At 66.1% G+C, this 110,562-nt stretch carries 112 protein-coding genes and 1 pseudogene (1 of these 113 cut by a window edge); 54 read left to right on the forward strand and 59 right to left on the reverse strand.

Features of this window, described 5'->3' with window-relative positions:
- Positions 1–10 precede the first annotated feature (10 nt).
- The 4 genes from U4960_RS03025 (at position 11) to U4960_RS03040 (ending at position 3,805) form a co-directional block, all read left to right on the forward strand.
- Positions 11–913 (forward strand): Hsp33 family molecular chaperone HslO, encoded by a 903-nt coding sequence (locus U4960_RS03025; RefSeq protein WP_416379096.1) that lies wholly within the window; start codon positions 11–13, stop codon positions 911–913.
- Positions 914–1,003: 90 nt separating this feature from the next.
- On the forward strand, positions 1,004–1,411 hold the full coding sequence (locus tag U4960_RS03030) for a DUF3617 domain-containing protein (protein ID WP_324262138.1): 408 nt from the start codon (positions 1,004–1,006) through the stop codon (positions 1,409–1,411).
- A 54-nt stretch (positions 1,412–1,465) separates the two neighbouring features.
- Positions 1,466–2,167 carry a 7-cyano-7-deazaguanine synthase QueC gene (gene queC / locus U4960_RS03035; protein ID WP_324262139.1) on the forward strand — a complete coding sequence of 234 codons (702 nt, stop codon included), beginning with the start codon at positions 1,466–1,468 and terminating at the stop codon, positions 2,165–2,167.
- Positions 2,168–2,224: 57 nt separating this feature from the next.
- Complete coding sequence (locus U4960_RS03040) at positions 2,225–3,805, forward strand: spinster family MFS transporter (protein ID WP_324263162.1); 1,581 nt, start codon at positions 2,225–2,227, stop codon at positions 3,803–3,805.
- 21 nt (positions 3,806–3,826) lie between these two features.
- Here the strand turns inward: U4960_RS03040 and U4960_RS03045 are convergent, their stop codons facing one another.
- The 20 genes from U4960_RS03045 to U4960_RS03140 all read right to left on the reverse strand — a co-directional run bounded on the left by U4960_RS03045 (position 3,827) and on the right by U4960_RS03140 (position 19,890).
- A complete protein-coding gene (locus U4960_RS03045; RefSeq protein WP_324262140.1) occupies positions 3,827–4,384 on the reverse strand; it encodes a superoxide dismutase family protein in 558 nt (185 codons plus the stop codon).
- A gap of 93 nt (positions 4,385–4,477) precedes the next feature.
- The gene (locus U4960_RS03050) at positions 4,478–5,605 is read right to left on the reverse strand and encodes an OmpA family protein (RefSeq protein ID WP_324262141.1); all 1,128 of its coding nucleotides are present in this window, start codon (positions 5,603–5,605) and stop codon (positions 4,478–4,480) included.
- 192 nt (positions 5,606–5,797) lie between these two features.
- The gene (locus U4960_RS03055) at positions 5,798–6,256 is read right to left on the reverse strand and encodes a DUF2793 domain-containing protein (protein WP_324262142.1); all 459 of its coding nucleotides are present in this window, start codon (positions 6,254–6,256) and stop codon (positions 5,798–5,800) included.
- Between the two features lie 27 nt (positions 6,257–6,283).
- Positions 6,284–8,458, reverse strand: coding sequence for a phage tail baseplate protein (locus U4960_RS03060; RefSeq protein ID WP_324262143.1), 2,175 nt, complete (start codon positions 8,456–8,458; stop codon positions 6,284–6,286).
- Positions 8,459–8,463: 5 nt separating this feature from the next.
- Entirely contained in the window at positions 8,464–8,874 is a 411-nt protein-coding gene (locus tag U4960_RS03065; protein ID WP_324262144.1) for an NlpC/P60 family protein, read from the reverse strand.
- On the reverse strand, positions 8,871–9,686 hold the full coding sequence (locus U4960_RS03070; protein ID WP_324262145.1) for a DUF2163 domain-containing protein: 816 nt from the start codon (positions 9,684–9,686) through the stop codon (positions 8,871–8,873). Before U4960_RS03070 ends, U4960_RS03065 begins: the two co-directional genes overlap by 4 nt.
- A complete protein-coding gene (locus tag U4960_RS03075) occupies positions 9,683–12,007 on the reverse strand; it encodes a DUF2460 domain-containing protein (protein WP_324262146.1) in 2,325 nt (774 codons plus the stop codon). Before U4960_RS03075 ends, U4960_RS03070 begins: the two co-directional genes overlap by 4 nt.
- A 12-nt stretch (positions 12,008–12,019) precedes the next feature.
- Positions 12,020–12,595 (reverse strand): tail tape measure protein, encoded by a 576-nt coding sequence (locus U4960_RS03080; protein ID WP_324262147.1) that lies wholly within the window; start codon positions 12,593–12,595, stop codon positions 12,020–12,022.
- On the reverse strand, positions 12,588–12,782 hold the full coding sequence (locus U4960_RS03085) for a phage tail assembly chaperone (RefSeq protein ID WP_324262148.1): 195 nt from the start codon (positions 12,780–12,782) through the stop codon (positions 12,588–12,590). Before U4960_RS03085 ends, U4960_RS03080 begins: the two co-directional genes overlap by 8 nt.
- A complete protein-coding gene (locus U4960_RS03090) occupies positions 12,779–13,087 on the reverse strand; it encodes a gene transfer agent family protein (protein ID WP_324262149.1) in 309 nt (102 codons plus the stop codon). The genes U4960_RS03085 and U4960_RS03090 overlap by 4 nt, the downstream gene beginning before the upstream one ends.
- The gene (locus tag U4960_RS03095) at positions 13,084–13,503 is read right to left on the reverse strand and encodes a phage major tail protein, TP901-1 family (RefSeq protein WP_324262150.1); all 420 of its coding nucleotides are present in this window, start codon (positions 13,501–13,503) and stop codon (positions 13,084–13,086) included. Before U4960_RS03095 ends, U4960_RS03090 begins: the two co-directional genes overlap by 4 nt.
- A 5-nt stretch (positions 13,504–13,508) precedes the next feature.
- On the reverse strand, positions 13,509–13,907 hold the full coding sequence (gene gp17, locus U4960_RS03100; protein ID WP_324262151.1) for a tail completion protein gp17: 399 nt from the start codon (positions 13,905–13,907) through the stop codon (positions 13,509–13,511).
- Between the two features lie 3 nt (positions 13,908–13,910).
- Entirely contained in the window at positions 13,911–14,084 is a 174-nt protein-coding gene (locus U4960_RS03105) for a hypothetical protein (protein ID WP_324262152.1), read from the reverse strand.
- Positions 14,081–14,626 (reverse strand): head-tail connector protein, encoded by a 546-nt coding sequence (locus U4960_RS03110; RefSeq protein ID WP_324262153.1) that lies wholly within the window; start codon positions 14,624–14,626, stop codon positions 14,081–14,083. Before U4960_RS03110 ends, U4960_RS03105 begins: the two co-directional genes overlap by 4 nt.
- 105 nt (positions 14,627–14,731) lie before the next feature.
- Entirely contained in the window at positions 14,732–15,889 is a 1,158-nt protein-coding gene (locus U4960_RS03115; protein ID WP_324262154.1) for a phage major capsid protein, read from the reverse strand.
- A gap of 70 nt (positions 15,890–15,959) precedes the next feature.
- Positions 15,960–16,397, reverse strand: coding sequence for an HK97 family phage prohead protease (locus U4960_RS03120; protein WP_324262155.1), 438 nt, complete (start codon positions 16,395–16,397; stop codon positions 15,960–15,962).
- A 32-nt stretch (positions 16,398–16,429) separates the two neighbouring features.
- On the reverse strand, positions 16,430–16,738 hold the full coding sequence (locus tag U4960_RS03125) for a DUF6127 family protein (protein WP_324262156.1): 309 nt from the start codon (positions 16,736–16,738) through the stop codon (positions 16,430–16,432).
- Positions 16,735–17,898: a phage portal protein gene (locus tag U4960_RS03130; RefSeq protein ID WP_324262157.1), complete on the reverse strand. Its 1,164-nt coding sequence runs from the start codon at positions 17,896–17,898 to the stop codon at positions 16,735–16,737. Before U4960_RS03130 ends, U4960_RS03125 begins: the two co-directional genes overlap by 4 nt.
- Before the next feature lie 50 nt (positions 17,899–17,948).
- Positions 17,949–19,292 (reverse strand): DNA-packaging protein, encoded by a 1,344-nt coding sequence (locus tag U4960_RS03135; RefSeq protein ID WP_324262158.1) that lies wholly within the window; start codon positions 19,290–19,292, stop codon positions 17,949–17,951.
- Complete coding sequence (locus U4960_RS03140) at positions 19,258–19,890, reverse strand: hypothetical protein (protein ID WP_324262159.1); 633 nt, start codon at positions 19,888–19,890, stop codon at positions 19,258–19,260. Before U4960_RS03140 ends, U4960_RS03135 begins: the two co-directional genes overlap by 35 nt.
- Before the next feature lie 251 nt (positions 19,891–20,141).
- On the opposite strand from U4960_RS03140, the gene U4960_RS03145 reads away from it, so the two are divergent.
- Complete coding sequence (locus tag U4960_RS03145; protein WP_324263163.1) at positions 20,142–20,795, forward strand: YqaA family protein; 654 nt, start codon at positions 20,142–20,144, stop codon at positions 20,793–20,795.
- 9 nt (positions 20,796–20,804) lie between these two features.
- Here the strand turns inward: U4960_RS03145 and U4960_RS03150 are convergent, their stop codons facing one another.
- The 3 genes from U4960_RS03150 to U4960_RS03160 are packed head-to-tail and all read right to left on the reverse strand — an operon-like array spanning position 20,805 to position 23,319.
- Positions 20,805–21,785 carry a GSU2403 family nucleotidyltransferase fold protein gene (locus tag U4960_RS03150; RefSeq protein ID WP_324262160.1) on the reverse strand — a complete coding sequence of 327 codons (981 nt, stop codon included), beginning with the start codon at positions 21,783–21,785 and terminating at the stop codon, positions 20,805–20,807.
- 59 nt (positions 21,786–21,844) lie between these two features.
- Positions 21,845–23,068, reverse strand: a complete 1,224-nt coding sequence (gene spt / locus U4960_RS03155) for a serine palmitoyltransferase (protein ID WP_324262161.1) — start codon at positions 23,066–23,068, stop codon at positions 21,845–21,847.
- 8 nt (positions 23,069–23,076) lie between these two features.
- Positions 23,077–23,319, reverse strand: coding sequence for an acyl carrier protein (locus tag U4960_RS03160; protein ID WP_324262162.1), 243 nt, complete (start codon positions 23,317–23,319; stop codon positions 23,077–23,079).
- Positions 23,320–23,465: 146 nt separating this feature from the next.
- Here U4960_RS03160 and U4960_RS03165 point away from each other — a divergent pair, with 146 nt between their 5' ends.
- The gene (locus tag U4960_RS03165; protein ID WP_324262163.1) at positions 23,466–24,038 is read left to right on the forward strand and encodes a Pycsar system effector family protein; all 573 of its coding nucleotides are present in this window, start codon (positions 23,466–23,468) and stop codon (positions 24,036–24,038) included.
- A 3-nt stretch (positions 24,039–24,041) separates the two neighbouring features.
- On the opposite strand, the gene U4960_RS03170 is transcribed toward U4960_RS03165, so the two are convergent.
- Positions 24,042–24,407 carry a response regulator gene (locus U4960_RS03170; protein ID WP_324262164.1) on the reverse strand — a complete coding sequence of 122 codons (366 nt, stop codon included), beginning with the start codon at positions 24,405–24,407 and terminating at the stop codon, positions 24,042–24,044.
- Between the two features lie 63 nt (positions 24,408–24,470).
- Between U4960_RS03170 and U4960_RS03175 the strand changes: the two genes are divergently transcribed.
- Genes U4960_RS03175 through U4960_RS03195 form a run of 5 tightly spaced genes read left to right on the forward strand, consistent with a single transcriptional unit; the run spans position 24,471 to position 27,759 of the window.
- Positions 24,471–24,764 (forward strand): DUF3572 domain-containing protein, encoded by a 294-nt coding sequence (locus tag U4960_RS03175; RefSeq protein WP_324262165.1) that lies wholly within the window; start codon positions 24,471–24,473, stop codon positions 24,762–24,764.
- The gene (locus tag U4960_RS03180) at positions 24,761–25,414 is read left to right on the forward strand and encodes an HAD family hydrolase (RefSeq protein ID WP_324262166.1); all 654 of its coding nucleotides are present in this window, start codon (positions 24,761–24,763) and stop codon (positions 25,412–25,414) included. Before U4960_RS03175 ends, U4960_RS03180 begins: the two co-directional genes overlap by 4 nt.
- Entirely contained in the window at positions 25,411–25,881 is a 471-nt protein-coding gene (locus U4960_RS03185) for a RidA family protein (RefSeq protein WP_324262167.1), read from the forward strand. Before U4960_RS03180 ends, U4960_RS03185 begins: the two co-directional genes overlap by 4 nt.
- Positions 25,853–26,626, forward strand: a complete 774-nt coding sequence (locus U4960_RS03190) for a glycerophosphodiester phosphodiesterase family protein (protein ID WP_324262168.1) — start codon at positions 25,853–25,855, stop codon at positions 26,624–26,626. Before U4960_RS03185 ends, U4960_RS03190 begins: the two co-directional genes overlap by 29 nt.
- Entirely contained in the window at positions 26,623–27,759 is a 1,137-nt protein-coding gene (locus U4960_RS03195) for a GNAT family N-acetyltransferase (RefSeq protein ID WP_324262169.1), read from the forward strand. The genes U4960_RS03190 and U4960_RS03195 overlap by 4 nt, the downstream gene beginning before the upstream one ends.
- On the opposite strand, the gene U4960_RS03200 is transcribed toward U4960_RS03195, so the two are convergent.
- Positions 27,760–28,089: a hypothetical protein gene (locus U4960_RS03200; protein WP_324262170.1), complete on the reverse strand. Its 330-nt coding sequence runs from the start codon at positions 28,087–28,089 to the stop codon at positions 27,760–27,762.
- 256 nt (positions 28,090–28,345) lie between these two features.
- On the opposite strand from U4960_RS03200, the gene dksA reads away from it, so the two are divergent.
- The 7 genes from dksA (at position 28,346) to U4960_RS03235 (ending at position 34,020) form a co-directional block, all read left to right on the forward strand.
- Complete coding sequence (gene dksA, locus U4960_RS03205; RefSeq protein ID WP_324262171.1) at positions 28,346–28,804, forward strand: RNA polymerase-binding protein DksA; 459 nt, start codon at positions 28,346–28,348, stop codon at positions 28,802–28,804.
- Positions 28,805–28,935: 131 nt separating this feature from the next.
- Positions 28,936–29,313: a PilZ domain-containing protein gene (locus U4960_RS03210; protein ID WP_324262172.1), complete on the forward strand. Its 378-nt coding sequence runs from the start codon at positions 28,936–28,938 to the stop codon at positions 29,311–29,313.
- Between the two features lie 54 nt (positions 29,314–29,367).
- Positions 29,368–30,834 carry an ABC transporter substrate-binding protein gene (locus U4960_RS03215; protein ID WP_324262173.1) on the forward strand — a complete coding sequence of 489 codons (1,467 nt, stop codon included), beginning with the start codon at positions 29,368–29,370 and terminating at the stop codon, positions 30,832–30,834.
- 35 nt (positions 30,835–30,869) lie between these two features.
- A complete protein-coding gene (locus U4960_RS03220; protein ID WP_324262174.1) occupies positions 30,870–31,286 on the forward strand; it encodes a DUF4112 domain-containing protein in 417 nt (138 codons plus the stop codon).
- A 35-nt stretch (positions 31,287–31,321) separates the two neighbouring features.
- On the forward strand, positions 31,322–32,113 hold the full coding sequence (locus U4960_RS03225) for a tryptophan 2,3-dioxygenase (protein ID WP_324262175.1): 792 nt from the start codon (positions 31,322–31,324) through the stop codon (positions 32,111–32,113).
- Between the two features lie 2 nt (positions 32,114–32,115).
- A complete protein-coding gene (gene kynU, locus U4960_RS03230; protein ID WP_324263164.1) occupies positions 32,116–33,372 on the forward strand; it encodes a kynureninase in 1,257 nt (418 codons plus the stop codon).
- A 90-nt stretch (positions 33,373–33,462) separates the two neighbouring features.
- Complete coding sequence (locus U4960_RS03235; RefSeq protein WP_324262176.1) at positions 33,463–34,020, forward strand: DUF305 domain-containing protein; 558 nt, start codon at positions 33,463–33,465, stop codon at positions 34,018–34,020.
- A gap of 22 nt (positions 34,021–34,042) precedes the next feature.
- Here the strand turns inward: U4960_RS03235 and U4960_RS03240 are convergent, their stop codons facing one another.
- Positions 34,043–34,651, reverse strand: coding sequence for an HNH endonuclease (locus tag U4960_RS03240; RefSeq protein ID WP_324263165.1), 609 nt, complete (start codon positions 34,649–34,651; stop codon positions 34,043–34,045).
- A gap of 98 nt (positions 34,652–34,749) precedes the next feature.
- On the opposite strand from U4960_RS03240, the gene gluQRS reads away from it, so the two are divergent.
- From gluQRS to U4960_RS03260, 4 genes are all read left to right on the forward strand, one after another.
- Positions 34,750–35,604: a tRNA glutamyl-Q(34) synthetase GluQRS gene (gene gluQRS / locus U4960_RS03245; protein WP_324262177.1), complete on the forward strand. Its 855-nt coding sequence runs from the start codon at positions 34,750–34,752 to the stop codon at positions 35,602–35,604.
- 9 nt (positions 35,605–35,613) lie between these two features.
- A complete protein-coding gene (locus U4960_RS03250) occupies positions 35,614–35,844 on the forward strand; it encodes a hypothetical protein (protein ID WP_324262178.1) in 231 nt (76 codons plus the stop codon).
- Positions 35,845–35,854: 10 nt separating this feature from the next.
- The gene (locus U4960_RS03255; RefSeq protein ID WP_324262179.1) at positions 35,855–36,439 is read left to right on the forward strand and encodes a cob(I)yrinic acid a,c-diamide adenosyltransferase; all 585 of its coding nucleotides are present in this window, start codon (positions 35,855–35,857) and stop codon (positions 36,437–36,439) included.
- 77 nt (positions 36,440–36,516) lie between these two features.
- Positions 36,517–37,386 carry a 3-hydroxyacyl-CoA dehydrogenase NAD-binding domain-containing protein gene (locus U4960_RS03260; protein ID WP_324262180.1) on the forward strand — a complete coding sequence of 290 codons (870 nt, stop codon included), beginning with the start codon at positions 36,517–36,519 and terminating at the stop codon, positions 37,384–37,386.
- Between the two features lie 14 nt (positions 37,387–37,400).
- On the opposite strand, the gene U4960_RS03265 is transcribed toward U4960_RS03260, so the two are convergent.
- Together U4960_RS03265 and mutS are read right to left on the reverse strand one after the other, a co-directional pair.
- A complete protein-coding gene (locus U4960_RS03265; RefSeq protein WP_324262181.1) occupies positions 37,401–37,745 on the reverse strand; it encodes a hypothetical protein in 345 nt (114 codons plus the stop codon).
- A 26-nt stretch (positions 37,746–37,771) separates the two neighbouring features.
- Positions 37,772–40,375 carry a DNA mismatch repair protein MutS gene (gene mutS, locus U4960_RS03270; RefSeq protein WP_324262182.1) on the reverse strand — a complete coding sequence of 868 codons (2,604 nt, stop codon included), beginning with the start codon at positions 40,373–40,375 and terminating at the stop codon, positions 37,772–37,774.
- Positions 40,376–40,498: 123 nt separating this feature from the next.
- On the opposite strand from mutS, the gene U4960_RS03275 reads away from it, so the two are divergent.
- Complete coding sequence (locus U4960_RS03275; RefSeq protein ID WP_324262183.1) at positions 40,499–42,760, forward strand: NADP-dependent malic enzyme; 2,262 nt, start codon at positions 40,499–40,501, stop codon at positions 42,758–42,760.
- 12 nt (positions 42,761–42,772) lie between these two features.
- Here the strand turns inward: U4960_RS03275 and trmB are convergent, their stop codons facing one another.
- The 4 genes from trmB to lptB all read right to left on the reverse strand — a co-directional run bounded on the left by trmB (position 42,773) and on the right by lptB (position 46,968).
- Entirely contained in the window at positions 42,773–43,474 is a 702-nt protein-coding gene (gene trmB, locus U4960_RS03280; RefSeq protein WP_324262184.1) for a tRNA (guanine(46)-N(7))-methyltransferase TrmB, read from the reverse strand.
- Between the two features lie 88 nt (positions 43,475–43,562).
- Positions 43,563–44,258 (reverse strand): response regulator transcription factor CtrA, encoded by a 696-nt coding sequence (gene ctrA / locus U4960_RS03285; protein WP_259960391.1) that lies wholly within the window; start codon positions 44,256–44,258, stop codon positions 43,563–43,565.
- 411 nt (positions 44,259–44,669) lie between these two features.
- A complete protein-coding gene (gene rpoN, locus U4960_RS03290) occupies positions 44,670–46,130 on the reverse strand; it encodes an RNA polymerase factor sigma-54 (protein ID WP_324262185.1) in 1,461 nt (486 codons plus the stop codon).
- Positions 46,131–46,188: 58 nt separating this feature from the next.
- The gene (lptB, locus tag U4960_RS03295; RefSeq protein WP_324262186.1) at positions 46,189–46,968 is read right to left on the reverse strand and encodes an LPS export ABC transporter ATP-binding protein; all 780 of its coding nucleotides are present in this window, start codon (positions 46,966–46,968) and stop codon (positions 46,189–46,191) included.
- 203 nt (positions 46,969–47,171) lie between these two features.
- Between lptB and U4960_RS03300 the strand changes: the two genes are divergently transcribed.
- Both U4960_RS03300 and U4960_RS03305 read left to right on the forward strand, forming a co-directional pair.
- Positions 47,172–47,582: a hypothetical protein gene (locus tag U4960_RS03300; protein WP_324262187.1), complete on the forward strand. Its 411-nt coding sequence runs from the start codon at positions 47,172–47,174 to the stop codon at positions 47,580–47,582.
- A gap of 38 nt (positions 47,583–47,620) precedes the next feature.
- On the forward strand, positions 47,621–49,030 hold the full coding sequence (locus tag U4960_RS03305) for a mechanosensitive ion channel family protein (RefSeq protein WP_324262188.1): 1,410 nt from the start codon (positions 47,621–47,623) through the stop codon (positions 49,028–49,030).
- Positions 49,031–49,033: 3 nt separating this feature from the next.
- On the opposite strand, the gene ppa is transcribed toward U4960_RS03305, so the two are convergent.
- The gene (gene ppa, locus U4960_RS03310; protein WP_324262189.1) at positions 49,034–49,561 is read right to left on the reverse strand and encodes an inorganic diphosphatase; all 528 of its coding nucleotides are present in this window, start codon (positions 49,559–49,561) and stop codon (positions 49,034–49,036) included.
- Positions 49,562–49,670: 109 nt separating this feature from the next.
- Here ppa and hisS point away from each other — a divergent pair, with 109 nt between their 5' ends.
- Entirely contained in the window at positions 49,671–50,909 is a 1,239-nt protein-coding gene (gene hisS, locus U4960_RS03315; protein ID WP_324262190.1) for a histidine--tRNA ligase, read from the forward strand.
- A gap of 175 nt (positions 50,910–51,084) precedes the next feature.
- Here the strand turns inward: hisS and U4960_RS03320 are convergent.
- A pseudogene (locus tag U4960_RS03320) lies at positions 51,085–51,397 on the reverse strand (GIY-YIG nuclease family protein).
- A 67-nt stretch (positions 51,398–51,464) separates the two neighbouring features.
- Here U4960_RS03320 and prfA point away from each other — a divergent pair.
- The 5 genes from prfA to metK all read left to right on the forward strand — a co-directional run bounded on the left by prfA (position 51,465) and on the right by metK (position 57,406).
- The gene (gene prfA, locus U4960_RS03325) at positions 51,465–52,532 is read left to right on the forward strand and encodes a peptide chain release factor 1 (RefSeq protein ID WP_324262191.1); all 1,068 of its coding nucleotides are present in this window, start codon (positions 51,465–51,467) and stop codon (positions 52,530–52,532) included.
- Positions 52,529–53,356, forward strand: coding sequence for a peptide chain release factor N(5)-glutamine methyltransferase (gene prmC, locus U4960_RS03330; protein WP_324262192.1), 828 nt, complete (start codon positions 52,529–52,531; stop codon positions 53,354–53,356). Before prfA ends, prmC begins: the two co-directional genes overlap by 4 nt.
- A 239-nt stretch (positions 53,357–53,595) precedes the next feature.
- Positions 53,596–54,507: a DUF4167 domain-containing protein gene (locus U4960_RS03335; protein ID WP_324262193.1), complete on the forward strand. Its 912-nt coding sequence runs from the start codon at positions 53,596–53,598 to the stop codon at positions 54,505–54,507.
- 31 nt (positions 54,508–54,538) lie between these two features.
- A complete protein-coding gene (gene lnt / locus U4960_RS03340) occupies positions 54,539–56,119 on the forward strand; it encodes an apolipoprotein N-acyltransferase (RefSeq protein ID WP_324262194.1) in 1,581 nt (526 codons plus the stop codon).
- Positions 56,120–56,161: 42 nt separating this feature from the next.
- Positions 56,162–57,406, forward strand: a complete 1,245-nt coding sequence (gene metK / locus U4960_RS03345; protein WP_324262195.1) for a methionine adenosyltransferase — start codon at positions 56,162–56,164, stop codon at positions 57,404–57,406.
- A gap of 28 nt (positions 57,407–57,434) precedes the next feature.
- Here the strand turns inward: metK and U4960_RS03350 are convergent, their stop codons facing one another.
- From U4960_RS03350 to U4960_RS03360, 3 genes are read right to left on the reverse strand one after another with little or no spacing between them, the layout of a single operon-like run.
- Complete coding sequence (locus tag U4960_RS03350) at positions 57,435–58,082, reverse strand: CoA transferase subunit B (RefSeq protein WP_324262196.1); 648 nt, start codon at positions 58,080–58,082, stop codon at positions 57,435–57,437.
- 4 nt (positions 58,083–58,086) lie between these two features.
- Positions 58,087–58,992, reverse strand: a complete 906-nt coding sequence (locus U4960_RS03355; protein ID WP_324262197.1) for a hypothetical protein — start codon at positions 58,990–58,992, stop codon at positions 58,087–58,089.
- Between the two features lie 8 nt (positions 58,993–59,000).
- Positions 59,001–59,708, reverse strand: coding sequence for a CoA transferase subunit A (locus tag U4960_RS03360; protein ID WP_324262198.1), 708 nt, complete (start codon positions 59,706–59,708; stop codon positions 59,001–59,003).
- Positions 59,709–60,160: 452 nt separating this feature from the next.
- On the opposite strand from U4960_RS03360, the gene U4960_RS03365 reads away from it, so the two are divergent.
- Positions 60,161–62,479, forward strand: coding sequence for a CDC48 family AAA ATPase (locus tag U4960_RS03365; protein ID WP_324262199.1), 2,319 nt, complete (start codon positions 60,161–60,163; stop codon positions 62,477–62,479).
- Between the two features lie 15 nt (positions 62,480–62,494).
- Here the strand turns inward: U4960_RS03365 and U4960_RS03370 are convergent, their stop codons facing one another.
- Complete coding sequence (locus U4960_RS03370; protein ID WP_324262200.1) at positions 62,495–63,631, reverse strand: mechanosensitive ion channel family protein; 1,137 nt, start codon at positions 63,629–63,631, stop codon at positions 62,495–62,497.
- Positions 63,628–66,462 (reverse strand): DNA polymerase I, encoded by a 2,835-nt coding sequence (polA, locus tag U4960_RS03375; protein WP_324262201.1) that lies wholly within the window; start codon positions 66,460–66,462, stop codon positions 63,628–63,630. Before polA ends, U4960_RS03370 begins: the two co-directional genes overlap by 4 nt.
- A 251-nt stretch (positions 66,463–66,713) precedes the next feature.
- Here polA and U4960_RS03380 point away from each other — a divergent pair, with 251 nt between their 5' ends.
- Positions 66,714–66,986 (forward strand): hypothetical protein, encoded by a 273-nt coding sequence (locus tag U4960_RS03380; RefSeq protein ID WP_324262202.1) that lies wholly within the window; start codon positions 66,714–66,716, stop codon positions 66,984–66,986.
- Between the two features lie 121 nt (positions 66,987–67,107).
- Here the strand turns inward: U4960_RS03380 and U4960_RS03385 are convergent, their stop codons facing one another.
- The gene (locus U4960_RS03385; protein WP_324262203.1) at positions 67,108–68,139 is read right to left on the reverse strand and encodes a serine hydrolase; all 1,032 of its coding nucleotides are present in this window, start codon (positions 68,137–68,139) and stop codon (positions 67,108–67,110) included.
- A gap of 201 nt (positions 68,140–68,340) precedes the next feature.
- Between U4960_RS03385 and U4960_RS03390 the strand changes: the two genes are divergently transcribed.
- The 3 genes from U4960_RS03390 to mtnP are packed head-to-tail and all read left to right on the forward strand — an operon-like array spanning position 68,341 to position 71,864.
- Positions 68,341–69,669, forward strand: coding sequence for a phosphotransferase (locus U4960_RS03390; RefSeq protein ID WP_324262204.1), 1,329 nt, complete (start codon positions 68,341–68,343; stop codon positions 69,667–69,669).
- Complete coding sequence (locus U4960_RS03395) at positions 69,669–70,955, forward strand: acyl-CoA dehydrogenase family protein (RefSeq protein ID WP_324262205.1); 1,287 nt, start codon at positions 69,669–69,671, stop codon at positions 70,953–70,955. Before U4960_RS03390 ends, U4960_RS03395 begins: the two co-directional genes overlap by 1 nt.
- 45 nt (positions 70,956–71,000) lie before the next feature.
- Positions 71,001–71,864, forward strand: coding sequence for an S-methyl-5'-thioadenosine phosphorylase (gene mtnP, locus U4960_RS03400; RefSeq protein WP_324262206.1), 864 nt, complete (start codon positions 71,001–71,003; stop codon positions 71,862–71,864).
- On the opposite strand, the gene U4960_RS03405 is transcribed toward mtnP, so the two are convergent.
- Both U4960_RS03405 and U4960_RS03410 read right to left on the reverse strand, forming a co-directional pair.
- Positions 71,861–72,850, reverse strand: coding sequence for a radical SAM protein (locus U4960_RS03405; RefSeq protein ID WP_324262207.1), 990 nt, complete (start codon positions 72,848–72,850; stop codon positions 71,861–71,863). The genes mtnP and U4960_RS03405 overlap by 4 nt on opposite strands.
- On the reverse strand, positions 72,847–74,277 hold the full coding sequence (locus U4960_RS03410; protein WP_324262208.1) for a dihydrolipoyl dehydrogenase family protein: 1,431 nt from the start codon (positions 74,275–74,277) through the stop codon (positions 72,847–72,849). Before U4960_RS03410 ends, U4960_RS03405 begins: the two co-directional genes overlap by 4 nt.
- Positions 74,278–74,394: 117 nt before the next feature.
- Here U4960_RS03410 and U4960_RS03415 point away from each other — a divergent pair, with 117 nt between their 5' ends.
- On the forward strand, positions 74,395–75,474 hold the full coding sequence (locus tag U4960_RS03415; protein WP_324262209.1) for an SDR family oxidoreductase: 1,080 nt from the start codon (positions 74,395–74,397) through the stop codon (positions 75,472–75,474).
- Here U4960_RS03415 and U4960_RS03420 read toward each other — a convergent pair.
- A complete protein-coding gene (locus U4960_RS03420; RefSeq protein ID WP_324262210.1) occupies positions 75,404–76,132 on the reverse strand; it encodes a glycosyltransferase in 729 nt (242 codons plus the stop codon). The two genes, U4960_RS03415 and U4960_RS03420, sit on opposite strands and share 71 nt — an antisense overlap.
- Positions 76,129–76,707 (reverse strand): TIGR04282 family arsenosugar biosynthesis glycosyltransferase, encoded by a 579-nt coding sequence (locus U4960_RS03425; protein ID WP_324262211.1) that lies wholly within the window; start codon positions 76,705–76,707, stop codon positions 76,129–76,131. The genes U4960_RS03420 and U4960_RS03425 overlap by 4 nt, the downstream gene beginning before the upstream one ends.
- 53 nt (positions 76,708–76,760) lie before the next feature.
- On the opposite strand from U4960_RS03425, the gene U4960_RS03430 reads away from it, so the two are divergent.
- On the forward strand, positions 76,761–77,567 hold the full coding sequence (locus U4960_RS03430; protein ID WP_324262212.1) for a sterol desaturase family protein: 807 nt from the start codon (positions 76,761–76,763) through the stop codon (positions 77,565–77,567).
- Positions 77,568–77,626: 59 nt separating this feature from the next.
- Complete coding sequence (locus U4960_RS03435; RefSeq protein WP_324262213.1) at positions 77,627–79,945, forward strand: DUF305 domain-containing protein; 2,319 nt, start codon at positions 77,627–77,629, stop codon at positions 79,943–79,945.
- 454 nt (positions 79,946–80,399) lie between these two features.
- On the opposite strand, the gene U4960_RS03440 is transcribed toward U4960_RS03435, so the two are convergent.
- The 4 genes from U4960_RS03440 to U4960_RS03455 form a co-directional block, all read right to left on the reverse strand.
- The gene (locus tag U4960_RS03440) at positions 80,400–81,539 is read right to left on the reverse strand and encodes a hypothetical protein (RefSeq protein ID WP_324262214.1); all 1,140 of its coding nucleotides are present in this window, start codon (positions 81,537–81,539) and stop codon (positions 80,400–80,402) included.
- 146 nt (positions 81,540–81,685) lie between these two features.
- A complete protein-coding gene (groL, locus tag U4960_RS03445; RefSeq protein ID WP_324262215.1) occupies positions 81,686–83,335 on the reverse strand; it encodes a chaperonin GroEL in 1,650 nt (549 codons plus the stop codon).
- 56 nt (positions 83,336–83,391) lie between these two features.
- On the reverse strand, positions 83,392–83,679 hold the full coding sequence (gene groES, locus U4960_RS03450; protein ID WP_324262216.1) for a co-chaperone GroES: 288 nt from the start codon (positions 83,677–83,679) through the stop codon (positions 83,392–83,394).
- A gap of 136 nt (positions 83,680–83,815) precedes the next feature.
- Positions 83,816–85,231, reverse strand: a complete 1,416-nt coding sequence (locus tag U4960_RS03455) for an MATE family efflux transporter (RefSeq protein WP_324262217.1) — start codon at positions 85,229–85,231, stop codon at positions 83,816–83,818.
- A 150-nt stretch (positions 85,232–85,381) separates the two neighbouring features.
- On the opposite strand from U4960_RS03455, the gene U4960_RS03460 reads away from it, so the two are divergent.
- A complete protein-coding gene (locus U4960_RS03460) occupies positions 85,382–85,795 on the forward strand; it encodes a c-type cytochrome (RefSeq protein ID WP_324262218.1) in 414 nt (137 codons plus the stop codon).
- 98 nt (positions 85,796–85,893) lie between these two features.
- Here U4960_RS03460 and rplL read toward each other — a convergent pair whose 3' ends face one another.
- The 5 genes from rplL to U4960_RS03485 all read right to left on the reverse strand — a co-directional run bounded on the left by rplL (position 85,894) and on the right by U4960_RS03485 (position 88,181).
- Positions 85,894–86,265: a 50S ribosomal protein L7/L12 gene (gene rplL, locus U4960_RS03465; protein WP_324262219.1), complete on the reverse strand. Its 372-nt coding sequence runs from the start codon at positions 86,263–86,265 to the stop codon at positions 85,894–85,896.
- An 81-nt stretch (positions 86,266–86,346) separates the two neighbouring features.
- The gene (gene rplJ, locus U4960_RS03470; RefSeq protein ID WP_324262220.1) at positions 86,347–86,859 is read right to left on the reverse strand and encodes a 50S ribosomal protein L10; all 513 of its coding nucleotides are present in this window, start codon (positions 86,857–86,859) and stop codon (positions 86,347–86,349) included.
- A gap of 381 nt (positions 86,860–87,240) precedes the next feature.
- Positions 87,241–87,486 (reverse strand): helix-turn-helix domain-containing protein, encoded by a 246-nt coding sequence (locus U4960_RS03475; RefSeq protein WP_324262221.1) that lies wholly within the window; start codon positions 87,484–87,486, stop codon positions 87,241–87,243.
- Positions 87,486–88,028: a DUF2975 domain-containing protein gene (locus U4960_RS03480; protein ID WP_324262222.1), complete on the reverse strand. Its 543-nt coding sequence runs from the start codon at positions 88,026–88,028 to the stop codon at positions 87,486–87,488. Before U4960_RS03480 ends, U4960_RS03475 begins: the two co-directional genes overlap by 1 nt.
- Before the next feature lie 24 nt (positions 88,029–88,052).
- Positions 88,053–88,181, reverse strand: a complete 129-nt coding sequence (locus U4960_RS03485) for a hypothetical protein (RefSeq protein ID WP_324262223.1) — start codon at positions 88,179–88,181, stop codon at positions 88,053–88,055.
- 405 nt (positions 88,182–88,586) lie between these two features.
- Between U4960_RS03485 and rpoB the strand changes: the two genes are divergently transcribed.
- The 4 genes from rpoB to gltX all read left to right on the forward strand — a co-directional run bounded on the left by rpoB (position 88,587) and on the right by gltX (position 99,219).
- Complete coding sequence (gene rpoB, locus U4960_RS03490; protein WP_324262224.1) at positions 88,587–92,792, forward strand: DNA-directed RNA polymerase subunit beta; 4,206 nt, start codon at positions 88,587–88,589, stop codon at positions 92,790–92,792.
- A gap of 61 nt (positions 92,793–92,853) precedes the next feature.
- Entirely contained in the window at positions 92,854–97,188 is a 4,335-nt protein-coding gene (gene rpoC, locus U4960_RS03495; protein WP_324262225.1) for a DNA-directed RNA polymerase subunit beta', read from the forward strand.
- Positions 97,189–97,311: 123 nt separating this feature from the next.
- On the forward strand, positions 97,312–97,836 hold the full coding sequence (locus U4960_RS03500; protein WP_324262226.1) for a hypothetical protein: 525 nt from the start codon (positions 97,312–97,314) through the stop codon (positions 97,834–97,836).
- A gap of 27 nt (positions 97,837–97,863) precedes the next feature.
- Positions 97,864–99,219 (forward strand): glutamate--tRNA ligase, encoded by a 1,356-nt coding sequence (gene gltX, locus U4960_RS03505; protein ID WP_324262227.1) that lies wholly within the window; start codon positions 97,864–97,866, stop codon positions 99,217–99,219.
- Here the strand turns inward: gltX and U4960_RS03510 are convergent.
- From U4960_RS03510 to pyk, 3 genes are all read right to left on the reverse strand, one after another.
- Entirely contained in the window at positions 99,216–99,389 is a 174-nt protein-coding gene (locus tag U4960_RS03510) for a hypothetical protein (RefSeq protein ID WP_324262228.1), read from the reverse strand. The genes gltX and U4960_RS03510 overlap by 4 nt on opposite strands.
- 132 nt (positions 99,390–99,521) lie before the next feature.
- Positions 99,522–100,181: a hypothetical protein gene (locus U4960_RS03515; protein WP_324262229.1), complete on the reverse strand. Its 660-nt coding sequence runs from the start codon at positions 100,179–100,181 to the stop codon at positions 99,522–99,524.
- Positions 100,182–100,186: 5 nt separating this feature from the next.
- Complete coding sequence (pyk, locus tag U4960_RS03520; RefSeq protein ID WP_324262230.1) at positions 100,187–101,671, reverse strand: pyruvate kinase; 1,485 nt, start codon at positions 101,669–101,671, stop codon at positions 100,187–100,189.
- Between the two features lie 48 nt (positions 101,672–101,719).
- Here pyk and U4960_RS03525 point away from each other — a divergent pair, with 48 nt between their 5' ends.
- The 6 genes from U4960_RS03525 to ruvC all read left to right on the forward strand — a co-directional run bounded on the left by U4960_RS03525 (position 101,720) and on the right by ruvC (position 105,041).
- Positions 101,720–102,046 carry a DUF1244 domain-containing protein gene (locus U4960_RS03525; RefSeq protein WP_324262231.1) on the forward strand — a complete coding sequence of 109 codons (327 nt, stop codon included), beginning with the start codon at positions 101,720–101,722 and terminating at the stop codon, positions 102,044–102,046.
- 81 nt (positions 102,047–102,127) lie between these two features.
- Positions 102,128–102,385, forward strand: coding sequence for a DUF2312 domain-containing protein (locus tag U4960_RS03530; RefSeq protein ID WP_324262232.1), 258 nt, complete (start codon positions 102,128–102,130; stop codon positions 102,383–102,385).
- Between the two features lie 71 nt (positions 102,386–102,456).
- Positions 102,457–102,774, forward strand: a complete 318-nt coding sequence (locus U4960_RS03535; RefSeq protein ID WP_324263166.1) for a heavy metal-binding domain-containing protein — start codon at positions 102,457–102,459, stop codon at positions 102,772–102,774.
- A 169-nt stretch (positions 102,775–102,943) separates the two neighbouring features.
- Positions 102,944–103,711, forward strand: coding sequence for an alpha/beta fold hydrolase (locus U4960_RS03540; RefSeq protein ID WP_324262233.1), 768 nt, complete (start codon positions 102,944–102,946; stop codon positions 103,709–103,711).
- A gap of 105 nt (positions 103,712–103,816) precedes the next feature.
- Entirely contained in the window at positions 103,817–104,560 is a 744-nt protein-coding gene (locus U4960_RS03545; RefSeq protein ID WP_324262234.1) for a YebC/PmpR family DNA-binding transcriptional regulator, read from the forward strand.
- Between the two features lie 10 nt (positions 104,561–104,570).
- Positions 104,571–105,041 carry a crossover junction endodeoxyribonuclease RuvC gene (gene ruvC / locus U4960_RS03550; RefSeq protein ID WP_324262235.1) on the forward strand — a complete coding sequence of 157 codons (471 nt, stop codon included), beginning with the start codon at positions 104,571–104,573 and terminating at the stop codon, positions 105,039–105,041.
- Here ruvC and U4960_RS03555 read toward each other — a convergent pair whose 3' ends face one another.
- Entirely contained in the window at positions 105,042–105,449 is a 408-nt protein-coding gene (locus U4960_RS03555) for a hypothetical protein (protein ID WP_324262236.1), read from the reverse strand.
- Positions 105,450–105,558: 109 nt separating this feature from the next.
- Between U4960_RS03555 and U4960_RS03560 the strand changes: the two genes are divergently transcribed.
- The gene (locus tag U4960_RS03560; protein WP_324262237.1) at positions 105,559–105,906 is read left to right on the forward strand and encodes an arsenate reductase; all 348 of its coding nucleotides are present in this window, start codon (positions 105,559–105,561) and stop codon (positions 105,904–105,906) included.
- 11 nt (positions 105,907–105,917) lie between these two features.
- Positions 105,918–106,931, forward strand: a complete 1,014-nt coding sequence (locus U4960_RS03565) for a glycerophosphodiester phosphodiesterase family protein (RefSeq protein ID WP_324262238.1) — start codon at positions 105,918–105,920, stop codon at positions 106,929–106,931.
- A 114-nt stretch (positions 106,932–107,045) separates the two neighbouring features.
- On the opposite strand, the gene ubiG is transcribed toward U4960_RS03565, so the two are convergent.
- Positions 107,046–107,807: a bifunctional 2-polyprenyl-6-hydroxyphenol methylase/3-demethylubiquinol 3-O-methyltransferase UbiG gene (gene ubiG, locus U4960_RS03570; protein WP_324262239.1), complete on the reverse strand. Its 762-nt coding sequence runs from the start codon at positions 107,805–107,807 to the stop codon at positions 107,046–107,048.
- A gap of 51 nt (positions 107,808–107,858) precedes the next feature.
- Between ubiG and U4960_RS03575 the strand changes: the two genes are divergently transcribed.
- Positions 107,859–109,139, forward strand: coding sequence for an aspartate kinase (locus U4960_RS03575; RefSeq protein WP_324262240.1), 1,281 nt, complete (start codon positions 107,859–107,861; stop codon positions 109,137–109,139).
- A gap of 2 nt (positions 109,140–109,141) precedes the next feature.
- On the forward strand, positions 109,142–110,329 hold the full coding sequence (gene purT, locus U4960_RS03580) for a formate-dependent phosphoribosylglycinamide formyltransferase (protein WP_324262241.1): 1,188 nt from the start codon (positions 109,142–109,144) through the stop codon (positions 110,327–110,329).
- Here the strand turns inward: purT and U4960_RS03585 are convergent.
- On the reverse strand, positions 110,326–110,562 hold the 3' portion of the coding sequence (locus U4960_RS03585) for a DUF2306 domain-containing protein (RefSeq protein WP_324262242.1). 333 nt of this gene lie beyond the right edge of the window; 237 of the gene's 570 nt are visible here — the last part of the coding sequence; its start codon lies off the right edge, out of view; it ends in the stop codon at positions 110,326–110,328. The two genes, purT and U4960_RS03585, sit on opposite strands and share 4 nt — an antisense overlap.

Consider the following 110,562-nt stretch of genomic DNA (forward strand, 5'->3'; position numbering starts at 1 on the left):
CAGCGCCCATATGGCCGTGATGCTGCAACAGACCGAAACCTACTCCAACCGCATCCTGTCGTTTGTCGTACCCTCGCGTGACGCGCGCGGGCGGCTGGTTCGTCTGGATACCGTGCTTGACGACATTCTCGCCGCCCATGCCTATCCGCCGGCCATCGCGCACCTCTTGGCCGAAGCCCTGGTGCTGGCGGCGCTGCTGGGCAGCCTGCTCAAGGATGATGCCGGACAGATGACCATGCAGGCGCAGACCGAGGAGGGTGCTGTCCGTTTGCTGGTGTGCGATTACAAGGCGGGGGAACTGCGCGGCTATGCCGATTTCGACCCCGAGCGGCTGGCGGAGCTGGGTGCAAACCCTTCGCTCTACGCTTTGTTCGGTCGCGGCTATCTCGCCATCACCTATGATCTGGCCAACAACGGCGGACGCTACCAGGGCGTGGTGCCGCTGGAGGGCGAATCCCTGGCCGAGGCGTGCCAGGCCTACTTCGCCCAATCGGAACAGGTGCCGACCCTGATCCGCGTCGGTGTGACCCGCAACGGCGGCCAATGCGTGGCCGGAGGGCTGCTGGTCCAGCACTTGCCCGACGGCGAAGAGGGGCGTGAACGCCTGCACGTGCGCTTCGACGATCCGGAGTGGGAGCATGTTGCGGTGCTGGCAGGCAGCATCCGGCATGACGAACTGGTCGACCGCGGGCTGACACTGGAGGAGATCACCTGGCGGCTGTTCCACGAGGAAGACCGGGTGATGGTCGAGGTCCGCCAGGAACTGGCCAAGGGCTGCCGCTGCACCGTCAGCCATTTCGAATCGGTCATCAGCCGCTTCTCGGCTGAAGATCAGGCGCAGATGCGCAACGACGACGGGCACGTACTGGTTGACTGCGCGTTCTGCTCGAAGGTATTTCAGCTCAATCTCTAACGGTTCGTCGCTGCTAACCAACCATTCATCGTATGTCATGAAAGGTAACCGGTGATTGAGGCAGATTGGTGCCCGACACGGAGGAAACCGATGCACGTGAGTTCAGTCAAGCTGGTGGCGCTGGTCGCGGCCGCGGCAGCGGGGGTGTTGGTTGCGCCGGTCGCTGCTCAGGCACCGGCCCTTGCTATGCTCGACCGGCTAGAGCGCGGTGAGTGGCTGGTGCGGTTTCGCGGCACGGGCGAACAGCGCCGTGTCTGCCTGCGGACCGGGCGTGAGCTGATTCAGATGCGCCACGGCAATGGGGACTGTAGCCGCTACGTGGTGGAGGACAGTGCGGGGCAGGTGACGGTCCAGTATTCCTGTGCTGGCAATGGATATGGCCGTACCAGCATCCGCCGGGAGTCGGCCACCTTGGCGCAGGTGGAAAGCCAGGGGATTGCCGATGGCAAGCCGTTCCAGTTCACAGCCGAGGCGCGGCGGACCGGGGCCTGTCGTTGAGGTCAGCCTGATCGGCCATTGCCGGGCGGGCCGAATGTCATTAGCCCCGCACACATGCGACAGGGTCAATCAGGTGAGCAGCCGGCAGCAGTTGTTCTGCTCTCTGGCGGGCTCGATTCGATGGTTTCCGCGGGCATCGCGCGAGAGCAGGGCTACCGCCTCAATGCCCTGACGATCGACTACAACCAGCGCCATCGGATCGAGATCGAATCTGCCCGGTGCATTGCCGGTGAGCTGGGGTGCGAACGGCATGTCGTCCTGCCGCTGGACCTGCGCCAGTTCGGAGGATCGGCGTTGACTGACGAGATTGCCGTTCCCACGGGCGGTGTGAGCGATGAAATCCCGGTCACTTATGTCCCGGCCCGCAACATCGTGTTTCTGTCTCTGACCCTTGCCTGGGCCGAGTCACTGGGGGCGCGGGATATCTTCATCGGCGTCAATGCGCTCGATTACTCGGGATACCCCGATTGCCGGCCGGAATTCATCGCGGCATTCACGGACATGGCGCGCCTCGGCACCAAGGCTGGCGTGGAAGGCGAACCGTGCCGGATTCACGCGCCTTTGCAGCATATGAGCAAGGCCGACATTGCTCGCCAAGCCGCGCGCCTCGGGCTTGATCCGGGGATGAGCTGGTCCTGCTACGCGCCATCGGGGGACGGCCGCGCATGCGGGCTTTGCGACAGCTGCCGGTTGCGCCAGAAGGGCTTTGCCGAAGCGGGGCTGGTGGATCCGACCAGCTATGCCGCTACAATCTGATCAAAGGCTGGATCTGGGAGATATTGCGTGGCCGAACCGGGTGCCAATGGGGCCGAGATGAGCGCCGATACCAACCCCGATACGATGAAGGCCAGTTCCTACAGCTGGTACGTTCTGGGCGTGCTGGTGGTGGTTTACATCCTCAATTTCATCGATCGCCAGATCATTTCGATCCTGGCGCTCGACATCAAGCGGGACCTGGGGCTGACCGACAGCGATATGGGCTTCCTGGGCGGGGCAGCGTTCGCCGTATTCTATGCCTTGTTTGGCATTCCACTGGGGCGGTTGGCGGACAACTGGAACCGGGTAAAGCTGCTCAGCATCGGGTTGGCCCTGTGGTCGACCATGACCGCGCTATCAGGCTTTGCCCGCAACCAGCTGACCCTGACTTTTGCGCGCATGGGCGTGGGGATTGGCGAGGCTACCGCGAGTCCGACGGCTTATTCCCTGATATCAGACTATTTTCCGAAACGGCAGCGCGCCACAGCAATCGCGATTTATTCGTCAGGTCTCTATATCGGTGGCGGGATTTCGCTGTTCATCGGGGCGAAGATTGTCGAATCGTGGAATGCCGCATATCCGGGCGGCGGCCCGCTCGACCTCGTGGGCTGGCAGGCAGCTTTCCTGGCCGTTGGCCTGCCCGGTTTGCTGGTGGCGCTCTGGGTGGCCAGCCTTCGCGAACCCGTGCGCGGCGCGATGGACGGTGTCCCAAGCACCGGATCGGGCAAGCCCTTCACTGATTTCTTTGCCGATCTGTCGACGATCGTGCCGCCTTTCACGCTCATCGGTGCCTGGCGGCGGGGCCCGGCAGCCTTTGCGATAAACATCCTTGTCGCGGTGTTGCTGGCCGCGTTTGCCTGGATCATGATCGGTCTGACCGGCAACCTGCCGCAGTGGTCGGCCGTGGCGCTCGGCTATTACGCCGTTTTCTCGTGGGCCTGTGTCCTGCGGCAGAAAGACCCGCCAACCTTCCGCCTGATCTGGGGAACGCCGGCGTTTATCTGTACGACGCTCGGATATGGCCTCGTGGCGCTGGCAGCCTATGCTCTGGCGTTCTGGTCCGCGCCTTATGCCGAACAGGTTCTTGGCCTGCCCAAATCGGAACTGGCTTTCGTCCTCGGTGCCAATGGCGCGGCAAGCGGGTTTATCGGGGTCATTCTCGGGGGCCGGTTGGCTGATATACTGCGGGCACGGAATCCTGCGGGACGGATTCTGGTCATCCTGTTCGGAGTGATTGCACCCGTCATCCCGATCTGGATCGGCTATTCGACCGATAACGTCCTGCTCTTCTACGTCATGAACTTCCTTGCCGGAATGTTTGGCGCGGCTGCGCTTGGCGCGGCAGCGGCAACGACGCAGGACCTCGTGCTCCCGCGGATGCGCGGCACGGCGACGGCTTCGTTTTTCCTCGGAACGACGTTGGTCGGGCTGTGTTTCGGCCCCTACATGGTGGGCCAGATTTCTGATCTGACCGGAACCATGGTGGATGGGCAACTCGTGGGCGACCTGCGGACAGGGATCCTGTCACTGATCGGCGTGGCGCCGATTGCCGTGGTTCTGTTGCTGTATGCTTACCGCGCCGTCCCCGAGGCGGAAGCGTCGCTGCTCGAACGTTCGGGCGAGCGCGCTTCTGCCTGATGTAGGAACTGGGCGGCTAGTTCAGTTGCGCGTCAGAACGCCGCATGCGGCGCGGGCACCGGCGTTGCCGGTCGGGTCGGTGCGGTAGTCGTCTTCGCCTGCGTGAATGATCACCGCAGTGCCGTCAGCATCGAAGATCCAGTTTTCGACCTCAGCGCGGGTGCCAGGCAAATCGAACGAGAGTGAGGCCGTCTGGCGGCTGTCGAACACCAGGTTCGGCATGTCGCCGACATGGGCACCACCGGGGGCGTCCTTCCCGTGCGCCCGCCCTTGCGGGTTGAGATGGCCGCCGGCCGAGGTGAAGTCAGGGCGGGTGCATTCGCCCTTCGTGTGCAGGTGAAAACCGCGCGGGCCCGCCGCGATGCCGGTGGCGGCAACTGCCAGTGTGACCTTGTCGCCATTGGCCAGCAATTGCACTGTCCCGGCTGGCAACCCGTTTGACAGCATCATTGTCGCAGAGCCGATCCGCTCCGTCGGCAGTTCGGCGAGCGTGGAGCAGGCGGCCAAGCTGGCGGCCGTGATCGTAAGCGGCAGAACGGCCCGGAGAGCACGGTTGGGGCGGGACTGGATGCGGTTCATGACGGGTTCCTCTATCGGTACTGACCCAGCCACAACGAAAAAGGGGCCGGATTGCTCCGGCCCCTCTTATCTTTTTTCCCGAAGGTGGGAAGCTTACATGCCCGAGTTCGGACCGTAAGTGATTTCCACGCGGCGGTTCTGCAGTTCGCGCACGCCATCAGCGGTCGGAACGCGCGGCTGGGATTCGCCGAAGCCCTGGCTGCTGATCCGGCCATCGGGAACACCGCGACCTGCGAGGTACTGGCGGACCGAGGCGTTGCGACGCTCCGACAGACCCTGGTTGTAGGTGGCTGCACCCGAACGGTCAGCGTGACCGGCAAGCATGACCGAAGCCGTGCCGCAGTTCCGGTAGGCCGAAACAGCGTTATCGAGGATGGTTGCCGCTTCCGGAGTGATGTCCGAACGATCCCAGTCAAAGAACACGATATACGGGCCCTTGTTGCACGCTGCCACTGGCGGCGGCGGCGGCGGGGGAGGCGGCGGGGGAGGCGGCGGCGGCGGCGGCGGGGGAGGCGGCGGCGCAGCTTCCGGCGCACCGCCGAAGTTGTAGGTCAGCGTGCCGAGCAGCGAGTGCGAGCGGAACTTGGCATCAAGGTCACGTCCGATCGTGTCGGTCAGGCCGACGTTTTCAGCCGTGAACATGCGGTAGCGCAGGCCCACGTCCCAAGAGTCGCTGAGCGGAGCGCGAATTCCGGCGAGGACCTGCCAGGCAAGGCCGCTGTCCGAATCGTCAAATGCACCCGGGCCGCTCGCATCGATGGTTGCGTCGAGCGCGGTCCGCGCGACACCGATACCACCGCCGACGAAGCCCTGCAGGCCGTCATCATCGCCGAAGTCGAGCAAGCCATTCAGCATGAAGCTGAGCACATTGGCTTCACCGCGCGCAGGAAACTGGCCGTTCGCAAGACCACCCTGCGAGACCGGATCGGCCTGCACACCGGCGGAGTCAGCCGACAGGCCCTTGATGTCAGCCGCACGGTAGCCAGCTTCAGCTTCGAGGCGGAAGCCGCCGAAGTCGTAACCAACGATGCCGCCGAAATCGTAGCCGGTCTTGGCGTCCAGTTCGATGTTGTCGTTACCGGAGTCATTTACTTCCATGCCGATGTCTTCAACGATCATCGGGCCACCACCAAGTTCGATGTACCATTGGCCATCACGGGCGAGAGCAGGCGAAGCAAGGGCCGTTGAGGCCAGCGCCATGCCAATCACGAGATTCCGCATTACATATTTCCCCTTTTTAGCGAAAATTTATCCACCGAGCGGACTTTTTCTAACTTTTCCACCCGCCGGAAGCAAGCGACCTTTAGGCCGAAACTGTTGCAAGAATGCCTCTAAGTCCTCCCAAAACGGGAGGAAACAAGCCGAAACTTCCCGCTCATTCGCCCTCAACGATGGCAAAGTCAAACGGTTCCCTCAAGCTTGCGGAAAAATACCGCACCCGGCCAGTACAGCTATCAAGGCATTGATTGCACTACGCGCTTCTGCATCAACCGTTTCGCCCCCGGCGGCAGCGGGAGGCGCTGAGGCTGCCTGCCAGCCGTCTCTATAGAACCGGGACTGGCCTACCGCCTCGTCCCACACCCGCATCCCGGCGTGTGGCGCAACAAACAGCCAGTCCGCCCCGGTCCAACCTGCCAGCGAATCAGCCTTGCCAGACCATAGGCCGGTCGCACCCGGTCCGATCAACCAGCATTCGCCCGGCTGGGGCGTGACTGGGGGGTCGGAGGCAATGCCCATGATCCGGGGATGAACCAGCAGATCGAGTCGCGCGAGCGCCTCGTTCACATGCAGTTCCTTCTGCGCCTGACCGGCGAAGAGGTACGGCAGGGCGTGACGGGGGGAGGCATCGGGAAAGGCAAGAGGTTCTGGCATGGTGTGTCTCGCTGGCAGGGTTCAAGCTCAAGGAACAGGAAGCAGCAAAGGGTCGGACAGCGCGTGGCTGCCAATCTGGCGAACCCAGAGCGGCTCGCTGGCTGGTAGCGCGGCGTACGCGGCAGCATCGAGGACAAGTTGGGGAGAGGCGGTTTCCCACGATCGGGTGGGGCGCTCTAGAGGGCCTGTGCCAACCAGATAGAGTTCGCCTTGTTCGACCAGCGGCACGTCCACACCGTCAGTCCAGAGCCACGCCCCCCGCGCGCGGCGGGTCCAGCCATACCGGACGCTGCCATCGGATAAATGCACGCGGCGCGCGTGTATCGGGCTGAGGGGCTTCAGGCTTGCGCCCGGATTGTCCAGGGCGGCCGCAACGGGCCGGCTATCGGCAAGGCCGCTGGCAACAAACAGGTCCGCAGCGGCTGCGGCCGGGCCCAGCCCTTCGACCGGGATCAGGGCCTGGTCGAGGAGGATAACCAGAGTGTCAGGAAGATGACCTTGCTGCGCCTGCTTCTCGGTCCCGCCGCGTCCACGCAGCAGCCCGTCTAGCCGCCAGCGCGATCCCCCGAGCGCAGTCGCCTCGACAAACTGGACGATCTCCGTGCCGACAAGCAGGCGGTTGGCACCATGTGCCAGTGCCCGGACGCTGGCCGGCTCCAGCACCATGTCGGGTGCAATCAGCTCCACCTCCAGACTGGCGCCATAGTCCAGCATGAGCCCGGGTGAACCCGCCAGCGGGGTGGTTGTCACACCCGCTATTGCCCTGCTCCGGCCGCTGGTTCCGACAGGAACCAGCCCTCCGGCCTGATCGACCAGAAGCTCCGCGCCGCTCCAGCCTGCGCTTGCCGCGCTGGCAGCAAGATAACGCCGTGGCTGATCCGGGGTGCCGGTCCCGTCGAGCGGCAATTCGAAGGCCCATAGTCTCGTCGGAGCCGGGTCAAGGTCAGGTGGCAGAATGAAATGGCCCGGATCGCTTGCGACCTGATCCAGGATGGCAGCGCGGGTCCGTTCGAGGGTCAGCTCTATCCCGCCTTCGCGCCATTCCCAGTCGGTGATCATCCATTTGCCGGCTCTCCCGGGCACTGCCACTAGCTGACCCGGTCCGATCAGGGGATCGATCTCTGCCATGCGCCAGCGAAGGCGGGTGCTCTGGCTGGTGGCGCGCACCCATGCCGATCGCAGGAGATGCCTCGCTACCGGTGCGTCGAACACGGCGGGAAACTCAAGCGTCTCGCCTCCGGTGCCGGCTCCGCCTTCAAGCCGTTGGACCCCTGGCTGGAAGTCCCGCGCGGGATCGTAATAGCGGATGGCTTCGACTGCCTGCGCACGTGCCGTGGAATGGCTTGTTGCCCGGCCCGATCTTTGCCCGAAACCGTCTTCATCCGGTGCACCGGTCGGGGGAGGCAGTAACAAAGCGGGCAGCGACGATGGGGCTGCCGGCTTGACCAGGAGACGGTCGCTTGCAGCGTCGGTAACCGACGGATAGAGCAGATCGATCAGGCTGGCCGCCTCACGTAGCGAGCCGGAAGTCTGTTCGAACCCGCGCAGACCGTCGAGCGGCCGATCCGCTTCGATCTGCCTCCCCGCCGGGGAAAGCAGCCCCTCAAGCGAGAGCGGTTCGCCATCGGCGAAAACCTCGAACGAAAGCGCCGGGATGCGGTTGCCGAAATCCGCCAGTTGCAGATCCTCGAACACGACATAGGCGCAGCCGCGAAACGCCGGGCACGATGGCCCCAGCGCCGACGCCAACAGGGGGTCGGGCTGCTGGTCAGGATGGCCTTGATGAACGCGCAGCGTCCCGCCTGTCTTGAGTTCACCGGATGCGCCACGAATGAGCTGGCCATCGGCCCAGATACGGCCGACGCGCTCGATCGGCCGACTCGACAGAGCGACTGCGAACGAGGTGGAGTAGCTGTAACTGGTTACGCTGGGTTTGCCCTTGCCGCCACCGCTGCTGGCGCCCCTTTCAACGAGGTCGGTCGCCCAGATGATCGTGCCGGCAACCCGCGCCATGCCGAAAACCCGGGCGATGGGCTGGCCATAACTGGAGGTCGAGATCGCCAGGTCCTTCAGGCGCGGTCCTTCGCGCGAGGAGCGACCGATAAGGGCCGAATCGAGCTGTCGGCCGGCCAGCGCGCCAATCGCTCCGCCCAGTGGCCCGCCGATCAGCGTTCCCAGCGCGCCCAGTACCAGTGTTGCCATGGTGATCAGTCTTTCGTGCGATAGCGCCAGTGGCGCATAACGGGCCACGATAGCGGACCCGGCAGGGCGACCACCCGGCCGAGCCCGGCATGGGCATGGATGAAGGTCCGGCAATCTGCCGCCACCAGCAGGTGATGCTGCCACGGTCCGGGAACTGCGAGGACCACGTCGCCGGGTCGATGTTCACCAGTTACGGAGAACAGCCCGATGCGGGCGGCCATGGCCAGGTGCGCGGTTATGTCCCGGTTGCGCAATCGGTATCCGACCGGCGGGTGGGCCGTTATGCCGGCATCCCTGAATGCAGCGGCAACCAGCCCGACGCAATCGAGACCCGTGGCAGGATCGCGACCGTGCAGCCGAAACGGGGCGCCGACCAGCGCCCTTGCCGCTGCTGCGATGGCCATGCCTTCGGTCATGATGACCTCGGGTAGCGGGCAATCAGGTCATTGCCGGGCAGGAACGGCTCGCCCTGGAAATTGGCCGCGTTGGCAAAGCGGGACGTGCAGGTTGCCAGCGTCCGGTCACACCCCTGGCGCAGTCTCGCCCGGGTGCCCGGCGGCACTTCGCAATCGAGCGCCCGGTCCAGTATCAGGCCCGTCGCATCGGCATCGACCACGCGCGCCCGCACGCCTGCCGCTGGGCCGTCCAGCCAGTGCAGCGCGCCATGCTGGTAAAGTGGGTGGTCGAGGCCGCTGAACCGCAGCCGTTCGCCATCTGCCACTACCGCTTCGATCGCAGCAATCATGGTGTAGCGGGCCGGATTGAGTGTGCAGCCCGGCCCGCAGAACCGTGCGCGGCACAGCGGGCTGCTGCGTGGAACGGGGTCGATATCGAGCAGCGTCTTGGCCGAGCGCAGGTCGGCGCTGAACTGCCCGTCGGACAAGGACACCGCGCCGAGCACGCCGCTGTAGAGGGCCAAGGCCTCCAGCGTTTCCCAGTCGACCACGCCCAGCGTAACCGATGCGCCATCGTAACGACCGGCCGCAAGGTCGGCCTCGCTGATGCTGTCGTGGGAGAGCGCCCCTTCCACTTCGGCGCTGTCATCGTCGAACCCGGCGCTCTTGCGGATTGCGCTGGGTACCATGCCGGGCGCGGCGCGGTGCAGCAGTCCGCCGAACCACAGATCGCGATCATGCGAGGTGAAGCCCAGCGCCGCGCCGTCGCGCCGGAACACCTGCCAGTAAAGGGCGACCCCCTCCAGCTCACTGGCAAAGAACACCCGGCTCATGCGGTCGCCTCGCGCACCTCGACCAGTGGTACGGATGGCGCTTCCCCTGCGGCAAAGGCTGCGCCCGAGACATCGAGCCGGTCTTCGGCAAAACGCACCGGCACATCGAACAGGTACCCGGCGCGCACTTCGGCCCCGGTGGGAGGAGCCTCGGCGAAAACGATCACCCCGCCCGGTTCCAGCGTCCAGCCCTGGGCCGCGCTGCCATTGATGCTTAGACTGACGGTTCCGGCGCGCGGGCGGGTGATCCGGCGGACCTGGGCCTCGGGCCCCTCGCCATAGCGTTTCACCAGCGCAAAGGTCGCCGTGAGCCCGTCCCCGATGCCGAGCAGCTGGTCGGTGGGCCCGGGTTGCCCGGACATGCCGCTGGAACTGCAGTCGAACGGGTCGGCCAGACGGAAGGCGCGCGCCGCCCCGCGCCGGGCGCGAAAGAACTGCAACAGCACCGCCAGCTCTGCTTCGGACCGGATGCCGGGGCCCACATCGTAGCTCATCCGCGCATCGCTCCACAGCGAGGCGCGCCGCTCATGGCCCGAGGCCATCACGCTGACAGTGGTGGAAAACTCCGGGCTGGCCGAAGCATCACGGCCCAGCGCAAGCGGATAAAGCACGTCATCGAAGGCTTGCATGGTCGGCTCCTCAGGCGGGGGAAGGCGGACGTAACCGTCACGGGCGACCTGCGGCAGCGCCCAGACATAACGGCGTGGCAGATCGCGCATCGGCGGGGCATCAAGGGCGGCGTCGATCGCGCGCCAGAACGGGTCTGCATCCTCGGGCAAAAGGACAAAGCCTGACAGGTACTCCGTGCGCGCGACGGGATAGCCCAGGCGCTGAGTGGCAAACGTCCAGCCGTTTCGCCGCGCCGCTTCCCGGCCTGCGGTCAGCCAGTCGTAATCCTCCAGCTGCAATCCTTCGTAGGCGGGCCAGGCCCAGCCGGCGGGCAGGTTCGCCCGGTAAAGCTCGGGCATGGCAGGATCGAGCACTGTGGGGGTGAACACCAGCAGGCGGGTTTCCGAGCTTGTTCCCAGCTCCTGCCGCACCCGGAAGCGCATCGTGCTGGTGGATTGGGCCAGCACTGCCCCTGCCTGGTCGAGCAGGTACTTCTGCGCGGCGTCGAGTGGCTGGCGGATGTCGGCGATGATCGGAGGCGAACCGCCAAAGCGCGCGCGCGCCTCGTTGTCATAAAGGCAGATCCGGCCGTCCGCCATGACCCACCACCATGGCTCCCCGATCTGGAACAGCGGCGGCGCCCCGGCAGCCTTGATCAGGCGGGCAAAGCGGCGGAAGGCCTGGCGCAGGAACCCCATGGCAGCGTTGTTGGCGGGTGACAGGACGGCCGAAGGGGGCGACCAGCCGGTCAGCGCCGGGCTGCCGTCGTGGGCGCGCTGCATCCATGCTTCCGGGCAGTGCTGCGCCAGCAGTTCGAACGAGATTGACACCATCGGCGCCATGTCGAGCGCGACGCAGCGTGCGAAGAAGTCGACATGCCAGGCCTCTGCCGGAACGGCGAGCTCGCAAGTCGGCGAGGCTTCCAGCCGTCCGCCGACCGGGATGAGCCGGAAGAAATGGCTCATCCCGACATAATGGACGAACCGGCCCCGGTAGCCGAGGCCCTGCATGTTGTGCAGCAGCCGGGCCGGCGTCTGGTTGAAGCTGTCGTCATAGGCGGTGCAGATGCCGACGTCGTGCGGCGGCAGGACCACATCCCCGATCGCGATCACCGCGTCCTGCCCTTCGCAGGCGATGTCGAGCATTTCCGCCCAGCCGTTGACCCGCGCAGGTAGCAGGGCAGTCGAGCCCGCCTCGTATCCGGGCGGGACGAGCGAGATGAACATGCGGTCGATGGCGTGCGGCCAGACCGGTTCGCCCGGCAGGCTCCACCCCGCCTCCAGCCCGGAAAAGCGCAGCTCGATGGCGGCGTCGGTCGGGCTGCCGCTGGCGTAGTTCCACAGCCGCACGAACCAGGTCCGCGCCGTGCCGCTGCCGTCCGTGCCCTCGATGGTCAGGGTCGGCCCATTGGGCGCATCAAGCGGGATGAGCCCGCCCGATCGCCAGCGGAACCGCAGCACGCAGTGCGCGTAGTCGCGCAGCGTTTCGTACCGTAGCAGCGGATGATCGAGCGTGTCTTCGCTGTCCCAGATCAGCCCCGCCAGTTCGCCGCTGTGGTGGAATTCGCACTCCACCCGCAGGCTGGCCGGGCCGGTGGTGACGACGCTGGCCATCATCGGGCGGGGGAAGTTGACTGTCCAGTATTGCGGGTCGAACCGCTGGATATGGTCGCGGTCCTGCCCGAGGTGCTGCTTGGCGAGCCAGAATGCCATTGGTGCTATCCTTCAGGACTGGAGCAACGCCCGGCGCACGGCGCTGGCGACCTGGCGCGATGAGCGGCGGAGCGATGCCGGGGCGCTCGCCCCGCGCGGCTGGTTGAGGGTGATCGCCACCCGCACGTCGCGTCCGCCGCCAGCGGCCAACGACGGCTCGACCCGCCCGGCGCTGGTCGGCACGAACAGTTCGGGCCCGCGCTCACCCACAAGGTAGCCGCGCCCCGGTGCCACCGGTCCGCCGGTCGCACGGCCGGGCAGGCCGAATACCGCGCCCAGCAGCCCGCCAAGCAGGCCGCCGCCTGAACCCCCGCTGCCAAGCCCGCCGAGAATGGAATCGAGCCCGATCTGCAGCGCATGGGCGGCAATCTGGTCGAGCGCCTGGTTCGCAATCCGGCGCAGATCGTCAAAACCCAGGCTGCCGCGCCGGATGGCAGACAGGAGCCCGCGCTCAAGCACGCCGCCGGCCCGGGCAAAACCGTCCACCAGCGTCGCATCGAAGCTGCCGCGCATGCGGGCAATGTCGGCTTCGAAACCGCCGGTGCTGGCGCGGACGTCCACCAGCAGGCGGTCGATATCATCATCCATGGTCGTCGGTCTCCAGCAGGTGGTCGAGTTCGGCGCGGGTCAGGGATGAGGAAGACGCGGCTGGATCTGCCAGCGCCATGGCGAGGTCGGCCGGAGTGGCGGACCAGAAGGTATCCGGGGCCCAACCCAATGCGCGGGCGGCGAGAGGGAGCAGGCGCGCAACTTGGGCGTCAAACCGGTCGCTCATCCCCGCCCCTGGAGGATCGCCCCGAGCAAAGCGCGTAGCGGGACCGCGCATTCGGCAAGGCCAGCGTTCACCACCGCTTCGCCCACCGCATCGCGGGGGAGGCCGGAGCGGTCGGTCAGGCAGTGCCAGAACAGCGCGGTCATTTCGGCCAGCGTGAGCTGCCCCGCACCGGCCCGCTCGACCAGTGCGAACAGCGGCCCGAGTTCCTCTTCGGCGGCGACCAGTGCGGCGAAGCTGGGGCGCAGTACCCGGGCCTCGCCGCCAATCGTGAGCACGGCCTCACCTCGAACAGTATTGGCGCTCATGGTGCCAACACCACCGGCACCACCGCGCCGGAGCTTTCCAGCTGGAGGGTGTAGTTGCGCTCGCCGTTGAAATCGCCGGCATAGTCGAGCCGCTGGACCAGGAAGCGCCCGCGCAGCTTCTCGCCGTCCTCGAACGAGAGTTCATAGTCGGCCAGTGTCCCGGCCAGGGCATGGGCGCGGATGGCCGCTTCTGCCCCGCTGCCGAGGAAGATGCCGCTGGCGGAGACCGAGACCGAGCGCGTGCCTGCGCCCGACAGCAGGTCGCGCCAGCCCCCGGATTCCTTGTGGGTGACGACCACGGTATCGCCGTTGATCGACATCTGCGTGGTGCGCAGTCCAGCGACGGTCTGGTAGGCGGGTGGAATTGCTCCATCGCCGATCTTGAGGAGGAAGGCGGAACCTTTCTGGGCGGTCATAGGGGTTACTCCGGTTGAAAGCTGAGCAGGCGGAAACGGTATTCGAGCAGCATCGAGCGCAGGTTCCGCTCCCGCCGCTCGGCGCGGGCGCGCAGGAACAGGATCGAGGCCACCTCGAAGTCAGGCTGGAGGCGCGGCAGGGCCTCGATCCGCTGGCCGAGCGCGCGGACCAGCGCGCCATCAGCGGCCGGATCGTCACCCCGCGTGGTCAGTTCCACTGCCACGCGGATCTCGCGGCCCTGCCGGTCCTTCGTGCTCCAGTCGGCCGAGGCGCTGGCGGCAATGCCGAGCCAGGGCGGCGCGGCGCGCGGGGGCGCCTCTTCCTCGATCGCATTGAGCAGATCGAGCGGGGCAGGGGCGGCGCGCAGCCAGCCGATCAGCGCCGCGCGCAGGTCGATTTCCATGGGCTAGTCCTTGCTGGTGAAAAGCGGCCACAGCAGCCGGGCCATGCGCCAGCGGCGCGGATCTTCCCGGCGGGCGAGCAGGCTGGCACCGGCCCGGGCCTCAGCCAGGCGGGCAGCCTTGCGGGCCAGCCTCTGAGCGAAAGCGCTGGGGGAGAGCGTTGAGCGGGCGCGGATCATGCGAGGCGCACCACCCGCCACGGCCGCCACAGCGCCGCGACGGCAGCGGGCAGGGCCGCGTCGGTGCCGCTGTCACGGTTGCGGTATAGATGCGCGGCGAGCCGGAGTGCGCCGTGGCGCAGGGCGTCGGGCAGGCCGTTCCACTGGCTGGCGAGCCCGGCGATGTAGCGGACGTCGATCCGGCCGGCGGCCCCGGGCCGGAATACCCGGACCAGCCCCGTACCGTCCGCCTCGATTTCGAGCTCGAAGGCGTCGCCCGCCAGCGGGAAAGCGGACCCTTCAGCGGGAAGGCCGATGGCCTGCGTGATCGCGCTGACCGGGCGGGTCGAGAGGCGCTGCCACTCGGCCCTGACCGGCAGCACTTCGGCGCAGCCTTGGATGAGCGGCATGGTGCCGGTGAACGCTTCGCAAGCCTCCAGCGCACTGGCGAGCAGGCGCCCCAGCAGCGCGTCTTCGGCAGGCGTGCGGATGCCGAGCCAGTCCTTCAGTTCGGCAAGCGCGGCCGCGCCGGGATCGGCGGGCGCAATGATCGTGCGGCGCATGGTCTGCTCCGGTTGTGGAAGGGGAAAAGGGGTGCGCCCGCACCGGCAAGGGGGCAGCCGGTGCGGGCGCGGGGTACCTCCCGGAGGGGAGGAGCCGGGTAGGGCTTACGCCTCGACCCGCAGCAGCTTGATCGCGCTGGAATCGAGTACCTGTCCGCCTACGCGCCGGGTCGCGTAGAAGTGGACGAAGGGCTTGTTGGTGAAGGGATCGCGCAGGATCTGGGTCGCGCTGCGTTCTGCGATCAGATAGCCGGCACGGAAGTTGCCGAAGGCGATCGGGGTCTCGCCGGTGACGAGATCGGGCATGTCTTCTGCCTCGACCACCGGATAGCCGAGCAGGCGGTCGGGCTGCCCCTCGACCAGGCCCGGCTGCCACAGGAACGCGCCGTCGGCCGTCTTGAGCTTGCGGACCGTGGCGAGGGTGGCTGAGTTCATCACCCAGCTTGCCCCCTGCCGGTATCCGCCGCGCAGGGTGTGGACCAGATCAAGCAGGGTGTCCTCCGGCGCGGCACCGAACCCGGCCGCGTTGCCGGTGCCGATATACTGCACCGTGCCGAACGGGCGCGACCCGTCGACAGTGCTGGCGAACGGGGCGGAGAGGAACCCTTCGGGCTGGCTCACCCCGGTGCCATTGATGAACGCGGCCCCTTCGGCGCGGGCAAATTCGAGCGCGATTTCGCTGGCGAGCCAGGATTCCAGATCGAACCCGGCATCGTCGAGCATGGCCTGGCTCGCCGCCGGGTTGGCGTAGAGGTCGCCGGTCGGCGGGGCGATCTCGGCGAACTGGGGCGTTGCGGTCTCGGGGCGGGCGGCGGTCTCGCTGACCCAGCCCGAGGCGGTGCCGCCAGTGGTGACCAGCTTGCGGTAACCCGCGCTGCCGGTCTGGACCACCTGGGCAATCGCGCGGATCGGGCTGATCGCGGTCAGTTCGCGGGCGATCAGGGCGTCAATTTCCCTGGGCACGGCATAGCCGCCATCGGCGGGCACCGTGCCGCGAACCGACTTGATCTCGGCCGTGCTGCCGCGCCGCAGGTAGCCGTCGACGAAGCCCTTCACTTCCGGGCTGTCGGTGCTGCCGGCGATCGCCCCTCCGATGACAGGGCGGTGAGCGGCGCGGGCAATCCGGTCGACCCGGGCCTTCACCTCGTCGACATCGGTGCGCAGCGCGGTGACTTCGGCTTCGGTCTTGTCCTGCCGGGCAACGATGTCGAAACTGGCTTCAGCCGGGTCAATAACCGGCGCGGTGGGGGTAGCGGTATCCATGGGCATTTACCTTTCGTGGGGGAGGGGGAGATCGTTCGCGGCAGCCAAAGCGCGACTGCGCGCCGGCCGTTCAGGCCGAAGCCAAGGGGCGCGGACGCGCCCCGCCCGGCGTTTGAGGGTCGTGAACAAAGTGCACCCGCGCCGCATGTTGCAGCGGGTGGGTGACGAGGCTGACCTCGAACAGGTCGACTGCCTCCAGCACCCGGCCCTGCGGCGTGTGGCGGGCGGCGCGGGCGCGGTAGCCAAAGCTGAGGCCATTAACCGTATGGGTTCGCAGCATCGCAGCGGCGCGGCTGTCGGGGTTGTCAATCGTGGCGATTACCCGCAGGCCGCGCTCGTCCTCGCGCGCCTGCTCGATCCAGCCGATCCGCTGCTCGGGCCGGTGCTGCCAGTAGAGCGGCAACGGACCGGTGCGGGCGGCGAGCGTGGCAGCGAACGCCCCCGGGCGGATCGTATCGCGCGCGCCGTCGGGCACAGCGAACAGCGCGGCGTATCCGGCGAGTCTCATAGCGCCGCCCCTGCCCCGGACTTGATCCGGGATCATTTGAGCAATCCGGGCATCCCGAGCCGCACCGCGATCCCGACCAGCAGCAGGGCGAGTGCCCCGCGCACCAGCCAGTCGACCGCCGCTTTCCACGCGCTCGCCTTCGCGTCGCGCCAGGCCCGCAGCAGTTCGCGCAGCTCGTCGATATCGTCCTGCGCGCTCTCATCGCCGAGGCCGAGCCGGGCGAGCGCGCGGGCCGCGCCGACCTCGCTCGATTCCTCCACGATCGCGCGCAGGGTGACGAGGTCGCTGCCTTCCGTATCCGCCTGCGCGATCAGGCGGGCGAGCATGTCTTCGCGGGTCATGGTGTGTCTCCTTCAGGGGCGAGGCCGAGCAGATCGCGCTTCTCCGCGTCGCTCAGGAAATCGGCGGCGCTGACCTGCGCCCACAACCGCTCACGGTCTTCCGACAGGGCGGGTATCCGGTCGAGATCGACCGCGAGGTGCGCATCAGGGAACCAGGCCGCCAGGCCCTCGGCGAGACCGGCATGGATCTTCCCCGCCAGCGGCAGCAGGGTGAGCCGCCACAGCGCCCGGCTCGCCTCGCGGTAGTTGGCGTAGGTGTTGTCGCCCGGCAGGCCGAGCAGCATTGGCGGCACCCCGAAGGCGAGGGCAATGTCGCGTGCGGCGGCGGCCTTGAGCGTCGCAAAGTCCATGTCGGCGGGAGACAGGGCCACCTGCTGCCACTTGAGGCCGCCTTCGAGCCGCATCGGCCGTCCGGCATTGGCCTGCCCCTGGTAGGCGAGCGCCAGCTCGGCCTTCAGCCGCTCGAACTGCTCGCCCGTCAGCCCGGCGCCATCGCCCGGGTCATAGCTCAGCGCGCCGGAGGGCCGCGCCGCATTGGCGAGCAGGGCGCGGTTCCACTCGCTTGCCGCGTTGTGGATCGCGATGGCCTGCGCGGCGGCGGCGAGTTGGCCCGCGCCATAATGGTCGTCCGCCGGATGGAAGCTGCGGATATGGATCAGCTCGGGCCAGCCTGCCTCGTCTTCCAGCGGGATCTCCAGCGCTCGTCCGGCGAGAGCGTAGCGATAGGCGCAGGGCCACCCATCCGGCCCGGCCGAGACGCTGACCCGCTCGGGCCGCAGGGCATAGAGCTCGACCGGCTGGCCCGCCCCGTCCTTGATGACCTGGATGAAGGCATTGCCGTGGAGCAGCAGATGCGCCGCCACGGTCTCGACCAGCGACTGACCCGCGCTGGTGGCACCGATCAGGCCGGTGAGCATGGGGTCGGCGGGAAGCATCGGCGCGCTGCCCACCCCCTCCGCCACGATCCGCACGGCGCGCTGGGCGACGGGGTTGTCGCAAAACCCCTCGCGCACCGAGCGACTGTAATCGAACGGACTCGGACCGGTTGGTGTGCCTGCGTCAAACGCCAGCGCCCAGGGCGAGACAAAGCCGCGCGCGATAGGCACGCGCGGCCCGCCCCCGCCCTTGAGGGCGGAGGTGATTGTGGTGAGAAAGGACATGGGGTTCTCCGTGAAACCCCTCTCCCGGAAGGGGAGAGGGCCTTGATAGGTCACATCGCTGAAATCCGGGGGCGCGCCCGCTGCCCCAGCATCAATTCCGTCAGCGCCCACACCAGCGCATCCGCCCGGTCCGGTGAGCGGCCTGGCCCCTCGTAACCGCCCCCCGCCATCAGGCCGCACAGCTCGTCCTCCAGCTTCGGGAACGTGCCTGCATGCTTCACGCGGCCTGCCTCGTAGAGCGCGGCGACCGGTTCGGCGCGGGCGACTTTGCCCTTGCTGGCGTGGACCAGCTTCAGCGGCAGCGAGACATCAGCGGCGCGCAGGACGCTGGCGACCATGGCCCCGCCCTGGTTGGCTTCGGCCACCACCCGGTCGGCCTGCCATTCACGCGCGGCGGTGGCGACGGCGCGGGCCCAGCGTTCGGGGCTGGCCTGTTCCACCGAGGCATCGGCGAGGACATGGGCGAAACCATCGTCCCCCAGTGCCACGACCACGATCCCGCAGGCGTCACCGCTCGCCGAGGCAGGCGGATCGACCCCGATCACCGTGCGGCGCCTATCCGCAAGCCCTGAAGCCGTGCGGCACTGTTCCAGCAGCGCGCGGCTCCACAGTGCGCCTTCGATCTCCTCCAGCAGTTCGCCGTCAAGCTCCTGCCGCCCGAGCGCGGTGCCGCCGTATTCGGCGCGGACCCGGTCGAGGAACGCGCGGGGCAGGTTGCGGGCATTGGCCTCGCTCTTACCCCCGCTTACGACCACGCCGTCCCGCGCCAGCAGCCGCCGCACCAGCGCCACAGCGCGCGGGGTGGTGGTGGCGGTAATGCGGGGGTCGGGGCCGAGCCTGAGGCCCAGTTCGAGGTTGTCCCACGCGGCCATGGCGCGGCCGCCGCTGTTGTCCCACTTGGCGACCTCGTCGCACCAGGCGTGGCTGTGCTGGGGGCCGCGCAGGCTGTCGGGCTCGGCGGCGGAATAGAGCCGCGCTTCGGCCCCGTTGTTCCAGCGCAGCAGCCCGCGCGAAGGCTCGAACCGGGGGCGCTGGTCCGGCGCGGCAATGGCGAGCAGGCCGCTCGGCCCCTCCACCATCACCCGCCGCACTTCGCCCAGGCTGGCGCCGACCAGCGCGATCCGGGCGGCGCGATCGCGCCGGGCAATCTCGCGCACCCATTCGGCCCCGGCGCGGGTCTTGCCGAAGCCGCGCCCGGCCATGACCAGCCAGCAATGCCAGGCTCCGGGCGGTGGCAGCTGGCCTTCGTGGGCCTGATAGTGCCAGTGCCTGGGCAGGGTGGCGCGCTGGCGCCCGGTCATGGCGGGAATGACCGCGGGCCACGGGTCCTCCGTCTGATTGGCGAGCCATTCGCGCCGTTCAGCCGGGCTGGTGTTCGCCGTCTGTCTGGTCATTACCGGTCTCATCCCGTCCGGCCAGGCTGCGCTGGCGCATCTCGTCGATCAGTGCGTCGATAGAATCGAGCACTGCCTGTTCGTCTTCCTCGCCCTGCGAGGCGCGCTCTCGGGCGACCGTGTCACGGTGCGCGGCGAGCAGGCGCAGCGCGTTCGCCACGTCCATCTTGCGCGGCGGATCGGGGTCACGCAGGTAGCCGAGCACCTCCATTTCGAGGTGTTCGTAACCCTCCAGCAAGGCGGCGAGCCAGCGTTCGGCAAAGGCCCGGTCCTCGCGCCGCAGGGCATAGGCCTTGCCCGGCTGTACCCCGGCCCGGCTGGCCGCGGCGCTGACGTTGGAGGTTTCCGCCAGTGCAGCGAGGAACGGGGCCTGCCAGTCGTCGGCGGGGGCGGCGACCTTGCGGCGTACCGGCCGGCCGGCGCTGGCCACTGCTTCGTCCCACTGCAGGGCAAAGGCGGGGTGGGTCTTGCGGCGCGCATGAGGCGTGCTGCGACTGATATTGAGCCTTCTGGCGGCGGCGACCGGCCCTTCGCCGTCACGCAGTCCGGCAAGGAAGGCTTCCTCCCAGTCCCCGCGGGCGTGTTTCTTGTCTGCCATGGAGCGATCCTGTGCCGAATGGTGGTGCGAGCGACAGGCCTGAACGCAACCGGGCGGCGCTGCGTCGTGCAGCGCCGCCCGGTCCGAATCGGTTTATCGCGATGTTCCGCTTATCTAACCAATTAGCGTGACAATGTCAACACAAAAGTGCCAAATAGGTTAAAGGGGTTGCGCCAAACGGCGGATTGCACCTGTTCCCGGCCTGTTATAGGGAAGGCGCAGCCCATCCCCCGGAACCCCTCCCCATCATGATGAACCTGCTGCGCGGTCTCTATAACTGGACCATGGAAAAGGCCGCCCACCCCCACGCGGTGGGGTGGCTCGCCCTGTTCTCGTTCATGGAAGCAAGCTTCTTCCCGATCCCGCCGCATCCGCTGCTGGGCCTGATGTGCCTGGCAGAGCCGAAGAAGGCGATCCGCTTTGCCGCCATCTGCACGGCCGCGTCGGTCATGGGCGGGCTGTTCGGCTACCTGATCGGCTATGGCCTGTATGACGTGATCGGGGCGCAGATCCTGGCCGCGCTGGGCCTGACCGAGGAATTTCCCAGGGCCGCCTGCTACCTGCGCGAATATGACTGGGAAGCGATCGTGATCGCCGGGGCCACCCCGCTGCCGTTCAAGCTGCTGACCATCACCGCCGGGTTCATCCATATGGACCTGTTCACCTTCACCTGGGCCAGCATTGCCGGACGGGCGCTGATCTTCATGGTCGTCGGCATCCTGTTCCGCGTGTTCGGCGCCCCGATCAAGCGGGTGATCGACGAATACCTCGGCACGGTGACCACGCTGTTCGTGCTGCTGGTGGTCGGCGGCTTCATCGCCATCAGCCAGATCGGGGGCAGCGAAGACGGCGGCCCGGCCGACAAGTGCGACACCGCGACGATGGAATCGCTCGGTCTGGGGTGACGGGCCGGGTCAGCGGTCGGAACGGGCTTCCTGCCAGCCATTCCAGTAGGGCACCAGTTCCTCCGGAATGCCCGCCACGAACGCCTGGTCCAGCGGATACTGCGGCATCGCACTGGCAACTGCGTCGAGCACGGCCCTGCCCTGGGCCACATCCTTGCGGCGTTTGAGCGGATTGCGTTTGGCCTGGGCACCCAGCCAGAGTTTATGAAGCGCAAACCAGCGGGGATCGGGTGCCACCAGCCGTGCCGCCCGGCCATCACGGCATGGCACCACCTGGTCGACGGGCCGGCCGAGCAGCAACCATTCCTGCTCGGGCAGGGGAATCGGCTGGGGCTTTTCGCGCGGGCCCATCGATGCCGCACGGGACGGAGCGACCAACAGTTCGACTTCGTATGAATCGGAGTTGCGGGCCTGGAACGTCCGCTCGGTGTTGACCGTGAACGTGTGATCGACGGCCTTCAGCATCTCCCAGAACGGAGCGCCTTCCGGTTTTGTGTCCGCCGCCCAGGCAAGGTCGAAGTCCTCGGTCTCGTCGCTCAGGTCGAAGCGCGCGGCGGCCTCCTGCTGGTAAGCTATCAGGCAGTTGGTGCCCACCACCAGCAATTGGCCGTCGAGCAGGCCCCGGCAGTCGGCTTCGCGCAGGATCGGACCCGGCGCTGCTGCCAGCATCGGCACTCGTAACGCCCTGAGCAGCCGGGCGCTTTCCTCGACCCGCCCGCGCGATTTGACCACGCGATCCTTTGCCGCTGCTTTCTCTGACCGATAGGCAAGGAAGCGCGATTCGGCTTCATCGTCCCACCGGCCCAGGCTCTTACCGTTGCCCGACCGGTCATGAATCTCGTAGAGGTAGCTGTAACTGCCAACGGTCTTGCGCCGCAGGTCGTAAGGCAGCGCCCGCGCGGCCCGCTCGGCATCGCGCCAGACCTCGTAGCGCTGGCGTACGTTGACCAGCGCGCGGGCCTGTTCGTCAGTGAAGTCGGTCAGCGGCATCTGCGCAGTTTATCCCACATTATTGAAAAACATTCAAATATGGGATAAACGTCCGGAAATCAGATAATTCCGGTTGCCTTGCCAGCCCGCTCGAACATCGCGAGGATGGTCTGCACCTGCTCGCTGGTGTGCTCGGCGCAGAGCGAGCAGCGCAGCAGGGTCATGTTCGCAGGTGTTGCCGGCGGGCGGGCAAGGTTCACGTAGAGCCCCTCCCTGAGCAGCGCCTCCCACATGGCGGCGCCGCGTTCGAGGTCGGGCATGACCACCGCAATGATCGCGCTCTGCGGTTCCTCGGTGCCAAGCTGGAAGCCCAGGCCACGCAGACCCGCATGGAGCGTGCGGGAGTTTTCCCAAAGGTGCGCCCGCTTGTTGCCGCCATGCATCAGCTTGCGGATCGAGGTCGCGCTCGACGCCATCACCGCCGGTGGCAGCGCGGCGGTGAAGACGTAGGGGCGGCAGACCAGCCGCATGATCTCGAACTTGGGGTGGTTGGAAACGCAGAAGCCGCCGACCGTGCCCACGCTCTTGGAGAAGGTGCCGATGATGAAGTCGACATCGTCGATGCATCCGGTTGCTTCGCAGACGCCGCGCCCGTTCTCGCCGATGAAGCCCATCGAGTGGGCCTCGTCGACCAGCACCATCGCGCCATGGCTCTTGGCGACCGCGACCATCTCCTTGAGCGGGGCGACATCGCCCAGCATCGAATAGACGCCTTCCAGCACCACAAGCTTGCCCGCGCCCGCCGGAATCCGGCCCAGCCGCTTGTCCATCGCATTGATATCGTTGTGCTTGAAGGGAACGACTTCGGCCTTGCCCATCGCGCAGCCATCCCAGATGCTGGCATGGCTGTCGATGTCGAGCACGATGTAGTCGCCCTTGCCGGCGATGGTGGAGATGATCCCGAGGTTGGCCTGGTACCCGGTCGAGAACACCATGGCGTGGTCCATGGCGTAGAATTCCTTCAGCGCGTTCTCCACGTCGCGGTGGTGGAAAAACGTGCCGTTCAGTACCCGGCTGCCGGTCGTGCCCGCGCCAAACTCGTCATAGGCCTGCTTGCCTGCCGCGATCACGTCATCGTCGAAGGTCATGCCCATGTAGTTGTAGGTGCCGAGCAGGATCGTCTCGCGCCCGTTGCAGATCGCCCGGGTGGGGGAGAGCACTTTCTCCATCACCAGGCTGAACGGATCCTCGCGCCCACCGGCGAGCAACCCCTCGCGCATGGCGATAAGCTCGTCGAACTTGGAAAACAGGTCGCCGCCAGTTGCGGCCTCGGTCTCGCTCATGATGCGGCTCACCCGGCCTGGAGCTTGTGGACGGCATCGACCAGCAAGCCGTAGTTCTCGATTTCCGCCTGCTGGTTCATCGAGATGATGATATCGAACTCGTCCTCGATCGCGGCCACGAAATCCATCACGGTCAGGCTGTCAAACTCCAGATCGCCGGCAAAGGTGGTCTCGTCGGAAAGCGCCACCTCTTTCTTGTTGAAGGGCTCAATCAGCGAGCGGATACGGCTATCGACTTCGGCGCGGTCCATCAGGGAAATTCCAGTCGGTTGATCGGGCGGGCGACAGGCCCGCCAAGGCATTGCCGGGAAAAGCGGCTTGTCGCGCCGCTTGTCAAGCCCGATGGCCAGTGGCAGGCAGCGAATTCCTGTGTAGCGCAGGACGGGGGAACAGGACAATGGCGACCGATCAGGGGCTGGGCGCGACATCGCAGGATGGTACACCCGCTCCGGCACAAGCAGCAGCGCAGCGCCCGTTTTCACCCCATGCCATCCACCTCGTCCGCACCTCGGTCCAGGCCAACATGATGCTGTCGCAGATGGCGGATCAGAAGGCATCGATCCTGATGGGGGCAACCTTCGTGGTGTTCACCATCGTTATCGGCCAGGCCCGGAGCGGGGTGATCCCGATCAGCCTGGGCGTGCTGGCGATTTCCGCCTTCCTCAGCGCCATGTGCGCGGTCTATGCGGTCCTGCCTTCGGTCGGCACAGGCAAGCTGCCGCCCAATCCCAACAAGATGTTCTTCGGCCATTTCACCGCGCTCGACGAGCGCATCTGGGTCGAAGATGTGCTGGAGGAACTGCACGCCGACGAGACCGTGTTCCGCACCATGCTGCACGACGTCTACCAGAACGGGCAGGTTCTGGCCGGAAAGAAGTACAAGTACCTCGGCTATGCCTACCGCATCTTTATGGTCGGGCTGTCCGTAACCTTGGCGGCCTTCCTGTTTGAGCGATTCATTCTGGGCTGAGCATCAGTCCAGCAACCGCTTGACCGCCGCCAGGAACGGGCCGATCGACACCGGCTTGGACAGGTAATCCGCCGCCCCGGCCGCCCGGATCCGCTCTTCGTCACCCTTGCCGGCATAGGCGGTGACGGCCAGCACCGGCACATCGAGCAGGGCTGCATCGCGCTTCAGGGCGGCAATCAGGTCGATGCCGGAGACATTGGGCAACTGGATGTCCATCAGCACCAGATCGGGGGCAAAGGCCCGCGCGGCGTTGAGCACCAGTTCGCCATCGGCAACCGGCTCTACCTCGAACCCGCCGGCTTTCAGCACGTCGCAGAACAGCTTGCGGTTGAGATCGTTGTCCTCGACCACCAGGATGCGCTTGGCCATTCTGCCATTTCCCCATTGCTCGAAGGTTCACAATTGCGCGGTCCGCTCTATGTAGCGTGGACCATGAAAACAATTCCCGATTCCGGCCAATCCCCCGGGCACCACTCAGGCGACCCGGAAACGCTGGCCCTCAGCGCGCTTGGCTGGGTGCTGACCGACGAGGATCGCTCGGCCCGCCTGCTTGCGCTGACCGGGCTCGATTCGGAGACCTTGCGTGACCACCTGACCGAGCAGACTACTCTCGCGGCGGTGCTCGAATTCCTTATCAACCACGAACCTGACCTGCTGCTCGCCGCCGATGCCCTCGGTCGCACCCCGCAGGAACTCGTCGAAGCCCACCGGAGACTTGCCGCATGATCCGCCCCTCAGGCCGCCCGCTCGTGATCTCCGATTGCGATGAGGTGCTGCTCTACATGGTCTCCCCTTTCCGTGACTGGCTGGCCGAAAGCGAAGGGGTGACCTTCCGCATGGAAGGCAACAACTTCGCCAACGCCATGCGCTGGAGCGAGAGCGGGGAACCGGTGGGAGAGCGCGATATCTGGCGCCTGCTGGGCGGGTTCTTCGATACCCAGATGCACCGCCAGACGCCGATCGACGGGGCCGTGGCCGGGATCAATGCACTGGCCGAACACGCCGATGTGGTGATCCTGACCAACCTGACCGACGAACGCCAGCAGCATCGCACGGCGCAGCTGGCCGAACATGGCATCCATGCGCGGGTCTTCACCAACCAGGGGCCCAAGGGCCCCGCGCTCAAGGCAATTGTGGAGGAATACGCGCCCTCACGCGCGCTGTTCATCGACGACCTGCCGCAGCACCATCATTCTGTGGCCGAGATCGTGCCGCACGTGCGCCGCCTGCACCTGTGCGGGGAGCCGATGCTCGCGCCGCTGATTGATTGCGCCCACACGCAAGGCCATGCCCATGCACGGATCGACTGCTGGCACACGGCGCTGCCCTGGGCACTGGGCCAGCTTCATGACGAAAAGGAAAAGGAACCCGCATGACCGCCTCCACCTCTGTCGCCGGCCGTCTCGCCGAACTCGGCATTACCTTGCCTGCCGCCGCCGCCCCGATCGCCAGCTATGTGCCGGTCGTGGTGCATGGCGGGATTGCGACGATTTCCGGCCAGCTCCCCTTTGTCGACGGGCAGCTGATGACGGGCAGGCTGGGCGAGGACGTTTCGCTGGAGCAGGGCACGGCGGCAGCGCGGGCCTGCGGGCTGATGATCCTGGCGCAGCTGGAAGCGGCAGGCCTGCTCGAGCGGGTCGAGCGGGTCGTCAAGCTCGGCGCATTCATCAGCTCGACCGCCGATTTTACCGATCAGCCGGTAGTCGCCAACGGCGCATCCGATCTGATGTCGGAGGTGTTCGGCGAGGCGGGCAAGCACGCCCGCAGCGCGGTCGGGGTGCCGGTTCTTCCCCGGGGTGCGGCGGTGGAAGTGGATGCAGTTGTTGCCATTCGGGCTGATTGACCGCTGGCGGGCGCCGGCGCCGGTGCCGGGCAAGGTCGCCTGGCTGGGGGAATGGGATTATGCCCATCGCGGGCTCCACGGCCCGGGTGTGCCCGAAAACTCGCCGACCGCCTTTGCGCTGGCGTTGCAGGCGGGCGTGGGCATCGAGTGCGACATCCAGCGCAGCGCTGACAACCGCGCAATCGTGTTCCATGACTGGGAGCTCGATCGCCTCACTGGCGAGACGGGCCCGGTTGACGGGCGCAAGGCAGCGGACCTCGCCCGCCTGGCCCTGACCGGCACGAACGACCGGATGCCGACCCTGGCGCAGGTGCTGGAGCAAGTCGGCGGGACGGTGCCGATCCTGATCGAGATCAAGTCGAAGCGTGATCGCCGGGTCGGCCCTGTCTGCATCGCCGTACGCCGGGAACTGGACGGGTATACCGGCCCGCATGCTGTCATGAGTTTCGACCCGCGGGTTGCCCGCTGGTTTGCCAGTCATTCGCCGCGCACCCTGCGGGGTCTGGTGGTGAGCGAGGAGAGCAAGAAGCACTGGCGCGGGGTGTGGGAGCGCCACTCTGCGCTATGGCACGCCCGGCCGCAGTTCCTGGCCTATGACGTGCGCGACCTGCCAAGCCGGTTTGCCGCCAGCCAGCGTGCCCGCGGCCTGCCGGTACTGACCTGGACCGTCCGCTCGCCCGAGCAGCGCAAGGTGGCCGCGCTCCATGCCGATGCTCCGATTGCCGAGAACGAAGGATTCGCATGACGGCTGGCGAACTGACCGTGCGGGTGGCTGGCTCGGTCGGCGAATTGCCTGCCGGGGAATGGGACGCGCTGGGCGGCCAGGAAAACCCCTTCCTGAGCCACGCTTTCCTGAGCGCGCTGGAAGATTCGGGCAGTGTCGGCCCCGGCACCGGCTGGCAACCGGCCCCGATCGTGCTGGAGGATGACACCGGGCGGCTGGTCGGTGCTCTGCCCAGCTACGCCAAGGGGCACAGTCAGGGCGAATATGTGTTCGACCACAGCTGGGCTGATGCCTGGCACCGGGCCGGCGGTCACTACTACCCCAAGCTGCAGATTGCGGTTCCCTTCACCCCCGCCACCGGCCCGCGCCTGCTGCTGTCGGACGAGCGGTTCGCCGCGCCACTGCTGGCGGCGGCAGAGCGGGTCTGCGCGGGCAACGGGTTTTCCTCGGCCCATGCCACCTTCGTCGATCCGGCGCAGCTTGCCCTGTTCGAGCAGGCGGGCTGGCTGCCCCGGAGCGACATCCAGTTTCACTGGGCCAACCGCGGCTACGGTTCGTTCGACGATTTCCTTGCTTCGCTGTCCGCCCGCAAGCGCAAGGCGATCCGCAAGGAACGCGAAGGGGCAGTGCAAGGTCTGGAGATTCGCCGGTTGACCGGGGCCGATATCCGGCCCGAACACTGGGATGCCTTCTGGATTTTCTACCAGGATACCGGCGCGCGCAAATGGGGCACGCCTTATCTGACCCGGGCCGCGTTCGACCTGATCGGTGAAAGGCTGGCGGACCGGATCATCCTGGTCCTGGCGTTCGACGGGGCGGAGCCGATTGCCGGCGCGCTCAACTTCATTGGCGCTGATGCCCTCTACGGGCGCTACTGGGGCGCGACCCGCGAGGTGCGCTTCCTTCATTTCGAACTGTGCTATTATCAGGCGATCGAGGCAGCGATCGGGCTGGGGCTCGATCGGGTCGAGGCGGGCGCACAGGGCGGACACAAGCTGGCGCGCGGCTACGAACCGGTTACCACCTGGTCAGCCCACTGGATCGCCGATCCCGGCTTTCGCGCGGCAGTGGCGGAGTTTCTGGAACGCGAACGCAGCGGCATCGCGCAGGATCAGGCCTGGCTCGGTGAGCGGACGCCCTTTCGCAAAGCCTGATCAGGCGGCGCGGCGGTTGCCCCGGGACAGCCATTCGCGGGCCCGGCGCTGAGCCTCGGCAATTTCGCGGGCGGTCATTTCGTCAGATACCTCGGCCCGGCAGCAGGGCGCTTCCTCGTGGCCGCCGAGCGCTGCCAGGTTGAACCATTTGTGCGCCTCGACCAGATCGCACGGCGCGCCGTGGCTGCCGGTGGAGAAGGCGACCCCGAGATCGAAATAGGCAGCAGCGTCGCCCTGCGCCGCTGCGGCAAGGCACGAGGCCACCAGCATGTCGGCGGCGGTGGTATCGGCAGGCTGCGCGGCGCCGCCCGTGATTGGTGTCAGGTCCATTTGTCAGGCCCCCCTGTATCGCGCCAGCCCTGTTGCCGCCGCTGACACAGTGTTCACCCGCTTATGGTCAACAAACAGTTAACGCCGTGGCCATATTGTCTGAGCGAAGAGGCGATACTCATCCGGCTAAAGCGCCTTGTGCCGGTACGGGTGTCCCCCTATAGGCGCGCCAACGGGCGACCGGGTGCCACCGGAAACATTCGGGGTAGCAGGGCTTCGCGAGCCTGAGCACTGATGTTTGACCGAGAGGACCAATATGCCGAGTGCCGCCCCCAGGGACTTGGATGTTCTTGAAAAAGCAAAGAAAGCCCTCGAACCCGGCTATGTTCCCGGGGACGACGAGGACTACATGAACTCCCGCCAGCTCGACTATTTCAGGGTTCTGCTGCTCGAATGGAAGAAATCCATTCGCGAGGCGGCGGACATTACTCTCCAGTCGTTGCAGGACGGGCCGATCCGCGAACCTGACCTCAACGACCGGGCCTCGAGCGAGACGGACTGGGGAATCGAGCTGCGCACCCGTGACCGGCAGCGCAAGCTGATCTCCAAGATCGACGCGGCCCTGCGCCGGATCGACGCCGGTGAATACGGCTACTGCGAGGTCACCGGTGAGGCGATCGGAATCAGGCGTCTGATTGCCCGCCCGGTCGCAACCATGACGGTCGAGGCGCAGGAAGCACACGAGCGGCGCGAGAAGATTTCGCGGGACGACTGACGGGCGATTGGGGCACCGTCACCCCGCCCGCAAGAGGCAGGCTTAAACCTTCGTTAGCCCTTGTTGTGATAGCCCGCTGTCACGCACCCCAACCGGTGCGACCAGTGTTGCAACAGGGGAACCTTGCTTTCATGTCTGCGGTCGACACTCGCAATATTTCGCGCGACAGCCTTTTCCTGATGGCAACGCTGCGCGCGGAAGGCAGCGATCAGGATCACAAGGTGAAGGTGCGCAATCTCTCTTCCGGCGGAATGATGGCCGAAAGCGAACTGCGCCTGACGCGCGGTGCGCGGGTAAGCATCGAACTGCGCAACATCGGCTGGGTTTCCGGGGCCGTTGCCTGGGTTCAGGACAGCCGGTGCGGAATCGCCTTCGACGAGGAAATCGAACCCAAGCTTGCCCGGGCGAGTGTGAACACCTCGGGCGACCTGTCATCTCCCCGGTTTGTGCGTCCGGCCTCGATCCATCCCACGACTGCCGCCGACCTGGCCCGGTTGCGCAAGATCTGAGCTGCTGCCAATTGCGCCGCTGACGCGGCCCGCCGCACCTGCTAGGTGGGGGCGATGAGCCGCGTTCTTGCCTGCATTCTTCCCCTCCTGGCGCTCACACTGGTCAGCTGCGGAAGCGCGGACGATGCGACAGTTTCGGTGGCCGTAATCGGTGAGGAAGACCCGCTCACCGGCGAGGGGCTGCGCCTGTCAGTGGCGGGCCAGCTGGTCCGCTCGGCCACCCGCGAAGGACTGGTCACGCTCGATGCCTCGGGCGAAGTCGTTCCCGCCATTGCCGAGCGCTGGATCGTGACCGACGACGGCCTGAGCTATATCTTCCGCATCCGCAATTCCGACTGGCCCGACGGCACGCCGATCACTGCGCCCGCCGTGCGGGACCGCATGCGCCAGAACCTGGCCGCGCTCCGGGGAACCTCGCTCGGGCTGGACCTTGCTCCGATTGCAGAAATCCGGGCAATGACCGGTCGGGTGGTCGAGATCCGCCTGACCGGGCCAATGCCGGGGTTGCTGCAGTTACTGGCGCAACCGGAACTGGGGCTGGAACGGGGCGATACAGGGGCCGGGCCGATGCTGGCCGAACCCGCCGAAGCCGGGGTCTCGCTGGCGGCGGTGCCGCCATCCAGCCGCGGTTTTCCCCAGCCGGAGGAATGGCAGGAGTTCTACCGCACCGTGCTGGTGCAGGTCGCACCGGCCGAACAGGCAGTTGCCGCCTTCGACGGGGGCGATGTCAACCTGGTGCTGGGCGGGACAATCGTCGATCTGCCCTATGCCGACACAGGGGGCCTGTCCCGCGGCACGATCCGGCTGGATGCGGCGCTGGGCGTGCTCGGGCTTGATGTCATGCGTGACGAGGGGTTCCTTGCCGAAACGGCCAATCGCGAAGCGGTGGCGATGGCGATCGACCGGGACCAGCTGATGCAGCCGTTCAACATCGGCGGCTGGATTGCCACCACCCGGATCGTTGCCCCGGGCCTGCCTGATGATGACGGCACGGTGCCTGAACGCTGGATCGATCTCGAGATCGAGGACCGCCAGGCACGGGCACGGGCGCGGGTCGAGGCCTGGGAGAGGGCGAGCGGAGAAGACCTGACCCTGCGGATCTATCTACCCCAAGGGCCCGGCGCCGACATGCTGTTTACCCAGATTGCCCGCAGCCTGGCCGAAGCGGGCATAAGTTCGCAACGGGCCGACAATCCCGGTGCGGCAGACCTTGTCCTGAAAGACCGGCTGGCCCGTTTTGCCGGTTCACGCTGGTTTCTCAACCAGTTCCATTGCCGGATCACCGAAGGCCCCTGTTCCCCCGGAGCAGACGCACTGGTGCGGCAGTCACTGACCGTGGCGAGCCGGACGGAGCAGGCTTCCCTGCTGGCCGAGGCCGAGCGGCTGATGCTGGCGGAAAACCTGTTCATCCCGCTTGGCGCACCGATCCGCTGGTCGCTGGTGCGGGGCGGGCTCGACGGTTTCAACGAGAACCGGTGGAGCGTGCATCCCTTGTTCGACCTGGCTGAGCGACCCATTTAAGGCTCTATGCCCGGCATTGGGCTGAAGGAGGCTTGATGGCAGACCCCTCGCGCGTACAGACCATGGGTTTCGACATGCCGACGGGCACTGATCCGGTCTCCGTCCGCCGCCGGCTGGAGGCGATGGAATACCTGCTCGAACGCAGCTTCGTCGTACCCGGCACCGGCTACCGGGTCGGGCTCGATTCGCTGGTAGGGCTGGTGCCGGTGCTGGGCGACATCGTGACGACGGCGATGGGGGCCTACATTGTGTGGGAGGCGAGGAACCTCGGGCTACCGAAGTGGAAGCTGTGGCGCATGGCGGGCAATGTCGGGTTCGACGCCCTGCTCGGTGCGGTGCCGGTGGTCGGCGACGCGGCGGACTTCCTGTTCCGATCCAACACCCGCAACCTGAAAATCGTGAAAAAACATCTCGACAAGCACCATCCGCACACGCGCATAATCGAGCAGTAGTTTCATCGGCAACGGCTTCGCGCTAGGGCTGGTCCATGGCGCAAGACGTAACCTATTCATCCTATCTCGATCTGGACCGGATCCTCTCGGCCCAGCACCCGGCTTCGGGCGCGCATGACGAGATGCTGTTCATTGTCGTCCATCAGGCAAGCGAGCTGTGGCTCAAGCTCTGCCTGCACGAACTTGTCGCCGCGCGTGAGTGCATTGTCGCCGATACGCTGCGCCCGGCCTTCAAGATGCTTGCCCGGGTCGCCCGCGCACAAGGGCAGCTGATCCAGAGCTGGGACGTGCTCAGCACCATGACCCCGCATGATTATTCCACCATCCGCCCGCATCTGGGGGGATCGAGCGGGTTCCAGAGCGCCCAGTACCGGATGATGGAATTCGTCCTCGGCGGGCGCAAGCCGGACATGGTCCGTCTGCATGATGCCACGCCCGAAGTTGCCGCCATGCTGCGGGCCGAACTGGGCCGCCGGAGCATCTATGCCGAAGCCGTCCACCTGCTCGCCCGGCGCGGCTTTGCCATTTCGGACGAAGTGCTGGCGCGCGATGTAGGCGCAGCGTGGGCGCACAGCCCGGACGTGGAAGCCGCGTGGGCGGAAATCTACCGTGATCCGCAGGCGCACTGGGACCTGTACGAACTGGCCGAAAAGCTGGTCGACCTCGAATACCATTTCCAGCGCTGGCGCTTCGGCCACCTCAAAACCGTGGAGCGGATCATCGGCTTCAAGAAGGGCACCGGCGGGACACCGGGGGTTCCTTACCTCGCGGGCGTGCTGAAGCAGGCCTTCTTCCCTGAATTGCTGAGCGTGAGGACCGCGCTGTGACTATGCTCGAGCGCGCGCGCGAACTGGATGCCGCCGATCCGCTGGCGCGATATCGTGAGCGGTTCGACCTGCCCGATGGGGTGATCTATCTTGACGGCAACTCGCTCGGTGCTCTGCCGAAGGCGACGCCGGAGCGGCTGGAGCAGGTCGTGCGCGGCGAGTGGGGGACGGACCTGATCCGTTCGTGGAACAGCGCTGGCTGGATCGACCTGCCGCAAAGGCTTGGGGCGAAGATCGCGCCGCTGGTTGGCGCCGAGGGGCACGAGGTCATCGCCTGCGATTCGACCAGCGTGAACCTGTTCAAGCTGATCGCGGCGGCGTTGGCGATGCGCCCCGGGCGCAAGGTGATCCTGAGCGAGCCGGGCAACTTCCCCACCGACCTCTACATGATCGCCGGGCTGGAGGCGCAGGGGCTGGCAACCCGAAGGCTGGCCGAGCGCGAGCGGCTGATCGAGGCACTCGACGACGATGTCGCGCTGCTGCTGCTGACCCACGTCCATTACAAGACCGGCGCTCTCCACGACATGACGGCGCTGACCGAGGCGGCCCAGCGCGCTGGTGCGCTGGTGCTGTGGGACCTGTCGCATTCAGGCGGGGCGCTGCCGGTCGATCTTAATGGCTGCGGGGCGGATTTCGCTGTCGGGTGCGGCTACAAGTACTTCAACGGCGGCCCCGGCGCACCGGCCTATGCCTTCGTTGCCGAGCGGCACCATGCCGCGCTGGAACAGCCACTGACCGGGTGGATGGGCCACGCTGCCCCGTTTGCCTTTACTGACGATTATGCCCCCGCATCGGGCGTGGCGCGCCTGCTGTGCGGCACCCCGCCGATCCTCAGCCTTGCGGCGCTGGAGGTGGGGGTCGATCTGGTGGCGGAAATCGGGGTCGGGCGCCTCTACGCCAAATCGCAGGCGCTGAGCGGGTATCTGCTGGAGTGTCTGGCGGAGGCGGGGGTCATAACCCCTCTCCCCTTGCGGGAGAGGGGTTGGGAAGAGGGGTTGGGTTTGGTCAGCCCCGCCGACCCCACGCACCGCGGCAGCCAGCTCTCGTTCCGCCACCCTGAGGCCTACGCGATCTGCCAGGCCCTGATTGCGCGCGGCGTGATCGGAGACTTCCGCGCGCCCGACGTGCTGCGGCTGGGCTTCGCTCCGGCTTACCTGAGGTTCGAGGACATGGCTTTGGCGGCGCACCAGCTCGCAGATGTTCTGGCAACGCGCGCCTGGGCCTGCGAAGAATTCAGCATTCGAAGCGCCGTCACCTGATGCATCCATCCCGCCAAGCGGGAAAAGCTGAAACAAAAAACGCTCTTTCCCGTTCGGTTCTAAGTCGATGAGCCAGGCGGAGGAGCAGCTATGGACCAGTCAGACAATCACATGGCAATGGGCTGGGGCCGCTTTGCTGCGATGATCGTCACCTCGACCGTGATCATGTTCGTGCTGATGTACCAACTGGTCTATTCGGGCGAGCACGCCCTCTTCAGTGTAAACCGTCTGCTGGCCTCACTTATCATGGGTGGAGTCATGACTGCGGTCATGCTGGCATTCATGTGGAAGATGTACCAGCCCAAAGGGGCCAAGATCGCGGTCCTGTCGGGCGGGTTGCTTGTTGCTGGCGTCCTGCTCGTGCTGAACCGCTCGCAGACCCTGATTGACGATACCCGTTTCATGGAATCGATGATTCCGCATCACTCGATCGCCATCAACAATGCGCGCAAGGCAGAAATCAGCGATCCGAGGGTGCGCGAGCTCGCTGACGAGATCATTCGCAGCCAGGTACGCGAAATTGCCGAGATGAAGCTGCTGCTGGATGAAATCGATCAGAACGGCGAACAGGGAAATGCGCCGTTGCCAGCCGTCCCGGCCGAAGTGACCCCGGACATGGTGCCGCAGATCAGGGCGGCGAAGGACTAGTCCGCCCGCCGCGGCAGGCGCCTTACGCCTCCAGCTCGATATCCCAATAGAGCCAGTCCCGCCATGTCTCGTGCAGGTGGTTCGGAGGGAACAGGCGGCCCTGTTGCTGCAGCTGCCAGTGGGTCGGGCGGATCGGCTGGGAGGCAAGGTGCATCCCCGCCTGCTTCGGCGTGCGCCCGCCTTTCTTCATGTTGCAGGGAGCGCAGGCGGTGGCGATGTTCTCCCACGTCGTCCGCCCGCCGAGCCGGCGCGGGATCACGTGATCGAAGGTCAGGTGGTGCGTGTCGCCGCAGTACTGGCAGGCGAACCGGTCGCGCAGGAACAGGTTGAAGCGGGTGAAGGCGGGAAACTCGCTTGGGCGGACGTATTGCTTCAGGGCAATCACGCTCGGGATCTTCATGTCGAGCGAGGGGGAATGGACGTGCCGGTCGTAGGTCTCGATCACGTCGACCCGGTCAAGGAAGATCGCCTTGATCGCGGTCTGCCACGGCCACAGGCTGAGCGGGTAATAGGACAGCGGAGTGTAGTCGGCATTGAGAACGAGCGAGGGGCACGCCGCGAGGTTACGCGTCGGATCCTCCAGCGGACTTCGGACCTTGGCGGTCCGTTCGATCAGATCGGCCTTGAACACAAGCGCGTCTCCCTGATTGATGTCGAAGATGCATTTGCGCATGAAGGCGTCAAGTCTGTTACAGACAGGCTATCCACAGGGATGTCCTCACGCGCGCCATGCCAACCACTGCAAACGTCACCCGTTTCGCCCCCAGCCCGAACGGGCCGCTGCACCTCGGCCACGCGTTCTCGGCGGTCATGGCGCACGATCTGGCGCGGGCGAATGGCGGGCGATTCCTGCTGCGCATCGAGGATATTGACGGGCCGCGCAGCCGGCCCGAACTGGCGGACGAGTTCCGCCGCGATCTGGCATGGCTCGGGCTGGAATGGGAAGAAGTGCCTGCGCAATCCACCCGGCTTGGCAGCTATCGCAATGCAGCCGCGCGGCTTGAGGCCATGGGCCTGCTCTATCCATGTACGTGCACCCGCAAGGACATCGAGCAAGCGGGGGCAACGCCAGGCCCGGAGGGTCTGGTCTATCCCGGCACCTGCAAGGGCAGGCCGGTCGATCCGGCGCAACCGGCGGCGCTGCGGCTCGACATTGTCCGGGCGCTGGCCCTGACCGGGCCGCTCACATGGGAAGACGCGCTCACCGGTGTCCAGCAGGCCGATCCGCTGGCGCTGGGCGATGTCGTGCTGGTGCGCAAGGACCTGCCCGCCAGCTATCACCTTGCCGCGACGCTGGACGATGCGGCAGACGGCGTCACCCTGGTCACCCGGGGAGCGGACCTGTTCGCGGCCACGCACATCCACCGGCTGCTTCAGGCCCTGCTCGATTTGCCCGTGCCGCGCTGGCATCACCATCCCCTGCTGGTGGACGAAACGGGCCGCAAGCTGGCCAAGCGGCGGGGTTCGGGTGGATCCGGATTCGGGCTGGCCGAACGCCGCCTGCGGGGCGAGGACGGACCGGCCCTGGCGGCTTCGTTGAGGCAGCACAACTTTCCCGCTGGAATTTCGCTGGCGAGTACCTAGTTAGGCGGCATGAACACTGTCCTCGTCATCGTGCTCGTGGCCCTCATGGCCCTGGTCCTCGTCTCGCTGGTGCGGGGCATCGTGGCTTTCATGAAAAGTACCAAGATTGATCTCGAAACCGGGCAGGGCGAAACCGCCACCGACATGCAGCTGCTGCAGAACAAGATGATGTTCGCGCGGATCAAGTATCAGGCGCTGGCGATCGTGGTGGTTGCCATCATCCTCGCCGCCTCGCGCTAAGTCGCGCTGCATGGTCAAGCTCAACCGCATCTACACCCGCACCGGGGACCAGGGCACCACTGGCCTGGTCGATGGCTCGCGCACGGCCAAGCATTCGCTGCGGATCGCCGCGATTGGTGAGGTGGACGAAGCCAACAGCGCCATCGGGGTGGCCGCCGCCGTGATCGCGCAGGACAGCCTCACCGCCGCCCTCCAGCGCATCCAGAACGATATGTTCGACCTTGGCGCCGATCTGGCGACCCCCCTCGGCGCGCTGGGGGGAGTGGATTTCACCCCGTCCGACATGGTGCTGCGGGTCGTGCCGCAACAGGTCGAGTGGCTCGAGCAGCAGATCGACGATCTCAACGAAAGGCTGGAGCCGCTGACCAGCTTCATCCTGCCCGGCGGCAGCGTGGCGGCCGGGCATACCCATCTCGCCCGCGCCATCGCCCGGCGTGCGGAACGGGCCGTCACCGCGCTGGCTGAAGCCGAGCCGGTCAATCCCGTGGCTGCCGCCTATATCAACCGCCTGTCCGATTACCTGTTTGTCCTGGCCCGGGTCCTCAACGATGACGGGCGCAGCGATGTCAAATGGGTGCCAGGGGCGAGCCGCTAGAAACCGCTCCGCTCTAGCCATGCAGCCCGACCCTCGCTAACAGGCGCGCTTTGCTGCAAATGCGAAGGGATGGTGCAATGCAGAAAGTCGCCGTGATCGGGGCCGGGCAGATGGGCTCCGGCATTGCCCAGACTGTCGCCCAGCACGGGATTCCGGTCCTCCTGGCAGATGTCGACCTTGCCGTGGCCGAAAAGGCGCGGGCGGGGATCGACAAGGCGCTCGGCAAGCTGGTCGGCCGGGGCAAGATCGCAATCGAGGATGCGGAGGCCGCGCTGGCCCGCATTACCCCGATCGGCAGCTACGAGCCGATGGCGGACGCCGACCTGATCATCGAGGCAGCGACCGAGCGCGAAACGGTCAAGCAGTCGATCTTCGAGGCCGCCGGCAAGGTCCTGTCACAGGGCGCTATCATGGCCAGCAACACCAGCTCGATCCCGATTACCCGGATGGCCAATTTCTCGCCCGATGCGGCGCGCTTCATCGGGCTGCACTTCTTCAATCCGGTACCGGTCATGGGCCTGATCGAGGTCATTCCGGGCCTCGCCACCGCGCAGGAAACCACGGACCGGGTGGTGGCGTTTGCCGAAGGGCTGGGCAAGGAAGTGGTGCTGAGCCAGGACGAGCCCGGCTTCGTGGTCAATCGCATCCTCCTGCCGATGATCAACGAGGCGATCTTCGTGCTCGGCCAGTCGACTGCCAATATCGAGGATATCGACAAGGGCTGCCGCCTCGGCCTCAACCACCCGATGGGCCCGCTCCAGCTGGCCGATTTCGTGGGGCTCGACACCTGTTTCGAGATCATCAAGGTGCTCTACGACACCACCGGTGACAGCAAGTATCGCCCCGCGCCGCTGCTGGTGAAATATGTCGAGGCTGGCTGGCTTGGCCGCAAGACCGGGCGCGGGTTCTACGACTACTCGAACGAAGTTCCGGTCCCCACCCGCTAGGGTATTGGGCCGGACTATTCGATGGGGGAAGGCTCGGCCGGAACCGGGTCGAGCATCGGCGCGGGATCGAACCCTTCGCCCGGATCGGGCTCCGGCTCCAGCCCGGTGCCCTGATCGACCAGGTCGTCGTCTTCCGCAAAGCCGGAATCGTCCAGTTCGATCACGGTGTGGCTGCGGGTCGGTTTGGCGAGATCGGCAGCCTGTTGTTCGAATTCGGCCTTCTGGCCGTTGAGCTGGGCAGTGGCCTCATCGATCATGCCGCCGCCCTCCTCGGTTCCGACCAGGCTGGCGGCACTGGCGGCCGACAGGGCAACGAAGCCCAGGGCGATCCAGCGGTTGCGGAACAGGTGGCGATACATGGCCCGCAACCCTAACCGTGGCGTAGTTAAGGATCGGTAGCGGCCGTGCGTTTGAAACGGTAGAGCAGGTCGAGCGCCTCGCGCGGGCTCAGGGCGTCAACATCGAGCGCCTGAAGTTCCTCGCGCACGGCGTCGCGCTGCGGCTCGGGCTGGGCGCTGGCGGCGGCAAACAGGGGCAGGTCGCCAAGGCCTGCGGCGAGACCCCCGGTTTCGGCCCGGCCTTTCTCCAGCTTGTCGAGCACGGCCTTGGCCCGGGCCACCACCGGTGCCGGGACGCCTGCGAGCCGCGCCACGGCCAGCCCGTAGCTGCGATCGGCAGGGCCATCGGCCAGCTCGTGCAGGAGCACCAGATCGCCCTTCCATTCGCGCGCCCGGACATGGTGGAGCGACAGCGCATCGCAGGTCTCGGCGAGCCGCGCGAGTTCGTGGTAGTGGGTGGCGAACAGGCAGCGGCACCGGTTGGTCTCATGCACCGCCTCGGCCACCGCCCAGGCCAGTGCCAGCCCGTCGTAGGTCGAAGTGCCGCGCCCGACCTCGTCGAGGATGACGAAGCTGCGTTCGGTCGCCTGTGACAGGATGGCGGCGGTTTCGACCATTTCGACCATGAAGGTCGATCGTCCGCGCGCCAGGTTGTCGGAGGCACCGACCCGGCTGAAGAGCCGATCGACCAGGCCGATTTTGGCGGACCGGGCGGGCACGAAGCACCCGGCCTGGGCCAGGAGCACGATCAACGCATTCTGGCGCAGGAAAGTCGACTTGCCGCCCATGTTCGGCCCGCCGATCAGCCACAGGCGGTTATCCGGGCCGAGCGTGCAATCGTTGGCAACGAACCGCTCGCCCGCCTTGGCCAGCGCCGTTTCCACCACCGGATGACGCCCGCCAGTGATCGCGAGGCAGGGTTGCTCGACGATGTCCGGTCGGCACCAGTCACCCTCGGCCGCGCGTTCGGCCTGCCCTGACGCAACGTCGAGCCGGGCGAGCGCCTCGGCCGTGTGGGCGATGGCCTCGCGGCTCGTCACCACTGCACTGCAGAGCTCCTCGAAGTGGGCCTCTTCAGCTGCCAGAGCATGGCCGCCCGCTTCGGCGATGCGGCTGGCCTCCTCGTGCAACTGGAGCGAATTGAATCGCACTGCGCTGGCCATGGTCTGGCGGTGGGTAAAGCCGCTGTCCGCTGCCATCAGACCGTCCGCGTGACGGCTGGGGACCTCGATGAAGTAACCCAGCACGCCGTTGTGGCGGATCTTGAGTGCGGCAATGCCGGTCTCGGCCCGGTAGCGCGCTTCGAGCGCGGCGATGGCGCGGCGGGCATTGCCCGAAACCTGGCGCAGTTCGTCCAGCGCAGCATCGTAGCCGCCCGCGATGTAGCCGCCCTGCTGGCGTTCGGTTGGCGGCGTGGGGACGAGGGCCCGCTCGAGCCAGTCCACCAGCGCGCCATGCCCGCCGAGCGCGGGCAGCAGTCCCGTGAGCAGTTCTGGCCGGTCCGCCTGCCCTGCCAGGGCATCGCGGATGCGCCGCGCCTGGCCGAGACCATCGCGCACCTGGCCCAGGTCGCGCGGCGAGCCTCGCCCGGCGACCACCCGCCCCAGAGCGCGGCCGATGTCGGGCAGGGCGCGCATGACAGTGCGCAGGTCAGCCCGCAGGATCGGGTCGCCATGGAAGAACGCCACCAGCGCCAGCCGCGCCTCGACCGCGCTGCGGTCAGTCAGCGGGGCGGAGAGGTCCTGCGCCAGTTGCCGTGCGCCTGCCGCCGTCACGCAGCGGTCGACTGCGCCGAGCAGGCTGCCGGCCCGCCCGCCATGCTGGCTGTCGACGATCTCCAGGCTGGTCCGGGTCGCTTCGTCCATTGCCAGCAGACTGTCCCCGCCTCGCGCAACCGGTGGCAGCAGCAGCGGCAGCGTGCCCCGTCCGACATGGTCGAGGTAAGCGATCAGTCCTCCGGCCGCCGCCAGCATGGCGCGGGTGAAGCTGCCGAAGCCGTCCAGCGTCGCCACCCCGTGGACCCGCCTGAGCGCGCCTTCTCCTTCCTCGCTGGCGAAATTGCTACGGGGTCGGCCAATCGCCCCGTCAGGGGCATTGTCCCACCCTTCCGGGCAGACCACCTCGGACGGCGCGAGGCGGGCGAGGGCCGCACCTGCGCCATCGGGCGGGCACTCTTCCAGTTCCATCCGGCCGGTCGAGACGTCAATCGAGGCAATCCCGACCGCCCCGCGCATTTCGCACAGGCCCGCCAGCACATTCGCGCGGCGCGGTTCGAGCAGGGTTTCTTCGGTCAGGGTGCCAGCAGTCACGAACCGCACGATGTCACGACGGACCAGTGCCTTCGACCCGCCGCGCCGTTTCGCCTCTTCGGGTGTTTCGACCTGCTCCGCGATTGCCACCCGGCACCCGGCGCGGATCAGGCGGGCGAGATAGCCTTCCGCCGCATGGACCGGCACCCCGCACATCGGCACCGCTTCACCCCCGTGCTCGCCGCGGCTGGTCAGGGCAATGTCGAGGATCCCTGCGGCCTGGCGTGCATCGTCGAAGAAGAGTTCGAAGAAATCACCCATGCGGTAGAACAGCAGGCAGTCGCCCGCCTCACGCTTGAGCGCGTGATACTGCTCCATCATCGGGGTTGGCCTGGCGGACATCTGGCCACCGACCTAGGCGCTGGCGTGGCGATTCGGGAAGGGTCGCCTGTCGCCTTTCCCCTATCGCCGTGCAGACCGGTCCGCTAAGCGAAGCATCGGACGAGGCATTGAGGGGCATCGCACGTGGCCGACGAAAAGAATTCCAGTTTCACCGCGCGCGAGGCGTTGTTCTATCACGAGACCATCCGGCCGGGTAAGATCGAGATCATCGCCTCCAAGCCGATGGCGACCCAGCGCGACCTGAGCCTGGCCTATTCGCCCGGTGTGGCTGCCCCGGTCGAGGCGATTGCGGCCGACCCGTCGCTGGCCGCGCGGTATACGGCGAAAGCCAACCTGGTCGCGGTCATTTCGAACGGCACCGCCATCCTCGGCCTGGGTAATCTGGGAGCCCTGGCATCCAAGCCGGTGATGGAAGGCAAGGCAGTGCTGTTCAAGCGCTTCGCCGACGTCGATTCCATCGACATCGAGCTCGATACCGAGGATCCCGAGGCCTTCATCAATGCAGTGGCACTGATGGAGCCGACCTTTGGCGGGATCAACCTCGAAGACATCAAGGCGCCCGAGTGCTTCATCATCGAGGCCGCCCTGCGCGAGCGGATGAACATACCGGTCATGCACGATGACCAGCACGGCACCGCGATCATTTCCGCAGCCGGGCTGCTCAATGCCTGCCACATCACCGGGCGCGACTTCAAGGACGTCAAGGTGGTGGTGAATGGCGCAGGTGCGGCGGCGATTGCCTGCACGGCGCTGATGAAGGCGATGGGCGTGCGTCACGACAATGTGATCATGTGCGACCGGACCGGGCCGATCACCCGCGACCGGCCCGATCTTGACCAGTGGAAAAGCGCCCACGCGGTCGACACCGCAGCAACCAGCCTGGAAGAAGCGCTGGTCGGCGCCGACATCTTCCTTGGCCTCAGTGCCGCCGGGGCGCTCAAGCCGGAATGGGTGGCGAAGATGGCCGACAAGCCGATCATCTTCGCGATGGCGAACCCGGTGCCGGAAATCATGCCCGACGAGGCCAAGCTGGTCCGGCCCGATGCGATCGTTGCCACGGGCCGGAGCGACTTTCCCAACCAGGTCAACAATGTCCTCGGCTTCCCGTTCATCTTCCGCGGCGCGCTCGATGTCCAGGCGACCACCATCAACGAGGAAATGAAGGTTGCCGCGGCCCGCGCGATTGCCGAGCTGGCGCGCGAACGTGTGCCGGACGAAGTGGCAGCGGCTTACGGCAAGAACCACAAGTTCGGCACCGACTACATCATCCCCGCGCCGTTCGATCCGCGCCTGATCGAGGTCGTCTCCTCGGCGGTGGCGAAGGCCGCGATGGACAGCGGTGTGGCCCGTGCGCCGATTGCCGATTTCGACGCCTATCGCCATTCGCTCAAGTCACGCCTCAACCCGACCACTTCGGTGCTGACCAATGCCTACGAACTGGCGCGCGCCAATCCCGGCCGGGTGGTGTTTGCCGAGGCGGAGGAGGACGTGGTCCTGCGCGCCGCCATCCAGTATCGCGATTTCGGCTACGGCACCCCGATCCTGGTCGGGCGGACCAAGCGGGTGCTCGACAAGCTGCACGGGCTCGGCGTGTCCGATCCCGGCACATTCGAAATCCAGAACTCGGCTGACAGCCCGCTGGTGCCGGCCATGGTCGAGTATCTCTACGACCGCCTGAAGCGCAAAGGCTATACCCAGCGCGATGTGCGCCGGATGGTCAATCAGGAACGCAATGTCTTTGCCGCCCTGCTGGTTGCGCTGGGCCACGGGGATGCGCTGATCAGCGGTTTGACCCGGACCTTCGCCCAGACCGCGCGAGAGGTGAACCGGGTGCTCGATCCCAAGCCCGGATCGGTGCCGTTCGGCATCCACATGATGATCGGCAAGAACCACACCACGTTCCTGGCTGACACCACCATCAACGAACGGCCTACGGCGGAGCAGCTGGCGCATATCGCCACCGAAACTGCGGCCGTGGCGCGCCGCATGGGCCATGAGCCGCGCGTTGCCTTCCTGTCCTATTCGACCTTCGGCAACCCGCCGGGCCAGTGGCTGGGCAATATCCGCGAAGCGGTGGCGATCCTCGACGCGCAGAAGCCGGACTTCGAATACGAAGGGGAAATGGCGCCCGATGCCGCGCTCAACCCCAAGGTCATGGCGCTCTATCCGTTCAGCCGCCTGTCGGCCCCGGCCAACGTGCTGATCATGCCGGGCCTGCAATCGGCCAACCTTTCGGCCAAGCTGCTGCGCGAACTGGCCGGTAATGCCACCATCGGGCCGATGCTGATCGGGATGGAAAAGCCGGTCCAGATTGCGCCGATGACCGCGATTGCGCCCGACATCCTGACGCTGGCGGTGCTGGCGGGTGCTGGGGTGGTGGGCTAGGCTCGCGGAGGCCTAGCGCCGCCGATAGCGAAAGTACCAGACCTCGTGCCCGTACACGGTGCGGGCCTTGTGTTCGTAGCGCGTCTCGCACCATCCGGAAGGACGGTTCTCCCAGCTTTCCCGGCCCTTGACCTGCCATTCGAACAGGTCGTCATGGCGCTGCATCACCATCAACGCGTGGCGCAGATAGACGGCATGGTCGGTGCCGAAGCGGAACTCCCCGCCCGGTTTCAGCTTGGCGGCGAACAGCCTGACCGGCCCGTCATTCATCATCCGCCGCTTGGCGTGCTTGGCCTTGGGCCAGGGGTCGGGGTGGAGCAGGTAGAGCATCGACAGGCTGCCATCGGGAATGCGCGCCAGCACTTCCAGCGCATCGCCCCAGTGCAGGCGGACATTGGCCAGCCGACCATCGCGGACATGGACCAGCGCCTGGGCCACGCCGTTGACGAACGGCTCGGCCCCGATGAAGCCGTGGTCGGGCAGCAGGTCGGCGCGGTAGGCCAGATGCTCGCCGCCGCCGAAGCCGATCTCGAAATGGAGCGGCCGGTCGTGCCCGAACAGCCGCTCCGCCGTCACCGGCCCCTCGGCTGGCACGGCAATCTGCGGCAGCAGCTTGTCGATCAGCTCCTGCTGCCCGGCGCGCAGCGGCTTGCCCTGGCTGCGGCCATAGAGCCGGTTGAGCGTGGTCGGGTCGCCTTCTTTGAACGCTGTCATGGGGCGCCCATAGGAAAACGCCCGGGGTGTTTCCACCCCGGGCGCATCTCCCGTCCCAAACAGACTGATCAGAACAGATTGGATATAGTCAGGCGGCTTCCGCCTCTTCGCCCGGATCGCGCAGCACGTAGCCGCGGCCCCAGACGGTCTCGATGTAGTTCTCGCCGCCGCAGGCATGGCTCAGCTTCTTGCGCAGCTTGCAGATGAACACGTCGATGATCTTGAGTTCAGGTTCGTCCATCCCGCCGTAGAGGTGGTTGAGGAACATTTCCTTGGTCAGCGTGGTACCCTTGCGGAGTGAAAGCAGCTCCAGCATGGCATATTCCTTGCCGGTCAGGTGGACCCGCGCACCATCGACTTCGACCGTCTTGGCATCAAGGTTTACCGCCAGCTTGCCAGTGCGGATGACCGACTGGCTATGGCCCTTGGAGCGGCGCACCACGGCGTGGATCCGGGCAACCAGTTCCTCGCGGTGGAACGGCTTGGTCACGTAATCGTCAGCGCCGAAGCCGAAGCTGCGGATCTTCGAATCCATCTCGCTGATGCCCGACAGGATCAGCACCGGCGTCTGCACCTTGGCGACGCGCAGCTTCTTGAGCACGTCATACCCGTGCATGTCGGGCAGGTTGAGGTCGAGCAGGATGATGTCGTAATCGTAGAGCTTGCCAAGGTCCAAACCCTCTTCGCCCAGATCGGTCGAGTAGACGTTGAAACCTTCGGTAGTGAGCATGAGCTCGATCGCCTTGGCCGTGGTCGGCTCGTCTTCGATCAACAGTACACGCATGGGTATCCCCCTTTGCCCCGAACCTCGTGCGGTAACGCCCCGTTAGGGGGTGTTGCCTGCGATTAACCACAAAACATCTGAACGAGAAAGGTTAACGCGCCGTAAACGCGCTTGCCGTTTTATGGCTGAGTCTTTGCGGCAACAGCGGGCCACTGCCGGATGCGTGACACCTGCTTGACGAAGGTGACACCGTGTCAAGCTGGGCAGATTGATCGATCCTCTTGAAATTAATGAATATTCATGAGATTTCCTCGATGCTCCTTCCATCGGTGGCCCCACCCCCATGATGCGCGGCCAAGGCGTTTCGCAAGTCCGAAGCTTGAAACTAGCAGAAGCGCAGTGTGTAGGAAAATCCGGGCGTGCGGGAAAATGGTGTGGCTGCGGCAAGGGCTACGCCGTCGCGATCGCCCGTCACATCCCCGCCAGCTTCTTCTGCCGTCGGCGCTGCACGGAGGAGCCGATCCCGATTGCCTCGCGGTATTTCGCCACCGTGCGCCGGGCCAGATCGAAGCCTTCGGCTTTCAGCAGGTCCACCAGGGTATCGTCGCTGAGGATCTTCGCCGGGTCCTCGGCGTCGCACAGGGCGCGGATGCGGGCTTTGACCGTCGCGGCGCTGGCGCCTTCGCCGTCCGCGCCGCCGCCCACCCCGCTGGTGAAGAAGTACTTCAGCTCGAACGTGCCGCGGTCGCAGTGCAGGTACTTGTTGCTGGTGACGCGGCTGACCGTGCTTTCGTGCATCCCAATCGCTTCGGCCACGGTCCGCAGGGTGAGCGGGCGCAGTTCGGAGACGCCCCGGCGAAAGAACCCGTCCTGCTGCTTGACGATTTCGGCCGCGGTCTTGAGGATGGTCTTCTGGCGCTGGTCCAGCGCCTTGATCAGCCAGTTGGCATCGGTCAGCTTGTCACCCAGCCAGGCCTTGCTGGCCTTGTCGGTGCAGCCCTGGCGCAGTTCGACATAGTATTCCCGGTTGATGACGAGGCGCGGCAGGGTCGCCTCGTTGATGCGGATGTCCCACCCGCCATCGGCGGCGGCATGGAGCAGGATATCGGGGGTGACCGGCGCCTGCTCGCTGCCCCCGAAGGCCAGGCCGGGCTTGGGATCATAGCCACGCAGCTCGGCCAGCATGTCGGCGAAATCCTCGTCGTCGACATCGCACATCCGCTTGAGCCGGGCGAACTCGCCGCGCGCGACGAGGTCGAGGTTTTCGATCAGCCGCGCCATGCACGGGTCATACCGGTCCGCCTCCTGCGCCTGGAGCGCGAGGCATTCCGACAGCGACCGCGCGCCGACGCCGGTGGGATCGAGCGACTGGATGATCCGCAGCGCGCGCTCGGCCTCGGCCAGGGGAATGCCGAGTTCGTCCGCCACTTCGCGCAAGGGCACGGTTAGATAGCCGGCCTCGTCGAGCTGGCCGATCAGGTGGCGCGCAATCGCTGCCTCGCGGCCATCGCCGGCCACCGCGCCCACTTGCGCTTCGAGGTGATCCGCCAGGCTGGGGGCAGCCGCGCCGCGTTCGTCGATGCCGGGCAGGTCGTCCCCGCCGCCGGATGACAGCGCAGAGCCCCATTCGCCCCCAAGTTCGCCATCACCGGTGTCGCGGTCGCGGTCGAGCGTTTCGGGCGCGATATCGAGTGCGCTGTCGTCACCGATGGCCAGATCGGCACTGGGTTCATCCGGCGCGGGGGGCGGTTCTTCGCCCGCCTCGCGCGATACCTCGCCCGCTTCGAGCAGGGGATTGGCTTCCAGCGCCTCGCCGATGAAGGCCTCGATTTCCAGGTTGGACAGCGCCAGCAGCTTGATTGCCTGCTGCAACTGCGGTGTCATCACCAGCGATTGCGACTGGCGCAGGTCCAGGCGTGGGCCGAGAGCCATTATCCTTGCTCGCTGACGCTCGGGCGCTGCGCCCCAGCCGCGAGGCTGGGAGACCTCATCACAACGTGAAGCCCTCACCCAGGTAGAGCCGCCGCACGTTCTCGTCCGCCACCAGATCCTGCGGGCTGCCGGCGAACAGCACCTGGCCGCCGTAGATGATGCAGGCACGGTCCACGATATCGAGCGTTTCGCGCACGTTGTGGTCAGTGATCAGCACCCCGATGCCGCGCCGCTTGAGGTCTTTGACCAGATCGCGGATGTCGCTGATGGAGAGCGGGTCGATCCCGGCGAACGGTTCGTCCAGCAGCATGATCGAGGGGCTGGCGGCCAGCGCGCGGGCGATCTCGCACCGGCGCCGCTCGCCCCCGGACAGCGCCATGGCCGGGCTGGTGCGCAGGCGGGTCAGGCCGAACTCGTCAAGCAGGCGCTCCAGCTCGGTGGCGCGGGTGGCCTTGTCCGGCTCGACCATTTCGAGCACCGAATTGATGTTCTGCTCCACCGTCATGCCGCGGAAGATGCTGGTTTCCTGCGGCAGGTAGCCCAGGCCCAGGATCGCGCGGCGATACATCGGCAGGTTGGTCACGTCCTCGCCGTCCATCAGGATGCGGCCGGAATCGGGGCGGACCAGGCCCATGATCGAATAGAAGCAGGTCGTCTTTCCTGCCCCGTTGGGGCCGAGCAGACCGAGCACCTCGCCCTTGGCGACGGTAAGCGAAATATCGGTCAGCACTGCCGTCTTGTCATAACTCTTGGCAATCGAGATGACCTCCAGCCCGCCCTGGGGCAGGGTGGCCGGGGCTGGCGCGGCGTTTGGATCGGCGGGTGCGGTCGTGCTCATCGGGGCACATCTAGCACCCGGGCAAGCCCTGAAAAGGCCTCTTGTCCCGAAATGGTCTCGAAACTGGCAGGATTCCTGCATAACCCCGACCGGCTTCGACCAGCGGCGCGGGCAGATGCGGCCCTATCGCGCGGTTGGTTACTGCCCTTGCCACGCCTGCGGATGCGTGGAATACTCCGAGTCGGAGAGAACAGGAGAGGCCCATGAACAAGGCACTCGATCACACCGTCGAGGCACAGGCCAGCCAGTCGCAGGGCACCAGCCAGTCGCAGGGCACCAGCCAGTCAAAAGACTGGCGCAAGGGCATGAGCGACACGGTTGCCTATTCGCTGCTGGCCTACACCGGCCTGCACATTTTCGTCACTGTCGGGGCAATCCAGCAGACCGGGGCCAAGATGCTGGCGCTGGCAGCTCTGGTGGTGCTGGTGTTCGGGGTGATCCCGCTGTGGCGCCGGTTCGAGCACCGCTGGTCGGCCCTGAGTGATGCGCAGGCTCACGATCCTGCTTATGCCGCAGCCTATCGCCGTGACCAGATCAAGGTGTGGCTGCTGGCGATTGGCCTGCCGGTGGGCATCACCGCGCTGCTCAAGGGCATGATCGCGCTGGCCGCCTGACCGGCGGAACCACCCCTTGCCCCGTGCGCTTGTCTGCCATGCGCGCGGTTTTCCAGACACTCATGGCGCTGCTGGCAGCAGCGGCGCTGGCCCTGCTTGCGTCTCCGCCCGCCCATGCCGTGATCCCGGGGGGCGGCGCCGCGCCTGAAACCGAACCGGCCGGAGAGACCCAGGCCATCGCGCAGGACCGCGATGGCGGCGAGGACCGCCGGATCGAGCAGCGGATCGAAGGCATCTTCAGCGAGCTTCCCGCGTTCCGGCAAGTCGAGGCGGACGTGCGGGGCGGCGTGGTGACGCTGTCCGGCGTGGTTCCGGGTGAAGCGGACATCGACCGGGCCGCGAACATCGTCGGCCGGATTCAGGGCGTGGTGACGATCGAGAACGCCCTTGAGCGCGATACCTCGGTGGAACGCGGGCTCGGTGCGCTGGGCGACCTGTCGGACAGGGTGGAGCGCTGGATCGCCCTGCTGCCGCTGGTCGGGATCGCCGCGCTGGTGGCGCTGCTGATTGCCGGCCTCGGGTATTTTCTGGCGGGCCTTGGCGGACTCTGGCGGCGGATCACGCCCAACGCCTTCCTCGCGGAAATAGTCGCCAGCGCGATCCGGTTCGTCTTCGTCACGCTGGGTCTGGTGATCGCGCTCGACATTCTGGGGGCAGGGACCTTGCTGGGCGCGGTGCTGGGCGGAGCGGGGCTGGTCGGCGTGGCACTGGGCTTTGCCATGCGGGACACGATCGAGAACTACGTCGCCTCGCTGATGCTCAGCCTGCGCCAGCCGTTCCGGGCCAACGATCATGTCCGGATCGGCGATCTCGAAGGTCGCGTCATCCGCCTGACCAGCCGTGCGACCATCCTTATGACGCTGGACGGCAACCATCTGCGCATCCCCAACGGCCAGGTCTTCAAGGCGGTGATCCTCAACTATACCCGCAATCCGCAGCGCCGGTTCGATTTCGAGCTGGGGATCGATGCCGATGACGATCCGCGCGCCGCGATGACGCTGGGGGCACGGGTGCTGGCGGGGCTCGATTTCGTGCTCGACCAGCCCGAACCGGCGGGGCGGATCCGGCAGGTCGGCGATTCCAACATCGTGATCCAGTACCTCGCCTGGATCGACCAGCGCGAAGCCGACTGGTTCAAATCGCGCAGCCTGGCGATTGCGGCGGTCAAGCAGGCGCTGGAAGAGGCCGGTTTCGCCCTGCCGGAGCCGATCTATCGCCTGCGCTTTGACGGGCGGAGCGATCCGCTGGCCTTGGGACGCCCCGCCACCGTGCGCCAGAGCGATGAACCTGCTGCGAGTCGGCCGCCGCCAGACCGCACGGCACCGTCTGCTGCCGGACCGCCCGACGTCAGGCCGGAGCGGGAAATTGCCGAGATGGTGGAGCAGGAACGGCGCAACCCGGCCGAACAGGCGGATGACCTGCTCGATTCCCGCCGCCCGGTCGAATAGCGGTCATGCGCGGGCGCGCTCGATCGCTTCCACGACCATCCGGCGCGCGTCTTCGGCATCGCCCCATTTGCCGACCCGGACCCACTTCTCGGCCTCCAGGTCTTTGTAGTGGGTGAAGAAGTGCTCGATCTGCTGGAGCACGATCGAAGGCAGGTCCTTGCGCTCGCCGACATCGGAATAATACGGGAAGGTCGAATCGACCGGCACGCAGATCAGCTTCTCGTCGCCGCCATGCTCGTCTTCGAGGTGGAGCACGCCGATCGGCCGGGCGCGGACCACGCAGCCGGGGATGAACGGGCTGCGGCTGATCACCAGCGCGTCAATCGGATCGCCGTCGTCCGACAGCGTATGCGGCACGAAGCCGTAGTTGGCCGGATAGCGCATCGGGGTGTGCAGGATCCGGTCAACGAACAGCGCGCCGCTGGCCTTGTCGAATTCGTACTTCACCGGTTCGCCGCCTGTGGGCACCTCGATGATGACGTTGAGGCTCTCGGGCGGGTTGTCGCCAACGGGGATCTTGCTGATGTCCATGGCCGCGCCCTTAGCGGCGCCGGGGCGCGCTGCCAACCGAGACTTTTGTGCAAGTGCGAACAACGCACCGCAATTGCGCAACGCGCGCCGAGCGCCTAATCGCCCCGCCATGTCGAAAAACACTCCGCAAGCCATTCGCGGCACCCAGGATATCTTCGGCGCCGATGCCGAGGCGTTTGCCTTCGTGGTCGAAACCTTCGAGCGGGTGCGCAAGCTCTACCGCTTCCGCCGGGTCGAAATGCCGGTGTTCGAAAAGACCGAGGTGTTCAGCCGGGCGATCGGCGAGACGACCGACGTGGTCTCCAAGGAAATGTACTCGTTCGAGGATCGCGGCGGCGAAAGCCTGACCCTGCGCCCGGAATTCACCGCCGGGATCGCCCGCGCGTACCTGACGAATGGCTGGCAGCAGCACGCGCCGCTCAAGGTCGCGACCCACGGGGCCCTGTTCCGCTACGAACGCCCGCAGAAGGGCCGCTACCGCCAGTTCCACCAGATCGACGCCGAGATCATCGGCGCGGCTGAGCCGCAGGCCGATGTAGAGCTGCTGGCGATGGCGGATCAGGTGATCCGCGAGCTGGGGATCGAGGGCGTGACGCTGCACCTCAACACGCTCGGCGACGGCGACACCCGGGCAGCGTGGCGCGCGGCCCTGATCGACTATTTCGGTGCCGTGAAGGGCGAGCTGTCCGAGGATTCGCAGGAGCGGCTGGAGAAGAACCCGCTCCGCATCCTCGACAGCAAGGACCCGCGCGACCGCAAATTCTTCGCCGATGCCCCGAAGATCGATGATTTCCTGACGGACGAGGCGCGGGCGTTCTTCGACGCCGTCACCAGCGGGCTGGACGCGGCCGGGGTGAAATGGGTGCGCGCGGAAAGCCTGGTGCGCGGCCTCGACTACTACCGCCACACCGCGTTCGAATTCATCCCCGACGAGGGCAGCGAGGCGGCCTCGAAACTCGGTAGCCAGAGCACGATCCTTGGCGGCGGGCGCTACGACGGGCTGATGGAAAGCCTTGGTGGTGCGCCGACGCCTGCGGTCGGCTGGGCTGCGGGGATCGAGCGGCTAGCGATGCTGGTGGGGGAACGGGGTGAGGCGGTTGCCGACGTGATCGTCGTGGTTGAGGATGATTCCAGGATCACAGAGGCTATCGGGGCTATTCAAGCAGCAAGAGCTCAGGGCCTTGTTGTCGAATTGATTGCCGAAGGCTCGCCTCGCAAGCGATATGACAAAGCTGTCAAGCGTGGCTCAACCGCGATTGTCTCATTGCAAAGAGACTTGGCTCACAGCTTCAAGTGCGACGGAGAACCGAACCCTGTCACCCTCGCATGCTTCAAGGCTTATACTTAGCCATGCTTCGTCACCCCGGGCTTGACCCGGGGTCCATCCCTCCTCATGCACCTTGGCCTGACACGGAAGAATGGATGCTGAAACAGGTTCAGCATGACGGAAGAAGCGAAGTGGAACGCATGTTTTCCATCTCCGAAGCCGTCACCCTGAACTTGTTTCAGGGTCCATTGGGCCGCTAAGGTTGAGTCAATGGGGGGAAGCCAAACCCCACCGCCAGGTCGGCCCAATGCGGATTCGACATCTCGATAAGGTTGATCTTCCATTGCCTGCGCCAGTTCTTCAGCTGCTTCTCGCGCGCAATCGCGGAAACCATCTCGCCATGCATTTCAAACCAGACCAGCCGCTTTACACCATGCTGAGCGGTGAAGCCGGGCAGCACTGCGGTGCTGCCACAGGCGCGTTTCAAGGTTGGACGTGACTCCGATGTAGAGCGTGCCGTAATGCCCGCTCGCCAGGATGTAGACGCAGGGCAGTCGCTCTCTCACCATGTTGCAGAGCTTGTCGCACGATAGACCCTGAAACAAGTTCAGGGTGACGAATACGGAACCAGAACGGATGACCATTCCCGCCGAACGCCTTGACCAGATCGCGCACCGCTTTGCGGAGCTGGAAGCGCGCATGGCGAGCGGCACGCTGGAGGGGGCGGCGTTCATCCAGGCTTCCCGCGACTATGCCGAGCTGGAACCGGTGGCGAAGGTCGCTGCGCAAGTGAAGGCGGCGCGCGAAGAAATGGCGGGGCTCTCCGACATGCTCGCCGATCCGGAAATGAAGGCGATGGCGGAGGAGGAACTCGCCCAGATCAGGGCGACCCTCCCCGAGCTGGAGCGCCAGCTCGCCGTCGCCATGCTCCCGCGCGACAGCGCCGACAGCAAGCCCGCGATGCTCGAAATCCGCGCCGGCACCGGCGGAGACGAAGCCGCTCTGTTTGCGGGCGACCTTTACCGGATGTACGAACGCTATGCCGCCGAGCAGGGGTGGACAATCGAGCCGGTCAGCATGAACGCGAGCGAGGTCGGCGGTTTCAAGGAAATCGTGGCCAACGTCACCGGCACCGGGGTGTTCGCCAGGCTGAAGTTCGAAAGCGGGGTCCACCGCGTCCAGCGCGTGCCGGTGACCGAAAGCGGAGGGCGCATCCACACCAGCGCGGCGACCGTGGCGGTGCTGCCGGAGCCGGACGAGGTCGATGTCCAGATCGAGGACAAGGACCTGAAGATTGACGTCTACCGGGCCAGCGGCGCAGGCGGCCAGCACGTCAACACCACTGACAGCGCGGTGCGCATCACCCACCTGCCGACCGGTACGGTGGTGACCTGTCAGGACGGCCGCAGCCAGCACAAGAACAAGGAAAAGGCGATGCAGGTGCTGCGCACACGACTTTACGACGCCCAGCGCGAGGCCACCCAGGGGGCCGAGGCCGAAGCGCGCAAGGCGATGGTCGGCAGCGGGGACCGTTCCGAACGCATCCGTACCTACAATTTCCCCCAAGGCCGGGTGACCGACCACCGCATCGGGCTGACCCTGCACAAGCTGCCCGAGATTCTCGCCGGCCCTGCCCTGGGCGAGCTGATCGACGCGCTGATCGCCGAGGACGAGGCCAAGCGGCTAGCGGCGATGGAGGAATGACCCTCGCCGAGGCCATCCGCGCCGCTGCGGAGCGCCTTGCGGGGGCCAGCGATACGGCCCGGCTCGATGCCGAACTGCTCGCCGCCCACTGCCTTGGCGTCTCACGCGCCGACCTGCTGCTGCGCCATTTGCGCGATGAGGCGCCCGCCACGCTCGTTGCCCTGATCGAACGGCGCGCAGCGCACGAACCGGTCGCCTACATCACCGGCCATCAGGAGTTTTACGGCCTGCCGTTCATCGTCTCGCCCGCCGTGCTGATCCCGCGCGGGGACAGCGAGGTGCTGGTCGAGGCGGCGCTGGCGGAGCACGCCGGTGCGCGCCGGGTGCTCGATTGCGGCACGGGTTCGGGCGCGCTGCTGCTGGCCGTCCTGGCACATCTGGTCGGGGCGCAAGGGATAGGGATTGACCGTTCGCCTGCGGCACTGGCGGTCGCGCAGGCCAATGCCGACGCGCTGGGTTTGAGGGTTCGGGCGCAATTTCTCCCGGCGGATTGGACGCAGGCCGGTTGGGCCGAAGGGATGGGCCGGTTCGACCTGATCCTCGCCAACCCGCCTTATGTCGAAAGCGATGCCGCCCTCGATCCCGACGTGCGCGATCATGAACCGGCCGGGGCACTGTTTGCCGGTCCGGACGGACTCGACGATTATCGCATACTGGTGCCGCAATTGCCGGGCCTGCTGGCCCCGGGCGGGGTGGCCGTGGTCGAGATCGGGCACCGGCAGGCGGACGCCGTCTCGGCCATTGCGGCCAGCACCGGCTTGTCGGCGGCGCTGCGCCGCGATCTGGCGGGCCGCCCCCGGGCGCTTGTTTTGCGGGCTTTGTAAGCGGGGGGGTTGGCAAAGCGGGTTCGAGTGGTTAAGTGCAACCCAAGGCCAGCGGTTCTTGGTATTTTCCATCCGCCGGGCCTTAGCTCCAACATTTGCGCGTGCGACCGGGCCAGAGGGCCTGTCAGGATATGCAGATGGGGCACCGCGACCTGCAAATCTGGCGGTCGCGGCGAGGGGTCATGCGGCCGCCGGGCAATGGTGCCGGAAGGGCGGCCGATACAGAGGAAGAGCATTCCTTGAACAACAACAACAATCGCAACAACAACAGCAACAACAATCGCCGCCGCGGGCGCGGCAATCGCAGCCAGGGTGGCGGCAATCCGGGTCAGCAGAACCGGATTGACAGCCGTGCGCGCGGCAATGCGCCGCAGATGCTGGATAAGTACAAGAAGCTCGCGCAGGACGCCCAGCACAATGGCGACCGGGTGCAGATGGAGTACTATCTGCAGTTCGCTGATCACTATTTCCGGGTGCTGGCCGACAACAAGGCGCGCCAGGATGAAACGCGCGGCCCCCGCCGTGACGAGCGCGAACCCGACGACGATGATGACACCGGCGAACAGGGCGGTGACGACTACCGCCGCAATGCCCAGCGCCGCCCGCAAGGCCGCCGCGACGAGCAGGATTCGATCGAGCGCGGCAGCGAAGGTGACGAAGGCTCGGCGGACGATACGCCGTTCGGGCGCGATGATCGGCCGGCACGCGATGACCGGCCTGTGCGGCGGGAACGGCCTGCCCGCCAGGACCGTAGTGCTCGCGATGACCGTTCCCGTGAAGATCGGCCCCGCGAAGATCGCGTCCGCGATGACCGGCCGCGCGAGAACCGGAGCGAGGATCGCCCCCGTGACGAACAGGCACCTGCCACTGACGAAGCGGCCGAGCGTCGCCCGCGCCGCCGCGCCGCCACCCGTGATGCCACCCGTGACGATAGCGCGGCCGCTGCGCCTCGGGCAGCCCGGGCTCCGAAAGCCGAAGCCCCAAAGTCGGATGCAGGCGGCGATTTCGATGTGTCCGTCTTGCCGCCATCCATCAAGGCGGCCAGCCAGGATGACGATGGCGCCAAGCCCCGGCTCAAGCCGCGCCGCCGCCGTGCTGGCGGAGAAGCGGACGGGCCAGCGGAAGGTGCGGTCGAGACCGTCGATTCCTGACGGTACCGCACCGCTGACGAGGGGCGGCTAAATGGAACGGCTTCCCGCTCTGATCGGCCGCTACCCGCGCCTTGCCGCGCTCCTGTTCGGGCTGCTTGCGGCAACCGGGTTTCCCCCGCTCGGCCTGTGGCCGCTGGCCCTGCTGGGCATGGCGGGCCTGTTCCATCTGGCGGCAGGGGCCCAGAGCGTCCGCCGGGCCGCCCTGCTTGGCTGGCTGTTCGGGGTGGCGCACTTCACCCTCGCCAACAACTGGATCGCGACCGCTTTCACCTACCAGGCTGAAATGCCGCAATGGCTGGGCTGGATCGCGGTGCCGCTGCTGGCGCTCTATCTGGCGGTCTATCCCGCGCTCGCCGCCGCTGCGGTGCGCTGGCTGGGGAAAGGCACCGCTTCCGGCCTGCCGCTCGCCTTGCTTGCGGCAGGCGCCTGGACGGTCAGCGAATGGCTGCGCAGCTGGGTCTTTACCGGCTATGCATGGGATCCGTTCGGGCTGGCCCTGCTCGGCCCGTTCGACCGTCCGGGGCTTGCGGCGCTCCTGCCGTGGCTGGGCACTTATGCCTTGTCCGGCCTTGCGGTGCTGCTCGGGGTTGGCCTGTGGCATCTTCTGGCCTCGCGCCGCTGGCTTGCGGGCGGGGCGGCTCTCGTCTTGATGACCGTCGGCATGTACCTGCCAGCGCCGCAGCAGCGCGACGGCACGCTCGCCTATACCCTGATCCAGCCTGACATCCGGCAGGAAGAGCTCGACGATCCGACCAAGTTCGAGGAGCAGTTCCAGCGCATCGCGCGGCTCACCGCGCGCGCCGATCCGCGCGAGCGGCGGCTGGTGCTGTGGCCCGAATCGGGCGTGCCCGACTACCTGCGCGATGGCTATCCCCAGCGCTATTATGACCGGATGACCGCCGGGGGAGACCCGAAGTTCGCCCGCTTCCGCATCGGCCGCACCATCGGCCCCAACAGCCTGCTGCTCACCGGCGCGGTCGACCTGGAGATCCGCGATGGCCGGGCAGCGGGAGCGCGCAATGCGGTAACCGCGCTCGACAGCAGCGGGCGGATCGTCGGCGGATATGACAAGGCGCACCTTGTGCCCTACGGCGAATACCTCGCCCTGCGCTGGCTGCTCGAGCCGCTCGGCGCGACCCGGCTGGTGGCGGGGACGATCGACTTCTGGCCCGGGCCCGGCCCGCGCACGCTCGACCTCGGCGCCTATGGCCGGGCCGGGATCCAGATCTGCTACGAGATCGTGTTTTCAGGCCAGGTGGCTGATCGCGCCAACCGGCCCGATTATCTGTTCAACCCGTCCAACGATGGCTGGTTCGGCAGCTGGGGCCCGCCCCAGCATCTGGCCCAGGCGCGGATGCGGGCCATCGAGGAAGGGCTGCCGGTCCTGCGCTCCACCACCACCGGAATCAGCGCAGTGATCGATGCACAGGGCGTGGTGCGCCAGCATATCCCGATGCATCGGGCCGAGAAGATCGAGGGCGTAATCCCGCCTGCCGCGGCGCCGACGCTGTTCAGCCGCCTTGGCAACGCCTTGCCGCTGGCCTGGGCCTTTCTGGCGCTGGCTGCATCGGTGTTTGCATCCTCGGTTGCCATGCGCCGGCGCTCTCGCTAACAACGGGGCACACATAAAGCTTCCTTTATATCGGGACTCCCCATGCGCAGCAGCTTCCTCTTCACGTCGGAAAGCGTTTCCGAAGGACACCCGGACAAGGTTTCGGACCAGATTTCCGATTCGATTGTCGACCTGTTCCTGTCGAAGGACGCCGAAGCGCGGGTTGCGTGCGAAACGCTGACCACCACCCAGCGCGTGGTGCTGGCCGGGGAAATCCGCTGCAAGGGCGTGTTCGAGAACGGCGCATGGGCTCCCGGCGCGCTGGAAGAGATCGAGCAGACCGTGCGCAACACCGTGCGGGAAATCGGCTACCAGCAGGACGGGTTCCACTGGCAGACGCTGACCTTCGAGAACCACCTGCACGGGCAGAGCGCGCATATCGCGCAAGGGGTCGACGCCGGCGGGGAAGGCTCCAACAAGGATGAGGGCGCGGGCGATCAGGGGATCATGTTCGGCTATGCCAGCGACGAGACGCCCGACCTGATGCCGGCCACGCTCGACTACAGCCACAAGATACTTGAACGCATGGCGGCTGACCGCAAGAGCGGTGCGGCCCCGTTCCTCGAGCCCGACGCCAAGAGCCAGGTTACCCTGCGCTACGAAAACGAAAAGCCGGCCGAGGCGACCGCGATCGTGGTCTCCACCCAGCACGCGGTCGATTACTGCATGCCCTGGACCGACGGCGACAAATCCGGCGGTGACGCGGCGAAGTATGCGCAGCTGGAAGCCTACGTGAAGGGCGTGATCGCCGATGTGCTCCCGGCCGGGCTGCTGACTGCGAACACGGTCTATCACATCAACCCTACCGGCCGGTTCGAGATCGGCGGGCCGGATGGCGACGCCGGGCTGACCGGGCGCAAGATCATCGTCGATACCTATGGCGGCGCGGCCCCGCACGGCGGCGGCGCGTTCAGCGGCAAGGACCCCACCAAGGTGGACCGCTCAGCCGCCTATATCACCCGCTACCTTGCCAAGAACGTGGTCGCGGCCGGCCTGGCGCGGCGCTGCACGATCCAGATCGCCTATGCCATCGGGGTGTCGGAGCCGCTGTCGCTCTATGTCGACCTCCACGGCACCGGCAAGGGCGTGACCGAGGCCCAGCTGGAGCAGATCCTGCCCGGACTCGTCCGCCTGACCCCGCGCGGCATCCGCACCCACCTCGGCCTGAACAAGCCGATCTATCGCACCAGCGCCGCCTATGGCCACTTCGGCCGCAAGCCGGAGGGCGACCTGTTCCCCTGGGAACGGACCGATCTGGTAGACCGGCTCAGGGCCGCAGCGGGCTGATCAAACGCCCGGCTAAGCAAGATCCCGGTTAAGTGAGATAATGCGCGGTCGTCTTGGCGGCCACGTCCTCGGCGCTTACGCCCGGGGCCAGTTCGATCAGGCGGAACGGGCTGGCGTGATCGGGGCGCTGGAACACCGCCAGGTCGGTGATCACCATGTCGACCACGTCCCGGCCCGTCAGCGGCAGGGTGCAGGCGGGTATGAACTTGGAGCTGCCGTCCTTGGCGCAGTGTTCCATCACCACGATGATCTTCTTGACCCCGGCAACGAGGTCCATCGCCCCGCCCATGCCCTTGATCATCTTGCCGGGTACCATCCAGTTGGCAATGTCGCCGTTCTCGGCCACTTCCATCGCGCCGAGCACGGTCAGGTCGATGTGCCCGCCCCGGATCATGGCAAAGCTCGCCGCGCTGTCGAAATAGGCGCTGTGCGCCAGTTCGCTGATGGTCTGCTTGCCGGCGTTGATCAGATCGGCGTCGACCTCATCGTCGAGCGGGAACGGCCCGATACCGAGCATTCCGTTCTCGCTCTGCAGGGTCACGTCCATCCCGTCCGGGATATGGTTCGCCACCAGCGTCGGGATGCCGATGCCGAGGTTGACGTAATATCCGTCCTGCAATTCCTGTGCGGCGCGGGCGGCCATCTGGTCGCGGGTCCAGCCTGACGTATCGGTCATGGGTTCAGTCTTCCTTGGCCGCATCCGGTGCGGCAACGAGGGTGGGGGTAAGGAACCAGCCTTCGCCGAACAGGCTCTCGAGCGGAGCGGCGGCGGCCGGGTTGCGGAGGAAATCGAACAGTTCGTCGAAATCGCCGCGGCTGTCGCCGGCAATCGCGACCACGCAATGGGTCTGGGCCAGTTCGCGGCGGCGGGCATCCTTGCGGTCCTCCGCGCGGCGCATCAGCAGCAGCCCGTCGCGCCCCCACGGGTCGAGCCCGCTGGCGAGCAGCTGCTCGCGGACCCGGCCAGCCTCGATTGCGGGCACCTCGGAAGCCCAGAAGACGGCCACATCCTGCAGGCGCAGTTCGGCCAGGACTTCGGCCAGGTTCGGGTTGGCAGGGATGGCGCTGGCAGTGTCGAGCTTGCCGCCGGCCGGATCGAGATCGACCAGCACGGCCGGGGGCAGGATGGCGCACTCGCTCATCACCGGCTCCAGCGATCCCGGGCGTGCCAGCACCGCCGACCGGCGCGGGGCATCGACCGGATCGAGCCGTGCCTGCTCGGCTGCATGGAGGTAAAAGGCGGCATAGGGATTGACCGGCTCGGCTGCAAAGACCGACCCCGTTGCGCTGGCCGAAGTGTTTGCCGCCACAGCCGCCGGGCGTGCGCTCCGGGCGGCCGCGACCGTGGAACGCGGAGCGGGCGGGGGCGGGATCGTGACCACGGTCGGTGCGGGTTCACCTGCGATCACGGCCACCACCGGATCGGCCGGCGCTTGCGCGTTCGCGCTGGCCGGGTCGGTATCCTGCCTGTCACGCACCAGGATGCCGCTGGCCGCGATGGCCGGAATTGCAGCCGCGACGCAGCCGCCCAGCGCGCCCGGCAGGGCCAGCAGCGCGGCCAGAAGGGTGGCCCGGTGCAGGGTCACGCGTGGGTTCACGCGGGCACCGGTTCGCGCACGGTGCGGAATTCGATCTTCTTGTCGTAAGGGGCGCCCAGGATCATCCGCTGGACATAGACGCCGGGCAGGTGAATGCAGTCAGGGTCGAGGCTGCCGGCCGGCACGATTTCCTCCACCTCGACCACGCAGACCTTGCCGCAGGTTGCCGCCGGCACGTTGAAATTGCGCGCGGTCTTGCGGAAAACGACATTGCCGGTCTCGTCAGCCTTCCACGCCTTGACGATGGCAAGATCGGCGAAGATGCCGCGTTCCAGGATGTAATCCTGCCCGTCGAATTGCTTCACTTCCTTGCCCTCGGCCACCAGCGTGCCGACCCCGGTCCGGGTGTAGAAGCCGGGAATGCCGGCCCCGCCTGCGCGCATCCGTTCGGCCAGCGTGCCCTGGGGGCAGAACTCCACCTCCAGCTCGCCGGAAAGGTATTGCCGCTCGAATTCCTTGTTCTCGCCCACGTAGCTGGAGATCATTTTCCGGACCTGCCGGGTGCGCAGCAGCTTGCCGATGCCTTCGTTGTCGATCCCGGCATTGTTGCTGGCGAAAGTCAGGCCGGTGACGCCCGAGTCGCGGATCGCGTCGAGCAGGCGTTCCGGAATGCCGCACAGGCCAAAGCCTCCGGCGGCGATCAGCATGCCATCGCGCAGCACGCCGTCGAGTGCGGCGGTGGCATCGGGATAGAGCTTGTTCATCAGGTGTCTCCGTTTGCCGATCTGTTAGGCCGCCAGGCAAAAGCGGGCAAGGGGGCGGGTCTGACCATGCTGCATTTGCGTAACAAAAATGCTGCACTTGCGAAGCCATTTTGGCGCTAATTGTGGCCCCTGCACCAATCCGACCGGGTTTTGCCTCGACTATGTTGCAAGACTTGCAACTGAGCGTGCTTATTTCGCACTTGCACAATATGTGCGCCCCCGGCATATGAAGCAGGCCTTTTAGGCATCCTCTCCCAAGACTTTCCAGCCCCGGCCCCAGTGGTCGGGGCTTTTTTCTTGCCCTCCGGGTGTCTGCCATACGCCCTGATAGCAGGGCCCAGTCGGTCATTATGGCACTTCGCCGGGCACGTCCGGGCGCTCCTTACGTTTGCATCCCGCAGGCCCAATACCTAGCTTGGGCTGGCAAGCGAAGAGATGGGAGCGAGCGCCGCATGGCCGATGCTGACGTGAAAGTGCAGGACAAGACGGTGCGGCTCCAGGTGGCTGCGGCCCGGCAGGAAGAAAGCGGGCGCGGTGTTGCCCGGATCCCCCGCACGGCTTTCCAGGCGCTGGGCATAACCGATGGCGACGTGGTCGAGATCGTCGGCAAGCGCAGCACCGCGGCAATCGCCATGGCCTCCTATGACGAGGACGAGGGCCTTGAACTGGTCCGGCTGGATGGCCTCCAGCGCGGCAATGCCGAAGCGGCCTCGGGCGAGCATGTCCACCTGTCGAAGGCCGAATCGCGCCCCGCCACCCGGGTTGTGTTCGCCCCGGCCCAGCGCGAAATGCGGCTGCAGGGACCGAGCCAGGCCTTGAAGCGCAACTTCTTCCGCCGCCCGCTGGTGGCAGGAGACCTGGTGGCGACCACCGGCCAGCAGCCGGTCCAGAACATGCCGCCCGAAGTGCAGCGCATGTTCAGCGTACCCGCCTATGCCCTGACCCAGATCCGCCTGACCGTGGTAGCGACCGTGCCCAAGGGTATTGTCCACATCGACGAGAACACCGAGGTCGAGCTGCGCGCCGAGTTCGAGGAACCGCGCGATGGCCGTGCAGTGGTCAATTACGACGATGTCGGCGGGATGGGCGAAACGATCCAGCAACTGCGCGAAATGGTCGAATTGCCGCTGCGCTATCCCGAACTGTTCACCCGGCTGGGGGTCGATCCGCCGCGCGGTGTGCTGCTGCATGGCCCGCCGGGCACCGGCAAGACCCGCCTGGCGCAGGCCGTTGCCAACGAAAGCGATGCCGAATTCTTCGTCATCAACGGGCCCGAAATCATGGGCTCGGGCTATGGCGAGAGCGAGAAGCGCCTGCGCGAGGTGTTCGAGGCTGCGGCCAAGGCGGCACCGGCGATTATCTTCATCGACGAGATCGATTCGATCGCGCCCAAGCGCAGCCAGGTTTCGGGCGAAGCCGAAAAGCGGCTGGTCGCCCAGATGCTCACCCTGATGGACGGGCTGGAGGCGCGCTCCAACATCGTGGTGATCGCCGCCACCAACCGGCCTGACGCGATCGACGAGGCGCTGCGCCGCCCCGGCCGGTTCGACCGGGAAATCGTGATCGGCGTGCCGGATGAGCGCGGGCGGCGGGAAATCCTGTCCATCCATACCCGCGGGATGCCGCTGGGGGAGAAAGTCGATCTCGACGAGCTGGCCCGGGTGACCCATGGCTTCGTCGGGGCGGACATTGCCGCGCTGGCGCGTGAAGCAGCCATCGATGCGGTGCGCCGGATCATGCCACGCCTCGATCTTGATGCCCGCACCATCCCGCCAGAAGTGCTGGAAGATCTGCGCGTGACGCGCGAGGATTTCCTCTCTGCGCTCAAACGCATCCAGCCCTCCGCCATGCGCGAGGTGATGGTCCAGGTGCCCAACGTGAGCTGGAGCGACATCGGCGGGGTTGATGATGCGGTCGACAAGCTGAAGGAAGGCATCGAACTGCCGCTCAAGAACCCCGATGCCTTTGCCCGGCTCGGCATTCGCCCGGCCAAGGGCTTCCTGCTCTATGGCCCACCCGGCACCGGCAAGACGCTGTTGGCCAAGGCCGTGGCCAAGGAGGCCGAAGCCAACTTCATCTCGATGAAGTCGAGCGATCTTCTTTCCAAGTGGTACGGCGAAAGCGAGCAGCAGATTGCCCGCCTGTTCCAGCGTGCCCGTGCGGTTGCGCCGTGCGTGCTGTTCATCGACGAGATCGACAGCCTCGTGCCGGCACGGGGCAGCGGACAGGGGGAGCCGCAGGTCACGGGCCGCGTGGTCAACACCATCCTCGCGGAAATGGACGGGCTGGAGGAAATGCGCTCGGTCGTGGTGATCGGGGCGACCAACCGCCCGGCCCTGGTCGATCCGGCCCTGCTGAGGCCCGGCCGGTTTGACGAGCTGGTCTATGTCGGCACGCCTGACCGCAAGGGCCGCGAGCAGATCCTCGGCATCCACACCCAGCACATGCCGCTGGCCGACGACGTCAGCCTGTCAGACCTGGCGGACAAGACCGAACGCTATACCGGGGCGGACCTCGAAGACGTGGTCAGGCGCGCAGGCCTCAACGCGCTGCGCCGGGCCGGCGGAGCGGTCGAGACTGTCACAGCGGCCGATTTCGTGGGCGCGTTGGACGATTCGCGCGCCACAGTCACGGAAGCGATGGAGAACGAATACAAGAACATGCGCGGGGAGCTCAAGAAACGGGCGGCTGAAGTGCACCCGATCGGATTCATCCACGAAGGCATGGTCGAGCCGGCACGAGCCCGCAAGCACGGGAAAAACGAAGCCTAGCGGCTGCGGCCTGCCTTAGCGCGAGGCGGACGGCGGAGGCGAAGCGGGAGCAACCTCGATATCGACCCCGGCTGCCGCATCGCCCGCGTCGCCGGCAGCATCGACCCGCTGGCGGGGGATGGCAGTCGGCTGGTTCTCGCGGATCCAGGCCAGCATGCCCTCGCGCACCGCGCAGCGCAGGTCAAAGGCGTCGCCAGCATTGGCCGCGCTCATCAGCAGGCGGACTTCCATCGTGGTGGCGGTGGTTTCCGTCACCTGCAGCTTGCGCGAGCGCCCGTCCCACAGCGGGTGTTCCTCCACCATGCCCTCGAATGCGGCGCGGAGCGGCGGCACATCGGCCAGCGGGTCCAGATGCAGGAACACGCTCCCCAGCAGGGCGGAGCCATGGCGGGTCCAGTTCTGGAAAGTCTGGTCGAGGAAGTAGTTCGACGGCACGATCAGGCGCCGCTCGTCCCAGATCTTCACCACGACATAGGTAGTGCGGATATCCTCGATCCGGCCCCACTCACCCTCGACGATCACCACGTCGTCGATCCGGATCGGCTCGGTCAGCGCCATCTGCAGGCCCGCAATCAGCGATTTGAGGGCGGGTTGGGCGGCAGCGCCCACGGCCAGCCCGGCTAGCCCTGCCGAAGCCATCAGCGTCACCCCGATGTCACGCACCCCGGGGATCGACAGCAGCATCATGCCAATGGTGAGGAACACGATCAGGAACGTGCCGATCCGGCTGAAAATGGCCAGCCGCGTGCGCTTGCGCCGTGCCTGCAGGTTGTCGGCCACGCTGATGTCGGCCTTGAGCACGGCCGCTTCGACCAGCGCCTTCATGACCGCCAGAGCCATCCAGCCGACCAGCGCCGGCAGGACGAACCCGGCGATCTTCTCCCATGCGCCAGCCACCAGCGGCGTCTCGCGCGCGGCCAGCACAATGCCCAGCGCGATCAGGGCATAGCGCGCCGGCTTGCGCACGTGGTCCACGATCATGTCGTCGGACTGGCTCTCGCTGGCGCGCGTCACCCGGTCCAGCACGAGGAAGGCGAGCCGGTGGACCAGCAGCGCCGCCAGTACCCCGGCGGCGGCCACGACCAGCGCAAGGCTCACATCGGGCAGCCACCCGGGCAGGCCTTCGAACCAGAGCTCCAGCCGCTGTCTCAATGGGCTGCCCCCCAGCTTGCCCCGGCCCCGATTTCGATGCCCAGCGGCACATCGAGCCGGACCGCGGGCAGCGCCGCTTCGGCCATGACCCGCTCGATCACCGGGCGGGCCGCGGCCACGTCACCCTCGGGCAGTTCGAACACCAGTTCGTCGTGCACCTGCAGCAGCATCCGCACATGGCCCAGGCCCGCGTCGGCAAGGGCAGGCTGCATCCGCACCATGGCGCGCTTGATGATGTCGGCGCTGGTGCCCTGGATCGGGGCGTTGATCGCAGCGCGCTCGCTGCCCTGGCGCTCCGCCTGGTTCTTGGCGTTGATCCGGGGGAACCAGGTCTTGCGGCCGAACAGGGTTTCGGAATAGCCGCAGGCCCGCACGCTCTCCAGCGTTTCGTGGATATAGCGCTGGATGCCGGGGAAGCGCTGGAAATAGGTGTCAATGATCGCCTGGGCCTCGTCCGCCTCGATCCCCAGCCTGCTGGCCAGGCCCCAGCGGCTGATGCCGTAGAGGATGGCGAAATTGACCGTCTTGGCCCGTGCGCGGGTATCGCGGTTGACCTCGCCGAACATTTCGCGCGCCGTGCGGGCGTGAATGTCCTCCCCGTTGGCAAAGGCTTCCTTCAGCTGCGGCACGTCGGCCATGTGCGCGGCAAGACGCAGCTCGATCTGCGAATAGTCGGCCGCGAGCAGAACGTGGCCCGGCTCCGCCACGAAGGCTTCACGGATCTGGCGGCCGATCTCGGTCCGGATCGGGATGTTCTGCAGGTTGGGGTCGGTCGAGGAGAGTCGCCCCGTCTGCGCCCCCACCAGGCTGTAGCTGGTGTGGACCCGCCCTGTCTCAGGGTTGATCGCTGCCTGCAGGGCATCGGTGTAGGTACTCTTGAGCTTGGACAACTGGCGCCATTCGAGCACCTTGGTGGCGATTTCTGCGCCTTGTGCCGCCAGCCCTTCGAGGATCGCCTGATCGGTCGAGTACTGTCCGCTCTTGCCCTTGCGCCCGCCCTTGTAACCCAGCGTGTCGAACAGCACGTCGCCCAGCTGCTTGGGGCTGCCGATGGTGAAGGGGGCGCCGGCGAGGGCGTGGATTTCGCCTTCGAGGCCCGCCATGGTGCCGGCGAATTCCTCGCTCAGTTTCGCCAGCCTGGCCCGGTCAACCTTGATCCCGTGGCGCTCCATCTGTGCGACGACCGGGATCAGCGGACGGTCGACCCGCTCGTAGACCCGCGTTCCGCCCTCGATGGAAAGCCGGGGCTTGAGCAGGGCATGGAGCCGCCAGGTCACTTCGGCATCTTCGGCGGCATAGCAGGTGGCGCGGTCAAGCGGCACCTCCCCGAAGGAGATTGCTTTCTTGCCGGTTCCGCACAGTTCCTTGAACGGAATGGGTGTGTGGCCCAGGTGCCGCCCGCACAGTTCGTCCATCCCGTGGCCGCCCCCGATGCCCTCCTGCCCGCGCCCGGCATCGAGCGCGAAGCTGATGATCATGGTGTCATCGATCGGATGGACGGCAACGCCGTACCGGGCGAGCACGTTGAGATCGTACTTGCCGTTCTGGAACACCTTGAGCACCGCGTCGCTGGCGAGCAGCGGCTGCAACGCGGCGAGCGCTTCGGCCCGGTCGATCTGCACCGGCTTTTCGCTGAACATGTCGCTGCCGTAATGGCCGAGCGGGATGTAGCAGGCCTCGCCCGGTCCGGTGGACAGGCTGATCCCGACCAGTTCTGCCTGCATCGCATCGAGGCTGGTGGTCTCGGTATCGACCGCCACTGCCCGCGCGGCAAAGGCACGGGCAATCCACCGGTCCAGTGCCTCGCGGGTCTGGACGCATTCATAGCGGGTGAGGTCGATAGCAGGCCATTCCGGCAGGGGCTGGCGGCTGCCTTCGGGCGCGGCCATGGCACCGGCGTTCACCGCCCTGGCCGGATTGAGGTCGGTCGTGCGCGAGGGGCTGCCCGAGCCGCTGTCCAGCCGCCGCAGCAGGCTGGTGAACCCGTGTTTGCCGAGGAAGGCGGCGAGCGGTTCCGGCGGAACCCCGTCCAGCTTCATGTCGTCGAGCGGCACCGGCAGGTCGCAATCCTCTTTCAGGGTTACGAGGATCCGGCTCAGTTCGGCATCCTTGCGGTGCTCGATCAGGCGTTCGCGCAGCTTGGACGGCTTCATCGCTTCTGCCGCATCGAGCGCGGCGGTGAGCGAGCCATGATCCTGGATCAGCTTGGTCGCGGTCTTGGGGCCGATCCCGAAGATGCCGGGAATGTTGTCCACCGAATCGCCCATCAGGGCCAGGACGTCACCCACCAGTTCCGGCCCGACGCCGAACTTTTCCGCCACTTCGTCGAGGAAGATGCGCTGGTTCTTCATCGTGTCGAGCATGTCGACGCGGGCTCCGCCGCTCTCGCCGATCAGCTGCATCAGGTCCTTGTCGGACGACACGATGGTGACGTTCCACCCCTGCGCCTGCGCGACGCGGGCATAGCTGGCGATCAGGTCGTCCGCTTCGAAACCGGCAACTTCGATGCAGGGCAGGCTGAAAGCGCGGGTCGCATCGCGGATCAGCGGGAATTGCGGCACCAGGTCTTCCGGCGGGGGAGGGCGGTTGGCCTTGTACAGATCATAGATGTCGTTGCGGAAAGACGTGCTGCCGGCATCGAGGATGACCGCCAGATGCGTCGGCCCTTCCGCCTTGTCGAGGTCTTCGGCCAGCTTCCACAGCATGGTGGTATAGCCATAGACCGCGCCGACCGGGGTGCCTTCCGGATCGGTCAGGGGGGGCAGGCGGTGGTAGGCGCGGAAGATGTACGACGAACCGTCGACCAGGTAGAGATGGTTGCTGTCAGCCATGGCGTGTGGTTAGCAGCGGCGCGGGCAAAGACCAGACCGGATTTGCCGCCTGCTGCCGTGCTGCAGCGGGAATGGCGGAATTCCGCCAATTCGGGCAAAATCGTGGCAGATAATGCGGCTCCCGACGTAAATCCGCTTGCTTTGACACAATCCCGCCATTATTTACCCCCTCGAAGCCAGCCGCTTGGCCGGTTTCGCGCCAGGGTTCGCAAGACCCGGCGACCACACTCGCTGTTTAAGGATATTACACTATGCGTAAGATCATTCTTGCTGCCGCCGCTGCCGGCGCCGCCCTGAGCCTCGCTGCTTGCTCGGAAGCCACCGAAGAAGCCGCCACCGAAACCGCTGATTCGGCTGCTGCCGACATGGAAGCCAACACCGACGCGATGGCCGAAGGCGCCACCGACGCTGCTGCTGCCGGTGCTGAAGCTGCCGCTGAAGGCGCTGAAGCTGCTGCTGAAGGCGCTGAAGCTGCTGCCGAAGGCGCTGCTGAAGCTGCAACTGAAGAAGCTGCTGCTGAATAATCCTTTCGCTTCTAGCGAATCAGGAAAGGGCGGCGCCGCAAGGCGCCGCCCTTTTCGTTTGTCCTGCCTTTTCGCTTGTCCTGGGTGAACCGTGTTCCTCAGGCAGGGGAACGGCGGGTGCTTATCGGCCGGTGTAGTTTGCCCCGGCCCAGCTGCGCCCATCGCTATCCGCGCTGTACCCGTCATAGATGGCGCGGGCGATCTGGGCGATGCGGGCTTCGCGGGCCGCACGCGAACCTTGCCCGGTCACATAGATCGCCAGGGCAATGGCGCGGCCATCCGGGGTGCGGATGAAGCCGATATCGCTGGAGGTGTTGTTGAGCGACCCGGTCTTGTTGCCGACAGTCAGGCTGGCGGGGAGCATCGCGCGGATCCGGCGCTTGCCGGTGACCGTGCGCTCCATCGCGCCAAGGATGACCTGGCGGTGGGCGGCGTTGAGCCAGCGCCCTTCGTGCAGGCCGACCATCAGCTCCAGCATGGCCTTGGGCGTGGCGCTGTCTCGCCGATCGACAATCGATGCGGGGTCGAATTCACCGTCGTCGCGGACCAGTGTGGCGATGTCGCGCGTCAGCTCGAACTCGCGGATTCCGGCGCGGCGCATCCAGTCGTTGACCGCCTGCGGCCCGCCCACGACTTGGAGCAGGGCGTCGGTCGCCGGGTTGGAACTGCGCGTGATCATCAGCTCGATCAGCTCGATTGCCGGCAGGTAATTGCCTTTGCGCACTGGCGCGCGGGCAGTGGAGAAGCGGGCTGAGCGTTCGGGGATCAGCAGCGGAAATTCGCTGCTCAGGCTCCAGCGGCCCTGTTCCACCCCTTCGAGGTAAGTCGCAGCGATCGCGATCTTGCTGGTGCTGGCCATCGGAAAGCGCTGGTCGCCCAGCACTGAAACCGTCTTGCCGCTGGCCAGATCGATCGCGGCCACTCCGATCCGGCCCTGTTCGCCGCTGGCAACCCGGGCAATCGCGGCGTCGAAGCCGCTTTCGTAAACGGCATTGAAGGTCTGAGGCGCGCGGGTCTGGGTGCCAAGCGTGTTGTCGAACGCGGCCTCCAGATCGGAAGATCCGCCCTGGGCACCCTGGGCCTGGGCGGCTCCGCTGAAGGTCATGGCAACGGCTGCCAGTGCGGGAGCGAGATAACGCGCGAATACGGACATGTACTGACCCCTACACCCAATCTGGTTTGCACAGGCTTAACGGCAGCAGTTTTGCGGGAACAACCCGCTGCGCGACAGAAAGTGTCGCTGGCACGACCAAATCCTTTTCTACGTAATAATCCCGAGCCTCTCAAATTGCCGCCTTGTGTCGATGGCAGCCGGGCGGCAACATGCCGGGCAAACAGGTCAACGGGGAGAGGCATGGACGATCTTGAGCGGGGGCTGGCGCGTGCCATGACGCGCGTCGGAACGGGCGAGCCGGCCGGTCTGCAGCGCCTGACCGGCGGGGCAACCATGGAAAGCTGGCGCTTCGAGCAGGCCGGTGAAAGCTATGTCCTGCGCCGGGCGCCGAGTCTGGCCTTCATGGAAGGCCGCCCGTTCGGCCATGCCACCGAAGCAGCCATCATCCGCGCCGCCCGCGCCGCCGGGGTGACCGCCCCTGAAGTCATCACCGTCCTGGAAGCAGGCGATGGCATCGGCAGCGGGTTCATCATGCGCGCGCTGCCGGGCACGGCTGACCCGCGCAGCATCCAGGCCATGGCCGACCCAGCCACCGTCATGCGCGAGGCGGCGCGCGATCTCGCCCGCATCCACTCGCTGCGCCGCGCCGACCTGCCGGGCGACGTGCCGGTGCTGGATTATGCCGAAGGGGTGGTGGGCCTGCGCCAGCAGTTCGACGAGGCGGGCGGCGACCGGCCGATTATCGCGGCTGGCCTGCGCTGGCTCACCGACAACCTGCCCGAACCGGCTGAGCCGGTGCTCAACCATGGCGATTACCGGCTCGGCAACCTCTTGTGCGAGGACAGCCACCTGACCGGCGTGCTCGACTGGGAGCTGGCGCATTTCGGCGATCCGCACGAAGATCTGGCCTTTGGCTGCATGGCGGTGTGGCGTTTTGCCAATTACGACCGGCCTGCGCTGGGTCTGGGCAGCCTTGAGGATTATTTCGCGGCCTACGAGGCGGAAAGTGGGCGCACAGTCGATCCGGCGCGGTTCCGGTTCTGGTCAATCTATCGCACGGTGTGGTGGGCCCTGGGCTGCTTGCGCTGCGCGAAGTACTGGCGCGATGGTTCTGACCGGATGCTGGAGCGGGTGGTGATCTCGCGCCGCACGAGCGAGAACGAGCTCGACCTGCTGCTGTTGCTGGAGGAAGACGCACCGGCGGCGGAGCGCGCCCGGCTTCCGGCTGCCGCCGCCCCGCCGCCGCCTGAACAAGGCGAGGCAACCGCCGGCGAGATGGCCACGGCAATCAGCGAATGGCTGGCCACGATCAAGGATCGCCTGGAGGGGCACGACCGCTTCCAGATCGCAGTCGCCCGCAATGCGCTGGGCATGATCGCGCGCAGCGAGGGACAAGGCGACGTGCGGGACCGGGCTCTGTCCGAGGCGCTTCTGGCAGGCGAAAAGGGGCTCGCGACGCCCCGGCTGCTGGCTGACCTCAAGAGCCGGGCGCTGGCCAAGCTTGAAGCCGACATTCCCAGATACCCGGCGCTCGCCGTGGCGCGCCAAAAATGGACAGGAGAGAACTGATGGATTTTGCCGTCCCGCAGGAACTGGAAGACTACTACGCCGAGCTGACTCGCTTCATCGAGGACACGATCATCCCGCTCGAGCAGCAGGACGACAACATCCGCTTTTTCGACCACCGGCGCGAATACGCGCGGACCGATTTCGAGAACGGCGGCCTGCCGCGCCACGAATGGGAAGATCTGCTGCGCCAGTCGCGCAAGCTGGCTGACGAGGCGGGCCACTGGCGTTTCTCCGCGCCCAAGAAATACGGCGGCAAGGATGGCTCCAACCTGTGGATGGCGGTGATCCGTGATCGCTTCGCCCAGCGCGGGCTGGGCCTGCACAATGACCTGCAGAACGAGCACAGCATCGTCGGCAATTTCCCCTTCGTCGCGATGTTCGAGCATTTCGGCACCGAGGAGCAGAAACAGGAATTCATCCTCGGCGGGTTTGAAGGCACCCGCCGGGTCGCCTTCGGCCTGACCGAGCCGCACCACGGCTCTGATGCGACCCACATGGAAACCGTCGCCGTGCGCGAGACCCGCGACGGGGTCGATGGCTGGCGGATCGACGGGGAGAAGATGTGGATCACCGGGATGCACGTTGCCACCCACTGCGCGATGTTCGCGCGGACCGGCGGCAAGGCCGGCGATGCCAGCGGGATCACCTGCTTCCTCGTCCCCAACCCCACCGAGGGCCTCCAGATCGAGGAGTGGATGTGGACCTTCAACATGCCCACCGACCACCCGCGTCTGTCGGTAACCAACGTCTGGGTGCCGGACAGCGCGATCCTCGGGGTCGAAGGGCGCGGGTTGGCGCTGGCGCAGAGTTTCGTCCACCAGAACCGCATCCGCCAGGCCGCAAGCAGCCTTGGCGCGGCGACCTTCTGCGTTGAGGAAAGCGTGCGCTATGCGCGCGAGCGCAAGCCCTTCGGTGAGGAGCTGGCCCGCAACCAGGCGATCCAGTTCCCGCTGGTGGAACTGGCCACCCAGTGCGAGATGCTGCGCCTGCTGATCTACAAGACCGCGTGGGACATGGACAACATGCCCCACGAGATGATCGAGAAGACGATCTCCGACAAGGTCTCCATGTGCAACTACTGGGCCAACCGGCTGGTGTGCCAGGCGGCGGACCGCGCGATGCAGGTCCATGGCGGCATCGGCTATTCGCGGCACAAGCCGTTCGAGCACATCTACCGCCACCACCGCCGCTACCGCATCACCGAAGGGGCGGAGGAAATCCAGATGCGCAAGGTTGGGGCCTACCTGTTCGGGTACCTGGGGCCGAAGCGGGGGATGTACGGATGACGGGAAAAGGCTAGGCACTCCCGCGTCAAACGCTAGAAACGCCCCATGACCACCTGGACCATCGGCATCATCGGGGGCAGCGGCCTCTACCAGATCGACGCATTGGAAGACGCGCAGTGGATCCGCGTCAACTCCCCGTTCGGCGAAGCGTCGGACGAGATCCTGTGCGGGCGGATCGGTCCGGTTCGGGTGCGCTTCCTCCCCCGCCACGGGCGCGGCCACCGCGTTGCCCCGTCGGAACTCAACGTCCGCGCCAATATTGACGCGCTCAAGCGCGCCGGGTGCACCGACATTCTCGCCATCGGCGCGGTCGGCTCCCTGCGCGAGGAACTGCCGCCGGGCCGCTTCGTGGCGGTCGACCAGTTCATCGACCGCACCAAAGGTCGCCCATCCAGTTTCTTCGGCACCGGCATGGTCGCCCATGTCAGCATGGCCGAGCCGGTCTGCCCGCGCCTCAGCGCGATGGCGGCGGACGCGGTCGAGGCGGCGGGCGGCACGGTCGTGCGCGGTGGCACCTATCTCGCGATGGAAGGGCCGCAGTTTTCCACCCGCGCAGAAAGCCACCTCTACCGCCAGTGGGGTGCGGACGTGATCGGGATGACCGCCATGCCGGAAGCGAAACTGTGCCGCGAGGCGGAGATGCCTTACGCCCTGCTCGGCATGGTGACCGATTACGACTGCTGGCGCGAGGATGCCGCCTTTGTCGAAGTCAGCCAGGTGCTGGAACAGATGCACGCCAATGGCGCGATTGCGCGGCAGGCGGTGGAGCGGTTCATCGCCGCCCTGCCCGAAGTGCGTGAACCCACACCGCTTGACACCGTGCTCGACCACGCCCTGATCACCGCGCCCGATGCGCGCGATCCGGCCGTGCTGGCGAAGCTGGATGCGGTGGCGGGACGGGTGCTCTAGGCGGAACAGCTCGCCCCGCCGAGCACGCAGAAGCGGGCGCAGTGGGGGTGGTTGAGGGCGATTTCGCCCGAGGCTTCGGCCAGCGTCGCGCCCATGTCGAACTGCGGGTCGTAAGGGATCAGCGTGCAGGCGGCGACGCGCGGGGCGGGCTCGCCCTTGCGGTGGACGACCATCCGGCTGGTCGCGCACATGATTTGCGCCGGTGACTTGCCGAGGATGCCCCAGCAATCGACCGTGATTTCGGCAATGTCGCGGGTCGCGTCCATTTCCGGGAACAGCACCAGCCGGGCCGGATCGTGCGCGTCGATCCCCACGCCCTCGGCGGCGAACAGCCGGGCGTAGCCATCGCGCGCTTCGCCCATGCTTTCGCCCGGCAGCAGGCGGCCTGCGACCGCGATGGAGAAATGGTTGTCTGACAGCCATTTCAGGCCGTCCAGCCCCGGCGCCCAGCTGTTCGGACCGCGCTCGCCTTCGTGGCCTGCTTGCGTGTGGTGGTCGAGGCTCACGCGGATCGTCAGCCTGTCCCCGAACCGCGCGCGCAGGGCGAGCAATGCCGCCTCGTGGCGTCGCATCGGCTTCATCGCATTGCTCAGCACCAGAGCGTCGAACCCGCGTTCGAGCGCATCGGTGAGCATGGCGAGGAACTGCGGGTTCATGAACGGCTCGCCGCCGGTAAAGCCGATCTCGCGGGTGCCCATCCCCTGCGCCTCGTCGAGGAAACGCGCCGCGTCGCTGGCGGCAAGATAGACCAGCGCATCGTTGGTCGGGCTGCTTTCGATGTAGCAGGTGGCGCAGGCGAGGTTGCACAGCGTCCCGGTGTTGAGCCACAGCGTTTCGAGCCGGGTTAGTGGCACTGATGCCCGGCGCTCGCCCTTGGCGGTCCATTCGGGATCGGCGAACTTCTCCCGCGGCAGCAGTGCCCCGTCGACCCGGAACGGCGAGGGGCCTGTGGGCGCGTTGCGCGAGCGGGTGCGGGCCTCGCTCATGCAAACGTCCGGCGCAGCTTCGCCACCAGCGCCGCGTATTTCTTCGGCACCTTGCCGAACACGGTCGGTTCCCACGCGCTGAAGGCGGCGGCCTTGGCGATCTCGCTGCGGGTGGGGTAGCTGATTACTGCGCTGCCCATGGCAAAGGTGCTGCTCTTGCCGGTGATGCTCTGGCTGAACGGCAGCAGCAACTCGCCCGCGTTCTTCCCGACAATGCTGGCGCCGAGCACTTTCTTGCCCTTGAGCACCAGCTTGAGGTGGCCCCGGGTGTCGCCCTCGGCAATGGCGCGTTCGTTGTCGTCGAAGCCTTCCTTGACCACGATGACTGCATCGCCGTGCTGCGCGCGCGCTTCGGCCTCGGTCAGCCCCACCTGCGCCACTTCGGGCTCGGTATAGGTGCACCAGGGCAGGGCGCGGTAATCGACCTTGGTCGGGATTCCGGTGACGATCTCCAGCGCCACGTTGGAGCCCTCGTAGCCCGAGGCATGGGTCAGGCGCGGTCCGTCGCGGCAATCGCCGATGGCGTAGATCGACCTGACCGAGGTGCGGCGCCGGGCATCGGTGACAATCCCGTTCGGGCCAATTTCCACGCCCACTTCCTCCAGCCCGAAGCCGCGGCAATTGGCCTTGCGACCGACCGCGACCAGCAGGTGTGAGCCATCGACCGCCTCGCTGCCGCCATCCGACAGGCTGATTTCCACGCGCAGCGCACCTGCGCGGCCCTCGGCCCTGCACACCGTGCCGTCGATGAAGCGGACGCCCTCCTCCTCCATCACGGCGCGCACCACGGCGACGGATTCCGGATCGTCCCGCCCCATCAGCGGGCCGGGGTTGACCACGGTGACCGCGCTGCCGAGGCGGCGGAAGGCTTGTGCCATCTCCATCCCGATCACCCCGCCACCGATGATGACGAGGTGCTCTGGCTGCTCGGCCAGATCGAACAGGTTTTCGTTGGTGAGGTAGGGTACGCTGTCCAGGCCTTCGATCGGCGGCACCATCGGCTTCGAGCCGGTGGCGATCACGATCCGAGGGGCGGTGAGCGTGCGGCCATCGACCTCGACCGAATGCGCGCCGGTGACCCGGGCCCAGCCCGGGATGACTTCGACGCCCATGCCTTCGAACGTCTCGACCGAATCATGGGGCTCGATCTCGGCAATCGCCTGGCGGACGTGCGCCATGACCCCGGCCCAGTCGACCTGCGGCGGGGCGAGCGTCACGCCGTGGCGGGTCGCTACCCGCGCCTCGGCCGCGCGCTTGGCGGCAGTGATCAGCGCCTTCGACGGTACGCAGCCGTTGTTGAGGCATTCGCCGCCCATCTTGTGGCCTTCGACCAGCACGGCCTTCAGCCCGAACAGGGCCACGCCGCCTGCTGCGGTGAGGCCTGCGGCGCCCGCGCCGATCACGATTGCATCATGGGTAAATTTCATTGTGCGCCCCGCGTAACCCGTTATGCCTCGCCCGCGAAGCATGTTCTGCATTCCCGTTCGCGCAATTGAGGCACCACGTTACATGAACTCGGTTCCGGCCAGCCCGGCGGCCTGCTGTTGAGGGTATTCGTTACCGGGGCCGCCGGCTTGCTCGGCGGGGAGGTCTGCGCCCGGCTCGCAGCAGCCGGGCACAGCGTGACCGCGCTGGTCCATCGCAACCCGCAGGTGTGCGACAACCGGGGCCGCCCGGTCGCCGTGGCCGGGGCGGTGCAGGGGGATGTCTCGCTGCCGCAATTCGGCTGGGATCAAGACGCATGGGACGCGGCGGCCGCTGGCCATGACCTGCTGGTCCATTGCGCCGCGACCGTCCGGTTCGACCTCGACGAGGCGGACTATGCCGCCGTCAACGTGGGCGGCACGGCCGAGGCGCTCAGGCTGGCCGGTGCAGGCGGGATGGCCTTTCTCCATGTCAGCACTGCCTATGTCTGCGGAGTGCGCGACGGCCTTATCAAGGAGAGTGACCCGCTGCCCGAAACCGGTTTCGCCAACGGCTATGAAGCAAGCAAGGCGGCCGGCGAGCGGCTGGTGCGCGCCAGCGGTCTTACCTGGGCCATCGCGCGCCCCTCGATCGTGGTCGGGGAGCATGGCGATGGCACCATCCGCCAGTTCGACACCACATATGCCGCGTTCAAGCTGATTGCCGAAGGCCGCGTGCGCCATATGCCAGCCCGCGCCGGGGCGACGCTCGACTTCGTGCCGGTCGATCATGTCGCGGCAGGCATCGCCCTGCTTGGCGAAAGGATGGAGCAGGCGGCGGGGGGTACCTTCCACCTTGTTTCCGGCCAGCCCTTGCCGGTCGGGCGGTTCACCGCCGCGATCGGGGCCTACCCGCACTTTCACGAGCCGGAACTGGTTGCGCCAGAGGCGTTCGATCCCTCCATGCTGCCTGCCCTGGAGCGCCGCCTGTTCCGCCGGGTGGCCGGGCTCTATGCCAGCTATTTCCAGCGCAACCCCCACTTCGACGATTCGGCCTTCCGCGCGATTGCCGGGGCCGGCTGCCCGGAAACGGGCGAGGCCTACATTCGCCGCCTGATCGACCACTGTATCGCGGTCGGGTTTCTGGCCGCTAGCGCACGTGCGGATAGTGCCGTGCCAGCCTGGCGCGCGCGCCCACAGCCCAGAGAATGCCGACCTTGAAATAGATCCAGTTGGCCTTGAGCGGCCCCCAGGCGGCGATCCGCCGGTCCGAGGTGACGATCCAGCGCGGGACCATGCGGATCTTGCCGAGTGCTGCGAATTTCACGCACAGGTCGGCCTCCTCCATCACCGCGTCCCCCGGGGTGCAGCCGCCGATGGTGAGGAACTGCGCGCGGCGGAAGAACATCCCGTGGTCGCCGAACAGCAGCCGCACCCCGCGCAGGAACAGATGCGGGCGGGTAATCAGCGGCGCGTACCAGGTCTTCAGCCAGTTGTGGACAGTGGTGCCCCAGCGGGTCTTGTCACCCCGGATCAGCGGGGTGAAGCTGGCGAGCGCGATTCTTGGTTCGGCCAGCGTTTCGCGGATGACCTGCACCATATCGCGCGGGGGTACGCTGTCGGCATGGAGCACGCAGACCAGCGGCGCGGTGGCGGCGGCGACACCGGCATTTATCTGCCAGCCGCGACCCGCCTCGGTCTCTACCAGGGTCCAGCCAGCGGCGCGGGCGATCTCCGGGCTCCGGTCTGAGCTGCCGCCATCGACCACCACGATCTCGGCCGGTTGCGGGTCAAGCTGGCGCAGCACCTCGACCAGCGCGGGCAGGGCCTTTTCCTCGTCCAGCACCGGGATGACGAGTGCGACGGGCGAAGGGTTCATGGCAGGAACTCCGGCCAGCGGGCGAGGTCTTCGGGCGTATCGACGTCGCTGAGTTCCGGCAGCACTGCCGGACGAATGCCGCGCTGCGCGAACCGGCGCAGGGTTTCCTCGAACACCGCAGGCGTGCTCCATGGCATGTCTGAAAAGGCAAAGGCCGCGTCCGCGTTGTAGCCGAGCAGGTAGTACCCACCATCGCTGGCCGGGCCGATCACCATGGGGTCGGTTGTGAGAGCGTCTGCCGCGGCTTGCAGGACGGCAGGCGTCAGGCCGGGGCAGTCGCTGCCGATCACGATTGCCGGTGCGGGTACGGCCGATAGACGGGCAGTGAGATCGCCCTCGCCCTGCGATGTCACGGTGAGGTCAGGCCCGAAGGCTGCGCGGAACAGCTCCGGCGCGCCGCCGGTCACGCGCAATTCGAACGGCACGTCGCTGGCGCGTGCCACCGCAATCGTGTGCGCCAGCAGGCGGGTGTAGATCGTTGCCGCGCCCTCTGCGCCGAAGTGCGGGATCAGCCGGGTCTTGACCTCGCCGGGGCGCGGCCAGCGGGCGAAGATCGAAAGCAGGGGCGGGGCCATGGTGACCCACTAGCCGCTCGACGCAGCCAGCGCCATGGGGCAGGGTTGCCGCAATGAACCGCGCCCGCCTCCTTGTTGCTCTGGCCGCAGCCACCGGTGTCGCCGCCCTGCTGGTGGCCGAGCGCAAGCGGCCCTTGCGGCAGCAGACCTTGCCCGATGTGCCGCGCAACCTGCGCAATGCTGCGCTCGGGGCCGGGTGTGCGGTCATCGTCGCCGCGGTAGAGGAGCCGCTGACCCGGGCGATTGCGCGCGGCAACCTGGCCAAGGAGCGCGGCCTTGCCCAGCGCTTGCCACGCCCTCTGCGCCTGCTCGGCGGGATCGCGGCGATGGATTACGGGTTCTACTGGTGGCACGTGGCGACGCACCGGGTGCCGTTCCTGTGGCGTTTCCACCGCGTCCACCACGTCGATCCCGACATGGACGCCAGCACGGCGGTGCGGTTTCACCCGCTCGATATGCTGGTCTCGCTGCCGTGGCGGCTGGTGCAGGTGCGGCTGGCGGGCGTCAGCCCCAAGACCCTGCGCTGGTGGCGGCGGTTCTTCAACGCCTCGATCCTGTTCCACCATGCGAACCTGCGCTTGCCGGAGGGGTGGGACCAGCGGCTGCGCACGGTGCTGACCACGCCGGAGATGCACGGCCTGCACCATTCGCGGGTGCCCGAGCAGCAGGATAGCAACTTCACCAGCGGGCTCAGCCTGTGGGACCGGCTGCACGGGACCTTCCGCGCAGACCCCCCTCCCGGCACCTTCATCATCGGGGTGGATGATCCGCAGGCGCTGGCCGACGTGGCCATCGATCACGCGCTGGCAGCGCCGTTCGCCCGACGAACGGCTGACTTCAATCGACCAGCGTTGGATTGACTTGGGCGGCCCGAGCAGGCCCATAGGGGGCAAGAGTTTTGCACCAAGGGGCCTTTCGCATGTTCGCTCGTCACAGCCGCCAGTTTACCCGTCTTTCGCTCGCCGCAAGCCTGCTCGCCTCGGCCAGTGCCGTGGCTGCGCAGGAAGCTCCGATCATCCAGCCCGGCGCGCCGGGGGAAGCACCCAGGGTGATCGGTGCCGATGAAGCGACCCGTCTCGCTGCACTGACCTGGACCCCGGCCGACATCGCCTTCATGCAGGGCATGATCGTCCACCACCAGCAGGCGGTGGAAATGGCGGCGCTGGTCAAGGGGCGGACCAGTCGCGAGGAAATCGTGGCCGTGGCCGGGCGGATTGACGCCAGCCAGGCAGACGAGATCGCCTTCATGCGCGGCTGGCTGGAAGAGCGCAGCGAACCGGTCGCGATGGCCGGCATGGGCCATGCCCACCACACGATGAAGGGCATGGCCAGCCCCGAAGACATGGCGCGGCTGGCCACGCTCGATGGCGTCGCGTTCGAGCGCTTGTTCCTCCAGCTGATGATTGCCCACCACCGGGGCGCGCTGGACATGGTGGAAGACCTGCTGCGCGTGCCCGGCACCGCCTTCGACCCGGGTCAGCAGCGCTTCGTCAACGATGTCGAGACCGATCAGAAGGCCGAGATCGAGCGGATGAACGCGCTCTACGCCACGCTCTCGGAAGATCCGCGCGCCACGCTGGCGGCAGGCTTTGCCGATGCGGGGGAAGCCATTCTCAACTTGCGCAAGGTGGTGAGCCTGGCCAAGCCGGCCGGCTTCGTCGATCCGGCCAACCCGGCGGGCCTCCAGCCGGTCATGCCCAAGAAGGAAGACAAGAAGGACGGGACGGCTGAAGCGCCCAAGGCGGAGACTGCCGCCGACCCGCACGCCGGGCACCGGATAGCGGCTGCACCTGCCGCCACCGCCGCCCCACCCGCCGCCCCGCCCGCCGCCGGAACCCCGCCACCTGCAGGCGAAGAGGCGGATGCCAAGCCGCAATTCGGCAAGCGCGGATCGCCGTTCGACTTTGCCAATACCGACATGGCCTTTTCCGGCGATCTGATGGTGGCCGGCAACTACCACGGCTGGAACGCCTATCGCCTCGGCGAAGACGGTGTGCCCACGCTGGTCAGTTCGGTCGTCTGCCCGGGTGGGCAGGGGGACGTCTCGGTGGTCGGCAACCTGCTGATCATGTCGGTCGAACAGACCACCGGGCGGGTCGATTGCGGGCTGCAGGGCGTGCCCGAGCGGATCAGCGCCGAGCGGTTCCGCGGCCTGCGGATCTTCGACATTTCCGACGTGACCCGCCCGCGCCAGGTCGGCCAGGTGCAGACCTGCCGTGGCAGCCACACCCATTCGATCGTCAGCGCCGATGCGGAACGGCTGGTGGTCTACAACTCCGGCACCTCGGGCGTGCGCGACGAGAAGGAGCTGGCCGGCTGCATCGGGGATGACACCGGCGATACCCGCACCGCGCTGTTCAGCATCGACGTGATCGAGATCCCGGTGGCCGACCCGTCGAAGGCGCGGATCGTTGACAGCCCGCGCGTGTTTGCGGCGGAAGGCCAGATTGCCGGGCTGTGGCGCGGCGGTGACCATGGCGACGGGACGCAGGACACCTACCGGACCGACCAGTGCCATGACATCACCGTGTTTCCGGCCAGGAAGCTCGCTGCCGGGGCCTGCTCGGGCAACGGCATCGTGTTCGACATTTCCGATCCGATGAAGCCGAAGCGGATCGACGCGGTGACCGACAAGGGCTTTGCCTACTGGCACTCGGCCACCTTCAACAACGACGGGTCGACCGTGATCTTCACCGACGAATGGGGCGGCGGGGGCCGGCCGCGCTGCCAGGCGGGCGATCCGAAGAACTGGGGCGCCAACGCCTTCTACGGCGTCGAGAATGGCAAGCTGGTCTATCGCGGCACCTACAAGCTGCCCGCCCCGCAGGGGGACAAGGAGAACTGCGTCGCCCACAACGGCTCGATCATCCCGGTTCCGGGGCGCGACCTGTTCGTCCAGGCCTGGTACCAGGGCGGCATTTCGGTGATCGACTTCACCGATGCGGCCAACCCGCAGGAGATCGCCTATTTTGACCGCGGCCCGGTCGACAAGGACCAGCTGGTGGTGGGCGGATACTGGTCGGCCTACTGGTATCGCGGCCGCATCTACGCGACCGAGATCACCCGCGGGCTGGACGTGTTCGCGCTGGAGCCGAGCCAGTTCCTCACTGCCGAAGAGATCGCCGCCGCCGAAGCTGCGATCTACCCCGGCGACGTGTTCAACCCGCAGACGCAGACCCAGGTGACCTGGCCGGCGGACGTGGCGGCCGCAGCCGAGGCAAGCCGCAAGGGCGGTTAAGGGGCCGCCGGGCTGCGCCCCGGGTGTGGGGCACCGAACCCGGGGCGGCAGGCAGGGTGACAAAGGTGACACCGCGTCACCCACTGCTGCTGTGGGTAACCTGTTGTATTAATATGGTTTGGGCCACCCTCTCCGGGCCGGACGGACAAGCGCGCAGCGCGCAAAAACGCCCGCACGCCGCCAACCGCAAGGGCAAGGGTTAACCGGAAGAAGTCAAAGAGCGGGGCGAGACTAGTCCGCCACGCCGCATGCTAGCGGAACAGTGCGGTGTAGGAAACGTGGCTGTGATGAGTCCGCCCCAGCTTCCCCGGCCTCCGAGCCGGGGTCACGCTGTCCTTCGTCGCATGGCTCCGCGCTTCGAGGAATTCGGGGCCTCAATGCCGCATCACCTGTGCGGGGATAAAGGAGCGCGGATGATCTGGCCGAAAGCCGCTGGTGGCATGAGCAACGCCTGTTATCGCCTCGTCACCGGGGGTTGCGAGAAAGTGCGTTTTTCACACTTGCCGGCATCGCCCTCTGGCTCATCGGCACCAAACGCCTTGAGCACATCTTCGCAATAGCCGCCGGAACCGTGCGCCTGAATCAGCGACAATGCATTGGCACTGTTGAAACGAGAGTAGAAGATTTTATTGGCACGAGCTTCACTTGGCTCAAGCCGGAATTGATGCCCAAGCTGGGCACCCAGTCCTAACGAAAGCAGAGGAACAATATCCCTTTCGTTCAGGAAGATAAGGGATTTTTCCGCGACCTTCGCGCGCCCGTAAACATCCCACTGGTCGGGCTTGCCAGCCAAATCGAGACCCGCCTCATCGTCCGTGCGCGTGTAGACCGATATCGGCATGGCAAACCCTACCAGCGCGTCAAGGCGGAGCGGCCAATGGCCCTGCACAGCCACGGCTTGGCCTGGCGTTTCGGACGGGACCACCATCTCGTAGCCGGACAAGGCGGGAGCCAGAAGCTGGGCAATCGCGGCGCCACGGCTATGCCCTGCCAGCACGATGCCAATCTTGCCGTCCGGCCCAGGGCGCAGTTCCGCCCGGCAGAGGAAGCGGGAAAGTTCGCTGCGCGCTGTCGGAAAAGCCAGAGGAGCCTGGTCAAATTCATTAGCCACCAGCAGTTTCCGGATGACATTCAGGGCTCCACTGCGGAATCCGGCATGACCGGGCGGAGTGTAATAATACCCGTCGCGCCACTTGCTTGTGTACGCTTTTGCCTTCGCATTTTCGATCCAGTCGCGGCCGGATTCGGTCCCGGTGATGACGAGGTAGACGCGATTGCCGCCACGCTCGGCGATCAGGAAGGCGTCGGTCAGATCGCCGAACAGACCGGACCGTGCGGGATAGTACTGCGCGACATAGCCAAGTTCCGACAGGCGCCTTTCCCCGTCAGTTGCTTTTCTTGGTTCGTAGGTCGGAGCAAGAAATGTCGCTGCCGCAACCGCAATCGTGCAGGCATCCGGAACCTCGGGGATCAACTTGCATGCGTCGGTGAAAAGGGTGTTGGCCGGTATCGAAGGCTTGGCGCTATCCTCCGCAGCGACGATGCCGGAAGAAAGCAGGAAACTGAACACTGCTGCCAGAATAGCAATTCGCATGACAGTTGATCCTCACCGCTTGCGGAAGGGTACAATGCATGTCGAACCTTGGCCAGAGTGGGAAATCACCACCCGTTCACCAAAAAACCCCGGCGGATCGCTCCGCCGGGGTTTCCTGTTTCAGCCGATGGGCTGGGTGGAGGGGCTTAGAAGCCCATTCCGCCCATGCCGCCCATGCCGCCCATGTCGGGCATGCCGCCGGCGGCGGGCTTGTCTTCCGGCGCGTCGGTGATTGCCGCTTCGGTGGTGATCAGCAGGCCGGCGACCGAGGCCGCATCCTGCAGAGCCACGCGAACGACCTTGGTCGGGTCGATCACACCGGCAGCCACGAGGTTCTCGTAAGTGTCGGTGGCAGCGTTGAAGCCCTGCGTTTCGTCGTTTTCACGCAGCAGGTTGCCCGAGACGACCGCACCATCATGACCGGCGTTCTCTGCGATCTGCCGCACCGGAGCGACGATCGCCTTGCGGACGATGTCGATCCCGCGGGTCTGGTCGTCGTTCGCGCCCTTCAGGCCTTCGAGAGCCTTGGTGGCGTAAAGCAACGCGGTGCCGCCACCGGGGACGATGCCTTCTTCCACCGCAGCGCGGGTGGCGTGCAGGGCGTCGTCGACGCGGTCCTTGCGCTCCTTCACTTCGACTTCCGAAGCGCCGCCGACCTTGATCACGGCAACCCCGCCGGCGAGCTTCGCCAGGCGTTCCTGCAGCTTTTCACGGTCATAGTCGCTGGTGGTGTTGTCGATCTGGGTGCGGATTTCGGTGACCCGTGCCTTGATGTCTTCAGCATCGCCGGCGCCATCGACAATCGTGGTGTTGTCCTTGTCGATGGTGACCTTCTTGGCCTGGCCGAGCATGGCCAGCGTCACGTTCTCCAGCTTGATGCCGAGATCTTCGCTGATCATCTCGCCCTTGGTCAGGATCGCGATGTCCTGCAGCATGGCCTTGCGGCGATCGCCGAAGCCCGGTGCCTTGACCGCTGCAACCTTCAGGCCGCCGCGCAGCTTGTTGACCACCAGGGTGGCCAGCGCTTCACCTTCGATGTCTTCCGCGATGATCAGCAGCGGGCGGCCCGACTGGACCGTCGCTTCGAGCACCGGCAGCATCGACTGCAGGTTCGACAGCTTCTTCTCGTGGATCAGGATGTACGGGTTCTCCAGCTCCACCACCATCTTTTCGGGGTTGGTGATGAAGTAGGGGCTGAGGTAGCCGCGGTCGAACTGCATGCCTTCGACGACATCGAGTTCGAACTCGAGGCCCTTGGCTTCCTCGACGGTGATCACGCCTTCCTTGCCGACCTTTTCCATGGCTTCGGCGATCTTCTCGCCGACTTCACGGTCACCGTTGGCGGAAATGATGCCGACCTGGGCGATTTCCTGCGAGCCCGAGACTTCCTTCGAACGGCTCTTGAGGTTCTCGACCACCTTTTCGACCGCGAGGTCGATGCCGCGCTTAAGGTCCATCGGGTTCATGCCGGCAGCAACCGACTTCATGCCTTCGCGCACGATCGCCTGGCCGAGCACGGTGGCGGTGGTGGTGCCGTCACCGGCGAGGTCGTTGGTCTTGCTGGCGACTTCGCGCAGCATCTGCGCGCCCATGTTCTCGAACTTGTCCTTGAGCTCGATTTCCTTGGCGACGGTAACGCCGTCCTTGGTGATGCGGGGTGCGCCGAAGCTCTTGTCGATCACCACGTTGCGACCCTTGGGGCCGAGCGTGACCTTGACGGCATTGGCGAGGGTATCGACGCCCTTGAGAATGCGTTCGCGGGCGTCACGGCCGAACTTTACGTCCTTGGCTGCCATGATTGTTTCTCCTGAATTGGGTTGTTGAAAGGGAAAAGCGTAGCGGGATCAGCCGGTCAGGCGATCACGCCCATGATGTCGCTTTCCTTCATGATCAGCAGGTCTTCCCCGTCGACCTTGACTTCGGTGCCCGACCACTTGCCGAACAGAACGCGGTCGCCGACCTTGACGTCGAGCGGGATGCGGTCGCCGTCTTCGTCGCGGTTGCCTTCACCGACGGCGAGCACTTCGCCTTCGCTGGGCTTTTCCTTGGCGTTGTCGGGGATGATGATGCCGCCAGCGGTCTTTTCTTCGGCTTCGATGCGCCGGACCAGCACGCGGTCGTGCAGTGGACGAAATGCCATTGTAATGACCTTTCCTGTTGAATGTGAATGTGCCTTGGCACTCTCCCTGCGAGAGTGCCAGCGAGCCGCATGTGGGGGCGGGGCCGGTGCGAGTCAACAGCGGCAGGCAGGAAAAAATTTCGCGGCCGGGCAGGGCTCAGCCGCGCGCCGTCGGATCGGGCCATTGACCCACCAGGCCCAGCCTGTAGCGCAGCAGCCAGCGCCCGAGCATCAGCACCGCCACGATCCCCAGCCCGGCGGCAAGCCCGGTCCAGATCCCGACCCCGCCCCAGCCCTGCTCGAACGCCAGCCACGCGCCAAGGCCGATGCCGATCACCCAGTAGCCCAGCAGCGCGAACAGCATCGGCACGAAAGTATCGTGCAGCCCGCGCAGCATGCCCGCGCCCACCACCTGTGCCCCGTCGACCACCTGGAACAGGGCGGCGACCAGCAGGAAGCTGACCGCCAGGGTTGCGACTTCGGCGTTGGCGGGGTTGGTCCGGTCGATGAACAGGCCGGTCAGCGTTTCCGGCATGGCGATCATTGCCAGCGCCATCATCGCCATGAACCCGGTCCCCAGCAGGTAGCTGGTCCACCCCGCGCGGCGGATATGCTCGCGGTCGCGCCGGCCATGGCCGATGCCGACCCGCACGGTGGCGGCCTGGGCCAGGCCCATCGGCACCATGAAGGTCAGGCTGGCAAGCTGCAGCGCCACCGCGTGGGCGGCCACGGCAGCGGTGGAAATCCAGCCCATCAGGATCACGGCGGCGGTGAACACCCCGGCCTCGAACGCGTGGCTGACGCCGATCGGCAGGCCCAGCCGCACCATCTGGCACAGGCGCGGCCAGTCGCTGCGCCACCAGCGCCCGAGGAGGTGGTAGCGCCGGAAGCGGCGGTCATGCGTGATGACCAGGACAATCAGGGCCAGCATCAGCGCATTGGTCAGCACGCTGGCGACCCCGGCCCCGACCAGGCCGAGCGCCGGCAGGCCGAAGTTGCCGAAGATCAGGCCGTAGTTGAACAGCACGTTGGCCAGCACCCCGGCCACGCCGGTAACCAGCGACCAGATCGGCCGCTCCACCGCAGCCAGGAAATTGCGCAGGCACAGCGTGAACAGGAACAGCGGGATCGACCACATGTAGGCGCGGACATAGGCCTGCGCCGCGTCCGCCAGCGCTGCCTCCTGCCCCATCGCCCGCAGGATCGGGCCGGTGTGCCACAGGGTGAACAGGATGAACGGTGTCAGGAATGCCACCAGCCAGAGTGACTGGCGCACACTGCGGCGCACGTCGCGGACCGAATGGGGCATGCGCCCGATCTCGCTCGCCATCAGCGGCGAGGCCCCGGTGACCAGGCCCATGCCGAAGATCGCCAGCAGCATCGACAGGTTGAACCCGAGCGAGGCGGCCGCCAGTTCGGCCGGGCCCAGCCAGCCGACCATCAGCACGTCGGCCGCGCCGATCGAGGCCATGGTCAGGTTGGTCAGCACCAGCGGCCAGGCCAGCTGCACGGTTGCAGCCAGTTCCTGACGCCAGGGGGACCGGATCCCGTTCGAGATGTGCGCGCGGTTCATGCAGCCGGCCCGGATAGCCGCGCCGTGCGACAGGTCAAAGTCCGGCTGGCGATCGCAGTGCGAGTTTTCCGCGTGGCGCGGCCAATCCGTCACAGCTTGCCATGGCGGGGGCGTGTGGCCACATGCGGCCCGAACCTGCCGGAGAATAACATGAGACGCCTCGTTGTCGCCGCACTGCCACTGGCTTTTGCCCTTGCGGGGTGCGGGAGCGAGCCCGACGCGCCGCCGCCCGGTGCCTCCGCTCCCTCCGGTGATGCCACGCCCGCGCAGGTGGCTGTCCGCCCTGCCGCCTTCGCGCAGTGTGCATCCTGTCACGCCGTCGTGCCGGGCAAGAACGGGATCGGTCCCAGTCTGGCAGGCGTGGTGGGGGCCAAGTCCGGGCAGGAACCGTCGTTCGCCTACAGCACCGCGATGCGGCAGAGCGGTCTTGTCTGGGACGAAGCGACGCTTGACGCCTATCTGAAAGACCCGCGCGCGGTCGTGCCCGGCACCAAGATGGCCTACGCCGGGCTGACGGACGATGCCGCGCGGGCGGAACTGATTGCCTGGCTCGGGACAATCTGAGCAGCAGCCGGGTTCTCACCGTGCTGATGGCGCCCAAACGAAAGGGGCGGCACCTTGCGGTACCGCCCCTTCCTGATCTCGCGTGAAGCGAAAGACGCTTACTTGAGTTCGACCGTGCCGCCAGCGGCTTCGATCTTGCCCTTGATGTCTTCGGCTTCGGCCTTGTTGACGCCTTCCTTGATCGCCTTCGGGGCGCTCTCGACCAGCGTCTTGGCTTCGGTCAGGCCCAGGCCGGTGATGGCGCGGACTTCCTTAATGACCTGGATCTTCTTGCCACCGTCGCCGGTGAGGATCACGTCGAACTCGGTCTGCTCTTCAACGGCTTCGGCAGCAGCGGCGGGGCCGGCTGCAACCGCGACAGCAGCAGCGGCGGAAACGCCCCATGCTTCTTCGAGGGCCTTGGCAAGGTCAGCCGCCTCGAGGACGGTCAGCTTCGAAAGTTCTTCAACAAGCTTGGCAATATCAGCCATGATGGTTCACTCCAAATTGTGGCGGGGCAGGACACCGTGTCCGAAACCCCGAGATTGTGTCGTCTGACGAAAAAGCGTCTCTTAGGCTGCCTTGTCCGCGTAAGCGGCAAACACGCGGGCGACCTTCGCTGCCGGTGCGGTAACGACCTGGGCGATTTTCGTCGCCGGGGCATTGACCAGACCGATAAGCTTGGCGCGCAGCTCGTCGAGGCTCGGCATCGAGGCAAGCGCCCGGATCCCTGCTTCATCGAGCACCACGGTACCCATCGAACCACCGATGATTTCGAGCTTGTCGTTCGTCTTGGCGAATTCGACAGCGGCCTTGGCGGCCGCGACCGGGTCAGTCGACCAGGCCAGCCCGACCGGACCGGTGAGCAAGTCATCCAGCCCGACATAGTCGGTGTTTTCAAGGGCGAGCCTGGCGAGGCGGTTCTTCGCAACCTTGTAGGTCGCACCAGCAGCGCGCATCTTCCCGCGCAGATCGGTGGACTGAGCCACCGTCATGCCGAGGTTGCGGGTGACGACCACCACGGCAACTTCGTTGAAGACTGCGTTGAGCTGGGCAACCGCGTCGGCTTTCTGCGAACGATCCATGCCATACTCCTTCACAAATGATCGTGCGGGATGGCTCCCGCATGATCGGCTACGTTTGTCCATGCCAGGGGCCGAAGCTCCGGGCACGGGCGAGTCCGTCGAAAGGGAAGGAGGGTGTGTGCCGTCATCATGGCGGACACGCGGGCGATTGCTTGCGCAAGATCGCCGGAAATCTCGTTTCCCCGTCTAGGCTGGACATTAAGCAGGCCTGATTGCCTGCACCAACTGTCTCGGACGGTTGCCCGCTGGACCCGTCGGCCCAGCGAACGAGGGGGCCACTAGCGGGTTCGGTCCCAGAGTCAACAAGAATGGCCCGCCCAACCGGGGCGAGCCATTCCCGAAGCGGTGGCGCCACTGGCGCTGCACCTGCCGGGCGGGAGGCTATTCCTGCGGGGTCTGATAGCCCAGCAGGTCCCCCGGCTGGCAGTCCAGTTCGCGGCAGATCGCTTCCAGGGTGGAGAAACGGATTGCCTTGGCCTTGCCGGTCTTGAGGATCGAGAGATTGGCCAGGGTCAGGCCGATCCGTTCGCTCAGCTCGGTCAGGGTCATGCGGCGGGCGTGGAGCAGATCGTCGAGCTTGACCATGATCCGGGTTCCTTCTTCGCTGTTTTCGGGGCGGGGCGGCATCACACGGTCCCTTCCAGTTCGTCGCGCATTTCAGCGCCTTTGCGGAAGACACGGGCGAGGATGAAGAGGATCAGCACCAGCAGCAGGCCTTCACCGCTTACGCCGAGGTCGGTGTCGATGTGGACATCCTCCACGTCGCCGACCAGTTCGTCGATCCACAGGACCACGGCGGCGAGCGGGATTGTCGCCAGCTGGCTGGCAAGGGCAATCCAGCCCATGCGTGACAGTCGCTCGGCATTGATGGCGATGAAGGGATCACCCTCTTTCACGCTGCCCACGATCCTGAGCAGGAGCATCAGGAAGTAGACCGCGAGGCCAAGGAAGACGAACACGGCGACCATGACCAGCAGCACGGCGCCGACCAGTTCAGGCCCGGCAGTGATGCCCTTGGCGGCGGCTTCGGCAATGATGCGGTCCTGGAAAATGGCAGCGGCGGGGAGGCCGATGCCGACCATGATCAGGGCGAAGCACAGCGCGCCGATGAAAAACCACAGCAGCCCCTGTGCTGCGAGCAGCAGCGGATCTCTTCCGGTCTGGGTCATGACGAATTCTCCCGTTTCTCTGGATCAGGCAATGGCGGGGGTGATGATGACCGATGCCTGGGCGGGCGGCACGGTGACCACCTGCGCCATGCTGGTGGCGACGATCAGGACAGCGGCGAAGGCTGCGGCGACATTCCGGGAAAGATTGGTCATTTATCGAACTCCTTGATGGTTGGTATCGACAATCAATAAGAGCGAGTCGCCATATTGTCAATCAATAATATCGTAAAACAATATCACCGAGGTTGTTGCGCGATAAGCCTGTCTGGGCCTGCTGCACCTCAGCAGCCCTTGGCGCCGTTGACACGCGCTGCCGCCCACCCTACATGCGCAGCCTACCGCCCGCTTCGAGCAAGGCCGGTCCATACGCGGGGACCAGTCCTACGGAAGGAAGCGCGGCGATCCAGTTTCGCGACGTGCAAAGCTGCTTGCGGCGCCTCATGGGCGATTCGCAATGCGGCTCGTTCGCGTCCCGGTATCTGGGTTTTCCTGCGTTGTGACAGGTTTCCAGACGAGCCGGGCACTGCCCCGGCCCAATCAAGAGGCAGGCTACCCTCCATGGCGAAGACAAAGAGCGCAACGGCGAAGGCATCGGGCGCAAAGGTTTCGGGCACCGCGAAGAAGCGCATCCGCAGGATTTTCGGCGACGTTCACGAAACCGTGCCGATGCCCAACCTGATCGAGGTCCAGCGCGAAAGCTACGAGCAGTTCCTCCGCTCCGACCGCAGCATCGGCTATGTCTCCGGCCTGGAAAAGACCCTGCGCTCAGTCTTCCCGATCCGCGATTTCGCCGGCACGGCCGAGCTTGACTTCGTGCATTACGAGCTGGAACCGCCCAAGTACGACCAGACCGAATGCCGCCAGCGCGGGATTACCTATGCCGCGCCCATGAAGGTGACCCTGCGCCTGATCGTGTTCGAGGTGGACCAGGAAACCGAAACCCGCTCCGTGCTCGATATCAAGGAGCAGGACGTGTACATGGGCGACATGCCGCTCATGACCGAGAACGGCACCTTCATCATCAATGGCACCGAACGGGTCATCGTCAGCCAGATGCACCGTTCGCCGGGCGTCCTGTTCGATCATGACCGGGGCAAGACCCACAGCTCGGGCAAGCTGCTGTTTGCAGCCCGCGTCATCCCTTACCGTGGTTCGTGGCTCGATTTCGAATTCGACGCCAAGGACGTGGTCAACGTGCGGATCGACCGCAAGCGCAAGCTGCCGGTCACCTCGCTGCTCTACGCACTGGGTCTCGACAGCGAACAGGTGCTGCACCAGTTCTACAACACCGTCGTCTGGGAACGCGTTTCCGGCAAGAGCGGGGTTGAAGATTCGGGCGGCTGGAAGATGCCCTACAGCGCCGAAAGCTGGCGCAACCAGAAGCCGGCCTTCCCGCTGATCGACGCCAGCACCGGCGAGGAAATGTTCCCGGCCGGCCAGAAGATCTCGCCCCGCGCTGCCAACAAGGCGGCCAAGGACGGGCTGACCCACCTGCTGATTCCGACCGAGGAAATCTTCGGCCGCTATTCCGCGCGTGACCTGATCGACGAAAGCACCGGCCGCATCTGGATCGAAGCGGGCGACGAAGTCAGCACCGAGAACCTCGAAGTGCTCGACAAGGCCGGCATCGACCGGCTCGAACTGCTCGACATTGACCACATCGCCACCGGCCCGTGGATCCGCAACACGCTCAAGGTCGACAAGGCCGAGAACCGTGACGAAGGTCTGGAAGCGATCTACAAGGTCATGCGTCCGGGCGAACCGCCGACGAAGGAAACCGCCGAGGCGCTGTTCGAAGGCCTGTTCTTCGATGCCGAACGCTATGACCTGTCGGCCGTGGGCCGCGTCAAGCTCAACATGCGGCTGGGCCTCGATGCCGAAGACACCGTCACGACCCTGCGCAAGGAAGACATCCTGGCCGTGGTCAAGGAACTGGTCGACCTCAAGGACGGCAAGGGCGATGTCGATGACATCGACAACCTTGGCAACCGCCGCGTCCGTTCGGTCGGCGAACTGCTGGAAAACCAGTACCGCGTCGGCCTGTTGCGGATGGAGCGCGCCGTCAAGGAGCGCATGAGCTCGGTCGACGTCAGCACGGTGATGCCGAACGACCTGATCAACGCTAAGCCGGCGGTGGCCGCGGTGCGCGAGTTCTTCGGCAGCTCGCAGCTGTCGCAGTTCATGGACCAGACCAACCCGCTCTCCGAAGTCACTCACAAGCGTCGCGTTTCGGCGCTCGGGCCGGGCGGTCTCACCCGCGAGCGGGCAGGCTTCGAAGTCCGCGACGTCCACCCGACCCACTATGGCCGGATCTGCCCGATTGAAACGCCGGAAGGCCCCAACATCGGCCTGATCAACTCGCTGGCCTCGTTCAGCCGGGTGAACAAGTACGGCTTCATCGAAACCCCTTACCGCAAGGTCAAGGAGGGCAAGGTGACCGACGATGTGGTCTACCTGTCGGCGATGGAAGAGCAGAAGAACGCCGTCGCCCAGGCTTCGGCCGAACTCGATGACAACGGCGTGTTCGTCGACGAGATGGTCTCCGCCCGCCAGGAAGGCGAGTTCGTGATGCTTCCGCGTGACCAGATCACGCTGATGGACGTTTCGCCCAAGCAGCTCGTCTCGGTGGCCGCCTCGCTCATTCCGTTCCTGGAAAACGACGACGCCAACCGCGCGCTGATGGGATCGAACATGCAGCGTCAGGCCGTGCCGCTGGTGCGCGCCGAAGCGCCGTTTGTCGGCACCGGGATGGAAGAAACCGTGGCGCGCGATTCGGGTGCTGCGATTGCCGCCACCCGCGGCGGCGTGGTCGACCAGGTTGACGCCACCCGCATCGTGATCCGCGCGATCGGCGATGTCGAACCCGGCCAGTCGGGCGTGGACATCTACCGCCTGCAGAAGTTCCAGCGCTCCAACCAGAACACCTGCATCAACCAGCGCCCGCTGGTGAAGGTCGGCGATCTGGTGGAAGTGGGCGACGTGATCGCCGACGGTCCCTCGACCGACCTGGGCGAGCTGGCACTGGGCCGCAACGCGCTCGTCGCGTTCATGCCCTGGAACGGCTACAACTACGAAGACTCGATCCTGATCTCCGAGCGGATCGCCAAGGATGACGTGTTCACCTCGATCCACATCGAGGAATTCGAAGTCATGGCCCGCGACACCAAGCTCGGGCCAGAGGACATCACCCGCGACATTCCCAACGTCGGCGAGGAAGCCCTGCGCAACCTCGACGAAGCGGGCATCGTCTACATCGGTGCCGAAGTGCATCCGGGCGATATCCTGGTCGGCAAGATCACGCCCAAGGGTGAAAGCCCGATGACGCCGGAAGAAAAGCTGCTCCGCGCGATCTTCGGCGAAAAGGCCAGTGACGTGCGCGATACCTCGCTCAAGCTGCCTCCGGGTGTTGCCGGGACCGTGGTCGAGGTGCGCGTGTTCAACCGCCACGGGATCGAGATCGACGACCGTACCCGCGCCATCCAGCACGAGGAAATCGAGCGGCTGCGCAAGGATGCGGCTGACGAACGTGCGATTCTCAACCGGGCGACCTACAACCGTCTGCGCGACATGCTGCTGGGCCAGATCGCCTCGGCCGTGCCGAAGGGCGTGAAGAAGGGCGTCGAGATCACCGAAGAGGTGCTCGAGAGCGTGGACCGGTTCGAATGGTTCAAGTTCGCGGTAGCCGAAGACGGGCGCCAGGCGCAGATCGAAGCGGTGAAGTCGCAGTACGACGAAGCCGTCAAGGTGATCGACGAGCGGTTCGAGGACCGCAAGGAGAAGCTCGAACGCGGTGACGAACTCGCCCCGGGCGTGCTCAAGATGGTCAAGGTTTTCGTGGCCATCAAGCGCAAGCTGCAGACCGGCGACAAGATGGCCGGCCGCCACGGCAACAAGGGCATCATCAGCCGCGTGCTGCCGATCGAGGACATGCCCTTCATGGAGGACGGTACGCCGGTCGACATGGTGCTAAACCCGCTCGGCGTGCCGAGCCGGATGAACGTGGGCCAGATCTTCGAAACCCACCTCGGCATGGCGGCCCGCAGCCTGGGCCACCAGGTTGCAGCCGCGCTCGACGAATGGCGGATCGCCAACCCCGATGCGACGGCCGCCCGGCCGCCCGAGGCGGTTCGCGAGAAGCTGGTCGATGTCTATGGCGAGGACTATGCCGACGAAGTGAACGGCCGCAGCGATGACGAAATCATCGAGCTGGCCGGCAACCTCGTCACCGGGGTGCCGATGGGTACGCCGGTATTCGATGGTGCCCGCGAAGCGGATATCTCGGCCATGCTGCAGAAGGCCAACCTGCCCACCTCGGGCCAGGTCACGCTCTATGATGGCCGCACCGGCGATGCCTTCGACCGCAAGGTGACCGTGGGCTGCATGTACATGCTCAAGCTCCACCACCTGGTCGATGACAAGATCCACGCCCGTTCGATCGGCCCCTACAGCCTCGTCACCCAGCAGCCGCTGGGCGGCAAGGCCCAGTTCGGTGGCCAGCGTTTCGGGGAAATGGAGGTCTGGGCCCTGCAGGCCTACGGCGCCGCCTACACGTTGCAGGAAATCCTGACCGTGAAGTCGGATGACGTGGTCGGCCGGACCAAGGTCTACGAAGCGATCGTCAAGGGTGACGACACCTTCGAGGCCGGCATTCCGGAAAGCTTCAACGTGCTCGTCAAGGAAATGCGCAGCCTTGGCCTCAATGTCGAACTGAAGTCGCTGAGCGACGAAAGCGACAACGACGCCTGGCCGCAGGCGGCAGAGTAGGGGCTCCGGCCTCGCTCACCCCTCCTTACGCTAGCCAATCACCCGCCAGGGAAAGACAGTCATGAACCAGCTGACCAAATTCACCAACCAGCTCGCGAAGCCCGAAACTTTCGACGAGATCCAGATCGGCATTGCCTCGCCGGAGCGGATCCGTTCGTGGTCGTTCGGCGAAATCAAGAAGCCGGAAACGATCAACTACCGCACCTTCAAGCCGGAACGTGACGGCCTGTTCTGTGCCCGCATCTTCGGCCCCGTGAAGGACTACGAGTGCCTGTGCGGCAAGTACAAGCGGATGAAGTACAAGGGCGTCGTCTGCGAAAAGTGCGGCGTCGAAGTGACCGTGACCAAGGTCCGCCGCGAGCGGATGGGCCACATCGAGCTGGCCGCCCCGGTGGCGCACATCTGGTTCCTCAAGAGCCTGCCCAGCCGCATCGGTCTGCTGCTCGACATGCAGCTCAAGCAGCTCGAGCGGGTGCTCTATTTCGAGAACTACATCGTCACCGAGCCGGGCCTGACCCCGCTGGAGAAGTTCCAGCTGCTCTCGGAAGATGAGCTCTACGAATACCAGGACGAATACGGCGAAGATGCCTTCACCGCCGGGATCGGCGCCGAAGCGGTCAAGCTGATGCTGATGGAACTGGATCTTGAGCAGGAACGCGAGGACCTGATCGAGGAACTGGCGACCACCAAGTCCAAGCTGAAGCCGGCCAAGATCATCAAGCGCCTGAAGATCGTCGAATCGTTCATCGAATCGGGCAACAAGCCCGAATGGATGATCCTCGACGTGATCCCGGTCATCCCGCCCGAACTGCGCCCGCTGGTGCCGCTCGATGGTGGCCGGTTCGCGACCTCGGATCTCAACGATCTCTACCGCCGCGTGATCAACCGCAACAACCGCCTGAAGCGCCTGATCGAGCTGCGCGCGCCGGACATCATCGTCCGCAACGAAAAGCGCATGCTGCAGGAAGCCGTTGACGCCCTGTTCGACAACGGCCGCCGCGGCCGCGTCATCACCGGCGCCAACAAGCGTCCGCTGAAGTCGCTGTCCGACATGCTCAAGGGCAAGCAGGGCCGTTTCCGCCAGAACCTGCTCGGCAAGCGCGTCGACTATTCGGGCCGCTCGGTCATCGTGACCGGCCCGGAACTCAAGCTGCACCAGTGCGGCCTGCCCAAGAAGATGGCGCTCGAACTGTTCAAGCCGTTCATCTACGCGCGGCTCGATGCCAAGGGTCTGTCGATGACTCTGAAGCAGGCCAAGAAGTGGGTCGAAAAGGAACGCAAGGAAGTCTGGGACATCCTGGACGAAGTGATCCGCGAACACCCGGTGCTGCTCAACCGCGCGCCCACGCTTCACCGCCTTGGCATCCAGGCGTTCGAGCCGGTGCTGATCGAAGGCAAGGCGATCCAGCTGCACCCGCTGGTCTGCGCTGCGTTCAACGCCGACTTCGACGGTGACCAGATGGCGGTCCACGTGCCGCTGAGCCTGGAAGCGCAGCTGGAAGCGCGCGTGCTGATGATGTCCACCAACAACATCCTCAGCCCCGCCAACGGCAAGCCGATCATCGTGCCGTCGCAGGACATGGTTCTGGGCCTCTACTACCTCTCGATGGAGCGGCAGGAGAAGACCCCGGAATTCATCGACGGCGAGAACGGCGAGCAGATCGAGCGCCTGCCGCGCTTCGCCGACATCGCGGAAGTGCACCACGCCATCGAAACCCGCATGGTCACGCTGCACACCCGCATCATTACCCGCGTGCCGCAGGCCAACGAAGCGGGCGAAATCGTGCAGACACGGGTGATCACCACCCCGGGCCGGATGCTGATCGGCGAATGCCTGCCCAAGAGCCACAAGGTTCCGTTCGACATCGTCAACCGCCTTCTCACCAAGAAGGAAATCGGCGACGTGATCGACCAGGTCTATCGCCACACCGGCCAGAAGGACACGGTGCTGTTTGCCGACGCGATCATGAGCCTCGGTTTCCGGTACGCCTTCAAGGCGGGGATCAGCTTCGGCAAGGATGACATGATCATCCCTGAAGAGAAGATCGAACTGGTCGAGCAGGCCAAGGCGCTGGTGGCCGATTACGAGCAGCAGTATCAGGACGGCTTTATCACCCAGCAGGAAAAGTACAACAAGGTGATCGACGCCTGGAGCCGCTGCGGTGACCAGGTGGCCGATGCCATGATGGACAAGATCAAGGCCCGCCCGTTCGACGAGAACGGCAAGGAAGCCCAGATCAACTCGATCTACATGATGAGCCACTCCGGTGCGCGTGGTTCGCCAGCGCAGATGAAGCAGCTCGCCGGGATGCGCGGCCTGATGGCCAAGCCTTCGGGCGAAATCATCGAGCAGCCGATCATCTCGAACTTCAAGGAAGGCCTGACCGTTCTTGAATACTTCAACTCGACCCACGGCGCCCGCAAGGGTCTGGCGGACACCGCACTGAAGACGGCAAACTCTGGTTACCTGACCCGCCGTCTGGTCGACGTGTCGCAGGACTGCGTCATCGTCGAGGACAACTGCAAGACCGAGAACGCGCTGGAAATGCGCGCCATCGTGCAGGGCGGTTCGGTGATTGCCTCGCTCGGCGAGCGGATCCTCGGCCGCACCGTGGCCGAGGACCTGGTCAACGCCAAGACCGGCGAAGTCATCGTCAAGTCGGGCACGCTGCTCGACGAAGCGATGGTCAAGGCGATCGAGGAAGCCGAAGTGCAGGTCGCCAAGATCCGTTCGCCGCTGGTCTGCGAAGCCGACCAGGGCGTGTGCGGCACCTGCTACGGGCGCGATCTTGCCCGCGGCACTCCGGTCAACATCGGCGAAGCGGTCGGCGTGATCGCGGCCCAGTCGATCGGTGAGCCGGGCACGCAGCTGACGATGCGGACCTTCCACATCGGCGGCGCGGCGCAGCTCAACGAGACCAGCCACCTGGAATCGCTGTCGGACGGCAAGATCGTCTATCGTGACATGCCCACGATTACCGACAAGAAGGGCCGGATCCTCAGCCTCGCCCGCAACGGCGAGCTGGCAGTGATCGATGCCGAAGGGCGCGAGCGCGAAATGCACAAGGTGCCTTACGGTACCGTGCTGATGTTCGCCGACGGCGCCGATGTGAAGGAAGGCGATCGCCTGGCCGAATGGGATCCGTTCAGCTTGCCGATCATCACCGAAACCTCGGGCGTGGTGCGTTACCAGGACCTGATCGACGGTACGACCATGGAAGAGCGCTTCGACGATGCCACCGGCATCGCCCAGCGCGTGGTGACCGAAATCCGGGCCGGCGGGCGCAAGAAGAAGGAAGACCTGCGTCCGCGCCTGACCCTGCTGGGTTCGGCCAACGCTGACGAAACCGAAGCGGCGCGTTACCTGCTTGCTCCGGGCACCAGCCTCTCGGTCGAGGACGGGCAGGAAGTCCAGGCGGGTGACATTCTCGCCCGTGCCAGCCGCGAAGCGGCCAAGAACCGCGACATCACCGGCGGTCTGCCGCGGGTGGCCGAACTGTTCGAGGCGCGCATGCCGAAGGATCTGGCGATCATCGCCAAGATCTCGGGCAAGGTCGAATTCGTCCGCGAATACAAGGCCAAGCGCAAGATCGCGATCGTGCCGGAGGAAGGTGAACCGCTCGAGTATCTGATCCCCAAGACCAAGCCGCTCGACGTGCAGGAAGGCGACTTCGTCAAGAAGGGTGACACCCTGATTGCCGGCTTGCCCAACCCGCACGACATTCTGGAAGTGCTCGGGATCGAGGCTCTGGCCGAATATCTCGTCGCGGAAATCCAGGAAGTCTATCGCTTGCAGGGCGTGAAGATCAACGACAAGCACATCGAGGTGATCGTTCGCCAGATGCTGCAGAAGGTCGAGATCACCGATGGTGGCGACACCACCCTGCTGATCGGCGAACAGGTCGACCGCGCGGAGATGGTCGAGATCAACGGCAAGCTGGCCAAGGGCAAGGAGCCCGCACAGGGCAAGCCGGTGCTGCTCGGCATCACCAAGGCCTCGCTCCAGACCCGCAGCTTCATTTCGGCGGCTTCGTTCCAGGAAACCACCCGTGTGCTCACGCAGGCGGCGGTTGAAGGCAAGAAGGACACCCTGATCGGGCTGAAGGAAAACGTGATCGTGGGCCGTCTCATCCCCGCCGGTACCGGTGCGGGCATGAACCGGATGCGTGTGATCGCCAACAGCCGCGATGCCTCGCTCCGGGCAGCCTGGAAGAAGCAGCAGGAATCGCTGATTGCGCCTGCCACTGCGGCAGAAGAACATGCCGCCGAACTGGCGCAGGGTCCGGAAGCACCCATGGGAGATGATCCGTTGGCAGCAGTGCAGGGCGAAACCCACGGCACTGACGCCGATGCGGGCGAATACCTGAACCCCGAAGCGGCAGACGGCGAGGAGTAAGCCTCCTCTCCCTCGTCTGACGGGACCAGCAAGACCCCGCCTGCGCCACACCGGCGCGGGCGGGGTTTCTTGCATCCGCACACCGTGCCGCTATCCTGCGCCTGACCCGCCAAAGGAACCGCCATGCGCCTGATCGCCGCTCTCCCGCCTCTCCTCGCCAGCCTGGCCCTGGCGGCCTGCCAGCCGGCCGGGGGGGCGCAGGAAATTGAGCCAACACCATCGCCATCGCCAGCGGCTGCGAGTGGGGCAGCCCCAAAGCCATCCGGCGATGCGCCGGATCTGGCGCTGGCTTCGCTGGCCGGTGAATACCGGGTGGCGGGCATCGACGGGACCGAGGTCGGCGGCGGCATCGGCCTCGCCCTGACCATCACCGATACGCTGATCTGGTTCGAGCCGCGCTGCGCCGGCTTCAGCTGGACCTATAGCTATTCCGGTGGCGACCTGGCCACTGATCGCCCGCAAAAGCCGCGCCCGCCCGGTGGGGCGCTGGTGGCCGGTCCGATGGGCGCGACCTGCCGCATCGCGGTTCATCCGGAGCAGCAGCGGCTTGCTGCCGCGCTGGATGCGGTGAATGCGGCACGGCGCACCCCGTCCAATGCGATTGAGCTGACCGGCGGCGGACACAGCGTCACGCTCTACTCGCAATAGGCACGCGGCTCGGCTAACGGGCTGGGCATGACCGTGATCACCCGCTTCGCCCCGTCGCCCACCGGCCGCCTGCACGTCGGCAACATCCGCACTGCGCTGCACAACTGGATGCTGGCGAAAAGGCATGGCGGGCGCTTCCTGCTGCGGATTGACGATACCGACGCCGAACGTTCCAGGGAGGAATATGTCGAGGCGATCCGGGCCGATCTCGCCTGGCTGGGGCTGGTACCCGACGCCGAAGAGCGCCAGTCGGCCCGGCTCGAGGTCTATGCCCGCGCGTTCGAAGCCTTGCGTGCCGCCGGGCGGGTCTATCCCTGTTACGAGACCGCGCAGGAGCTCGACCTGAAGCGCAAGGTCGCTCTGGGGCGCGGGCTGCCGCCGGTTTACGACCGCGCCGCGCTCGCGCTGACCGAAGCAGACCATGCGGCGAGTGCGGCCGAGGGGGTGGCCCCGCACTGGCGCTTCCTGCTCGACCATGACAAACCGATCACCTGGCATGACGGCGTGCGGGGGCCGCAGAAATTCGACCCGGCGCAACTGGGTGACCCGGTGATCCGCCGCGCCGACGGGTCATGGCTCTACATGCTGCCGAGCGCCATTGACGACATCGACATGGGCGTAACCCACGTGCTGCGCGGCGAAGACCATGTGTCCAACACAGCCGTGCAAATCCAGATGTTTACCGCACTTCATGCTGCGGGTTTTGGTGCAGCAAAAGCCGTGCCGCAATTTGCGCACGAGGCCCTCCTGGTGGGCAGCGAAGGGAAGCTCTCCAAGCGGCTCGGGGCACTGGGATGCGATTCTTTCCGCGAGCGGGGCATCGAGCCTGAGGCACTGGTGGCCCTGCTGGCACGGCTGGGCACCTCGCTGCCGGTGGAGCCGATTGCAGACCGGCAGGAGCTGGTCGACAGCTTCGAGCTGGCTACGTTCGGTCGTGCACCCGCGCGGTTCGACGATGCCGAGCTGGAGCGCATCAACACCGCGCTGGTGCACCAGATGGACTATTCGAAGGTGGCTGACCGCCTGCCATCGGGGATGGACGAAGCCGGCTGGCACGCCATCCGTCCCAACCTGGCGACAGTGGCGGACGCAGGCGAATGGTGGCGGCTGGTAACCGGGCCCATCGCACAGCCGGAGTTTGCAGAAGAGGACCGCGCCTATCTCGCCGAAGCCGCGCAAGCCCTGACCTGGGGCGAAGACCCCTGGCAGGCGTTAACTTCTGCACTGAAGGAGCGGACCGGCCGCAAGGGCAAGGCGCTGTTCCTGCCCCTGCGCCAGGCGCTCACCGGGATGGACCACGGTCCCGACATGGGCGAACTGCTACCGCTGATCGGCGAAGGCGAGGCGCGGGCGCGGCTTACTGCGGCCTCCGGGCAGGCCTAGCCCGTCCGGATCATCTCCGCGACTTCCTCGATCGTGCCGGTGACCAGCAGCGGGCTGCCGCCGACCATGCCGACATTGGTCTGGCCGTTCTCGCCTGTCCTGAGCCATGCGATGTTCGCGGCAACGACGAGATAGTCACCGCCGCGCGACTTGAGAGAGATGAATTTCATGGTGCTGGTTTCCTGTCAGGGGCACTATGGGCCCGAAACCATCCGTTTATATTAACGCGGCCTTGTAGGCTTACCAATGGTGCTGCGAACCCTGCCGTTCCGGCCTGACTTTGAAGTGCGGCGCAGCGTTTTTCATCCGTGCCCGCCTTCAAGATGATCATCCAGGAACTTGAAGGAATTGACCTTGCCGATCGTCTTTCCCCCGGCAACCCGGGCCTCGTCAAATACGGAGTACACCGCCCAGCCGATCACGTCGTGGAACCGCCGGATCGCGCGCGGTTCAAACGGGATGCGCTTGAAGATCACCACGTTGCCGGCGCTGTCCATACGCGAGCTTTCCGAATAGCGGGTGTCGTCAATCGCCCAGGCGAACCCCGGCGGGTCGTTGGTGGCGCAGGTACCGCAATAGATACCAATGTCGTGGACGAACGAGAACACGCGCCCGTCACGTCCTGCGCGGGTCCGGGTGCGCCAGCCCCGGGCACACAGTGCTTCGATCCCCCTGACCTTGGACAGCGTGCTCCGGGTAAAGTCATGCAGCTTGCGCGAAACATCGGACCCGGCACTGGCCGCCTCCGGTGGTGGTAGCTCTACGCCAAGCTCAAGCATCGTCAGCTGTAGCAGTTGGATGCGCGATGGCAGCAGATCGAGAAAGCTTGCCAGGTTCTCCCGCCGCTGGGCGGGCAACAGAAGGTAACCCTCGCCTTGATGGGGCGCAGCGAACACCGGATAGTCGGACACGGCCTGCTCGAAGCGCTTGGCACTGCCGAACAACCGACTGAAAATCGCCACCCGGACTACCCCCCGTGCTTGTCCAGTTCATCCCCGCTCAGCGTCACCACGTGGAGCAGGTTGGTGCTGCCCGGCGTACCGAACGGCACGCCCGCCAGCGCGATCAGCTTGCTGCCCGCGGTGCCGAAGCCGTGCCGCAGGGCCATGCGCTTGCCCTTGGCGATCATTTCCTCGAAGCTGCCGATGTCCTTGGTCACCACCGCGTGCGCGCCCCATAGCAGGGCCATGCGCCGCGCGGTACGGGTCGAGGGGGTCAGTACCAGCATCGGCACTCCGGGCCGTTCCCGCGCCACGCGCCGCGCGGTCGATCCCGATCCGGTGAACACGGTAATTGCGCTGATTGGCACGGTATCCGCAATTGTCATGCAGGCATGGCTCAAGGCATCCGCCGTGGTTGGCTCGGCCGGGGTTTCGAGGAACCGCACCCGGCCGATATAGGCCTCGTCCTCCTCCACCTGCTTGGCGATCCGGTGCATGATGGTCACCGCTTCCTCCGGCCATTCGCCTGCGGCCGTTTCCGCGCTCAGCATGACCGCATCGGCCCCGTCATAGACCGCGTTGGCCACGTCGCTGACTTCGGCGCGGGTGGGGGCCGGGTTCTCGATCATCGATTCCAGCATCTGGGTCGCCACGATCACCGGCTTGCCGGCGGTGCGCGCCTTGTTGACGATCATCTTCTGCAGCGGCGGAACTTCCTGCGGTTCCAGCTCGACCCCCAGGTCACCGCGCGCGACCATGATGCCGTCAGCCAGTTCGATGATCTCGTCCAGCCGGCGCACCGCCATCGGTTTTTCGATCTTGGCGCAGAGCGCGCCGCGCCGCTCGCCATTGGGCCCAGCCATCAGCTTGCGCGCTTCGGCAATGTCTTCCGGGCGCTGGACGAAGCTGAGGCCGATCCAGTCCGCCCCCTGTTCCATCGCGAAGGTCAGGTCGCGCCGGTCTTTTTCGGTCAGCGCCGGGATCGGCACTTCGGCATCGGGCACATTCACGCCCTTGCGATCCGAGATGACTCCGCCAACCTCGGCCGAGCAGAGGATCTCGTTTTCGTCGGCCCTAATCACCCGAAGCCGGATCTTGCCGTCGTTGATCAGCAGCCGCTGGCCCTTGTCGAGCAGGCCGAACAGTTCCGGATGGGGCAGGTAGCAGCGGGTTTCGTCGCCCGGTTCGGGGTTGCGGTCCAGCGTGAAGTGGCCGGAATGGCGGATCACTGCCTTGCCATCCTTGAACGTGCCCACGCGCAGCTTGGGGCCCTGCAGATCACAGAAAATGGCGATCGGGCGGGCGAATTCCTTCTCCAGCGCGCGGATCGCCTTGATCGTGTCGGCGTGCGTCGCATGATCGCCATGGCTCATGTTGACCCGGAAGGCGTCCACCCCGGCGCGGAACAGCCGCCGCAGCATGTCCGGGTCGCGCGTGGCGGGGCCGGTGGTGGCGAGGATCTTGACCTTGCGGCCGCGGGGGCCGACCTTGCGCGTGTCGCTCTTTTGCATAGGAACACGCTATGGCATGAGCGCGCGGCAACTCAAGGACAGGTTTCCATGGATACGAATGCGTTTGCCAATCGGGGCGACCAACTCGACCAGCTCGACGATGCTGCTGCGGCCGCGGCGTTCCGCCGGCTGGTGCGCCACCTGCGCCACCGGCACGATGCGCAGAACATCGATCTGATGGGGCTGGCCGGGTTCTGCCGCAACTGCCTGGCCGACTGGATTCGGGAGGCCGGGTTCGATGGCGACAAGGAGCCGGCCCGCGCCCTGATCCACGGCATGGCGACGGCGGAATGGAAAGAACGCTACCAGAGCGAGGCAACACCGGAGCAGATCGCGGCGATGGAAGCCAGTGTGGCGAAGAACGCACAGGATTAATTTGCGCCAGCGGTTCAAGTCCGCAGCGCGGCTGGCTATCGGATCGCCAACCGATTCACCCCTGATTCTCTGGAGACACCCATGGCCGACAACGCCGCACGCGAAGCGCAACCCACCGATGACCGCCTGCGCCTGCTGATCGAACGGATCGAGCGCCTCGAGGAAGAGAAGAAGGGCATCGCTGACGATATCCGCGATGTCTATGCCGAAGCCAAGGCGGTGGGCTACGACGCCAAGATCATGCGCCAGATCGTCCGCCTGCGGAAGATGAAGCCGGATGACCGTTCGGAAATGGAAATGCTGCTCGATACCTACAAGGCGGCTTTGGGCCTCGGCTGATTGCCGCTATCCTGTCCACTGATTGGACAGGAGAATCACCCATGGGCAGCCCCTGGCAGAACACCGCCGGCATGATCGTATCCACCACCGCAACGCTCGAAGGGCGGCCGGTGCAGCAATATCTCGGCATCGTCACCGGTGAGGTGATCGTCGGGGCGAACCTGTTCCGTGACCTGTTCGCCTCGATCACCGATATCGTCGGCGGTCGTTCGGGCAAGTACGAGGACGTGCTGGCCCGCGCGCGCAAGGAAGCCCTCGCCGAAATGGAGGAAGCCGCGCGCCAGCTCGGCGGCAACGCGGTAATCGGGGTCGACATCGATTATGAGGTGCTGGGCCAGAACGGCTCCATGCTGATGGTCAGCGCCAGCGGCACCGCCGTGCGGGTCTGACCCACTTTTGGCAGGTTGCCCCGGTTCCGCCCGGCCGCTAGCGCCACACTAGGGCGACAGTGAGAGGGGCAGGGCACTGGCAACGCAGCTTGAATTCGAAACACGGCAATTCCGCACGGCTGACGGGCTGACGCTGGAAGCTGACGTCGGCGGGCCGGAGGGTGCGCCGATGGTCGTGCTGCTGCACGGCGGCGGGCAGACCCGGCACAGCTGGGCGGGCGCGATGCGGGCGCTGGTCAGTGCCGGGTACCGGGTGCTCAACCTTGACGCGCGCGGGCACGGGATGAGCCAGTGGTCGCCCGCCCGCGCATACGGGTTGCCGGACCGGATCCAGGATATCCACGCGGTGGTCGAAGGCTGCGCGGTGCCGTTCGCACTGGTCGGCGCTTCGATGGGCGGGCTGACGGCGATCCATGCCATCGGCGAGGGGCTGCGCCCCGCCGCGCTGGTTCTGGTCGACATCGTGCCGCAGATGGAGCCGGCCGGGGTGGACCGGATCGTCGGCTTCATGAACGCCAACCATGGCGGGTTTGCCAGCCTGGAGGAAGCCGCCGATGCGGTCGCCGCCTATTACCCCGAGCGGCCCCGGCCGAAGGACCCGACCGGCCTGATGAAGAACCTGCGTCTGAACGAGGACGGGCGGCTCTACTGGCACTGGGACCCCTCGATGTTCAATGTCGAGGACCCGTCAAACTTCCACGATCCGCTGGCGCGCTCGACCATCAGGCTGGGCCAGCGGCCCGAGGTGGCGGTGCTGGTGGTGCGCGGGCGGCTGAGCGACATGGTCTCCGATGCCAGCATTGCGGCATTCCACGCTCAGGTCCCCGATGCGGAGGTGCACGACATCGTTGGCGCCGGGCACATGATCGCGGGCGATCGCAACGATGCCTTCAATGCAGCCGTGATCGATTTCCTGGGGAAGAGGCTTCCCGTTTAGGGGGGCTGCTTAGGGCAGGGCTGCCTAGGGGCGTTGCCCGCTGCGCCCCCTTTCGCTAGGGGCCAAGGCAATCCAACTCCACACAGGTATGCAAAGCAGGCACCCATGGCAGGCCATTCCAAATTCAAGAACATCATGCATCGCAAGGGCGCGCAGGACAAAAAGCGCTCGGCGATGTTCTCCAAGCTCAGCCGCGAGATCACCGTGGCGGCCAAGATGGGCCTGCCCGACCCGGAAATGAACCCGCGCCTGCGGCTGGCGGTCAACGCGGCCAAGGCGCAGTCGATGCCGAAGGACAATATCCAGCGCGCCATCGACAAGGCCAGCATGGCGGGCGGCGAGGATTACGAGGAAATCCGTTATGAGGGCTATGGCCCGGGCGGGGTGGCGCTGATCGTCGAGGCACTGACCGACAACCGCAACCGCACCGCCACCAACGTCCGCACCGCGTTCAGCAAGAACGGCGGCAACCTCGGCGCCAGCGGCGCGGTCAGCCACGGGTTCGAGCGGCTGGGCCTGATCGAATACCCGGCCGGGGCGGGTGACGAGGAGAAGGTGCTCGAAGCCGCCATCGAGGCCGGCGCGGACGATGTCGAAAGCTCCGCGGATGGACACACGATCTGGACCGGGATGGACGGCTTGCACGAAGTCGCCAAGGCGCTGGAAGGCGTGCTGGGCGAGGCCGAAAGCGTGAAACTCGCCTGGCGGCCCAACCTGACCGTCAATGTCAGCGAAGGCGATGCCGCCACTCTGATCAAGCTGATCGACGTGCTGGACGATGATGACGACGTCCAGACCGTGTGGGGCAACTACGAGATCAGCGACGAGATCATGGAGAAGCTGGGCTGATCGTGCGCCGATGATCATCCTCGGCCTTGATCCCTCGCTCAGTTGCACCGGCTGGGGCGTGATCCGGGCCGAGGGATCGCGGCTCAGCCACATCGCCAACGGACAGATTGCCACCGATGCGCGCGCGCCGATGGAGCAGCGGCTCGCCCACCTTCACGCCGGGGTGACGGCAGTGATCGAGGCCCACCGGCCCGATCGCGGGGCGGTGGAGGAAGTGTTCGTCAACAAGAACCCGCAGTCGACGCTCAAGCTGGCCCAGGCGCGCGGCAGCGTGCTGGCGGCCTGCGGCGGGTGCCGCCTGCCGGTGCGCGAACATTCCGCGCGGCTGGTCAAGAAGGCGCTGGTCGGCACCGGGGCGGCGGAAAAGGCCCAGGTCCAGGCCATGTTGCGGGTACTGCTGCCTGGTGTGGTGATTGCCGGCAGTGATGCTGCCGATGCTCTGGCAGTGGCGATTACCGAGGCAAACCTCGGCCCGCGCTAGCTATTCTGCAGTGCGCGCTGCGCCCGCATCCAGCCGGCGCAGCGCCTGGGCCCCGCGAATGCCTTGTGCCACTGTCAGCAGCAGGACACCGATCACGATGTATTCGTAGCTCTCCGGCTTGATCGAGAACATGCCCACGGCCAGAATTACCCCGAACACCAGAACGGCCACGGCCCAATAGAGGCCCCTGCCGTGCCAGAGGCGGTATGCGGCAACCAGGCACATCACCACGAGCAGGCCGATCAGCGCCAATCCCACCGTGGCCACATCGCTGGAGAACAGGATATCGGAAGACAGGACCCCTGCGGCAATGGTCAGTCCGCCCAGCAGGAGGCAGCCAAGAGTGCCTTGCTGCGCAGCGCTGAGCGCGCCTGTGCGGGTTCCGAGATCGGCGTTACGGAACGGCATATACAATTTCCCTTGCGGCGTGCCATCTCTGCTTTCACGAAGGCGAAACACGGGTCAAGCACGCGATACGTCAGCGTCCCTTCATAGCACGGATGGCACCAGCTCAGGCATGACAATCGAACTCTACGGTATTCCGAATTGCGACACGGTCAAGAAGGCACGCAAGTGGCTGGATTTGCACGGCCTTGATCATGTCTTTCATGACTACAAGAAGGAAGGGATCGACCCTGAAAGGCTCGCCGGCTGGTGCGATGCACAAAGTTGGGACGTCCTGCTGAACCGCCGCGGCACTACCTTTCGCGCATTGCCCGATGCCGACAAGCAGGGAATCGACCGCGCCAAGGCGCTTACGCTGATGGCCGCACACACCAGCCTGATCAAGCGCCCGGTGGTCGAGCATCCGGGCGGGCTGCTGGTCGGGTTTGACGCCCCTGCGTGGGAGGCCGCCCTGTGCTGAGGATATTGCTGATGGTTGCACTCACTATGGCTTCCGTTCCGGTTTCTGCTCAGGTGCTGGTGATCGCGCATCGCGGCGCCAGCGGCGAGCGGCCCGAGCACACGCTGGCCGCCTACGAGCGCGGTATTGACCAGGGCGCGGACTATATCGAGCCCGATCTGGTGGTGACGAAAGACGGCGTCCTGGTTGCCCGGCACGAGAACGAGATTTCGGAAACGACGGACGTCGCCAGCCGGACCGAATTTGCCGATCGCCAGCGCTCCAAGACCATCGATGGCGTGCTGGTGACCGGCTGGTTCGCGGAGGATTTCACCCTGGCCGAACTGCGCACCCTTCGCGCGCGGGAGCGCCTGCCCGGCCTGCGCCCGCAGAACGTGCCGTTTGACGGGCTGTGGCAGGTGCCGACGCTGGAAGAGGTGGTCAGGCTGGTCCGCGCCAAGGAAGCGGAAACCGGGCGCCGGATCGGGATCTATCCGGAACTCAAGCACCCGGAATTCCTGCTCCAGTCCGAAGGGATCGATACGGTTGATCTGCTGCTGCTGGAACTGAAGCGGCTGGGGGTGACGGCGGACGATCCGGTCTTCATCCAGAGTTTCGAAATCGCGCCCCTGCGGCGGCTGAAGCAGCGCAGCGGGTTCAGGCTGGTGCAACTGGTCTCGGTCGACGGCGGTCCCGCCGATGAGCCGGGCATGACCTATGCCGAGATGATCAGCCCGACCGGGCTCGCCGCTGTGGCCGGATATGCCGATGCGGTCGGCGCGGACATGCGGCTGGTGATCGGCAGTGACGGCAGGCCGACTGCGCTGGTGGCCGATGCCCGCGCCGCGGGGCTGGACGTCCACGCCTGGACCCTGCGCAAGGAAAACGCCTTCCTCCCGCCAAGCCTGCAGGGTGCAGGCGGGGAGGGCGCACGCGGGTGCATGGAAACGCTGTTTTCCATGCTCGCCCAGACGGGAGTCACGGGTGTCTTTACCGATGATCCCGCCCTGGCTGTGGCGGCGCGCGGCGGGAAAGGCTGCCGCTAATCGTTTCTTCCTCGTCATTGCGAGGCCGCAGGCCGCGGCAATCCAGATTCATCGTGCTCCGACGCCCTGGATTGCCGCGTCGGCTTCGCCTCCTCGCAATGACGGAAACCGGAATTAATCGGCTCGGGTTGCCGACAGGATGTAGTTGAGCGACAGGTCGGCTGAGAGGTGCAGCCCGCGCGCGGGCGAGAAGGCGATGCCCTGCATTGCGCCGACGGCAAAACCGGCTTCCCCCAGCATGTCGGCCAGTTCCTCGGGCGTGATGAAGTCTTCCCAGTGGTGTGTTCCGCGCGGGATCAGGCCCAGCGTCTCGGCCCCGCCCACCATCAGCAGGCGGCTCTTCGCGGTCCGGTTGGGGGTGGAGAGGACCAGCAATCCGCCGGGAGCCAGCCGTGCCGCCAGCGCGGCGATGAACGCGCGCTTGTCAGCAACGTGTTCGATCACCTCCATCGCGGTGACGAGGTCGAACTGGCCAATGTCGAGCGCACCGACCTCGCCTGCCATGTAGCGCACATCGAGCCCGGAACCTTCGGCATGGGCAGCGGCGGCGGCGACATTTTCCGGCGCGGCGTCAACCCCGGTCACACTCGCACCGAGCCGGGCCAGCGGCTCGCACAGCAATCCTGCGCCGCAGCCGACATCGAGCGCGCTCTTGCCAGCGAGCGGCTTGCCGGAGGCGGGGGACAGGGCCCAGTGCCAGTCGATCGCGTCGCGCAGGAAGCCCAGCCGCACCGGGTTCAGGCGGTGGAGCATGGCCGAGGAACCCTTCGGATCCCACCATTCGCGCGCCAGCTGGCCGAAATGGGCGGCCTCTTCCGGGCGGATGGTTGTGGCGCCTGTAGAATTGCTACGCGTGTGCGTGGTTGCATCGGTCATGCCTGATGGCTAGCAGCACCCACGCACAGCATCCAGCACGGAGACGCCCGCTTGGCCCGTATCGTGATGAAATTTGGCGGCACATCGATGGCCGGGACCGAGCGCATTCGGCGCGTGGCCCAGATCGTGCGCCGCCAGCAGGCCGCCGGACACGAGGTCGCGGTGGTCGTTTCGGCCATGGCAGGCGAGACCGACCGGCTGGTGAACTTCTGCCGCGAGGCCAACCCGCTCTATGATCCGGCTGAGTATGACGTGGTGGTGGCGAGCGGCGAGCAGGTCACCTCCGGCCTGCTCGCGCTCACCCTGCAAGCCCTGGGGTGCAAGGCGCGGAGCTGGCTCGGCTGGCAATTGCCGATCCGCACGATCGAGGCCCATGCCAAGGCCCGGGTGGACGAAATCGATGCCGAAGCGCTGATCGCCTCGATGCAGGCAGGCGAGATCGCGGTCATCCCCGGATTCCAGGGCGTATCTGCCGCAGGCCGGGTGACGACGCTGGGGCGCGGCGGGTCGGATACAAGCGCGGTCGCCGTGGCCGCTGCCATCAAGGCTGACCGGTGCGACATCTACACCGATGTCGACGGGGTCTATACCACCGATCCGCGCATCGTCGCCAAGGCGAAGAAGCAGAAGGCGGTGACGTACGAGGAAATGCTCGAACTGGCTTCGGTAGGGGCCAAGGTGCTCCAGACCCGCTCGGTCAGCCTGGCGATGAAGGAAGGGGTGCGCGTGCAGGTGCTCTCCAGCTTCCTGGGCGACGATGCCGTGCCTGCCGACGAACTGCCCGGCACGATGATCGTGTCGGAAGAGGAAATGGACCAATTGGTGGAGAAGGGCGACATGGAACGCCAGCTTGTGACCGGGATCGCGCACGACAAGAACGAGGCCAAGGTCATCCTCACCCGGGTGCCCGACCGGCCCGGCGCGGTCGCCAACATCTTCGAACCGCTCGCCGCCGCGAGCATCAATGTCGACATGATCATCCAGAACGTCGGCCGCGACAAGGGCGAGACCGACGTGACCTTCACTGTGCCGCAGGCGGATCTTGCCCGCGCGCAGGCGCTGCTGGAGGACAAGCGCGACGTGATCGGGTTCAACCGGATCATCACCGACAGCAAGATCGCCAAGATCAGCGTGGTCGGCGTCGGCATGAAAAGCCATGCGGGCGTCGCCAGCACCATGTTCCGCGCGCTGTCCGACCGGGGCATCAACATCCAGGCCATCTCCACCAGCGAGATCAAGGTCAGCGTGATGATCGACGAGGACGAAACCGAACTCGCCGTCCGCGTGCTGCACACCGCCTATGGCCTCGATGCTGCGGATGAGGCGGCCTGAGCTTGGCGCACACCGCCACCATCCTCCTGCTCGGCTCGGGTGAGCTGGGGCGCGAGTTTGTCATTTCGGCCAAGCGGCTGGGTGCGCGGGTGATTGCCTGCGACGCCTATGACAATGCGCCCGCAATGCAGCTGGCGGATGGCCGCGAGGTGTTCTCCATGCTCGATGGCGCGGCGCTGCGCGCAGTCGCCGAGAAGCACCGGCCCGACTATATCGTGCCGGAGATCGAGGCGATCCGCACCGAGGTGCTGGCTGAGCTGGAAGCGGAGGGCTTCAACGTCGTCCCGTCTGCCCGCGCGACCCAGCTGACTATGAATCGCGATGCGATCCGCGACCTGGCGGCGGGCGAGCTGGGTCTGGCCACCTCGCGCTATCGTTATGCCGAAAGCCTGGCCGAAGTGAGCGAGGCGGCGGCCTTCACCGGCTTCCCGTGCGTGATCAAGCCGGTCATGTCCTCCAGCGGCAAGGGCCAGAGCAAGGTCGACGGGCCGGACGGTCTTGCGGGCGCGTGGGATTATGCCGTGGCGGGAATGCGCGGCGACCGGGCGCGGGTGATCGTCGAGCAGTTCGTCGATTTCGACTACGAGATCACCCTGCTGACCGTGCGCCATGCAGGCAAGGACGGTGCGGGCGGGATCACCTTCTGCCCGCCGATCGGCCACCGGCAGGAACGCGGCGATTATCAGGAAAGCTGGCAGCCGACCCCGATGAGCGACAGTGCTGTGGCGCAGGCACAGGACATGGCGGCGAAGGTGGTCGAGGCACTGCAAGGCGGGGGCAAGGGCTGGGGCCTGTTCGGGGTCGAGTTCTTCGTGAAGGGCGATGATGTCATCTTCTCCGAGCTTTCCCCGCGCCCGCACGATACCGGCATGGTCACGCTGGCGAGCCAGAACCTGACCGAGTTCGACCTTCACGCCCGCGCCATTCTCGGCCTGCCTGTGCCCGCCGAAATCCGCGCGCGCCCTGCCGCCAGCGCGGTGATCCTGGCGGACCGGGACAGCGAGGCCGTGTCCTACTCCGGGCTGGGTGAGGCGATGGAGGGCGGGGCCGATGTGCGGATCTTCTCCAAGCCGACCAGCCGCCCTTATCGCCGCATGGGCGTGGCGCTGGCCACCGCCGGGGACACCGACACTGCCCGCCGCATCGCACGCGATGCAGCGGGGCGGGTCACCATCCAGTACGGCGATTAGCCGAACAGCATCACGTTCATCAGGCGGCCCGGGATCAGGAAGGCGGCCACACCGGGCAGCATCAGCGCGGTGAGGTAGGTCGTCACCAGGTGGCGCTTGTGCGCGGCGATATCGCCCTTGCGTGCGGTGGCCACGACTTTCCACGCAGCATGGAAGGTCAGCGGCACGAACAGGTGAATCCAGCTGAAGCTGCCGCTCGACTGGATGAAGATGGCAGACGTGGCCGTGACCAG

The organism is Altererythrobacter sp. H2, from assembly GCF_035319885.1.
In the GTDB taxonomy this organism is placed as follows: domain Bacteria; phylum Pseudomonadota; class Alphaproteobacteria; order Sphingomonadales; family Sphingomonadaceae; genus 34-65-8.

What these genes read in the sequence shown, in the direction of transcription:
- U4960_RS03145 (WP_324263163.1), top strand. Translation starts at nt 20,142, where the DNA reads ATGAACCTGCTGCGCGGTCTCTATAACTGGACCATGGAAAAGGCCGCC.
- ctrA (WP_259960391.1), bottom strand. Translation starts at nt 44,258, where the DNA reads ATGCGTGTACTGTTGATCGAAGACGAGCCGACCACGGCCAAGGCGATC.
- U4960_RS03195 (WP_324262169.1), top strand. Translation starts at nt 26,623, where the DNA reads ATGACGGCTGGCGAACTGACCGTGCGGGTGGCTGGCTCGGTCGGCGAA.
- rplJ (WP_324262220.1), bottom strand. Translation starts at nt 86,859, where the DNA reads ATGGATCGTTCGCAGAAAGCCGACGCGGTTGCCCAGCTCAACGCAGTC.
- U4960_RS03045 (WP_324262140.1), bottom strand. Translation starts at nt 4,384, where the DNA reads ATGAACCGCATCCAGTCCCGCCCCAACCGTGCTCTCCGGGCCGTTCTG.
- U4960_RS03185 (WP_324262167.1), top strand. Translation starts at nt 25,411, where the DNA reads ATGACCGCCTCCACCTCTGTCGCCGGCCGTCTCGCCGAACTCGGCATT.
- U4960_RS03180 (WP_324262166.1), top strand. Translation starts at nt 24,761, where the DNA reads ATGATCCGCCCCTCAGGCCGCCCGCTCGTGATCTCCGATTGCGATGAG.
- U4960_RS03080 (WP_324262147.1), bottom strand. Translation starts at nt 12,595, where the DNA reads ATGGATGATGATATCGACCGCCTGCTGGTGGACGTCCGCGCCAGCACC.
- U4960_RS03095 (WP_324262150.1), bottom strand. Translation starts at nt 13,503, where the DNA reads ATGACCGCCCAGAAAGGTTCCGCCTTCCTCCTCAAGATCGGCGATGGA.
- lptB (WP_324262186.1), bottom strand. Translation starts at nt 46,968, where the DNA reads ATGAGCACGACCGCACCCGCCGATCCAAACGCCGCGCCAGCCCCGGCC.
- U4960_RS03130 (WP_324262157.1), bottom strand. Translation starts at nt 17,898, where the DNA reads ATGTCCTTTCTCACCACAATCACCTCCGCCCTCAAGGGCGGGGGCGGG.
- U4960_RS03410 (WP_324262208.1), bottom strand. Translation starts at nt 74,277, where the DNA reads ATGAAATTTACCCATGATGCAATCGTGATCGGCGCGGGCGCCGCAGGC.
- ubiG (WP_324262239.1), bottom strand. Translation starts at nt 107,807, where the DNA reads ATGACCGATGCAACCACGCACACGCGTAGCAATTCTACAGGCGCCACA.
- U4960_RS03460 (WP_324262218.1), top strand. Translation starts at nt 85,382, where the DNA reads ATGAGACGCCTCGTTGTCGCCGCACTGCCACTGGCTTTTGCCCTTGCG.
- U4960_RS03560 (WP_324262237.1), top strand. Translation starts at nt 105,559, where the DNA reads ATGACAATCGAACTCTACGGTATTCCGAATTGCGACACGGTCAAGAAG.
- U4960_RS03385 (WP_324262203.1), bottom strand. Translation starts at nt 68,139, where the DNA reads ATGTCCGTATTCGCGCGTTATCTCGCTCCCGCACTGGCAGCCGTTGCC.
- kynU (WP_324263164.1), top strand. Translation starts at nt 32,116, where the DNA reads ATGCTCGAGCGCGCGCGCGAACTGGATGCCGCCGATCCGCTGGCGCGA.
- U4960_RS03500 (WP_324262226.1), top strand. Translation starts at nt 97,312, where the DNA reads ATGCGCCTGATCGCCGCTCTCCCGCCTCTCCTCGCCAGCCTGGCCCTG.
- pyk (WP_324262230.1), bottom strand. Translation starts at nt 101,671, where the DNA reads ATGCAAAAGAGCGACACGCGCAAGGTCGGCCCCCGCGGCCGCAAGGTC.
- U4960_RS03115 (WP_324262154.1), bottom strand. Translation starts at nt 15,889, where the DNA reads ATGGATACCGCTACCCCCACCGCGCCGGTTATTGACCCGGCTGAAGCC.
- queC (WP_324262139.1), top strand. Translation starts at nt 1,466, where the DNA reads ATGCGACAGGGTCAATCAGGTGAGCAGCCGGCAGCAGTTGTTCTGCTC.
- U4960_RS03255 (WP_324262179.1), top strand. Translation starts at nt 35,855, where the DNA reads ATGGTCAAGCTCAACCGCATCTACACCCGCACCGGGGACCAGGGCACC.
- U4960_RS03455 (WP_324262217.1), bottom strand. Translation starts at nt 85,231, where the DNA reads ATGAACCGCGCGCACATCTCGAACGGGATCCGGTCCCCCTGGCGTCAG.
- U4960_RS03215 (WP_324262173.1), top strand. Translation starts at nt 29,368, where the DNA reads ATGAGCCGCGTTCTTGCCTGCATTCTTCCCCTCCTGGCGCTCACACTG.
- U4960_RS03440 (WP_324262214.1), bottom strand. Translation starts at nt 81,539, where the DNA reads ATGCGAATTGCTATTCTGGCAGCAGTGTTCAGTTTCCTGCTTTCTTCC.
- U4960_RS03405 (WP_324262207.1), bottom strand. Translation starts at nt 72,850, where the DNA reads ATGAGCGAGGCCCGCACCCGCTCGCGCAACGCGCCCACAGGCCCCTCG.
- U4960_RS03365 (WP_324262199.1), top strand. Translation starts at nt 60,161, where the DNA reads ATGGCCGATGCTGACGTGAAAGTGCAGGACAAGACGGTGCGGCTCCAG.
- gltX (WP_324262227.1), top strand. Translation starts at nt 97,864, where the DNA reads ATGACCGTGATCACCCGCTTCGCCCCGTCGCCCACCGGCCGCCTGCAC.
- U4960_RS03350 (WP_324262196.1), bottom strand. Translation starts at nt 58,082, where the DNA reads ATGACCGATACGTCAGGCTGGACCCGCGACCAGATGGCCGCCCGCGCC.
- U4960_RS03485 (WP_324262223.1), bottom strand. Translation starts at nt 88,181, where the DNA reads ATGACCAATCTTTCCCGGAATGTCGCCGCAGCCTTCGCCGCTGTCCTG.
- U4960_RS03420 (WP_324262210.1), bottom strand. Translation starts at nt 76,132, where the DNA reads ATGAACCCTTCGCCCGTCGCACTCGTCATCCCGGTGCTGGACGAGGAA.
- U4960_RS03510 (WP_324262228.1), bottom strand. Translation starts at nt 99,389, where the DNA reads ATGAAATTCATCTCTCTCAAGTCGCGCGGCGGTGACTATCTCGTCGTT.
- ppa (WP_324262189.1), bottom strand. Translation starts at nt 49,561, where the DNA reads ATGGACATCAGCAAGATCCCCGTTGGCGACAACCCGCCCGAGAGCCTC.
- U4960_RS03030 (WP_324262138.1), top strand. Translation starts at nt 1,004, where the DNA reads ATGCACGTGAGTTCAGTCAAGCTGGTGGCGCTGGTCGCGGCCGCGGCA.
- U4960_RS03055 (WP_324262142.1), bottom strand. Translation starts at nt 6,256, where the DNA reads ATGCCAGAACCTCTTGCCTTTCCCGATGCCTCCCCCCGTCACGCCCTG.
- U4960_RS03300 (WP_324262187.1), top strand. Translation starts at nt 47,172, where the DNA reads ATGAACAAGGCACTCGATCACACCGTCGAGGCACAGGCCAGCCAGTCG.
- U4960_RS03565 (WP_324262238.1), top strand. Translation starts at nt 105,918, where the DNA reads ATGGTTGCACTCACTATGGCTTCCGTTCCGGTTTCTGCTCAGGTGCTG.
- mtnP (WP_324262206.1), top strand. Translation starts at nt 71,001, where the DNA reads ATGACCACCTGGACCATCGGCATCATCGGGGGCAGCGGCCTCTACCAG.
- U4960_RS03250 (WP_324262178.1), top strand. Translation starts at nt 35,614, where the DNA reads ATGAACACTGTCCTCGTCATCGTGCTCGTGGCCCTCATGGCCCTGGTC.
- U4960_RS03475 (WP_324262221.1), bottom strand. Translation starts at nt 87,486, where the DNA reads ATGCCGCCCCGCCCCGAAAACAGCGAAGAAGGAACCCGGATCATGGTC.
- U4960_RS03435 (WP_324262213.1), top strand. Translation starts at nt 77,627, where the DNA reads ATGTTCGCTCGTCACAGCCGCCAGTTTACCCGTCTTTCGCTCGCCGCA.
- rpoB (WP_324262224.1), top strand. Translation starts at nt 88,587, where the DNA reads ATGGCGAAGACAAAGAGCGCAACGGCGAAGGCATCGGGCGCAAAGGTT.
- U4960_RS03260 (WP_324262180.1), top strand. Translation starts at nt 36,517, where the DNA reads ATGCAGAAAGTCGCCGTGATCGGGGCCGGGCAGATGGGCTCCGGCATT.
- U4960_RS03085 (WP_324262148.1), bottom strand. Translation starts at nt 12,782, where the DNA reads ATGAGCGACCGGTTTGACGCCCAAGTTGCGCGCCTGCTCCCTCTCGCC.
- polA (WP_324262201.1), bottom strand. Translation starts at nt 66,462, where the DNA reads ATGGCTGACAGCAACCATCTCTACCTGGTCGACGGTTCGTCGTACATC.
- U4960_RS03050 (WP_324262141.1), bottom strand. Translation starts at nt 5,605, where the DNA reads ATGCGGAATCTCGTGATTGGCATGGCGCTGGCCTCAACGGCCCTTGCT.
- U4960_RS03090 (WP_324262149.1), bottom strand. Translation starts at nt 13,087, where the DNA reads ATGAGCGCCAATACTGTTCGAGGTGAGGCCGTGCTCACGATTGGCGGC.
- prmC (WP_324262192.1), top strand. Translation starts at nt 52,529, where the DNA reads ATGACCCTCGCCGAGGCCATCCGCGCCGCTGCGGAGCGCCTTGCGGGG.
- U4960_RS03390 (WP_324262204.1), top strand. Translation starts at nt 68,341, where the DNA reads ATGGACGATCTTGAGCGGGGGCTGGCGCGTGCCATGACGCGCGTCGGA.
- spt (WP_324262161.1), bottom strand. Translation starts at nt 23,068, where the DNA reads ATGAGCGAGACCGAGGCCGCAACTGGCGGCGACCTGTTTTCCAAGTTC.
- U4960_RS03160 (WP_324262162.1), bottom strand. Translation starts at nt 23,319, where the DNA reads ATGGACCGCGCCGAAGTCGATAGCCGTATCCGCTCGCTGATTGAGCCC.
- U4960_RS03040 (WP_324263162.1), top strand. Translation starts at nt 2,225, where the DNA reads ATGAGCGCCGATACCAACCCCGATACGATGAAGGCCAGTTCCTACAGC.
- rpoC (WP_324262225.1), top strand. Translation starts at nt 92,854, where the DNA reads ATGAACCAGCTGACCAAATTCACCAACCAGCTCGCGAAGCCCGAAACT.
- U4960_RS03430 (WP_324262212.1), top strand. Translation starts at nt 76,761, where the DNA reads ATGAACCGCGCCCGCCTCCTTGTTGCTCTGGCCGCAGCCACCGGTGTC.
- U4960_RS03105 (WP_324262152.1), bottom strand. Translation starts at nt 14,084, where the DNA reads ATGATCCGCGCCCGCTCAACGCTCTCCCCCAGCGCTTTCGCTCAGAGG.
- groL (WP_324262215.1), bottom strand. Translation starts at nt 83,335, where the DNA reads ATGGCAGCCAAGGACGTAAAGTTCGGCCGTGACGCCCGCGAACGCATT.
- U4960_RS03110 (WP_324262153.1), bottom strand. Translation starts at nt 14,626, where the DNA reads ATGCGCCGCACGATCATTGCGCCCGCCGATCCCGGCGCGGCCGCGCTT.
- U4960_RS03425 (WP_324262211.1), bottom strand. Translation starts at nt 76,707, where the DNA reads ATGGCCCCGCCCCTGCTTTCGATCTTCGCCCGCTGGCCGCGCCCCGGC.
- U4960_RS03200 (WP_324262170.1), bottom strand. Translation starts at nt 28,089, where the DNA reads ATGGACCTGACACCAATCACGGGCGGCGCCGCGCAGCCTGCCGATACC.
- U4960_RS03360 (WP_324262198.1), bottom strand. Translation starts at nt 59,708, where the DNA reads ATGAACAAGCTCTATCCCGATGCCACCGCCGCACTCGACGGCGTGCTG.
- U4960_RS03135 (WP_324262158.1), bottom strand. Translation starts at nt 19,292, where the DNA reads ATGACCAGACAGACGGCGAACACCAGCCCGGCTGAACGGCGCGAATGG.
- U4960_RS03065 (WP_324262144.1), bottom strand. Translation starts at nt 8,874, where the DNA reads ATGACCGAAGGCATGGCCATCGCAGCAGCGGCAAGGGCGCTGGTCGGC.
- prfA (WP_324262191.1), top strand. Translation starts at nt 51,465, where the DNA reads ATGACCATTCCCGCCGAACGCCTTGACCAGATCGCGCACCGCTTTGCG.
- U4960_RS03140 (WP_324262159.1), bottom strand. Translation starts at nt 19,890, where the DNA reads ATGGCAGACAAGAAACACGCCCGCGGGGACTGGGAGGAAGCCTTCCTT.
- U4960_RS03305 (WP_324262188.1), top strand. Translation starts at nt 47,621, where the DNA reads ATGCGCGCGGTTTTCCAGACACTCATGGCGCTGCTGGCAGCAGCGGCG.
- U4960_RS03125 (WP_324262156.1), bottom strand. Translation starts at nt 16,738, where the DNA reads ATGACCCGCGAAGACATGCTCGCCCGCCTGATCGCGCAGGCGGATACG.
- trmB (WP_324262184.1), bottom strand. Translation starts at nt 43,474, where the DNA reads ATGACAGCGTTCAAAGAAGGCGACCCGACCACGCTCAACCGGCTCTAT.
- lnt (WP_324262194.1), top strand. Translation starts at nt 54,539, where the DNA reads ATGGAACGGCTTCCCGCTCTGATCGGCCGCTACCCGCGCCTTGCCGCG.
- U4960_RS03190 (WP_324262168.1), top strand. Translation starts at nt 25,853, where the DNA reads ATGCAGTTGTTGCCATTCGGGCTGATTGACCGCTGGCGGGCGCCGGCG.
- U4960_RS03540 (WP_324262233.1), top strand. Translation starts at nt 102,944, where the DNA reads ATGGTCGTGCTGCTGCACGGCGGCGGGCAGACCCGGCACAGCTGGGCG.
- metK (WP_324262195.1), top strand. Translation starts at nt 56,162, where the DNA reads ATGCGCAGCAGCTTCCTCTTCACGTCGGAAAGCGTTTCCGAAGGACAC.
- groES (WP_324262216.1), bottom strand. Translation starts at nt 83,679, where the DNA reads ATGGCATTTCGTCCACTGCACGACCGCGTGCTGGTCCGGCGCATCGAA.
- U4960_RS03060 (WP_324262143.1), bottom strand. Translation starts at nt 8,458, where the DNA reads ATGGCAACACTGGTACTGGGCGCGCTGGGAACGCTGATCGGCGGGCCA.
- U4960_RS03545 (WP_324262234.1), top strand. Translation starts at nt 103,817, where the DNA reads ATGGCAGGCCATTCCAAATTCAAGAACATCATGCATCGCAAGGGCGCG.
- U4960_RS03395 (WP_324262205.1), top strand. Translation starts at nt 69,669, where the DNA reads ATGGATTTTGCCGTCCCGCAGGAACTGGAAGACTACTACGCCGAGCTG.
- U4960_RS03535 (WP_324263166.1), top strand. Translation starts at nt 102,457, where the DNA reads ATGATCGTATCCACCACCGCAACGCTCGAAGGGCGGCCGGTGCAGCAA.
- U4960_RS03210 (WP_324262172.1), top strand. Translation starts at nt 28,936, where the DNA reads ATGTCTGCGGTCGACACTCGCAATATTTCGCGCGACAGCCTTTTCCTG.
- U4960_RS03165 (WP_324262163.1), top strand. Translation starts at nt 23,466, where the DNA reads ATGGCGACCGATCAGGGGCTGGGCGCGACATCGCAGGATGGTACACCC.
- U4960_RS03265 (WP_324262181.1), bottom strand. Translation starts at nt 37,745, where the DNA reads ATGTATCGCCACCTGTTCCGCAACCGCTGGATCGCCCTGGGCTTCGTT.
- U4960_RS03025 (WP_416379096.1), top strand. Translation starts at nt 11, where the DNA reads ATGGCCGTGATGCTGCAACAGACCGAAACCTACTCCAACCGCATCCTG.
- U4960_RS03235 (WP_324262176.1), top strand. Translation starts at nt 33,463, where the DNA reads ATGGACCAGTCAGACAATCACATGGCAATGGGCTGGGGCCGCTTTGCT.
- rplL (WP_324262219.1), bottom strand. Translation starts at nt 86,265, where the DNA reads ATGGCTGATATTGCCAAGCTTGTTGAAGAACTTTCGAAGCTGACCGTC.
- dksA (WP_324262171.1), top strand. Translation starts at nt 28,346, where the DNA reads ATGCCGAGTGCCGCCCCCAGGGACTTGGATGTTCTTGAAAAAGCAAAG.
- U4960_RS03170 (WP_324262164.1), bottom strand. Translation starts at nt 24,407, where the DNA reads ATGGCCAAGCGCATCCTGGTGGTCGAGGACAACGATCTCAACCGCAAG.
- rpoN (WP_324262185.1), bottom strand. Translation starts at nt 46,130, where the DNA reads ATGGCTCTCGGCCCACGCCTGGACCTGCGCCAGTCGCAATCGCTGGTG.
- U4960_RS03530 (WP_324262232.1), top strand. Translation starts at nt 102,128, where the DNA reads ATGGCCGACAACGCCGCACGCGAAGCGCAACCCACCGATGACCGCCTG.
- U4960_RS03480 (WP_324262222.1), bottom strand. Translation starts at nt 88,028, where the DNA reads ATGACCCAGACCGGAAGAGATCCGCTGCTGCTCGCAGCACAGGGGCTG.
- U4960_RS03225 (WP_324262175.1), top strand. Translation starts at nt 31,322, where the DNA reads ATGGCGCAAGACGTAACCTATTCATCCTATCTCGATCTGGACCGGATC.
- ruvC (WP_324262235.1), top strand. Translation starts at nt 104,571, where the DNA reads ATGATCATCCTCGGCCTTGATCCCTCGCTCAGTTGCACCGGCTGGGGC.
- U4960_RS03555 (WP_324262236.1), bottom strand. Translation starts at nt 105,449, where the DNA reads ATGCCGTTCCGTAACGCCGATCTCGGAACCCGCACAGGCGCGCTCAGC.
- U4960_RS03220 (WP_324262174.1), top strand. Translation starts at nt 30,870, where the DNA reads ATGGCAGACCCCTCGCGCGTACAGACCATGGGTTTCGACATGCCGACG.
- U4960_RS03525 (WP_324262231.1), top strand. Translation starts at nt 101,720, where the DNA reads ATGGATACGAATGCGTTTGCCAATCGGGGCGACCAACTCGACCAGCTC.
- gluQRS (WP_324262177.1), top strand. Translation starts at nt 34,750, where the DNA reads ATGCCAACCACTGCAAACGTCACCCGTTTCGCCCCCAGCCCGAACGGG.
- U4960_RS03150 (WP_324262160.1), bottom strand. Translation starts at nt 21,785, where the DNA reads ATGCCGCTGACCGACTTCACTGACGAACAGGCCCGCGCGCTGGTCAAC.
- U4960_RS03175 (WP_324262165.1), top strand. Translation starts at nt 24,471, where the DNA reads ATGAAAACAATTCCCGATTCCGGCCAATCCCCCGGGCACCACTCAGGC.
- U4960_RS03380 (WP_324262202.1), top strand. Translation starts at nt 66,714, where the DNA reads ATGCGTAAGATCATTCTTGCTGCCGCCGCTGCCGGCGCCGCCCTGAGC.
- U4960_RS03070 (WP_324262145.1), bottom strand. Translation starts at nt 9,686, where the DNA reads ATGAGCCGGGTGTTCTTTGCCAGTGAGCTGGAGGGGGTCGCCCTTTAC.
- gp17 (WP_324262151.1), bottom strand. Translation starts at nt 13,907, where the DNA reads ATGGAAATCGACCTGCGCGCGGCGCTGATCGGCTGGCTGCGCGCCGCC.
- U4960_RS03120 (WP_324262155.1), bottom strand. Translation starts at nt 16,397, where the DNA reads ATGAGACTCGCCGGATACGCCGCGCTGTTCGCTGTGCCCGACGGCGCG.
- mutS (WP_324262182.1), bottom strand. Translation starts at nt 40,375, where the DNA reads ATGTCCGCCAGGCCAACCCCGATGATGGAGCAGTATCACGCGCTCAAG.
- U4960_RS03075 (WP_324262146.1), bottom strand. Translation starts at nt 12,007, where the DNA reads ATGGCATTCTGGCTCGCCAAGCAGCACCTCGGGCAGGACCGCGACCAT.
- hisS (WP_324262190.1), top strand. Translation starts at nt 49,671, where the DNA reads ATGTCGAAAAACACTCCGCAAGCCATTCGCGGCACCCAGGATATCTTC.